The organism is Streptosporangium sp. NPDC020072 (assembly GCF_040631445.1).
In the GTDB taxonomy this organism is placed as follows: Bacteria; Actinomycetota; Actinomycetes; order Streptosporangiales; family Streptosporangiaceae; genus Streptosporangium.
This window is the reverse complement of the sequence record NZ_JBEYAB010000017.1, coordinates 112,979-228,321: the sequence shown is the minus strand read 5'-3', so window position 1 is coordinate 228,321 and position 115,343 is coordinate 112,979. Positions and strand designations below refer to the sequence as shown.

Sequence of the window (115,343 nt, the reverse complement as noted above, 5' to 3'; positions counted from 1 at the left end):
GAGGTCACCCGCGCCTCAAGATCGGTCGTGGCCACCGAAGAACGCCTCCGTTCAATTCACGGACCGTTCTGCCGCCGCGCCGGTCCCCTTTTCTCTCCCGCGGTGATATTCATCCGTCGCCCCACGGACGGTCAGAAGTGACGTCGCGATGATCCGCGGATAGCCGGGATCATGTGCGGTGGTTCTTCGCGGCGGTGTCACACCGCCCTCGGAGAATGCGCCCGAAACGGCCCGCTGTCAACGACGGAACAGTTCCCGCGGTGCTGATTCGGGTTTTCGTTTCTTTCTTCCCGCATGGGGTACGCCGGGCCGGTGAAATCCGGGGAGCAGGGGTACGGGCCGACACGAAGACCATTTCGACCCTGGGGCGGGGTAATGGCCACGGCACCGCTCGGCGGCGATTTCGACCCCTTCTCGCCGGAGATCACGGCGGGTCCTTATCCCGTCTGCGCCGGCCTCCTCCGTTCCGGCGAACCCGATCGCGCGCCCGCCGCGCGCCTGACACCCCGTCGTACCCGACGCCCGCCGGGTCCGGGTCCGCGGGGCGGGAATTCCGGTCCCAGGGCGGACCGGAAAAGGCGGAGCCGAATATCGGAATAAAAAGCCGCCCGAAACCAGGGGTCCCGGAATCCCCGACTTTTTGTGTTACCTGTGAAACGTGTGTTACCAGAGTGGCCTGATGGATTCGGTATTCCGTGACGGATCGAGCACCGTACGACGGTTGTGGACGCTCCCTGGTATCGGTCTTGACCGTGTGTTAGCATTCCTCCGACTAAAGGCCTGTAAGGGAATTTTATGGCCGTTGACCGCGAGGACGCCGGCTGGTCGGTTCGGTTTCCTGTGTCGTAAGAATTACCGCTCGCGTACTTTTTCTGGAGAAAGCATCAGGCCTGTTTCGGCATTGGAGGGTGACGGTGACCCGGAAAGTCGCGGTTCTGGACGACGAATTGCTTGTGGTGCGAACACCCGAAGAATTCCATCGTGCGCCGGGCGACTATCAGAAGATGCTGATCAGCCAGGTCATGATCAACACAGAGGGTGAGCTGTCCGGCGGCGACGACTACACCATGGTCTTCCTCCCGCTGGCGCCGAACGCCGAGGAACGCCAGGTCTGCGCCGAGCGCGCGGTCGAGGAGTACGACCACTACAAGATCGGAAAGCGGATCCTCGCCGAGATCGGCGTCGACACCACCTACATGGAGCAGCAGTCGCTCGACGAGCGCAACCTGTTCGCCGACCAGGGACTGCACACCTGCACCACCTGGGCCGAGCGGGGCGTGTTCTCCTACATCGGCGAGGAGGCGGCGCTGCTGATGATCCGCGAGTTCGCCGAGAGCAGCTACAAACCGTGGGCGGAGGCGGTGCGCACCATCATCCTCGACGAGAAGGTGCACATCGCCCACGGCGCCCGGGTGTGCAGGAACCTCGCCACCACCGAGGAGGGCAGGCAGCAGCTGCAGGCCGCGCTCGACCGGCTGTGGCCCACCTTCATCGGCGTCTTCGGCAACCCCAACTCCAAACGCGCCGACCTGGCCATCAGGTACGGCCTGCGCCAGACCACGAACGCCGAGGCCCGCGACCAGTGGATCAAGACCGTCTCGGCCCGCGCGATCAACCTCGGGTTGCGCGTACCGACGACCCAGGCGGGCTGACCATGGCCACGGTTCCGCTCACCCTCGCCCCCTACAACCCTCCGGAGCCGGAACGGCGCGCCGCCAAGGTACGGCTGCGCGAACTGCTGGCCGACCGGCCGGACCTCGCCGAACGTGTCCAGGCCATCCGTGAGATGGGACGCCGGGTCCGCGCCTGCGAGGTCCACCTGACCACCACCTGCAACATCCGCTGCAAGGGGTGCTGGTACTTCGAGGGCGGCTTCGACGCCGCCGTGCCCGAGACCTCCGACATCGGCCTGATCAGGGCGTTCGTCGAACGGCTCGACGCCTCGGGGGTGACCCAGGCCACGCTGATCGGTGGCGAGCCGACCCTGGTGCTGAACCGGGTCCAGCCGTTCGTCGAGCTGCTGCCGTACATCACCATCTCCACCAACGGGCTGCGCCCGCTGCCGAGGGAGGGCTTCGAGAACGTCGCCGTCGCGATCAGCCTCTTCGGCGGCGGCCCGCTCGACGACGACCTGCGCGCGCACCGGCCCAACGGCTCGACGTTCACCGGCCTCTTCGACAAGGCGCTCGGGCACTACCGGGACGACCCGCGTGTGACGTTCGTCTTCGCGTTGTCGGAGGACGGCCTGCGCCACGTCGAACCGACCGTGCGGGCCATCGCCGACAACGGCAACCAGGTCACCTTCAACTTCTACAGCGCGCACGGCACGGACCATCCGCTGCGCATCGAGAACGAGAAGAGAACCCTGGCCGAGGCGCTGCGGGTCAAGGAGCTGTTCCCGGAGACCGTGGTCTCCCACCCCTACTTCATCGAGACCCTCATCACCGGGCGCACCCACTGGGGAGGCCGGTTCGGCTACGACGTCTGCCCGAGCATCAGCGTCGAACTGCCCGAGCACGCCGCGCGGGTCGGCAACGGCCACCCGGTCATCGACGGGTTCGCGGTCTACGGCGCCGACTACAAGACGCTGCAGTTCTGCTGCACCTCGGGAGACTGCGGCGGCTGCCGCGACAGCCAGGCCGTCTACACCTGGCTGGTCGTCAGCCTCAACCGGTTCCTGGACAGCCCCGAGCGGCTGGAGACGTGGACCGGCCTGGCCGAGGCCTACTGGCGGCAGTGGTACTGGTCGCAGCGTCACTCGCCGAACTTCGCGCGCCGTACCGCATCCGCATCCGCCGAGTGAGACAGGCCCAGTGAGACAGAAGGGAAAGACAGGCATGACGAGTGAGGCCGCCCCGTCCGCCATCCGGGACTTCATCAACAAGGAACTCGTCGACCTCGGGGTCGAGGAGGACGCGCTCGACGCCGACGCCAGGTTCGACGAACTGGACATCGACTCCCTCGACGTCGCCGACCTGATGACGTCGATCAAACGTGACTACGGCGTCGTGATCCCGCGCCGCGACCTGGTCGGGATCACGCTCGGCCAGCTGGTCGACCGCGTCGTCTCCGAGCGGGCCGCGGCCGTGCAGGAGGCCGCCGAGGCGGGGTGACCGGCACCGGGTGAGGACACCGGCGGCGCGCAGGAGAACGAGAACCCCCGAACGGAGACATGCAGGTGTCCGGACTTTTCACGGGCAGGAAGTACCTCATCACCGGAGTGCTCAACGAGGAGTCCATCGCCTGGCACGTCGCCGCCGCGCTGCAGGCGCAGGGCGCGGACGTCGTGCTCACCTCCTTCGGGCGTGCCCTGCGCGTCACCCGCAAGGCGGCGGCCCTGCTGCCGTCGCCCGCGGACGTCCTCGAACTGGACATGACCGACGACACGCACTTCCAGGCGGTCGCCGAGGAGGCCGCGGAGTGGGACCGCCTCGACGGTGTGCTGCACAGCGTCGCCCACGCGCCCGCCGACGCGCTCGGCTCGGGTTTCCTGACCACCCCGGCGGCCAGCGCGCTCGACGGTTTCCGCGTCTCCGCCTACTCCCTGCAGCAGCTCGCCCAGGCCCTGGCCCCCGTGCTCGCGCGGGCGGAGAACGGCGGCGCGATCGCCGGGATGACCGTGGACACCGGCAGGGCGCTGCCCGGCTACGACTGGATGGGCGTCTACAAGACGGCCCTTGAGTCCGTCGCCCAGTACCTGGCCCTCTATCTCGGCCCGTCGGGAATCCGGGTGAACCTGGTCGCCGCGGGCCCGGTCGAGACCGTCTCGGCCTCGGGAGTGAGCAGCTTCGGGCGGCTGGCCGACCACTACGAGCGGTGGGCGCCGCTCGGCTGGGACCGCAACGACCCGTCGCGGGTGGTCGGCGCGGTGCTGTTCCTGCTCTCCGACCTCGCCAGGTACACGACCGGACAGGTGCTGTACGCCGACGGCGGGATGCACGCGGTGACCGGCGGCGTCGGCGTCCCCGACCCCGCGGCCCCCTCCGGGCGGCGGTGAGCGCCGCACACGGGCCGAAGCCACCGACGACCGGTCGCGGGGCGTCGGCCGCCACGACTGGTTGAAGGAGGTCGGCATGCGTCTCCTCGTCAAGGGAACGGCCGGACCGCTCGCCGGGGAGCTGGACATCCCGGTCTCGAAATACCACGCGCACCGCGCCCTCATCCTGGCCTCCCTGGCTCCGGGGACCAGCCGCATCCACGGCCTGACCGACGCGGGGCACGTCCGGCACACCGTCGCCGCGCTGCGGAGCCTCGGCACGTCCATCAGGGTGGAGGGGGACACCTTCGTCGTCGAGGGCGGGCCGTACCGGCCGAGGGACGGCGTGGTCTCGGTCGGCAGTTCGGGCACCACCCTGTACTTCCTGACCCCGCTGGCCTGCCTGGCCGAGGCGCCCGTCACGATCACCGGGCAGCGCTACTTCCGGCGCAGGCCGATCAGGCCGCTGCTCGACGCGCTCGCCGCACTCGGCGTGACCGTCGAGGCGCCGACGGGCTGCCCGCCCATCTCGGTCCTGCCACACCGCCCCTCGGGAGGGCGGGTGAGCGTGCCGGGCACGCTGTCGCAGTGGATCTCCGGCCTGCTGCTCCTGGCGCCCTTCGCGACGGGCCCCAGCCTCATCGAGGTCACCGGGCCGTTCAACGAACGCTCCTACGTGGACCTGACCGTGTCGATGATGCGGACCTTCGGCCTGACCGTCGAGGTCGGCGACGACGGCCGCGCCTTCGCCGTCGAACCGGGCCAGCGGGCGCGTCCCGCGACGGTCACCCTGCCGCCGGACATCGGCTCGGCCGCCTTCGGGATCGCGGCCACCGCGCTGCACCCGTCGGACGTGCTGCTGCGCGGTCTGCGCACGACGAGCGCCGCGGAGACCGACCACCCGGAGGCGGACCTGCTGGACATCCTCACCCGCATGGGGGTGCCGTTGCTCCGCGACCCGGACAGCGGGTTCGTGCGGGTGCGCCACGACGGGCTGCGCCTTGCCCCCGTCACGGTCGACTGCCGTACGGTCCCGGACGCGCTGCCGGTGCTGAGCGCCCTCGCCTGCCACGCCGAGGGCACCTCGGTGCTGGAGAACGTGGCCCACGTGCGGCTCAAGGAGTCCGACCGGGTGACCGCGATGCTGCAGCTCAACCGGATGGGGGCACGGCTCGGGCTGCGCGGCGAACGGCTGGTCTGCCACGGGGTGGAGAGCCTCGCCGCGGCCGACCTGTCCTCCTTCAACGACCACCGGGTGCTGATGGCGCTGGCGGTGGCCGCGTCGAGGGCCGACGGGGAGAGCAGGCTGACCTACCCCAACGCCTACCGGATCTCCTACCCGCGCTTCCTCAACGAGATGAACACGGTCGGCATGTCCATGACGGTGCAGGCCCCGGAGCGGGGGCCCCGGGCGACACAGGGGACACAGGAGACACGGACCCCGCGGGTCGATCCCGGCAGGACGGCCGCCACGACCGTCGGCGCGCTCGTGCGCCGCAGGGCGGGGGAGCGGCCGGACGACGTCGCCGTGGTCGAGACCGCCTCGGAGGGCCGCGGGGAGCGCGTCCTCACCTGGCGGGAGCTCGACGAGCGCGCCGACGCCGCCGCCGCACTGCTGCTCGACCTCGGCGTCGAACCGGGCGAGCCGGTCGCCTGGCAGCTGCCGAACTGGGCGGAGTTCCCCGTCCTGGCCCTGGCGACGGCCCGCGTCGGGGCGCTGTGCTGCCCGCTCATGCCGATCTTCCGTGAGCGGGAGATGTCCTTCATGCTGGGCGCCTCCCGGGCGAGGGTCCTCGTCGTCGCGGAGCGGTTCCGGGGGCGCGACCACGCCGCCGAGATCGCCGGGCTGCTCGCGCTGCCGGGCGCGCCACGGCTCGACCACGTCGTGGTGACCGGTGGCGAGGGGCCCCTGCCGTACGGCACGGGCACGACCGCGTGGCACCGCTGGGAGGAGGCGACGGCCGGGCGTTCCCCCGGCCGCGCCGTGATCGACGCGCGCGGGCCCGCGCCGACCGCGCTGGCCCAGCTGCTGTTCACCTCGGGCACCTCCGGCACGCCCAAGGGGGTGCTGCACCGGATGGACGCGCTGACCAGGGCCGCCATGATGGAGGTCAGGCACCTGGGCCTCACCCGGCGGGACCGGGTCTTCGTCCCCTCCCCGCTGGCCCACCAGACCGGGTTCCTCTACGGCATGTGGCTGGCGATGGCGCTGGGCGTCCCGCAGGTCCTGCAACCCGTCTGGGACGGCCGGGCCGCGCTGGACGCGCTGCGCCGCTGGGAGTGCACCTTCACCCAGGCGGCGACCCCGTTCCTCGGCGACCTGCTGGGCGCGGTCGAGGAGACCGGACGACGCCCGGAGGCGCTGCGGATCTTCGTGGCGACCGGCGCCGCGGTCCCGCGCGCGCTGGCGGAACGGGCCACCCGGACGCTGGGCGCCGCGGTGTGCGGCGCGTGGGGCACGACCGAGACCGGCCTGGGCACCCTGTCGGCGCCCGGCGACGAGGAGGCCCTGGTGTGGGGGACCGACGGACGGGCCCTGACCGGGGTGCGCGTCCGGGTCACCGACGACGCTGGCCGGGTCCTCGGCCCCGGCCAGGAGGGCAACTTCGAGGTCATCGGCAAATGCCTGTTCGAGGGCTACCTCGACCAGCCGGAGCAGACCGCGCAGGCCATGACCCCCGACGGGTGGTACCGCAGCGGCGACCTCGCCGTGATCGACGAGGCCGGGTTCGTCCGGATCACCGGGCGGGTCAAGGACGTGATCAACCGGGGCGGGGAGAAGGTGCCCGTCGCCGAGATCGAGCAGCTGCTGCACACCCACCCGGCGATCGGCGACGTGGCGATCGTCGCGATGCCCGACGAACGGCTCGGCGAACGGGCCTGCGCCTACGTCGTGGCGACCGGCGAGATGGACCTCGGCGAGATGCGGCGCTTCCTCGACGAACGCCGGGTGGCCAAGCAGTACTGGCCGGAACGCCTTGAGCTCGTCGGGGAACTGCCCCGCAACCCCGCGGGCAAGGTGCAGAAGTTCCTGCTGCGCGAACGGGCGAGACAGCTTGACGGTGTCGACAGTGAGGTGCATGGGTGATGTGGAGCGGTGAGAGCGCCTTCCCGGCGTTGCTCAGGGAGGCCGAGGCGTTCGTCCGCGGCCCGGGCGAGGAGTACGCGGCCGAGATCGAACGGACCCGCGCCGTCCCCGCGCGGCTCTGGGAGGACCTGCGCGAACGCGGCCTCCTGCGCCTGGCCGCGCCGGTGGAGTACGGCGGGCACGGCGTCCCCTTCTCCCGCTACCTGGAGGTCCTCGAACTGATCTCCATGTCGCACGCCTCGGTGCGGATGATCGTGCACGTGTGCAACGGGGTGTGGCGGTCCATGGACCGTTTCGCCACCGACGAGCAGCGCAAGGAGTTCGTGCTGCCGCAGATCGCCGGGGACATCAGGGTCGCCTTCACACTGACCGAACCGGACGCGGGAACCGGCGCGGACCTGCGCGCCAGTGTGACCAGGCAGGGGGACACCTACTTCCTGTCCGGCAGGAAGCACCTGATCACCTTCGGGGTGAGCTGCGACTACTGGCTGCTGTTCGCGCGCCTTGAGGGCACCGCGGGCAAGGAGGGCACGGTCGCGCTGCTGGTCGAGCGCGGGGCGCCGGGCGTGACGGTCGAGGCCATGCCGGACACCATGGGCGTGCGCGGCACCGACCACGCCAGGCTGACCTTCGACCGCACGCCGGTCCCGGTCGCCAACCGGCTCGGCGAGGAGGGCCAGGGGCTGGAGGTCGCGCTCGGCGGATTCCTCACCCCCAGCAGGATCGCGGTCGCGACGACCTGCGTCGGGCTGGCGAGGAGGGCGCAGGAACTGGCGGCCGAGCACGCGCGGGAACGCCACACCTTCGGCAAGCCCCTCGCCGCCCGGCAGGCGATCGCGTTCGCCCTCGCCGAGAACGCCGCCGACATCGAGGCGGCCCGCCAGCTCACCCTGTACGCGGCCCGCCGGTGGGAGGACGGCGACGAACGGGCGGGCACGCTGTCGTCGATGGCCAAGCTCACCGCGGTCGACATGCTGACCAGGGTCACCGACAAGGCGCTGCAGGTGCACGGCGGCATCGGGTACTGGGAGTCGAGCCCCATCGAACGGGTCTACCGGGACGCCCGGGCCCAGCGGTTCGAGGAGGGCACCAACGAGATCCAGAAGACCGTGATCGCCAGGGACGTACTGAGGGCGGGAAATTGAGCATCTATCAGGACAAGATCGTCGTGATCACGGGAAGCTCGCGCGGCATCGGGCGGGCCCTGGCGCTCACGCTCGCCGCGGGCGGCGCGACCGTCGTGGTCAACTACAAGAAGAACACCGCCCTGGCCGAGCAGACCTGCAAGGAGATCGAGCAGGCGGGCGGCAGGGCGCTGGCCGTGCGGGCCGACGTCGAGCAGCCGGAGGAGATCGACAGGCTCTTCGGCACGGTCGGCGAGACCTTCGGCAGGCTGGACCACTTCGTGTGCAACGCGGCGGCCAGCGCGTTCAAGAACATCGCCGACCTCAGGCAGCACCACCTCGACCGCTCCTACGCGATGAACGTGCGCTCCTTCGTGCTCGGCGCGCAGCACGCCGTACGGCTGATGACCGGCGGCGGGCGGATCGTCGCGCTGTCCAGCTACGGCAGCATCCGCGCCTACCCGACCTACGCCAACCTCGGCGCGGCCAAGGCGGCGATCGAGGCGTGGGTGCGCTACATGGCGGTGGAGTTCGCGCCGAAGGGCGTCAACGTCAACGCGGTCAACGGCGGCATCATCGAGTCCGACTCCTCGGAGTACTTCTACAACATCCCCGGCATGGCGCCGCTGCCCGGAGTGCTGTCCAAGATCCCCAAGGCGCGGATGGGAACCGCGCGGGAGGTCGCCGACTGCGTCGCGTTCCTGCTCTCGCCCGCCTCCGAGTACGTCACCGGGCAGACCCTCGTGGTCGACGGCGGCCTTTCGGTGATCGCGCCGCCCTTCCACGAGGACCTGACACCCCCGCTGGCCTGGGATGACTGACCTGCGGCACGTCCTGTCCCCGGGGCGGATCGGGCGGCTCGAACTCCCGCACCGCGTCGTCATGGGCGCGATGCACCTCGGCTTCGAGGCGCGCGACGACGGCGGCGCCGCGCTGGCCGCGTTCTACGCCGAACGGGCCAGGGGTGGCGCCGGGCTGATGGTCACCGGCGGCGCGGCGGTGAGCGCCGAGGGCGCGGGAGGCCCCGGGTACGGCGTGCTCGGCGACGCCGCCTTCCACGCCCGGCTGCGGCGGGTCACCCGGCGGGTGCACCGGGAGGGCGGGCTGATCGCGCTGCAGCTGTTCCACGCGGGCCGTTACGCGCGGCCCGCGCCCTCCGGGCCGCCGCCGGTCGCGCCGTCCGCCGTGCACAGCCGCTTCTCGGGGCGCGAGCCGTACGCCATGACCCCGCAGCGGGTCCGCGGGACGGTCGAGGACTTCGCACGCGGCGCCGCCCTCGCGCGTGACCTCGGGTTCGACGCCGTCGAGGTGATGGGGTCCGAGGGATACCTGGTCGACCAGTTCCTCTCGCCGCTGACCAACCTCCGCGACGACGAGTGGGGCGGCGACGCCGTACGGCGCGGGCGTTTCGGCGCCGAGGTCACCCGGGCGGTCCGCACGGCCGTGGGGGAGGACTTCCCGGTCGTCGTCCGTTTCACCGGGATCGACCTGATGGACGGCGGCACCCCGCAGGAGGACGTCCTGGCCTTCGCCAGGGCGCTCGCCGCGGCCGGGGCGGACGCGCTCAACGTCGGCGTCGGCTGGCACGAGTCCCCGGTGCCCAGCGTGCAGGCCGTCGTGCCGCCCGGGGTGTGGACACCGTTCGCCGTCCGGGTGAAGGAGGTCGTCGGCGACCTCCCGGTCATCGCGGGCAACCGGGTGAACCGCCTGGAGACCGCCGAGGCGATCCTCGCGGGGACCCCGATCGATCTGGTCTCCATGGCCCGCCCCTTCCTCGCCGACGCCGGCCTGGTCTCCGCCGCGCGGCGGGGCCGGCCGGTGAACGTCTGCCTGGCCTGCAACCAGGCGTGCGTCGACCACTCGCTGACCGAGCGCGAGGTGTCGTGCATGGTCAACCCCAGGGCGGGCCGGGAGTCCGTCCCCCGGTGGTCCGTCCGCCCGGTACGGCCTCGCACCGTCGCGGTCGTCGGCGGCGGGCCCGCCGGGCTGCAGGCCGCCAGGAGGGCGGCGCTGGCCGGGCACCGGGTCGAGCTCTACGAGGCGGCCGAGGCCCTCGGCGGTCAGTTCCGCATGGCGCGCCAGGTGCCGGGCAAGGCCGACTACGGCGGGACGATCGCCTACTTCGCCGCGGAACTGGCCCGGCTCGGCGTCCGCGTCCACCTCGGCCGCGCGATCGGGGCCGCCGACCTCGGCCTGCTGCGCTCCCACGACGGCGTGATCGTCGCCAGCGGCACCCGCCCCCGCCGGGTGGACGTCCCCGGCGCCGACCTGCCGAACGTGCTCACCTACCCCGAGGCGTTCGCCCGCCTTGCCCGGGAGGGCCTGGAGGGGCGGGTGGCGATCGTCGGCGGTGGCGGCGTCGCCGCCGACCTGGCCCACCTCCTCAGCAGAGGCCACGGCCCGCTGGGGGAGGACGAGCGCTTCCTGCGCCGCCACGGTCTGGCCGCCGGTCCCGTGCCGGTCACCGCGCGGACCGAGGTCACCCTCGTGCAGCGCGGCGCCCGCACCGCCGGGCGCACCGGCAGGTCGACCCGGTGGGCGGTGCTGGCGGAGCTGCGCGAACAGGGCGTGCGCGTCCTGCGCGAGACGGCCTGCCTGCGGATCACCCCGGCCGGGGTGTGGATCGCCGGGCCGGACGGCGCCGAACGGCTCGTCGAGGCCGAGACGGTCGTCGTCGCCGCAGGCCAGGTCACCGACCGGGCGGTCCCCGCGCTCGCCGGGGACGCCGGGGTGTGGCACCGCCTCGCCGGCGGGGCGAGGGACGCCGAAGGGCTCGACGCGGTGCGGGCCTTCGCCGAGGGGTTCGCCGCCGCGGCCGAGTTCGACGAGCGGGGGCCGGGCGCGCTCGAGCCCGCCGGTCCGGGAAACCGTGGAGGGACTGTCAATGGGTAACGGGCACGAGGTGGTGATAACCGGGATCGGCGCGGTCACCCCGGTCGGGATCGGCAGGGAGGAGACCTGGCGCAACCTGCTGGCCGGGCGTTCCGGCGTCGGCCCCGTCACCGCGTTCGACGCGAGCGGGCTGCCGACCAGGATCGCGGCGGAGGTCAAGGGCTTCGACCCGGCCGCCTACCTCGACGCCAAACGGGTCCGCCGCTCGGCCCGCTTCTCCCAGTTCGCGGTCGCCGCGGCGCGCGAGGCCGTCGCCGACGCGAAACTGGAGATCGGCCGGGACAACGCCGCCAGGGTCGGGGTGGTGGTCAACGCCGCCGTCGCCGGGTTCGACACGGTCGAGACGGCGACCAGGGGGTTGCTGTCCCCCTCGCCGGTCACGCCCAACAGCTACTTCGTCCCGTCCTCGCTGACGAACATGCCCGCCTGCGAGACGGCCATCGACCTCGGCGCGCACGGCCCGGTCAACGCCAGCGCGCTGGCCTGCGCCAGCGGCCTGTACGCCCTGCTCGACGCGCGGCGGCTCATCCTCTCCGGTGAGGCGGACGCGGTCGTCTGCGGGGGGACGGACGCCGCGATCACCCCGGTGATGTTCGCGGGCCTGGTCGGCATGGGCGCGATGTCGGAGCGCAACGACGACCCCCGGGGCGCCAGCAGGCCCTTCTCCGCGGACCGGGACGGGTTCGTGTTCGGGGAGGGGGCGGTGATCATGGTCGTCGAGTCGGCCGAGCACGCCGCAGGACGTGGGGTCACACCGTACGCCGCCGTCGCGGGCGGGGCGCTGACCTGCGACGCCTTCCACATCAGCGCGCCCGACCCGTACGGCGGGCACGCGGCGGAGGCGATCGGCCAGGCGCTGCGGCGCGCGGGGGTCCAGCCGGGGGACCTCGACTACGTCTGCGCGCACGGCACCTCGACCGCAGCCAACGACGCGACCGAGACCAGGGCCATCCGCACGGCGCTCGGCTCGGCCGCGGACCGGGTCGCCGTCAGCGCCCCCAAGTCGATGGTCGGCCACCTCATCGGGGCGGCGGGCTCCCTGGGGGCGATGGTGTGCGCGATGGCGATCCGCGACGGGGTCGTGCCGCCGACCATCAACCTGGAGGTGCCCGACCCCGCCTGCGACCTCGACTACGTTCCAGGCGCCGCGCGGCGGACACCGGTCCGCGTCGCGGCCACCAACGCCTTCGGGTTCGGGGGGCAGAACTGCGTGGCCGTGTTCAGCGGCCTAGAATAAGTCGACACCCGACAGGAGGCATTCATGAACGATGGTTTCCAGCTCCTTCGCACAACGCATCCCCTTCCCGCGGCCGAACGGGAGGAAATCCTCGCTGCTCCGGGTTTCGGTCGTTTCTTCACCGACCACATGGCCTCCGCGACGTGGACGCCGGAGACCGGCTGGCATGACTTTCGGGTAACCGCTCTCGAACCAATTCCAATGCACCCCGGCGCGGCCGTCCTGCATTACGCCCAGGAGATTTTCGAGGGCCTCAAGGCATTCAGGCACGACGACGGGAGCATCTGGCTCTTCCGGCCCGACCTGAACGCGCGTCGTTTCGTGAACTCGGCCAGGAGGCTGGCCCTGCCCGTGCTGTCCGAGGAGCTCTTCGTCGCCAGCGTCGAGGCGCTGGTGCGCGCGGACGAGGCATGGGTGCCGCCGTACGAGGGCGGGCGGAGCCTGTACCTCCGGCCGTTCATGTTCGGCTCCGAGGCCTTCCTCGGGGTGCGCCCGGCCGCGCACGTCACCTACGGCGTCATCGCCTGCCCCGCGGCCTCCTACTTCTCCTCCGGTCTCAGCGGCGTCAAGCTGTGGGTCAGCGAGAACTACGCGCGGGCGGGCAAGGGCGGCACCGGCGCCGCCAAGTGCGGCGGCAATTACGCCTCCAGCCTCGCCGCCCAGGTCGAGGCCCAGGAGCAGGGCTGCGACCAGGTGCTCTACCTCAGTGACGACGAGGAGCGCTACCTGGAGGAGTCGGGCACGATGAACCTCTTCCTGGTCACCGCGGACGGCGAGCTGGTCACGCCGGGCCTGGGCACGATCCTCGACGGCGTCACCAGGGACAGCGTGCTCGAACTGGCCGACGAGCACGGCCTGAAGCCGACGCAGCGGCAGGTCGGCCTGGCCGAGCTGCGTGAGGGCTGCGCGAGCGGGGCGATCACCGAGATGTTCGCCTCGGGAACCGCCGCGGTCATCAACCCGATTCTCGGATTCAAGGGAAGAGAATACGAGCAGACCGTCGGCGGCGGCGTTCCCGGAGAAGTGACGACAAGTATGAGGAATCACATTCTGAACATTCAGTACGGCCTGGCCCCCGACACCCGCAACTGGCTTCGCCGGGTGATTTAAAAGTGGCGTCCGCCTTATCGGGCCGGGAAACGGAGAATACGCCCTCAGGACGTGTCGCCGTCATCGGGATCGGAATACGCGCGCCGGGCGGCGTGACGGACACCGCGTCATATTGGGACGCCATTGTCCGGGCCCGCGACCTGACCGGTGACTTACCGGCCGACCGTCGCGAGGCCTTCGGTGCCGAATGGGATGACGTGGTGACCCGAGGTGGTTACCTGGACAATCCCTTCGATTTCGACGCACGGTTCTTCGGCATGTCGCCGCGTGAGGCCCGCACGGTGGACCCCCAGCACAGGCTGCTGCTCGAAGTCGTCTGGGAGGCGTTCGAGGACGCGGGCACACCGCCGGGCGCCGGGGCGGAGGCGACCGGTGTGTTCGTGGGCATAACCGGCCAGGACTACCGGCACTGGCTGTCCGGAGAGCCCAACTCGTACTGGACGGTCGGCAACGGTCACAGCTTCTCCGCCGGGCGGATCGCGCACACGCTGGGCCTGGGCGGCCCCGCCGTCGCCATGGACACCGCCTGCTCCTCCTCCCTCGTCGCGATCCACACCGCCTGCCGGGCCCTCACCGCGGGCGACTGCGACCTGGCCGTCGCCGCCGGGGTCAACCTGGTCCTGTCCCCCCGCACGACCCGGGAGGTCGGCAGGACCGGGGCGCTGTCCCCGGACGGTGTCTCCCGGCCGTTCGACGCCGCCGCGAACGGGTTCGTGCGCGGTGAGGCGTGCGGGGCGGTCGTCCTCAAACGGCTGGACGACGCGCTCCGCGACCGTGACCGCGTCCACGCGGTGATCGACGGCAGCGCGATCAACCAGGACGGCCGCTCGGCCACGTTCACCGCCCCCAACGGCGACTCCCAGGCCAGGCTCATCGGGTCGCTGCTGGCCAGGATCGGCCTGACCGGCGCGGACATCGGCTACCACGAGGCGCACGGCACCGGGACCCAGCTCGGCGACCCAGTCGAGATGCGGGCCGTGACCACCGCGCTGCGCACCGGCGGAGGCGTTCTCCACGTCGGCTCGGTCAAGGCCAACCTCGGCCACACCGAGTCCGCAGCCGGGGTGATGGGACTGGTCAAGGCCGTCCTGTGCCTGGAGAACCGGTTGATCCCCCCGCAGGCGGGCTTCGAGACGCTCAACCCGCGCATCGACCTGACGGGGACAGGCGTGGTCGTCCCGGGACGGGCCCTGCCCTGGGGCCCGGAGGCGGGCGCGCGGGCCTCGGTCTGCTCGTACGGCATGAGCGGAACCAACGCCTACGCGGTGCTCTCCGCGGCGCCCGCCCCCGGCCCGGTCCCCGCCCGGGACACCGGTCCCGTGCCCGGGTTCACGATCTCCGCCCGCACCCCGGCCGCGCTCGGGGAACTCGCCGGCCGGTACGGCGAGCACCTGGCGGGGCTCGCCGAGGACGGCTACCCGGCCTTCGCCCACACCGCGACCCACGGCAGGACACGCCACGCCCGCACGGTGTGGGTCGGCGCGGACTCGGCGGCGGCGGCGTGCGAGGCCGCCGAGGCGTTCGCGCACGGCCTCGACCATCCGGCCGTGCGCCCGCTCGCCGAGGACGAGCCGGCACCGTGGCCCGCCCCGGCCGGCGCGCGCGCCGTCGCGTCGCTGCCGTCCTATCCCTGGCAGCACGTCCGGCACGTCGTCGAGAGGGACGGGGGACAGGCATGACACGGCCACAGGAACGGGTGGGGGAGCACGCGCCCCTGAGCCCGCGCCTCTCCCTCGACGAGGTGCGCGGGCTGGTCACGGAGTTCTGGCCGGACTCCGGGCTGTGGGTGAGCGAGGTCTCGCCGTACCGGGTGGTCGTCACGGCGGGACCGGAGGGGCTGGAGTGCAGGCCGGGCGGCACCCTGTCCGGCCCGGCGATCTTCAAGGCGGCCGACCTGTCGTCCTTCCTGGCGATAAACGCCTACGCGGGCAGGGTGCTGACCGGGGTGCTGACGCACGGCAGCGTCAGCCTGCTCGAAGCGGCGGAACCCGGCCCGCTCACGGTCGTCGTCGAGGTGGTCAGGCTGGGCCGCCGGACGGCGGTGGCGAACGGGCGGATCAGCGACGCCGAGGGCGGGCTGGTCGCCGTGACGACCATGCAGTTCGCGCTGCCCTCCCGGCAGGTGCTCAGCCCCGGTCCCTGAGGCGCGGACCGACGTGGTGGCGGCGCTCCGGACGAGCCGCTCCAGCCCTTCATGACCGGTGTGCGGCCCAGGCCGCCCGGTGTCGTCGTGCGTCCGGCCACGGGGATCTCCCCGCGAGGGCCGTACGACCCGGATGACGGGGTAGGGGCGCGGTACGGAAGAGGGCGCAAGAGGGGACCAAGGTCCCTGGCCGACCACGTGAAGGACGGAAATGCTCATGGACATGGACACGCTGCGGGAAGTCGACATGTACTGGCGGGCGGCGAACTATCTGTCGGTCGGGCAGATCTACCTGCTGGACAACCCCCTATTGACCGAGCCCCTGGCTCCGGAGCACATCAAACCCCGGCTGCTCGGGCACTGGGGCACGACCCCCGGCCTGAACTTCTGCTTCGCCCACCTCAACCGGATCATCACCGGCAGGGACCAGGACATGATCTACATCGCCGGACCCGGGCACGGGGGGCCTGCGGCGGTGGCGCACGCCTGGCTTGAGGGCACCTACACCGAGCGCTACCCGGCCGTCACCCGTGACGAGGCCGGGATGCGGCGGCTGTTCCGCCAGTTCTCCTTCCCCGGCGGCATCCCCAGCCACGTCGCCCCGGAGACCCCCGGCTCGATCCACGAGGGCGGCGAACTCGGCTACAGCCTGGCCCACGCCCACGGCGCGGCCTTCGACAACCCGGACCTGGTGGTGGCCTGTGTGATCGGGGACGGCGAGGCCGAGACCGGCCCGCTCGCCGCGAGCTGGCACTCCAACAAGTTCACCGACCCCGTCCGCGACGGGGTGGTGCTGCCGATCCTGCACCTGAACGGTTACAAGATCGCCAACCCCACGGTCCTGGCCAGGATTCCCGAGAGTGACCTGGTCAAGCTGCTCGAAGGGTACGGCTACCGCCCGCACCTGGTCTCCGGGGACGACCCGGCCGCCATGCACGAGCTGATGGCCGCGACCATGGAGACGGTGTTCGACGAGATCGCCGCCTACAAGGAGGACCGGGGCGGCAGGCTGCCGATGATCGTGCTGCGCTCCCCGAAGGGATGGACCGGGCCCGCGGTCGTGGACGGGCTGCCGGTCGAGGGCACCTGGCGGGCGCACCAGGTGCCGCTGGCCGCGGTCCGCGACGACGCCGGGCACCGGGCGATGCTTGAGGAGTGGATGCGCTCCTACCGGCCGGAGGAACTGTTCGACGAGCTGGGCCGTCCGGTGGCCGAGATCACCGTCACCGTGCCGGAGGGCGAGCGGCGGATGAGCGCCAGCCCGCACGCCAACGGCGGTGTGCTGCTGCGCCCGCTGACGCTGCCCGACTTCCGTGACCACGCGGTGCAGGTCAAGTCCCCGGCCGTCGAGTCGTCCGAGCCGACCCGGGTGCTCGGCGGGTGGCTGCGCGACGTGATCGCCGCCAACCCGGAGACCTTCCGGCTGCTCGGGCCGGACGAGACGGCCTCCAACCGGCTGTCGGCGGTGTTCGAGACCACGGCCAAGGTCTGGGAGGCCGAGATCCTGCCGACGGACGAGCACCTGGCCCCCGGCGGACGCGTGATGGAGGTGCTCAGCGAGCACCTGTGCCAGGGCTGGCTCGAAGGGTATCTGCTGACCGGCAGGCACGGCCTCTTCAACTGCTACGAGGCGTTCATCCACATCGTGGACGCCATGTTCAACCAGCACGCCAAGTGGCTTGAGTCGTCCAGGAAGATCGGCTGGCGGGCGCCGGTCGCGTCGCTGAACTACCTGCTGTCCTCGCACGTGTGGCGTCAGGACCACAACGGGTTCAGCCACCAGGACCCGGGCTTCCTCGACGTGGTGGTGAACAAGAAGGCCGAGGTGGTGCGGGTCTACCTGCCGCCGGACGCCAACACGCTGCTGTCGGTCGCCGACCACTGCCTGCGCTCGCGGGACTACGTGAACGTGGTCGTGGCGGGCAAACAGCCGGTGCTCGACCTGTTCCCCATGGACGAGGCGATCGCGCACTGCACCAGGGGGCTGGGCATCCTGGAGTGGGCGGGCACCGAGCACCGGCCCCAGCAGGACACGGCCGCCGAGGCCGGGCCGGACGTGGTGCTGGCCTGCGCCGGGGACGTGCCGACCCTGGAGACGCTGGCCGCGGCGGCGCTGCTGCGCGAGCACCTGCCCGAGCTGAGGGTCCGGGTGGTCAACGTGGTCGACCTGATGCGCCTGCAGCAGCCGTCGGAGCACCCGCACGGGATGCCGGACGCGGAGTTCGACGCGCTGTTCACCCCGGACAAACCGGTGATCTTCAACTTCCACGGTTACCCCTGGCTGATCCACCGGCTCACCTACCGGCGTACCAACCACGCCGGGCTGCACGTGCGGGGCTACAAGGAGGAGGGCACGACGACCACCCCGTTCGACATGGCGATGCTCAACGACATCGACCGCTACCACCTGGTGATGGACGTGATCGACCGGGTTCCCGGGCTGGCGGTCAGGGCCGCGTGGCTGCGCCAGCGGATGGCCGACACCCGGCTGCGGGCGCGGGCCCACACGCGGGAGTACGGGGAGGACCTGCCGGAGGTGCGTGACTGGGCCTGGCCGTACTGAACCGTAAATATCCGGAAAGACCCTTGCTTTAGGGATTTTTGCCGCTGTGTCCACCTATGTCGGGAAATGAGAGAGGGGGATGGAACCCACAACAGGGAGGAACCCATGAGCACACCGATGCGCCGTGAGCAGAGAGGCCTCGTTCCGGAGCTGTTCGACTGGCTTGAGCTTCCCTTCGCGGCGCTGCGGCCGCCCGCGGCACAGCCCATCAAGTTCGAGGACTACGTCAAGGACGACCGCTACGTCCTGCGGGCCGAGCTGCCGGGGATCGACCCGGGCAAGGACGTGGAGATCACGGTGTCGAACGGGGTCCTGACCGTACACGCGGAACGGCGCGACGAGCACCGCGACCAGCACAGGACGGAGTTCAGCTACGGCTCCTTCACCCGTTCGGTCAGCCTGCCGCCGGGAGCCGACGAGAACGACATCAAGGCCACCTACGACAAGGGGATCCTGGAGGTCAGCGTCAGACGCGCCGGGCGCGAGCGGGAGGGTAAGCGCATCCCCGTCGAGTCCCAGACACGGCAGCAGCAGAAGAAGAGCTGACCGGGCGAGAGGCGGGGGAGGGCACCGGACGCCTCGCCTCCGCCGGGCGCGGCGGGATCCGGACGGGGTTCACGAGGCCCGGGCGTGCGGGCCCGCCGCGCGCTCCGCGCGCAGCACGCCTCCGACGACCTCGCCGTCGACGGTCTCCTGTTCGAGCAGGATCGCCGCCAGCCGGTCGAGGGCGCCGCGGTGGGTGCGCAGCAGGCCGACCGCGCGCCGCTCCGCCTCGGCGAGCAGGCGGGCCACCTCCTCGTCGATGACCTGCTGGGTCCGCTCCGAGTACGGCCTGCGCGCCAGGGTCTCGGCCTCCTCACCCAGATACTGGGGGCTCGACGAGGAGTAGCCGACGGGGCCGAGGGCCGGGGAGAGGCCGAAGTCGCGCACCATGCGGGTGGCGATCTGGGTCGCGCCCGCCAGGTCGTTGGCCGCGCCGGTCGAACCCTCACCGAAGACGACCAGCTCGGCCGCCCGGCCACCGAGCCGTACGGCCAGCAGGTCGGCCAGGTAGCTCTCGCCGTAGAGGTGCCGTTCGGCCTCGGGAAGCTGCTCGGTGACACCGAGGGTCATGCCCGCGGGCAGGATCGTCACCTTGGCGACCGGGTCGGCGTGCTCGCACAGCGCCGCGAGCAGGGCGTGCCCCGACTCGTGGACGGCGACCGCGTGCCGCTCCTGGGGCAGCAGGGCGTTGGAGGTGTCCCTGCGGCCGAGCAGCACGCGGTCACGCGCCGCGCCGAGGTCGCCGGGGGTGATGGTGGTACGGCCCGCCCTGACCGCGTTGATCGCGGCCTCGTTGACGAGGTTGGCCAGGTCGGCGCCGGAGAAGCCGGGGGTGGCGCGGGCGACGACCCCGAGGTCGGCGTCCGGGGCGAGGTGTTTGCCCGTCGAGTGGACGGTCAGGATCGCCGCCCGCTCGGCCTGGTTGGGCAAAGGCACGGTCACCTGACGGTCGAAGCGCCCCGGCCGCAGCAGGGCCGGGTCGAGGGTCTCCGGCCGGTTGGTCGCGGCCAGGACGACGATCCCGCTGCCCTGGTCGAAGCCGTCCATCTCCGCGAGCAGCTGGTTGAGGGTCTGCTCACGCTCGTCGTTGCCCCCGGTCACCGTCCCCGAGCCCCGGCGGCCCCCGATCGCGTCGATCTCGTCGATGAACACGATCGAGGGAGCGCGCTTGCGCGCCTCGTCGAACAGGTCGCGCACCCGGGAGGCGCCGACGCCGACGAACATCTCCACGAACCCCGAGCCGGTGACCGACAGGAACGGCACCTCCGCCTCACCGGCGACGGCCCTGGCGATGAGTGTCTTGCCGGTTCCCGGCGGGCCGACCATGATCACGCCCCGGGGTGGCTTGGCGCCCGCGGCGGCGTACCGCTCGGGCGCCCGCAGGAAGTCGATCATCTCGCTGATCTCCTGCTTGACGCCGTCGTACCCGGCGACGTCGGAGAACCTGGTGGTCGGGCGCTCCGCCTCGATGATCTTCGCTTTGGAGCGGCCGAAGCCGCCGATGCCGCCGATGCCTCCGGAGAGGGACTGCTGCGCCTGCCGGCCCGTCCAGGCGAACAGGCCGATGAGCAGCAGCAGCGGCAGGAATCCGATCAGGGCCGACCAGAGGGAGCCTCCCGACTGGGTCGCCGTGGTCTGGACGTCCTTGGCACGCAGCCGGTTCTCCAGCTGGGCGGAGTTGGGCGCGGTGGGGATCTGGCTGGTGAACCTCGTGCCGTCCTTCAGGGTGCCGGTGACCGCGCCCTGGTCGTCGATGGAGACGGTCTTGACCTGCCCGGCGTCCACCCTGGTCAGCAGGTCGCTGTAGGAGTACGGCGCGGGCGGGTTCCCCCCGAGCAACAGCGGGACCAGCAGCCAGACCAGGATGATCAGCGTGCCGATCGGCAGCAGCCAGCTCCGCCAGCCACCGGAGGGCGGCGTCGCGGGAGGCGGCGGGTCCTTCGAGGGACCCGGGTTCGCCTTGCCCGTCAGGTGCCGGCCGAACAGCCGCATCGGGGTGATCATCCGCAGGCCTCCATGTCGGCTCCCCCCCTTAGGGCCAGTCTCCGGCCGGGAGACGGGTTCCGGCAGGGCCGAAAGACCCGAATCAGCCCAGGTGCCTGACCCTGACCACCCCGGGGACCGTACGGGCGAGCAGGTCGGCGATGTCGTCCACGCTCGCGGCGTGACGGCCGCGCAGCTCGACCATCCCGTCACGCACCACGACCTCCCAGGACGGTCCCGCGGGGTAGCGCTCACGCAGCGCGGCCAGCACGTCGGCGCGGATGTCCTCGTCGGGACGGGCCAGCAGGGCGAGCAGGTCACGGCGGCTGAGCATGCCGACCACCCGATCCCCCCTGGTCACCGGCAGGCTCTTGACCCGCCTGCAGATCATCAGGTCGATCGCCGCGGTGACGTCGGTCGTCTCCGTAACGGTCGTGACCTCGGAGGTCATGACGTCGGCGACCGTGTACGGCGCGGGCGCCGAGTGCCCGAGCACGATCCTGGCGCTGGAGCGGGGGTCGCGCTCGAACTCACCGCGCAGCAGGTCCATCTCGCTGACGACCCCCGCCAGGCGGCCGTCGCCGTCCAGCACGGGCGCCGCGGTGACGTCGTGCCCGTACAGGACGCGCACCGCCCGCCGTACCGGATCGGAGGGGCCGACCGTGACCACGTCCGTGGTCATCACCTCCCGGACCAGCATGGTCGTCACCCGCCTCTCGTCACTCCCGCGGTCATGTGTCCTCACCGCCATCCCAGCCCGGCACGCCGGTGGGACGGTAGAGGCGGAGGTCCTCACCCGGGCTTCCGCCAGGGCCGCCGGGAGGGAAGCCCTGCCGGAGCGAACCCGCCCACCGGGGGCGGGCACCCGGCCCGGCCGCGGGAGGAGGAACCACGGAGCCCGAGCGCCGGGCCCTCCTCCCGCGGCCCGCTCCTACCGTCGTCCGCCGTCGTCCGTCGCCGGGCAGCGCAGGCCCCGCGACGGCACGGTCAGTGAGATCAGGTAGTCGTCCATCGCCTTCGTGGTGCACTCGGTCATGCCGTAGACGCCGTGTCCCCAGCCCTCGTAGGTGAGCAGCACGGCCCTGGGGCCGAGCTGGCGGGCCGCGTTGGCCGACCACGTGTACGGAGTGTCGGGGTCGTGCAGGGAGTTGGCGAGCAGCAGCGGCGCGGTGCCCGTGTACCGGAGCCGGTGCTGCGGGTTGTTGACGGGATGGCCCTGGCAGATGGGCATGTCCCCCATCGGCATCGGGTTGTAGCGCATGTCGGGGGCCAGGCGGTTGGCGCCGCGCAGCAGCCGCTCGTACTCGGCGTAGCTCCGCACCGACAGGTCGTGGTCCTCACAGAGGATCGCGGTCGGCAGTTCGGCGAGTTCCCCGCCCACGGGCCCGTTGCCGGGCGGGGGCGGCAGGTCGGACGGCACGGGGCCGCCGTCCAGGGCGAGGATCACCTGGGCCAGCGACTGCCAGGCGGGTCCCTCGTTGAGCACCACACCGAGCCAGAGGAGGTTGTGGGCGCTCAGCGGGCGGTCGGTGACGCCGGGGTAGTAGAGCTCCCCGCGCTGGGCCTTGGCGATCAACCCCTGCCACACCTGCCGGACGTCGCGTCCGTTCAGCGCGCAGGAGGCGTCCCGGTCGCACCAGGCGACGAACTCGTCGAAGGCGTCCTCGACGCCGGCCGCCTCGGTCTCCTGGAACGCCCTGACACCGAGACTGTGGTCCATGTTGCTGTCCAGCACCATGGCCCGGACCCGCCGCGGGAAGAGCTCGGCGTACATCTGCTGGGCGAGCGTGCCGTAGGAGACCCCGTAGGAGGTGAGCTTGCTCTCCCCGAGGGCGGCGCGGATGGCGTCCATGTCGCGCGCCACGTTGACCGAGTCGACGTGGTCGTACACGGGGCCGGTGCGCTGCCTGCAGTCCGCGCGCAGCGTCCTGTTGTAGGCGATCCACCTGTCGTAGTCGGCCTGGCTCTTCATGATCGGGTCCGGCATCCGGTTGTACACCGACGCCGAGCAGACCACCGCGTTGCTGCGGGCGACGCCCCGGGGGTCGTAGCCGACGACGTCGAAGCGCCGCCGGATCTCCTCGCTGAAGCTGGGGGCGCGCAGGACGTCGTTCACGCCCGATCCGCCGGGTCCGCCGGGGTTGGTCAGGAGGGAGCCGATCCTGGCCGAGGGGTCGGTGGCCCTGCGCCGGGCGAGGGCCAGGTCGAGTGTGTCCCCGTACGGTTTCGACCAGTCGACCGGGACGGTCAGCGTGCCGCACTCGATGGCCGGGTCCTCCTCGCACGGACCCCAGGTGATGCCGTTCCCTCCGGTGGTGTCGGCCGCCTCGGCCGTCGTGAGGGGGCACAGGGCCGTCATGGCGGGGCACAGGGCCGCCACCGCCACGAGGACGACGGCGAGTTTGGAGAGTCCTCTCCGCAACGTTGCTCCAATCGTCGATTGGCAGATCAAGCCGTTCGCGCGGCGGGGGATCGGTCCTGGCCGTGCCGCGCGTGGCCGCATCGGAGGCTCACCGGATGCCGGCCCCCGGACCGTGGGGGCGATCCCGGGCCGCAGCGGGGCCGCTGACATCTGTCTCGTGTTGATCTTCTGGCATGCTACCGACCATTACCGCCATGTGCGATAAATCGCATTTGAAGCTGATATATCGCCACAATGGGTGGTCGTCGGGTGGCGCTCAGGTCAACCGGGGGAACGGGTGAGCGAGCGGGCGGCGCGGGCCAGGTGGACCGCCATCGCGCAGAACGTGAGAACCCAGGCCGCCAGCCCGAACCACACCTCGACGTCGCCGAAGGCCGTCACCAGGCCGAGACCGGTCGCCTCGCCCAGACCGTGGGAGGCGGCGGCGTAGGTGCCCAGCGGGAAGACCAGGCTCCACATCCCGGGCCCGTAGCGCAACGGGACGCCGCGCCGTACGTGCCGCCACCAGCCCGCCAGGAGCAGGGCGAAGAAGACCCAGGTCGCGAACCCCCAGAAGACCACGCCCACGTGCAGGGCGAAGTCACGGACCACCTCGGCGGCGGGCGCCTCCCGCATGCCCGCGATCTTCGCCGCCGCGACGACGCTGATCGCGTTGGCGCCCATCGCGACCCAGTAGGGCGGGTTCAGCTCGTCGGCGTCCATCTCGAACAGCATCAGACGGAAGCACACGACGACGCCGACCAGCAGATAGAGCCACATGGAGATCGACCAGACCGCCACGGCGAACAGCGCCAGGGCGTCGCGGGGACCGGCCCCGGAGCGTTCGAGCGTCGCGGCGAGGATCGCGACGGACTGCCCGCCGACGACCCAGACGAACCAGGTCCCGTTGGCCCGCGCCAGGGCCTTGACGCTCTCGTGCCGCAGCACGCTCGCCCAGGGAACGAGGTAGGCCAGGACGAGCCAGCTGAGCGCGCCGACGACGAGGAACACCGTCGCGACCCCGAGACGGCCGTCCATGGCGATCCGGGTGCCGAGCAGGTCGGTCGCGGCGACGAAGGTGAAGAAACCGAAGGCCTTCGCCGGGTCGCCCAGGTCGCGGGCCGTCTCCGCCCGGCAGCCGAGCAGCCGCCACCCGGACAGGACCAGCAGCACGGCGTAGCCCGCGATCCCCACCCAGAGCAGGACGGCAGAGGGCACCTTCAGGCCCATGGCGCGCGTGTCGACCGAGATGATGCCCGTCGCCATCACCATGGCGAAGTAGGCGGGCTCCAGATTCCGCACCGCGGCCCGCCGTACGTCCCCCGGGGACGGCAGGCGCATCTCAGGCGGGTCCGCCGATCCTGCGCCATCTGCGGCCCGCCGTACCGGGCTCGGGTGGCAGGATGACCCCGCGGCTGCGGTAGACCACGAAGGGCCGCCACAGGTACCACAGCGGGAAGCTCCAGGCGTGGACCAGGCGGCTGAACGGCCAGACCGCCCACAGGACCCAGGCGGCCGTCGCGTGCAGCCGGTAGACCGCGGGCGCGTTCGCCACGGCGGCGACGTCGGGCGAGCCGGTGAACAGGCCGCGGAACCACGGGGCCACGGTGAGCCGGTAGTCGTATCCCGGCCCCAGCAGGTTCCACCAGATGGTGGGCACGACCCCGGTGATCACGATGACCAGCAGCAGCACCAGGGCGACGTAGTCTATCTTCGCCGTCGTGGCCCTGACCCGCCGGACGAGCATCCTGCGGCCGGCGAGGATCACGATGCCGACCACCACCACGACCGCGGCCAGCCCACCGCCGACGGCGGAGAACCACCGGTAGACCTCCTCGGGAATCCCGAGGGCGTGGGTGAAGGAGGCCGGGACGAGGATGCCCATGACGTGCCCGAGGATCGCGGCGAACGCCCCGTAGTGGAACAGCGGCGCCCCCCATTTGAGCAGCCGGCGTTCGAGGAGCTCGGTCGAGTAGCAGTCCCAGCCGAACCTGTCGTAGCGCCACCGCCACACGTGACCGACCACGAAGACGGTCATCGCGACGTAGGGCAGCACGACCCACCAGAACACGTCCAGGGCACCGGCGCCGTTCATCGTGCCTCCTGTCCGCCGGTCAGGCCGGAGAGGTACTCCGGGGGCGCGAACGGTTCGAGCCCGACCTCCTCACTGGGCGGGCCGCTCTCCCACAGCGCCCGCACCGCCCTCAGCTCCGCGCGCCGCAGCCCGGGAAGCAGTGCGCAGACCGCCTCGACGACATGCGTGTACGGCGTGCCCGCCGCCTCAAGCGACCGCCTGAGCAGGTCGAGGTCGGCACGGCGGCGGCGCAGCAGCGCCATCCCCTCCGGGTGGAGGGCGGCGAACTCAAGCACGAGCGGCAGGAAGTCGGGCAGCTCCTCCTCGCAGGGCAGCAGCCCCGCCCGCCGGTAGGCGGCCTTGTAGGCGAGCATCGCCATCCCGCGCCCGCGCGTGTCGCCGTGCCGGTGGTAACTCAGGTAGAGGGCGCAGCGGTGACGCAGGTCGAAGGTCTCCACGTAGTGCCCGACCACCTCACCGGGCGGTTCGGCCCGCAGCCAGGCCAGGAAGGCGGCGAACCCCGCCCGCGCGGCCCTGGGCGTGGCACGGGCGGCCTCGTCGAGCCGGTCGGCCCCCTCGAACAGGGCCGGTCGAGGGTACTGCAGCAGCACCGAGGCCAGCTTGCACGCCGTCTCGGCCGCGTTCACGTCGCCTCCCCCTGAGCCTCGGGGAACTGAGCCTCGGGGAACTGGGCCCCGGGGAACAGCCGCGACGGGTCGCCGGTGCCGTCCCAGCCGAGCAGGTTGGCGTGCAGCCGCCCGTCCTGCCCGCGGAAGACGGGCGCCTCCCCGGCCGGGGCGGAAGGCGGTCCGTGACCGCCCATGCCGGGCCCGCCCTCACCGTCGAGGCTGCAGAACAGCTCCTGGTGCTGGGCGCTCAGCGCCCCGGCCTCCTCGGCGTGGACCTGCGGGATGACGTAGCGGTCCTCGTACTTGGCGATCGCCAGCAGCCGGTACAGGTCGTCCACGTCGTCGGGGGTCATGCCGACCGAGTGCGGCACCTCCTCCCCGGGGTCCCTGCCGAGCTGTACGGCCCGCATGACCGCCCTGACCGCGGCGAGCCTGCGCAGCACCAGGCGCACGGTCTCCGTCCTGCCCGCGGTGAAGAGGTTGGCCAGATACTCGACGGGCACCCGCAGCGCGTCGATGGCGGCGAAGACCCGGTCGGGGTCGGCCGGGTCGTAGCCCTCGGCGTGCGCGACGTCGGCGACCGGCGACAACGGCGGGATGTACCAGACCATGGGCAGCGTGCGGAACTCGGGATGCAGCGGCAGCGCCACCCGGTGCCGTACGGCCAGCGCGTGCACCGGGGAACGCACGGCCGCCTCGATCCAGTCGTCCGGGATGCCGCAGCGCGCGGCCTCCGCCCTGACGTGCGGGTCACCCGGGTCGAGGAACACCGACAGCTGCGCCTCGTAGAGGTCCTGCGGGTCCGGCGTCGAGGCGGCGGCGAGCACCGCGTCGGCGTCGTAGAGCAGCAGCCCGAGATAGCGCAGCCGTCCCACGCACGTCTCCGAGCAGATCGTGGGCTGGCCCGACTCGATCCTGGGGAAGCAGAACGTGCACTTCTCGGCCTTGCCGGTCCTGTAGTTGAAGTACACCTTCTTGTACGGGCAGCCGGAGACGCAGAAGCGCCAGCCCCGGCACCGGTTCTGGTCGACCAGGACGATGCCGTCCTCCTGCCGCTTGTACATCGCCCCCGACGGGCACGAGGCCACGCACGAGGGGTTCAGGCAGTGCTCGCAGATGCGCGGCAGGTAGAACATGAAGACCTGCTCGAACTCCATCCGCACCCGCTCCTGGAGCCCTTCGAGGTCGGGGTCGCCCGGGGCGTGCTCGGGCGCGCCCGCCAGGTCGTCGTCGAAGTTGCTGCCCCACCGGATGCGCATGTCCTCACCGGTGAGGGTGGAGACGGAGTGCGCGCTGGGGTTGATCGTGCCCAGCGGCGCGTCGATGACGGTGCGGTAGTCGTAGGTCCACGGCTCGCCGTAGTCGTCGATCGTGGGCAGGTCGGGGTTGTAGAACATCTCCAGCAGGCGGCGCAGCCTGCCGCCCGCCCTGAGGGTGAGCCGCCCCTTTCCGTCCAGTTTCCAGCCGCCCCGCCACTGCCGCTGGTCCTCGTACCGCCTGGGGTAGCCGACCCCCGGCTTGGTCTCGACGTTGTTGAAGTAGACGTACTCCAGGCCCGGCCGGTTGGTCCAGACCTGCTTGCAGGTGACCGAGCAGGTGTGACAGCCGATGCACTTGTCGAGGTTCATCACCATCGCGACCTGCGCCATGACGCGCATCAGAACCGCACCTCCTGTGACCGCCTGCGGATGACGACGAACTCGTCCCGCTGGAACCCCGACGGGCCGTAGTAGTTGAAGGCGAACGTGAGCTGGCCGTACCCGCCGATCATGTGGGTGGGTTTGACGATCACCCTGGTCAGCGAGTTGTCCGCGCCTCCGGGCCAGCCGGAGATCTCCGAGTGGGGGGTCATCAGGTTGCGGTCCTTGGCGTGGTACATGAAGACCGTCCCCTCCGGCATCCGGTGGGTGACCACGGCACGGCAGGCGACCACGCCGTTGCGGTTGTAGGCCTCGATCCAGTCGTTGTCGGCGACCCCGATCCGCTCGGCGTCCTGACGGCTCATCCAGATGACCGGGCCGCCGCGGAACAGCCGCAGCATGTGCAGGTTGTCCTGGTACTCGGAGTGGATCGACCACTTGGAGTGCGGGGTGAGGTAGCGCACCGTCACCTCGGGGCGGCCGTCCTCGCCCAGCCCCTGAGAGCCGAACAGCCGGGCGTAGTTGAGCGGCGGACGGTAGTTCGGCAGCATCTCGCCGTACTCGGCGAGCCAGTCGTGGTCGAGGAGGAAGTGCATGCGCCCGGTCAGCGTGTGCCATGGTTTGCGGCGCTCGACGTTCATCGTGAACGGCGAGTAGCGCCGCCCGCCGTTCTCCAGGCCGGACCACTCGGGGGAGGCGAACACGGTCCTGGGCTGGACCTGGGTGGCGGTGAAGCTGATCCGCCGTCCCGCGTTCTCCTCGGCCAGGTCGGCGAAGCTCACCCCGGTGCGCTCGCCCAGCGCCCGCCACCCCTGGACGCCGACCTGCCCGTTGGTGCTGCAGGAGAGCGCCATGATGGCCTCGGCCATGTTCACGTCGCGCGCCAGCGAGGGACGGCCGTCGCCGGGTCCGCCGCGCACCAGGCCGTTGTCGCGCCCGAGCTGACCGACGGCGGCAGAGGGCACCCAGGAGATGCCCTTGCACGCGGTGCCGAGGGTGTCGACGAGCGGGCCGAGCGCCGCCATCTTGCCGGCCACGGCGCCGTAGTCCCGTTCGATCGTGACCAGCTTCGGCATCGTCACACCCGGTACGGGCTCGCACTGCCCCGCCTTCCAGTCGAGCACCCTGCCGCCCGGCTGGGCCAGCTCGTCCGGGGTGTCGTGGGCCAGCGGCGAGGCCACCACGTCGGTGCGGGTGCCCAGGTGCACGGCACCGAGCCGGGACACCTCCTCGGCGATCGTCATGAACGCCTCGAAGTCGCTGCGCGCCTCCCAGGGCGGGGCGATGGCCGGGTTGAAGGAGTGGATGAACGGATGCATGTCCGTGGTGGACAGGTCGTACTTCTCGTACCAGGTCGCCGCGGGCAGCACCACGTCCGAGTAGGTGCAGGTGCCGGTCATCCGGAAGTCGATCGTGACGAGCAGGTCGAGCTTGCCGCGCGGTGCCTCCGCGCGCCAGGTCACCTCCGCGGGCCGTACGGCGGGCGGTGACTCCTCGGCCCTGACCGCGTCGACGGTGCCGAGCAGGTGCCGCATGAAGTACTCCATGCCCTTGCCCGAGGAGCCGAACAGGTTGGCCCGCCAGGCGATCAGGACACGCGGGAAGTTGCGCGGGTCGTCGGGGTCCTCGGCGGCGAAGCGCAGCCGTCCCGCCCTCAGCTCCGCCACGACGTGGTCGGCGACGGGCCGTCCCGCCCGCGCGGCCTCGTCGGCGAGGTCGAGCGGGTTGCGGTCGAAGGCAGGGGCCGCGGAGGTCCAGCCGAGCCGCTGGGCCTGCACGACGCAGTCGGCGAAGGAACGGCCCTCGAACAGCCCGGGCCCGAGCGGGCTGGACAGCTCTCCCGCGCCGAACAGCTCGTAGCGCCACTGGTCGGTGTGCAGGTACCAGTACGGCGTCGCGGCCGTCTGCCGGGCGGGCCGCTGCCAGTCGAGCGCGAAGGCGAGCTGCGACCAGCCGGTGAGCGGGCGGATCTTCTCCTGCCCGACGTAGTGGGCCCAGCCGCCGCCGTTGACCCCCTGGCAGCCGCACAGCATGATCAGCGTGAGGAAGGCCCGGTAGGTCTGGTCGGAGTTGCACCACTGGTTGGTGCCGCCACCCATGCAGATCATCGACCGGCCCCGGGAGACCTCCGCGTTGCGGGCGAACTCCCTGGCCACCCGGGTCGCCGCGGCGGCGGGCACCGAGGTGATCGCCTCCTGCCAGGCGGGGGTGAACGGCTCGGGGTCGTCGTAGCCCGCGGGCCACCGACCGGGCAGGCCGTCGCGCCGTACGGCGTAGTGCGCCATCACCAGGTCGAAGACCGTCGTGACCAGGTGGCCGCCGACCCGCGTCACCGGGACCCCCCGGCGCACGCTCGTGCCGCCCTCGGTCGCCCCGGTGTCGAAGCGGGGCAGGTCGACGGCGAGCGCGTCGGTGTGCCTGCCGTACAGGGTCAGCAGGGGGTCGACCCCGCCCAGGCCGAGGTTCCAGCGGCCCTTTCCCTCCTCGCCGAAGCGGAAGCCGAGCGAGCCGTTGGGCACCTTCGGCGTGCCGTCCGCCGCGTCGAGCAGCACCTGCTTGTGCGCGGCGCCCTCACCGGTCTCGCCGATGTCGGCGGCGGTCAGGAAACGGCCGGGCACGTGGGCGTCACCGCGTTCGGTCAGCGTCACCAGCAGCGGCAGGTCGGTGTAGGACTTGACGTAGTCGGTGAAGTAGGGCACCTGGCGGTCGCGGAAGAACTCCGAGAGCACGACGTGTCCCATGGCCATGGCCAGCGCGCCGTCGGTGCCGGGACGGGCCGCCAGCCAGTCGTCGGCGAACTTGGTGTGGTCGGAGTAGTCGGGGGAGACCACGACGACCTTCTGCCCCCGGTACCGTGCCTCGGTCATGAAGTGCGCGTCCGGGGTGCGGGTGATGGGCAGGTTCGTCCCCCAGACCATCAGGTAGGAGGAGTTCCACCAGTCACCGGACTCGGGCACGTCCGTCTGGTCGCCGAAGACCTGCGGCGAGGCGATCGGCAGGTCGGCGTACCAGTCGTAGAACGACAGGATGGTGCCGCCGATCAGCGAGAGGAAGCGCGTCCCGGCCGTGTAGGACACCAGCGACATCCCCGGGATGGGGGAGAAGCCCGCCACCCGGTCGGGACCGTACTCCTTGATGGTGTGCACGTGGGCGGCGGCGATCAGCTCGCTCACCTCGGGCCAGGTCGAGCGGACGAACCCGCCCTTGCCCCGCGCCTGCTTGTACCGGGCGGCCCGTTCGGGGTCGCCGGTGATCTCCGCCCAGGCCAGGACCGGGTCGCCGAGCCGCTCGCGCTCCTGCCGCCACATCTCCAGCAGGGGCCCCCGCACGTACGGGTGGCGCACCCGGGAGGGGGAGTAGGTGTACCAGGAGAACGCCGCGCCCCTCGGGCAGCCGCGTGGCTCGTACTCGGGGGAGTCCGTCCCGGTCGAGGGGTAGTCGGTCTGCTGGGTCTCCCAGGTGATGATCCCGTCCTTGACGTAGACCTTCCAGGAGCACGATCCGGTGCAGTTCACCCCGTGGGTCGAACGCACCACCTTGTCGTGGCGCCAGCGCTCGCGGTAGAACTCCTCGGCGCCCCGGCCGTCGACGTGGTACAGGTCGTGCCGATCCCGCGAGGGCGTGCCCGTGGTGAAGAACTGCGCGGCGCGCAGCAGCGCCTCGGCGGGCTTGCCGCCGGGCGGTGGAGGCGGGGAAACCGCCGGTTCTGCCATAAGATCACCCCGATTTAATACGGTATGCCGGAAAGGCAATACCGCTTGATTCTTTGGGTGAAATATGGCGATTAAATTGCTTTAATGGATTTAAGGGGAGATGTTTGGCTTCGGGTCGCTGACCAGGGGAAACGCCGGTTTCCTGGAGGGTGGTTGGCCCTTCCGTGGCCGGTTCCCGCGCTGCGGGTTTGCGTTTCCCGCCGGAAGAATTGGCGGCCTCGTTGGGGAGAAACGGGTGTGGGGGCCGCGATCGGGGAAACGGGAGGGCGGGGCGCACGCCCTCCCGCGGGTCGGGTCCGGGCTAGCGGACCTGGACGTCGACGCAGTTGTAGAAGGCGTTCACGGTGTCGGCGACGTTCCAGACGGCCAGGATCTTGTGGCGGCCGCCGGGAAGCCCGCTGATGGTGTGCGAGATGTTCGACGGCGGCTGGGTGTTGCCCTGGTTGAAGGTCTTGAACAGGGCGCCGTCGACGTAGTACTGCCAGGTGCTGGTGCGGTGGGCGGCGGTCAGCCGCCACTGGAAGGTGACCGTGCTGGAGACGGCCGTCGCGGGCCAGCCCTTGCCCTCGTTGTCAAGGACACGCCATCCGCTGCCGCCGCTGCACAGCCTCGAACCCTTGGGGGCCTCGACGCTCTGCGGCTCGTACTCGAGTCCGCCGCATCCGCTGACCCGCCTGCTGGCGCACATGTCCTGCCTGCTGGGCGGGGAGGTGATCCAGCCGTGGGCGCTGGCCGGGGCCGCGGTGGTGAGAACCACCGTCAGCGGTACGGCCAGCAACACGGACAGGGCGGTGATCAGGCGCTGCCTGATACTCATTGGGGCTCCTTTCAGCCGACGCGCCCGGGGGGTTGTGGCGCGCGCCGTCGGTGCCGTTGGGGGTGTACGGCGTCACCGGGGGCGGTGACGCCGTCGGCAGCATAACTCGATCCGTGCCTAACTGTTAAGATTCTTGTCAGTTAATTTTGCCTGTTGCCCACCTGCCGGACCCTTCCTGGCGGCCGGTTCCGGAACGGTGCCAGGCCCGTCGAGCCGGTGCCCGGCACCCTTCCGCGCACCGTCCTGTCAGGTGCCGGTCAGGACCGGGGGCACCGAGACCGCGGGGGTTCCCTCCCGGTTGTGCCCGGCGGCCCACGAGGTCAGCGCCGTACGGCAGGCGTGGTCCAGATGTCGCAACCCGGACAGTTCCAGCTCGATGTGCCGGTCACGAGGCAGCGCCTCCAGGGTGTCGAGCATCTTGGGCAGCCGCAGGAAGGTGGCGTTGCCGCTGAGCGTGACCCTGATCGGCCCGTCCGGGGTCTCCTCATCCACCTCCAGATGGATGTGCGAGGTCTCCCAGGCGGTCTTGACCACCGCCATGAGCAACCCGATCAGCACCCCCTCGAACAGGTTGAGGGCGACGACCGCGACCGCGGTGCACACCAGGACCACCGCCTCGCCCCGGTGCCGCCGCCACAGCGAGAGCAGCTGCGTGGTCGGGATGAGCTTCCAGCCGGTGTGCACCAGGACGCCCGCGAGCGCGGCCAGCGGGATGACCTCAAGCGCCGCGGGCAGCAGGGCGGCGAACAGCAGCAGCCACAGCCCGTGCAGCACGCGGGACACCTTGGTCCGCGCGCCCGCCCGCACGTTGGCCGAACTGCGCACGATCACCGCCGTCATCGGCAGCGCGCCGAGCGCCCCGCAGACGGCGTTGCCCACTCCCTGGGCCATCAGCTCCTTGTCGTAGTCGGTGCGGGGGCCGTCGTGCATACGGTCGACGGCCGCCGCGCTGAACAGGCTCTCGGCGGAGGAGATCAGGGTGAACGCCACGACGGTGCCGAGGAAGCCGAGCTCGGCGAGCGGTGCCAGATCGTCGAGGCCGGGCGGTCTGATCGCGCCGAGCAGGCCGTTCACCTCAAGCCTGGCCACCGGCAGGCCGAGGAGCGCGACGGCGGCGGTGGCCAGCGCGACCGCGGCGAGCGGCGCGGGGACCATCCGAGCCCGCGCGGGCAGCCGCGGCCACAGCGCCAGCAGCACGACGGTGCCCGTGCCGACGGCGACGGCGGCCAGGACACCGGGTGAGGTGAGGGAGCTCGCGGCCAGCGCGGGCAGGCCCGCCAGCTTGCCGAGACCGGAGCCGGGGGCGGAGACGCCGGCCATCGCGTACAGCTGCCCGGCGATGATGGTCAGCCCGATCCCGGCGAGCATCCCCTCGACGACGGCGATGGAGATGGCACGGAACCAGCGGCCGAACCGCAGCGCCCCGAGCAGCAGTTGCAGGAGCCCGGCCGCCAGGACGAGCGTGCCGAGGGCGGGCAGGCCGTAGAGCCGTACGGCCTCGAAGACCAGGACGGTCAGGCCCGCGGCCGGGCCGCTGACCTGCAGGCTGCTGCCGGGCAGCAGTCCGGTGACCAGGCCGCCGACGATGCCGGTGATCAGCCCGAGCTCGGCGGGCACACCCGAGGCGACGGCGACGCCGACGCACAGCGGCAGGGCGACGAGGAAGACGACGACGGAGGCGGCGACGTCGCCACGCAGGGTCGAGGTTCTCAGCATGGTGGTCACCGTCACAGGGGCAGGAACGTGTCGTGGCCGGGACGGTGGGCGAACACCATGCCCGTGTGCACCTCGTAGAACCAGCCGTGCAGCCGCATCCGGCCCTCCTCGATCCGCCGCCGCACGGCGGGGTAGGCGTGCAGCCGGTCCAGCTGGGCCAGGATGTGCTGCTTCGTCGCCGACCCGAGGTCGGTCCGCTCGTCGCCGAGGGAGTCGGCGGCGTGGGCCAGCCAGCCGCCCATGGCGGGGACGGCGGCCAGGTCGTCGCGGCGGACCACGGCGCCGACCGCGGCGCAGTGCGAGTGACCGCAGACCACGATGTCGCCGACACCGAGGGCCTCGATCGCGAACTCGATGGTGGCGGCCTCGCCGGAGGGGCGGTCGAGGTCGTAGCGGGGCACGATGCCGCCCGCGGTGCGCAGCTCGAACAGCTCACCGGGGCGCGCGCCGGTGATCAGGGACGGGACGACACGGGAGTCGGAGCAGGTGATGAAGAGCGCGAGCGGGGCCTGACCGGCGGCGTGCCGGTCGAGCCGCTCCCCGGCGACGGCGGCGCGGGCGGGGAAGGAACGGGCGTGCTCGATGAATGCGTGCATGCGAAAGCCCTTCGGACAGTCGTTGCTTCGGACACGTCGGTGAAGCGGAGGTGGTCGTGAGGACCGGGGAGCCGGGCGTGCCCGAGGGCACGCGGGACACGCGGACGTCCGGTGCTCGCGACCGGCGGCGCGGGCCCGTGGGCCGGCTCACTCGCCCGGCCTGGGGGAGAGCCGGGCTCGCTCCCGAGGCGCCTCCGGCCGGTCAGGCGCGGAGGGCGGCAGGGGAGGACGGGCGAGGGGCGGTTACCGCCTTCCTCGCAGGGGGGATTGAGCGGTGCGCGTCGCACCGCGGCGCCGTCTCACGCGGCCCCGGCTCGCGCCTCACACGTCCGCCCGTCCAGCGGGGCGGTGGCGGGGAAGGAGGCCGAAGCGGGCACCCGGGAGACGGCGGGCCCTGTCAGCAGCGGAACACCTGCAGCCGGGACTGTGAGGGAGCCGCGACGGCCGTTTCGCGCCGCCCGGCTCCGGGACGTGAGAGAGACCGCGCCGACGTCTCCGGAGAAGGGAGCGCCGTCGTCGTGTGCTGACCCGGACCGCGCAGCGGGGACAGGCACTGCGGCCCGCCCGCCCATCGCGCGGGCGCCTGGTGGCGGCAGCCACGGGTGGGCAGGTCGGTGCCGCCGTGGTCGGGGTTCGGCTCGGCCTCCCGGCCCGGGCCTCTCGGAGTCGCCGAGACTCCCGGGGCGGAGGCGGAGGCGGCCCTGACGGTCCGCGCCGTGCCACCCGTGCCACCCGAGGTGAAGATCGTCATGAAGGCGGAGACGGCGCTCGGCGGCGCCGTCCTGCGGTCGCCGTCAGGATCGACGACGACGTTCGTCAACAGGAAGGCGGTCACCACGGCCATGATCCAGGCCGGCACGTGACGCGCCACGACAAACCTCCATGACATTAGCGTTATCGCCGCTGAGACGACTTTCACCGCAAATGCTAATCGACAGAACGGGCCGTTCCCACGATTCATCGCAGGCATAATTCCGTGACCGGCTGGTTACGCTGGGCGTAACTATGAATGTCCGGGATGTGCGCGCAAAGCGGGATCAGGGTGGAGAAGTGAAGGGCTGTCCGGGATAAAAGACGAGGTCTGCTCATCTATGCGGCCTCTCCGGGGTTCGGGCCCCGCCGGGAGGGTGCCGCGTTTCCCCGGAGGATGGCGGCCGTTCCCTCTTTGCCGCCGCCTATTTCCACGGCGTTTCCCGCCGTCCGGCGCCTCTTTCCTCGGCGTGGCGGGTGTCGTGTGACGGAAATCACACGATATACCACCCCAAAAAGGCGCAGGTATATAGCGACTAGCCAGCACTTATGGCCTTTTAGGTCTCTATCAAGGAGGAAGCGTGTAAAGGGGTATTTGGTGTTTTTGTCAGACGCTTCCCGGGGTCACCCGCGGGCAGAGGCCGTCCCCAGCGGGCCGGCGAAGGTCGAAAGTGTCGGCGTCGCTGGCTAGTGTCCCCAGCCGTGGAGCACTGGGACGAGATCAGGAAACTGATCGAGGAAAGACGCGCCGACCGGCTCGCCGGGCGGATCACGACGCTGGGCGCCGAGGCCCGCAAGGAGGTCGCGACCCGGCTGCCCGGCCTGCTGAAGGAGCTGCGGGGCCGCTCCGACCGGTGGGACGACTCCCTGGTCCGCCACGGCACCGCGCTGCGGGTCGCGGGCGCGGGCACCCTCGGCGGCGCCGCGGCCGTCGCGTCCTGGCTGTACCGGCGCGACTTCGCCCCGCAGTGGGCGGGTCCCGACAACGACGTGCACCTCGTCCTGGCGGTGATCGCCGACCGCCCCGCCGCCTGGCGCGCCGACCTTGCCCGGCGGCTCGCGTTGCGCACCCGCACCCCCGACGACCGGGGAATGACACTCGCCCTGACCCTGCTGCGCGAGACCGGCGTCGAGCCTCCGCCGCACGACCCGCTGGTCGCGGGCTGGGTGAGCCGCAGGCCCTCGCGCCTGGCCGCCGACCCGCTGCTCGGTCACCTGCTGCCCAGGTTGTTCGAGGCCCAGGGGGCAGGCCGGGCACTGCGGGGCGAGAAGGAGCCGGACAGGGGCTGGCTGGCCGCCCTGTCCGGGCTGGCGGAGACGGGCAGGGTGCGGCGCGAGACCCTGGTCGAGGGCTGCCTGCGCCGCTTCCTGCTCGGCGGGACCGTCACCGACCTGCGCTTCTTCGTCCACCTGCACGAGGCGCTCGACCCCTCGCCCGAGGAGGTCGCCTCCCGCACGCGCGACTACCTGCGCCTGCTGGCCGTCTCCCCCGGCCCGGTCGCCACGCTGGCCGTACGGCGCCTGCGCGGGCACGATCTCACCGCGGACGACCTCGCCGAGGCGTGGGACTGCCTGCTGTTCCGCCAGGAACGGGTCCTGGTGCGCGCCGGACTGTCATGGCTCGACCGTTCCGTACGGCGTGACCCCGCCCTGGCCGGGGTGGCGGCCGCGCCACTGGCCAGGGCCTTCGCCGCGGAGTCCGTGGAGCTCCAGGCCAGGGCCGTCGAGCTGGCCCTCGCGCACACGGACGCCATGGGTGCGGAGGGACGCGCCCGCGTGCGCGAGTCGGCGGCCCTGCTCGCCCCCCACCTCGCCGACCGGGCCGCCGCCGCCTTCGAGGAGGGCCACGGCACCGGTACGGCTCCGCGTCCCGGGCCCGTGTTCGCTCCGCCGCCGCTGCCCGAGCCCGCGGAAGGTTCCCCCACCCCGCCGCCCCCGCCCGCCTCGGCCGAGGAGCTGGCCGAGCTGCTGGAGCGGCGGGACGACTCCTGGCAGTCGTGGGAACGGCTGCTGGCCGGGTTCGTCACCCTCGCCGTCCGCGACCGGGTGGCGCTGACGGCCGCGCTGCGCCCCTGGCTGCTCGGCGAGCCCGCCTGGCCGTACCGGGAGGAGACCTGGGAGCGGACGGACCAGTGGCTCTGGGGAGCCGTCCGCTCCCTGAGCACGACCGGCTCGGGCCGGGGCGCCTGGCGGACCCTCATGCCGTCGAAGGATCTGGCCGCCCCGTACGTCCTGCTGCTGCACCGCGCGGCCGAGGTCCTGCGCGCGGTCGAGGAGGACACCCTGCCGCCGGTACTGCTGGCCACGCCGACCCACGAGACCGGGCACGTGGCGGCGGCCGAGCTGGTCGGGCGGATGGAGGTCGTCGAGGCGGCCGGGGCGCGGCCGCTCGCCGCCGACCTGCAGCAGGCGCTGCTTCGGCTGCCGCGCGTCCCCGACCCCGAGGCGGCGGAGCGGGCGGCCCGGCTGACGTCGGCCGCGGGCGAGATCCTCGCCGGGTGGATCCGCCCCGGGGCCGCCGTCGAGGCCGAGGTCGAACTCGGCTGGACGACGGAGAACGAGGGCGGGCGGGACGGCACACGCCCGGTCCCGGTGATCACCGCCCCGCCGACCGGCCTGCCACTGGTCGACCTGATGTTCCGCGCCCCCGGGCATGGCGCCGGGGCCGGGCACTCCGGCTGGTGGCCCTCGACCCTGCCCTCGCACCGCGAGGTGGCCGCCGCGCACCTCGTGCCCTACACGCTCAGGCGCTCCTGGGGCGCCCCGGCCGCCGGGCCGGAGCAGATCCGCGACCTCGTCAGGGCGGAGGGACCCGCCGGAGCGGCGTTCTCCGCGGTGCTCGCCCGCTTCCTCGCCGACCCGCGGGCACCGGAGGCGGTCGACGCGCTCGTCGAGGCCGCCGCCCGGGACGGGCTGCCCACCGGTGAGATCGGCCGTCAGATCGGGCTCCTGGTGACCGCGGGCGAGGTCAGGGTGACCGACGTGGCCGCCGCGCTCGACACGGCGGCCAGGCGGGGTGCCCACGAGAGCGTGTGGCGGATCGCCGCCGCCGCGCTGCCCGCACTGCTTCCCGCCCCCGGAGAGCGTCCGCGCAACGGGCTGGCCGGGTTCGTCATGCTCGCCGCCACGGTCGCCGGGTGGTGCGGCGCGCGCGGCGAGATCCCCCAGGTGCGCGACATGGCGGCACGCAAGGGCGGCAGCGGGCTGCTCCGCGAGGTCCGCGCGCTGCACGACCTGCTCACCGGCGGCACCGCCAAGAAAGGATGATCATGGAATCCGGATACTGGCGCTCCCGTCACGAGGAGGGGCACGGCATGCGGGCCGCCGTCGGCGACCTCGTCCGCGCCGCGGCGGAGCCCGGCTGGTCACGGCTCACCGTCCGGCACGCCCAGGTCGGCACGCGCACGAGGACCACCGTCCTGCGCGACGGCCACGAGATCACCGTCGAAGGGCTCGCCGAAGACCTCGCGGGGCCGTTCAGGCGGCTGCGTGAGCTGTCACACCGGGCGGGGGAGGGCACCTGGTTCACCTGCGAGCTGTCCTTCTCCCCGGGCGGCAGGGGCTACACCGGCCACGTCGACTCCCGGGCTCAGCCGTTCGAGCGCGTGCCCGCGACGGCGGCGCTGACGGAGCTGACCCTGTTCCCCCGCGACGAACCGCCGGACTGGCTGCTGGCCGCGCTGCCGACCGCCGCGCCCCTCGGGCTCACCGTCGCCTACGGCGGAGACCACGGGCGCCGCAGCCCCGGCGAGCCCCCGCCGCCCTCCCTGCCGGTCACCGGCGAGCTGTCCTACCTCCCCGAGGCCACCATGACCGCCCGCTCCTTCGAGCACACCTGGGAGTACGGCCAGCCGACGGTCTTCCTGCGGGAGCGTCCCGGAGACCGGCAGGCCGGGCATCTGCTGGTCTCCCGGCACCGGGACACCTTCTGGATGGCGCGTCACGGCATGCGCGGCAGCGGCGAGGGGCTGCGCGCGGTCACGCTGGACGGCCGGGTGCTCCGGTTCGAGCTGTCCCCCAGGACGGCCGACACCCTGGAGACCGAGACCGTCTTCGAGATCAGCCTCGACCTGCCCCAGGAGACCGTCGGCGAGATGCGCGCCGCCCTGTCCGGCATCCTGCGGGCCGTCACCCGGGCGCCGGAGCTCACCGGGCTGTGATCCTCAGGGCGCCCCCCGCTCCAGATACTGCAGCACCGCGGCCACCCGCCGGTCGGTGCGGTCGCTCGGCGCCAGGTCCAGCTTGGCGAAGATGTTGCGGATGTGCTTGTGCACCGCGCCCTCGGTGACCACCAGCCGCTCGGCGATGGCCGTGTTGCCCAGCCCCTCCGCCATGAGCGCCAGCACGTCCAGCTCACGCGGGCTGAGCCGGTCGAGCCGCCTGCCGGGGCGACTGTGCGACAGCAGCTGCGCGACCACCTCCGGGTCGATGGCCGTCCCGCCGCCCGCCACGCGGCGCAGGGCCGTCATGAACTCCTCGACCCGTCCCACCCGCTCCTTGAGCAGATAGCCGAGGCGGGAGCTGCCGTGGATCAGCAGGTCGGTGGCGAAGGCCTGCTCGACGTAGGCCGACAGCACCAGCACGGCCAGGTCCGGCCTGCGGCGCCTGGCCTCGACGGCGGCGACGATGCCCTCGTCGGTGTGGGTCGGCGGCATGCGCACGTCGACGACGGCCACGTCCGGCTCGTGGGTGTCGACGGCGTCGAGGAAGGCCTTCGGGCCGTCCACGGCGGCCACCACGTCGAGCGACTCGGCGCGCAGCAGCAGCGCGAGGCCCTCGCGCAGCAGGGGGTCGTCCTCGGCGATCACGATCCGCATGGCAGGCTCACCTTCAGCGTGGTCGGTCCCCCCGGGGGGCTGGTCATCATGAACGTCCCGTCGTGGGCCTCGGCCCGGCGGCGGATGCCGACGAGTCCGGACCCGGCGCGCTCGTCGGCGCCGCCGTGACCGTCGTCGGTGATCTGGACGAGCAGCCGGTCGCGCCGCAGGCTCAGGGCGACGGAGACACGGCCCGCCCCGCTGTGCCTGGCGACGTTGGTCAGCGCCTCGGCCACCGTGAAGTAGGCGGTGGCCTCGACCGAGGCGGCGCACCTGCCCGGCAGGTCGGCGGTGACCGTACAGGGCACCGGGCAGGCGGCGGCGAGTCCGGACAGGGCGTCGGCCAGGCTCCTGTCCTCAAGGACCGGCGGCAGGATGGTGCGCACCACGGCGCGCAGCTCGGCCAGGGCCTGCTCGGCGGCGCCCTGGGCGCGTTCGAGGATCTCCCCGGCGCTCGCGGGGTCGCGGGCCACCGCCCGGCGGGCGGCGCCGAGCAGGACGGTGACGGCCACGATCCGGTTCTGGGTGCCGTCGTGCAGGGAACGCTCGATCCGCCGCAGCTCGGCGGCGTGCGCGTCCAGTGCCGCGGCCCGGGTCGCGGTGAGGTGCGCGACCCGCAGGGCGAGGTCGCCGCCGGGAGGCGCGCTCAGCAATCGCCGTCCCGGCCAGGACTGCAGCCGCTCCAGGCCCGGGATGACCAGCAACGAGAGCGCGGTCCAGCCGACGGCGAACACGCACACCGCCAGCGCGCTGCGCTGGTCGCCGACCCGCCAGAGGTTCAACGCCGCGTCCTCCGCCTCACCCGGCGGCAGCAGCCGCCACCACAGCGGGAAGGTGAGGTCGCGCACCGCGGCGAGCGGCAGCGACATGGCGATCACACCGGTCAGCAACCCCAGCGTCGAGTGGCAGACGACCCAGCCCAGCTCTCCCCGGACACCCGGGTCGGCCAGGGCGGCGCGCAGCCCCGGAGGCGGCGGCCCGGGGCCGACCAGCTCGGGATCCCGCTGCGACAGCCGGACCCGTTCCCGGTCGGCGACGACGCGCAGCCCGCGCAGCGCGACGGGCGCCATCGGCAGTCCGACCCCGACCAGGCACAGCAGCGCGACCACGGCGAGCCAGAGCAGCGCGGTCAACGCCAGGATCCCGGTCCCCACCCCGCCGACGAGGTGATCGAGCGCGTCGACGGTGGCGCGGGACCGGGCGAGCAGGCCTTCCAGGCGCGTACGGCGGACCGTCACGGGAGGCCTCCTGGAGCACGGCCCGCCGGGACACGGCTCGGGTGGGCCGTCGCCGGGTCACCGGGCGCCAGCACGGCCCGTCATATCCTCGTCCGCCTTCTCGTCCCGTCTCTTCGGCCACGCCCGGTGATCCGTCACCGGGATCTTGCGAACCTACATGTCATGATTTAACCAGTCGGCCACGGCGGCCGGGGCTCCATCGCGACCGGTTACCCCGGACGACGGGTCAGGGGATGAGGGAGACCTCGGGGAAGCGGGCGTCGGGGGCCTCGAACAGGGTGGTCGCCTTCCTCCGCAGGTGCAGGTCGAAGAAGGCCGCGACGTAGGCCCGCTGGGCCGCGACGGACCGGACCGGGTCGATCGTGCCGACGAAGTCGGCGACGGGCACCTTCGGCACCGTCTCCGCGATCTTCGGCAGAAACGCCTGCAGGTCGGTGAACGAGCCGTGCGCCGCCCCCTTGAACCGGAGCTCCCGCTTCCAGCCGGTCGAGGCGTCCCAGAAGGACTTCCAGCTCGGCTCGCTCGCCCGGGTGTGCGCCTCGGCCGCCAGCTGCATGAACGGCTTGGCGACGCCGCTGTCCGCGACCCCGCCGACGTAACCGCCGTCGAGGTTGACGCCCGCGTCCACACGTGGGTCGTCGTGGACGAGCTGCGCCGCGACCGACCCGCCGAGGGACTGGCCGAGCGCCCCGACCCGGGACAGGTCGGGGGCGCCGCGAAGCCCCGCGGGCTCCCCCGCGCCGAGGGCGTCGCCGCGTCCCAGGGCGGCGATCCGGCCGAGGACGAACCGCATGTCCGCCAGACGGGCCCGCGAATGCCGGTCGAGCAGCTTGGCGATGACGCGCGGGGTCAGCTTCGAGGGCAGCGGCAGCGCGCGCACGACCCGCCCGCCGGGGAACTCCACCTGGTCGGCCTCATAGGTGTGGTCGACGGTGACGACCAGATAGCCGCGGGAGGCCAGATCCTCGACGAGGGAGGTGCCGAGGGTGCGCGGCCCGCCGTCCCCGGAACCGAAGAGCACGACGGGCAGCCTGCCCGCGCCGCGGTCGACCGGCGCGCCGGGGCGGGCGTGGGTCGGGGTGGCGGCCCAGTTCACCGCGCCCGCCGGAACGCCCATGGGCGGCGCGGAGTGCCGGTCCCAGTCGGCCGCGGCCAGGGGAGCCATGTGGGGGGCCGTGCGCGGGTTCCCGCCGGTGCCCCTGGCCGGGTACCACAGGCTGACCATCAGCTCCCGGTAGGGCTTCGACCTGACCAGCGGGTCGGGGCGGGACCGGTCGACCAGGCGCACGGCGAAGGTGCTGACGGGGTACGGCCCGCCGGGCGCGGGCAGCGTCATCGTGACGGGGGCACCGTCCGAGGCGTGCGCGGCAGGGACGGCGGAGGCGGCGACGGGCGCAGAAAGGGGCGCAGAAAGCGGCGGGGAGACAGGAGCGGCGAGGGGAGCCGCGGCGACCGCGGTCAGCGCCAGACCGGCGACCGCCGAGGCGATCGTGCCGAGGGACATGTGGGACTCCTTACGAGTGGTGGATTCCTGCGCCGACGAGGCTGGCAGCGGGGCACGGTCCCGGGCCAGCGGCATACGGCTGATCCACACCTACGACTTCCGGCTGAGGTGCCCGGACGCTCCTCCCTGAGAAGGATGGGGGGAGAACCAGCAGGACAAGTAGGGTGAGCGGCATGAAAAGAGGCGACCGCCCGGTGGCCTGGCCCACGGATCCGATCCGATGGCCGTCCCTGGCCGCCGACGCGCTGCCGGCCGCCGTGATCTTTCTCGTCACGCTCGGACCCGGCCAGGTGCTGTCCCGGGGAGAGCCGTGGACGTTGTTGCTCCAGGTGGCCCTGACGGCGCCGCTGCTGTGGCGGCGGCGCGCGCCGCTGACGGTCTTCTGCGCGGTCGGCGCCGCCGCCGCGATCCAGTGGGCCGCCGGCGTGCAGCTTCCCGCCGACGTCGCACTGCTGGTCGCCCTCTACACGGTCGTCGCCCACCGTCCGTGGCGGTGGGCGCTCACGGCCGCCCTCGTCCTGGAGGCCGGGGTGGTGCTGGCCGCGGCGCGGTGGGCGCCGCCGGGCCAGTTCCCGTTCTCGGTGGCCGCGTTGACCGCGATGGCCGCCGTCGCCGTCACCACGGGTCTGTGGGCGCGGGCCCGGCGGGCGTACGTCGCCTCGCTGGAACACGACCGTGAACAGCGGGCCAGGCTCGCGGTCGCCGAGGAACGCGCCAGGATGACCCGCGACATGCACGACATCGTCACCCACAACCTGTCGGTCATGGTGGCCCTGGCCGACGGCGCCGCCCACGTACGGCACCGCGCGCCGGAGCGGGCGGCCGACGCGATGGAGCGGATCGCCGGCATCGGAAGGCAGGCGCTTGAGGACATGCGCCGCTCTCTCGGCGCCGGCGAACCCGGGGCGGGCGAGTTCGGCGCCGGCCCCGCCGAGCGGGCGGACGCCTCGCGCCACCCGGCGCCCGGGATCGACCAGCTGGGTCCCCTGGCCGACCGGATGCGCGCGGCCGGGCTGCCGACCAGCCTGCGGGTCGCCGGAGACCCCGGGACGATCCCCGCCGCCGCCCAGCTCACCGTCTACCGGCTGACCCAGGAGGCGCTGACGAACACGCTCAGGCACGCGCCGGGCGCGACGGCCGAGGTCCGCGTCCGGCTGACGCCTCGGCGCGCCGAGGTGGAGATCGTCGACGACGGCCGCCCCGGACGGGCGGCGGACGGGACGCCGGGGCGGGGCCTGACCGGGATGCGCGAACGGGTCGCCGCCTACGACGGGACCCTGCACGCGGGACCGGTGCCCGGCGGCGGCTGGCGGGTGGCGGCCGACCTGAACCTGACAGGGGAGAGAAGACCGTGACGATCCGGTTGCTGATCGCCGATGACGAGTCGCTGCTGCGGATGGCCTTCCGGATGGTGTTCGAGGCCGAGCCGGACATGGAGGTGGCCGGGGAGGCGGGCGAGGGCGAGGAGGCCGTCAGGATGACCCGGCGGCTGCGCCCCGACGTGGTGCTGATGGACGTGCGCATGCCCGGCCTCGACGGGATCGAGGCCACCCGGAGGATCGTCAGGGACTGCCCACGCTCACGTGTGCTCATCCTGACCACCTTCGACCTGGACGAGTACGCCTTCGCCGGACTGAAGGCAGGGGCGGTCGGCTTCCTGCCGAAGAACACCCGGCCCGCCGAGTTGCTCGGCGCGATCCGTGACGTGGCGGCGGGGGAGGCCGCGCTGTCCCCGAGGGTCACCCGCCGCCTGCTTGAGAGGTTCGCCCCCCAGCTCACACCGTCCGTGTCCGAACGCGACGAGCGGCTCGCGCGGCTGACCTCCCGCGAGTACGAGGTGCTGGTCCAGGTGGCGCGCGGACTGTCCAACGCCGAGGCCGCCGTGGCGCTGAACCTGGCCGAGGCCACCGTGAAGACGCACCTCAGCCACGTTCTGCTGAAACTCGGGCTGCGCAGCCGCGCCCAGGTCGTGGTCTTCGCCTACGAGAGCGGCGTCGTGCGCCCCACGACCCTCCACGACTGACGGCCACCGGTCAGCGCTGCGGCGGAGTCACCCGGGCGCAGGCCAGGTCGGCCGACATCCTGGCCGCGGTCTCGACGAGCGCGGGCAGGACCTTCTCGACCAGGGCGGCAGGGGTGGCGCGGTCGACGTGGGTGGCGACGTTGACGGCGGCGACGACCCGGCCGTCCCGGCCGCGCACCGGGACGGCGATGGACCGCACCCCCTCCTCGAGCTCCTGGTCGACCACGGCGTAGCCGTCCACGGCCGCGCGCCGTACGGCGGACGCGAACTCGGCCGGGGAGGTGACCGTGTCCCGGGTCAGCGGGCGCAGGGCGATCGAGGCCAGCCGCTCCTGAGGCAGGTCCGCCAGGAGCACCCTGCCCATCGACGTGGCGTACGCGGGGAAGCGGGTGCCGACGACGATGTCCACCCGCATGATCTTCGTCGTGGGCACCCGGGCCACGTAGACGACGTCGTCGCCGTCGAGCACCGCGACCGATGTCGACTCGTGGATCCTGGCCGCCAGGTCCGCCAGGTGCGGCTGGACGATCTCGCCGAAGGAGAGTCCCGAGAGGTGGGCGTATCCGAGCTCCAGGACCCGGGGCAGCAGGACGGAGCGGGAACCCTCGGTGCGGGCGTATCCCAGCCGCTCCAAGGTCTGCAACGCCCGTCCCACGGTGGCCCTCGGCAGAGCGGTCACCCTGGCGACGTCGGCGGGAGACAGCCCGCCGGGAACCGTGCCGAGCGCCACGAGCACGGCCAGGCCACGGGCGAGTGACTGCAGGTAGGCCGCCCCCAGCGCCTCCTTCGCCGGGCGCGAGACGTCCACGGCGGGGGGAGGCGGCACGGGACGGGCGGGCGGCGGGACGGCGGCCAGCGCGGCCTCCATCCGGGCGGCCGTCTCACGCAGCCTGGCCACCGCGTGGGAGCGCAGCCCGGCCATGGTGTGCCTGCTGGTGTGGCTGACCACGCTCAGCGCGCAGAGCGCCTGACCCGCGGCGTCCCTGACGGGGACCGCGACCGCGATCAGACCGGGTTCGACGAGCTGGTCGTCCTCGGCCCACGGCGTGTCCTGGTCGTCGAGGAGGGCCAGGCCCGCCGCGCAGCGGTCCGCGGGCAGCAGGTCCCCGACCCGGAAGGCGACCGAGACGGCGCGCCGCCGGGTGAACTGCCCGAAGAAACGCACCCCGTCCCCGTCGGGCACGGCCAGCGAGACCGACTCGTCCAGCTCGGCGGCGAGCCGTTCGGCGTGCGGGGCGAGGACCTCACGCAGGCCCGCGCAGACGAGGTAGGCCTCACCCAGCTCCATCAGGCGCGGGGCGAGCAGCACCTCGCGCTCCTCCGCCCTGAGGTAGCCCAGGTGGACGAGGGTCGCCAGGACACGGTCGACCGTCGACCTGGCCAGGCCGGTGGCGCGGACCAGGTCGGTCGCGCGTGTCCGCCGCCACGGCTCGGTGGTGAGCGCGCGCAGCACGCCCAGCCCCCGCTCCAGGGTTCCGGCCGGTTCCATTCGGTGTCCCTTCTCGGTCCCTTCTCGTCCGTCGCAGGCACTTTGACAGGAACTACTCCGGACCGCATACTCGACACAACAATAGTGAACTAAAGTTCACTCAACGAACATCTCGGGCGGGTGGAACACACGTGCGGAGAGACAAGGTGGTCGCCACGGCGGCGGACGCGCTGGCCGGGGTCGGCGACGGGGCGTCGTTCGCGGTCGGCGGCTTCGGCCTCAGCGGCATCCCGAACGTGCTGATCCAGGCCCTCTACGAGACCGGGGTGACCGGAGTCTCCGTGGTGTCGAACAACTGCGGGGTGGACGGCGGCGGCCTCGGCCTCCTGCTGGCCGCCCGGCGCATCGCCCGGGTGACCGCCTCCTACATCGGCGAGAACAAGGAGTTCGCCCGGCAGTACCTCGCCGGTGACATCGAGGTCGAACTGACCCCGCAGGGCAGCCTGGCCGAACGGCTGCGCGCGGGCGGCAGCGGCATCCCGGCCTTCTACACCCCGGCGGGTGTCGGCACCCCGGTCGCGGACGGCGGCCTGCCGCTGCGCCACGCCCCCGACGGCTCGGTCGCCGTCGCCTCGCCGCCCAAGGAGGTCCGCGAGTTCGACGGCAGGTCATACGTGCTCGAACGCGGCATCACCACCGACTTCGCGCTGGTCAGGGCGGCGAAGGGGGACAGGCACGGCAACCTGGTCTTCAGCAAGGCCGCCAGGAACTTCAACCCGCTGGCCGCGATGGCCGGGCGTGTCACCGTCGCCGAGGTCGAGGAGCTGACCGAGCTCGACCCCGACGAGGTCCACCTGCCGGGCGTGTTCGTCCAGCGCGTGCTGGTGCTCACCCCCGAGCAGGCGGCGGACAAGGCCATCGAGAAGCGGACCACGTCATGACCTTCGAGGAGTCCCGATGAGCTGGAGCCGTGACGAGATGGTCGCGCGGGCGGCGGCCGAACTGCGCGACGGCGACCACGTCAACCTCGGCATCGGCCTGCCCACCCGCATCCCCTCCTTCCTGCCGCCGGACGTCGAGGTCGTCCTGCACTCGGAGAACGGCATCCTGGGCGTCGGCCCCTACCCCGCCGAGGACGAGGTGGACCCGGACCTGATCAACGCGGGCAAGGAGACGGTCACCGTACGGCCGGGCGCGTCGTTCTTCGACTCCGCGCTGTCGTTCGGCATGATCCGCGGCGGTCACATCGACGTGGCGGTGCTGGGGGCGATGCAGGTCTCCGAAGGCGGCGACCTGGCCAACTGGATGGTCCCCGGCAGGCTGGTCAAGGGCATGGGCGGGGCGATGGACCTGGTTCACGGCGTCCGCAAGGTCATCGTGATCACGGACCACACCGCCAAGGACGGTTCCCCGAAGCTCGTACGGCGGTGCTCGCTGCCGCTCACCGGCAGGGCGTGCGTCAACCGGATCATCACCGACCTCGGCGTCCTCGACGTCACCCCCGAAGGCCTGAGGCTCGTCGAGACCGCCCCCGGCGTGAGCGTCGAAGAACTGCGAAGCCGTACGGACGCGGACGTCCTGATCTGATCGTCCGGAGGACGAGGTGTGTTCCGGCGCCGGTCAGCGGCCTTCACCCGGGCGGTGGACGCTGAGGTCGCCGTAGGCCGACAGGCCGCGGGCCAGGTCACCGGGTTCGTGCCGCAGGGTGGCGTCCAGGAAGGCGAGGGTGGCCGCGGCGACGACGCGCGGGCTCTCGGCACGGCCCAGGGAACCGACGATCGACGGCACAGGCGGCAGGTACAGGGGACCGTCCATGAAGGTGAGGTGCGCGGCGCCGGGAACGGTGAGCCGGTAGTTCGTCGCGGTGCCGGACTTGAGGGCCTCGGTGAGGCGGGGGATGTAACGCGGGTCGGTTCCCGGGGTCACGGCCTGGGTCAGCGCGAGCGCCGGCTGGTTGAGGGCGGGGGAGGCGGGGCCGTGGGGATAGCCGTCCAGGTCGATGACGGCGTCGAACCGGCTGTCCTGCCGGGCGGCCTGCAGGGCGGCGGCACCACCCATGGAGTGGCCGGTGACCGCGACCCGGCCGGTGTCCAGGCGTCCGGCCAGCGGGTCGGTGATCTCGCCTCGATCCAGTCGCTCCAGCTGTGTGAGGACGAAGCCGAGGTCGGAGGCCCGGACGGCCGTCCAGCCGACCGCCAGCCTGTCGTCCTTGTCCCGGTCTCCGGTGGAGGCGGTCCTGGCGTGAATCGTCCGGCCGTCGGCGAGGACGACGGCGGCGGAGTCGTACGGGTGGTCGAGGGTGGCGACCACGTAGCCGTGGCTGGCCAGTTCCTCGGCCCAGGCGGTGTTCTGGGTGCGGACCCCGCCCGACCCGGGAGAGAACAGCACGACCGGGAACCGTTCGCTCCCCCCGGCCACCGGGGCGTCGAAGACGGAACGGGAGCGGGCACGCGGGACGCCGTCGATCAGGAAGCCGGGCAGGCCGACCTGGCGGGCGAGGGTGCCGGAGACGACACGTGCCTCCTGCTCGGTGCGTCCGAGGTACTGGGCCCGCCGCGCGCCCGCGAGGCTCTTCCGCGCGGGATACCAGAGCTGGACCACGACCGTGCGCCGGTCGTCCGGATCGGCGGTGAAGCTCTCGGGCCGGTGCGGGTCGGTCCACTGCGCCACCCGGGTGCCGACCGCGAAACGGCCTGACGGCTCGGGGAACACGGGAACCGGGAAGGCCCAGGCGGCCACCGGACCCCCGGCGATCAGGCAGGCGCAGACCGCAGACCCCGGCAACGCCAGCCACCACCGGGCCCGCCACGCCGACCGGCCGGTACGGCGTCCCAGCAGGGGAGCGAGAGCGAACGGAAACGCCACGGCGGCGCCCGCCAGCACCGGCAGCATCTGCCAGCGGAGCCCCGCCACACCCAGCGCGATCGCGGACAGCACGAAGACCGTCCCCGCCGCGATCGTGACGTACGGGCGGGCGGCGGGGGCAAGCCAGCGCGCCACCACCAGCGCGACGGCGCCCAGCAGGGAAAGAAGTTCCAGCGGGGACATGTACAGCCCCGCGATGATCTCGGTCACCCGGCCATTCTCAGAGCAGGGCACACGGCGCCACATCGACCCCAAGGCTCCATAACGTGCGACCGGAGTCGCACCCGGCGCCTCGCCCGTGCGACCACGGTCTCAAGCACCGACGAACGGCCGCCCAGCCGTCACACCACCGCCAACCGGTTGACCACGCACCACTGACGGAGACGGCGGCCATCGATGCCCTACCGGCCCTCAGCGTGAGGAGTTTCGGCTTGGGCGCCGTCGGTGCTTGGACTGAGGAACGCAGGAGCGCAGCGACGGAGTGACGAGGGAAAGCGCCGACTCGGAGGCGCCCAAGCCCGCGACGCCGTCAGGCGGAGCAAGGAGACACAGTCCGCGACGCCGCCAGGCGGAGCAAGGAGACACCGCCGTCATCCCGCGCCGGGTCCGGCCGCGCGGGTCCTTGAGCGCCGGTGGCCGCGTTGCAGGAGGGAGGCGAGACCGAGTGGGGAGAGGACACGGTTCACATGCCGGTGAGGTCCTGTGGAGACGGGCCGCTGCGGACGCCTGGCCCGGCTGCCCCTGGTCGCCGACAGGACGACCACGACCAGCAGGACCGAGATGAAGGCTCCCGCGAGTACCGCGACGAGCACCGCGAACATATGAACTACCCCAAAAGTCGGAACCTTGCGTATACGCCGCGTCATATCCGCAGCTCACAGAGGTAACGGTGAGAAAAAGGGTTGTTCTTCCTCAATCAAGGAAGAAGGCCTCTTTCTTTACCCGCGGCCGGACTGCGCGGGGCGGACGCGTGGCACGGCAGAGCCGTCTCCGCCGGGGAATCCGTCCGTGGAGGCCGGTTTGAGGGGCGATGGGAGGCCCCGGCGTCAGGCGAAGAGGACCCGGGCGAGGGTCATGCCGACGAAAACGGCGCCGAGACCCGCGACCACCGAGGCGACGACGTTGACCACCGCGTAGAAACGCGCGCCGTTCTCGGCCAGCTGCAACGTTTCGTAGGAGAACGTCGAGTAGGTGGTCAGCGCCCCGCAGAACCCGGTCCCCACCAGCAACTGGATCTCCGTGCCCACCGCGCCGGACAGCGCGGCCCCGGCCAGCAGGCCGAGGACGAGGGAGCCGGACACGTTGACGGTGAAGGTCCCCCACGGGAAGACCGTGTCGTGCCGGGCCTGGACCGTCCGGTCGGTCAGATAACGCAGCGGCGCGCCGACGGCGGCGCCGGCCAGCACCAGCAGCCAGTTCACCGTGCCCCCCTCCGCACCGTGTCTCCCACCGTGCCTCTCACCGTGCTGCTCACCGTGCGGCCCGCCCGCCGCGATGGTGGACGATCTCGACCTGGTCGAGTACGGCCACGCCCTCGATGAGCAGGTCGTCGAGCTGGGGCAGGAAGGCGCGGACGGCCTCCTCGGTGTCGATGATCACCACGGCGACCGGCAGGTCGTCGGCCATCGACAGCAGCCGGGTGGTGTGCACGACCTGTGTGGCGCCGAAGCCCTCAAGGCCGTGGAAGACCGACGCCCCGGCCAGCCCGGCGGCGTGGGCGCGGTGCACGATCTCGGTGTACATCGGACGGTGGTGCCAGGTGTCGGTGTCGTCGAGGAAGACGGTCAGTCTCAGCCCTCGCCCAGACATGATCATCGTGTTCTCCCTGCCTTCCGTCTCACCGCCGCCAGGATCAGGCGGGTGATCCACGCTCCGGCCGTGACCGAGGCCATGGCGGCCACGACCGTGACGGCCATGTAGGTCAGCGCCGGGCCGGGCCGTCCGGCTGCGACCAGGCGTTCGATGTCCACGCAGTAGGTGGAGAAGGTGGTGAACCCGCCGAGCACGCCGGTCGCGAAGAACGGCCGCACCCAGACGGGGGCGGTCCAGGCCTCGGTCAGCGTCACGAGGAAGACGCCGATCACCAGGCAGCCGAGGGCGTTGACGCCCAGCGTGGTCCACGGGAAGGCCGCAGGCGGGGTCGGCCACAGCAGAGACGCCCCGTAACGGGCCGCCGCGCCGATCGAGCCTCCGGCGGCGACCGCGGCGAGCACGCGCAGCTGCGAGCGGCGTGCCTGGCGGCGGCGCCGTACGTCGGCGAGATCGACGTCTGGGTCGACGGGCTCGGTCACCGTTGCGGGCCCCACCTCATCCGGGCGCATGATCCTCCCCACACGTGGCGTGCGCCCCGGGTTCCAGGGCGCGAGCTGTCACGAGCAGGGACCGTTGGCGGCGCGCGTGCCGCGGTTCGGGTACGGCGGGCCCCACCGCCGCGAGACGCCCCGGCCGGGCTCGGCGAGCCGGCGCGAGGGTTCCCCCACAGCCTAGCCCGCCCCGGATCTCCCCTTGGCCGCCCCCGCCCCGAACCGGGGTGTCTCCGGTCGGCCCGCCGTACCCGGGCCCGGTCCTGCCTCTCGTCCGGGCGGCGAACGCTCCTCGGGGCCGGTATGCCAGGGCCCCGGCCGCATCGTGGTCTCCCGTAGCGTCGAGACCACGATGCGGCGGACGCCGCGCCCGGGGCCCACGTCCGGGCGGCGGCGAGCTTCAGGTAACTTAGGTAAGCCTAAGCTCAGTTTTTGGATTTCGGCGCGCCCTGTCAAGGTGGCGGCCTGTGACCTGGTTCATACCACCGGCCCATTTGCCTGGCCGCCCGGCGCCTGCTCGCCCCGGCCCGGCTGCCCGTGGGCGTGCTGACCGGCGTCATGGGTGGCCGCTCCCTCATCTGGCTGCCGGCCCGCGAGTGGCGCGCGGGCCGTACGGGCACGGGGCGGGCGGCAGGGAGCTGAGCCTCACGCCGGGGGCAGGCGCCTGAGCAGGTAGGTGTCCATGATCCAGCCCTTGCGATCCCGGGCCTGCGCGCGCAGGTCGCGGATGCGCCCCGCCACCTCGGTCACCGGCCCGGAGACCAGGATCTCGTCCGGGGTGCCCAGGTAGGCGCCCCAGTAGATGTGGAACTCCTCCGCCCGGTCCCCCAGGTCGGCGAAGGCGCAGTGCGCGTCGAGCATGACGAGGACGTCGTCGGCCGTCGGCCCCTCCTGTGCCAGGCGGCGGCCGGTGGTGATGTGCACCGGGCGGCCGACCCGGTTCAGATTGGTACGGTGCCGGGCGGTCAGCGCGGAGACGCTGGTGATGCCCGGGACGACCTCGTGGTCGAAGACGACCGTCCCCCGCCCGGCGACCTCCTCGATCCCGGCGAGCGTGCTGTCGTAGAGGCCGGGGTCGCCCCAGACGAGGATCGCCCCGGTCTCGTCCTCGCCGAGTTCGTCGCGGACGAACGCCTCGTACAGGTCGGCGCGCCGCGAACGCCACGTCTCGACGGCCGAGGCGTAGGCGGGGGTGGTCCTGTCCCGCTCCGGGTCCTGGGCCTGCACCACCCGGTACGGCCGCCGCCCGTGCGCCTCGATCATGTCCCGGCGCAGATCGGCCAGGTCGTGTTTGACCTCTCCCTTGTCCACCAGCAGGAAGGCGTCGGCCCGGCCGATGGCCTTGACCGCCTGGAGGGTGAGATGGTCGGGGTCGCCCGCGCCGATGCCGATGATGAGGATTCGCTTCACGGGGAAGAGTCTGCCCTCCCCGCCGTGGGCGGGTCCCGCCGGGCCGGTCCGCCGGAGGTCGGCACCCGGAGCACAGAGAAGTCTCCGTCCCCTGTGAGATGATGCCGCCGCGGGCGACGGCGGTCAGAGGAAGCCGGTGCGAGTCCGGCGCGGTCCCGCCACCGTGACCGGCGAGCCGGTCGTGGGCGGATGGCTCACGACGAGTCTCGCCGGGAGCCGGAGACTCACGCGGTCGCCTCCTCAGGCCAGGCCGGGGCGGACCTCCCCGGGAGAGGATCGGTGATTCGTCATGTCCCCCGTCCGGCGCGCCCCCGTGATCGCGCCCGCCGCCCCGGAGGCCGTCTCTGCGGCGATGGCCGAGGTGTCCTCGGTCGGCGGCTACTTCGAGCTCGACGAGGGCGAGGCGGAGCCGGGCTGGCGGCCGCTCACCGACCTGCTCACCGACCGCGCCCTGCTGGAACGGCGCGTCGCCGAGGTCGCCGTGCGCCTGGGCACCGACCAGCCACGGGTGGCGGCCTCCATCCAGTTCCAGGGGCTCGCGGCCCGCCTGTGGTCGCCGGTCGTCGGGGCCGTGGCCGCCCACGACCTCCTCCTCGACCTGGCCCCCGACCGGCTGCACTGGTACCCGGCCCCCGCCGGGCCGCTGCCGCTGCGCGCCGTACGGCCCGCGGGGCGGCGTGTGCCCGGCCCTGTCGAGGCGGCCGTGCCGATGTACCGCGGCGTGGTGACCGGGCTGCTCGAACCGCTGGCGCTGGCCGTACGGGAGGTCGTCGGGATCGCGCCGGGCCTGCTGTGGGGCAACGCCGCCTCGGCCCTGGCGGGAGCCGTGTGCGTCCTCGCGGGCCGGCGCCCCGACCTGGCCACGAGGGCCGTCGCGCTCGGCCGGGAGCTGCTGGGGACGGGGCTGCTGCGCGACACCGGTGAGCTGGATGAACCCGTCCCCGGGCGGCCGGTCTTCACCCGGCGCAGCTGCTGCCTGTACTACCGGCTGCCCGGCGGCGGCAAGTGCGGCGACTGTGTCCTGCTCGCCGGCCGCCCGAGAAGCCGTACGGGAGGCCGGGAGGGACGCGCCTGAACGGCCGTCACCCCGGCCCCGCGGACAGCCCGAGCTCGTGTTCGCCCAGGGGTGCGAAGAAGCGGTCCACGTCCCGCTCGCTCACCTCTTCGAGACGGGCGGGGGACCAGCGGGGGGAGCGGTCCTTGTCGATCACCTGGGCGCGGATGCCCTCGACCAGGTCGGGCGCGGACGGCATCGCGCAGGCGACGCGGTACTCCTGGTCGAGCGCCTCCTCAAGGGAGCCGAGCCCTCGGGCCAGGCGCAGGGCGCGCAGGGTGACCTTCAACGCGGTCGGCGACCTGGCCGAGACCAGTTCCGCCGCCCGCTTCGCCTCCTCGGCGCCGTCGCCGAGCAGCCGCTCCACGATCTCCTCGACCGTTTCGGCGGAGTAGCAGGCGTCGATCCATCCGCGTTCGCCGGTCAGCTTCCCGGGCGGCACCGGGCGGGCGAAGGCGGCGACGACCCCCGCCACGTCCCCCGAGGCCAGTTCGGCGGTGAGGGCGCCGAGATCCGCCGAGGGGACGAAGTGGTCGGCGAGCCCGCAGGCGACGGCGTCGCCCGCCCCGATCGCCGCCGAGGTCAGCGCCATGTGGGTGCCGAGCTCGCCGGGCGCCCGCGACAGCAGGTAGGTGCCTCCCACGTCGGTCAGGAAGCCGATCGTGGTCTCCGGCATGGCCAGGGCGGTGCGTTCGGTGACGATCCGCACACCGCCGTGCGCGGAGACGCCCACCCCGCCGCCCATGACGATGCCGTCCATCAGGGCCACGTACGGCTTGCCGTACCGCGCGATGAGGGCGTTGAGGCGGTACTCGTCCCGCCAGAACGCCGGTGAGGCCCCGCCCCCGGTCCTGACGTCCTCGTGGATGGCGCGGATGTCGCCCCCGGCGCACAGGCCGCGCTCGCCCGTCCCCCTGATGAGCACGGCGGAGACGGAGTCGTCGCAGGCCCAGGCCCGCAGGGCGGTGTCGATCCGGCGGATCATGTCGTGGTTCAGGGCGTTCAGGGCGCGGGGCCGGTTGAGGATGATCTGCCCGAGGCGTCCGGTGACCAGGGTCACGACCTCGGCGTCCGGCTGGAGGTTCATCAGGCGGCCCCCACGAGCCCGCGGGTGACGACGACGCGCATGATCTCGTTCGCTCCTCAATGTAGTCGGACGTCCTACTAAATCCAGAGCGTACGGCGTTCGCCCGAAAGAGTCTTGATGCCTATCATTCGTAGTTGCGAATTACTTGCAACAAGGGGGTGGCATGGCGGTCGTCCTGGGGATCGAGACCTCGTGCGACGAGACCGGCGTCGGCATCGTCTCCGGCGGCCGGCTCCTCGGCGCCGCGCTGTCCTCCTCGATGGAGGAACACGCGCGCTTCGGCGGGGTGGTGCCGGAGATCGCCGCCCGCGCCCACCTGGAGTCGCTCGTCCCCTGCGTGCGGGCCGCCTTCGAGCGGGCCGGGGTCGGTCCGTCCGAGATCGACGCGGTCGCGGTCACCTCGGGGCCCGGCCTGGCCACCGCGCTGCAGACCGGGATCGCCGCCGCCAAGGCCTACGCGCTGGCCTGGGACCTCCCCCTGTACGGCGTGCACCACCTGGCCGGGCACGTGGCCGCCGACACCCTGGAGCACGGCCCGCTGCCGCCGCGCTCGGTCGCGCTGATCGTCTCCGGAGGGCACACCTCGCTGCTCCTGCTCGGGGACCTGGCCCGTGACCCGGTCGTCCACCTCGGCGACACCCGTGACGACGCCGCGGGCGAGGCGTTCGACAAGGTCGCCAGGCTCCTCGGGCTCGCCTACCCCGGCGGTCCCGCCGTCGCCGAGGCCGCCCGCGACGGCGACCCCGGGGCGGTCGCCTTCCCCCGGGCGATGCTCGGCGACGGCCACGACTTCTCCTTCTCCGGGCTCAAGAGCGCCGTCGCCAGGCATGTGGCGCGGGCGGGCGACTCCCTCGCCGTACCCGACGTCGCGGCCTCCTTCCAGGAGGCGGTGGCCGACGTGCTGACCCGCAAGGCCGTCGAGGCCTGCCTGGGCGCCGGAGTGGACACCCTCGTGATCGTCGGCGGGGTCGCCGCGAACCGGAGACTGCGCGAACTCGCCGCCGAGCGCTGCCGCGCGGCGGGCCTCACGCTGCGGATCCCGCCCCCGGGGCTGTGCACCGACAACGGCGCGATGATCGCCGCAGTCGGGGACCTGCTGGTCGCCGCGGGAGCACCGCCCTCCTCACGGCACCTGGCGGCCGACCCCTCGGCTCCGCTGAGCCGGGCCCGCACACGAGACTGACGTGTCGGAGGCCGCTCCGGCGCGGGAGGAGCGGGCGGGCGAAGGCCGGCGGAGCGATCGCCGCGCCCTCAGCGGGCTTTGATCTGAGTGGAGAGGCAGGCGATCTCGGCGGCGAGGTAGGCGCCGAGCTCCGGCGGGACGATGTTGACGGCTGTGATCTCCGCGGGGTCGAGCGGCAGCCGTACGACCTCGTAGACGCCTCTGGCGGGGTCGGAGAACTCGGGGCCGCAGCGCAGGGCGAGGTCCATCGAGACCAGGCGGCAGCCGTACACGTGCTGGATCTTGACGCCGTCGTCGCGCACGCACTCAAGGGTGGTCAGCGGGGTGACGTCGGAGACGACCGCGCCCAGCTCCTCAAGCACCTCGCGGTGGAGGGTGTGCTCAAGGGAGGCGTCCTGCGGCTCGACGTGGCCGCCGGGGATCGACCAGTAGAGGTCCTGTCCGGGAACCGTGCGCCGGAACAGCACGAGCCGGTCGTCGTCGAGGATCACCGCGCGGACGCTGGGGACGAGGGGCATCGGCCCATTCTGCCATCGGCCGTTCAGGCGCTCAGAAGTCGCCCCGGCGTAGCCGCTTGAGGTCGGAGCGGTGCTTCTTGGCGGTGATCCGCCGCTCGACGGAGCCCCTGCTCGGCTTGGTCGGACGGCGCCGCTTCGGTGGCGGGGCCACGGCCTCCCGCAGCAGCCGGGCCAGCCGGTCGCGCGCCGCCTCGCGGTTGCGCAGCTGGGAACGGAACTCCGAGGCGACGACGGTGATGACGCCGCCGACCAGCCGGGGACCGAGACGTTCGAGCGCGCGCTCCCTGAGCGGCGGCGGCAGAGCCTCGGTCGCGGCCAGGTCGAAACTCAGCTCGACCCGGCTGTCGGTGGTGTTGACCCCCTGCCCGCCCGGCCCCGAGGAGCGGGAGAATCGCCAGCGGAGCTCGGCCTCGGGGACGCAGAGCGAGCCGCTGATCTCAAGCGGATCGGACATGGGAGGACTGCTCCTTCGGAATCTCATGGGCTGTGATCCCAGGATATCCACGGCGTGAACTCCCTGATCAAGCGATTTATCCCCCTGTCTGGACGGGAAGGGCCGGGCGATCCGGTCTTGTGGGGTGGTGCGCCTTCCGCCACAGTGACTCCCGGGGAAACCCAGGGGGCCGCACCGTGAAGATCCGTACGAGAGGCGGGGGCGCGTGGACAAGATCGTCGGCGTGCATGGGATAGGCAAGTACCACTACTACCGCGACGCGGGTAACTCGGCCGAGGGCGCGGCCGGGGCCGTACGTGAGAAATGGAACCGCTACCTGCACAAGGGGCTGACCGGTGGTGTGCCGTACGCCCAGGAGCGCTACGTCACCGACATCGCCTACTACGCGCACCTGCTGGGCGAGCGACCCCAGGAGCCGTCCGCGCGCGCGGTCCGCGCCATGGACACCCCCTCCCAGGAGGTCTTCGTCGCCTGGGCGAAGCAGTTCGCCACGGTGGGGGAGGGGCTGACCGGCGCGCTGCACGCGATGACCGGCTGGCTGCTGGACCGCCTGCAGGCCAACGCGGCCGACGTCGCGGGACTCTTCTGCCCCGAGGTCGCCGCCTACATGACGGCCGGAGGCCAGGCCAGGGAGAAGGCGCGCGCGGCGGTGGCGCAGACGATCAGGCGCAACCAGCCGAAGGTGGTCATCGCCCACTCGCTCGGCAGCGTGGTGGCCTACGAGACGCTGTGGTCCAACCCCGACCTGAAGGTCGACCTGCTGCTCACCCTCGGCAGCCCGCTCGGCATGCAGAACGTCATCTTCGAACGCCTGCTGCCCGCCCCGATCAACGGCCAGGGCAGGAAGCCGCCGTCGGTCAGGCGCTGGGTCAACGTCGCCGACAAGGACGACATCGTGGCGATCCCCGCCGAACTGCGCAGAAACTTCACCGGCGTCGACCAGGAGACGCTGGTGAACCTCGACTGGATCGACTTCCACAGCGTGCGCAACTACCTGGGGTGCGGAGCGCTCAACGAACACCTCAAGCCTTACCTCCAGTGACCCGTCCCTTCACCGGACCGTCGCCCGGGGGTAGACGGGTGTTCAATGACGGTGGGTAAGGCCCTTGCCTGTGCAACGGTTGTTCATCCCGCCGTGGACCGCAGGCCACGGCGGGGAAAGACGGGCGGGTTGCACTGGTCGCGTGGAGCAGACACCGTCACGCAGGGTGTTCCTTTCCGTCGCCGCCACGGGTGTGGGCGGCCTGTTGCTCACCGGGGCGGGGCTGACGCCGACCGGGAACCGGACGATCTCGCGAACCCTCCGCCGCGACCCGTTCACCCTGGGGATCGCCTCGGGTGACCCGTCGCCGGACGGGGTCGTGCTGTGGACCAGGCTCGCCCCCGACCCGCTCGGCCCGCAGGGGCTGGGCGGGATGCCCGCCAGGGACGTCGAGGTCGAGTGGCAGGTGGCCGCCGACGAGAACTTCACCAGGGTGCTGCGCAGCGGCGTGGAGACCGCCCGGCGGGAACGGGCGCACAGCGTCCACGTCGAGCTGGACGGGCTCGAACCCGGCCGGGAGTACTTCTACCGCTTCCGCGCGGAGGGACACCTCTCGCCCGCGGGCCGTACCCGGACCGCCCCGGCGGCCGAGTCGGCGCCGTCCCCGCTGACACTGGCCGTGGCCGCCTGCGCCCACTACGAGCACGGCTACTACACGGCCTACCGCAGGTTGGCCGAGCAGGAGCCCGACCTGGTCGTCCACCTGGGCGACTACATGTACGAGTACGCCCCCCAGGGCTACACCGCGATGGGCGGCGCCGTACGTGAGCACACCGCGGGCAAGTGCGCCACGCTGGCCGACTACCGGATGCGGCACGCGCAGTACAAGAGCGACGCCGACCTGAGGGCCGCGCACGCGGTCGCGCCGTGGCTGGTCGCCTTCGACGACCACGAGGTCGAGAACAACTGGGCCGGGAAGGTCTCCAGCACCGGGGACCCGGAGTTCGCCCGCCGCAGGGCCAACGCGTTCCAGGCCTACTACGAGAACATGCCGCTGCGCGGGACGAGTGTGCCCGACGGCGGTTCGATCCGGATCCACCGGCGGGTCGACTGGGGGCCGCTGGCCCGCTTCCACCTGCTCGACACCCGGCAGTTCCGCGACGACCAGGCGTGCCAGGACGGGCTCAGGGCCGGATGCGACGACCGGCTCGCGACCCGGCGCACCCTGCTCGGGGAGGACCAGCGGCGCTGGCTGCTGGACGGTCTCGCCTCCTCCCGGGCGCGCTGGAACCTGGTCGCCCAGCAGATCCTGATGGCCCAGCGCGACTACCGGGCCGGGCCGGGCATCGAGGTCAACATGGACTCCTGGGACGGCTACGCCGCCGAGCGCACCCGCCTGCTGACCGGCTTCCGCGACTCGGGCGCCGCCAACCCGGTCGTGCTGACCGGTGACATGCACATGCACCACGCGGCCGACCTCATGCTCGACTTCGACGATCCCGACTCGCCCAAGGTCGGGGTCGAACTGGTCACCTCCTCGATCGCCAGTGACGGGGACGGCTACCGGGACAAGGCCAGGGTGGCCGAGACGATCGCGGAGAACCCGCACATCTCCTATCTCGACCAGCGGCGCGGCTACATCGTCTGCCGGATCACCCAGGAGGAACTGCAGGCGGACTTCCGCACGCTGGACTACATCAGCCGCCGCGGTGCCCCGGCCAAGACGGGTGCCCGGTTCACCGTCCCCGCCGGACATTCCACCCTGCTGTAAAAACGTGGGGAATTCCTGAAAGTTGTTAGATGATGCGGCATATGAGTGATCTTCTCCCCAGGAGGCTCGCCGCCGCGGCCCTCGCCGCCGCGCTCGGCGGTGCCCTTCTCGTCCAGCCCTCGACCGCGGCGGCGGCCGAGGCCCGGCCTACCGCGGCCTCGGCTCCCTTCCGGTACGAGGTCTCCTTCCCCAAGTACACCTACCGGGGCGGAAACCTCACCTACACCGTCAAGGTGCGCAACAAGCGGGTCAAGGGCCAGCACTACGTGGCGCTCGTCGGTGACTTCTCCACGCACTTCCGCACGGTCAGGGTGATCTCGAAGCCGCGCAGTGTGAAGTGCTCCGTCAAGCGGCGGTCCGTACTGTGCCTGGTCTCCTCCCTCGACAAGGGCGACGCGACGACCATCAAGCTCAGGGGATGGGTCGGCTCACGCAGGGGCACCGCCGTGGCGCGGTTCGGCGCGGCCGTGACCGACAACCCGAACGTCTCCGCCAAGCGGCTCGCCAAGGAGATCCGCAGCCACCTCAGCGCGAAGTCGAAGGTCCTGTGACCCCCTGACAGCCGACCGGAGGTCCGTCACCGGCGGATCTCCGGCGCCCGGCGCGCCGGGCGAGGCGGGTCACGGGCGTGCCAGGATTGGGTCATGGACATCGATCTGGCCGATCTGGGGTTCTGGCGCCGCCCGATCAAGGAGCGCAACGAGGCGTTCGCACGGCTGCGAGAGCTGGACCGGCCGGTGTTCTTCCCGGAACGGCGGGTGCCGCTGCTGCGCTCGGGCAAGGGCTTCTACGCCCTGGTACGGCACGCGGACGTGGTCGAGGCCAGCCGCAACGCCAAGGTCTTCTCCAGCGAGCCTGCGGTGACCAACCCCGAGCCGCCCGGCTGGGTCAAGCACGTGTTCGGCGAGTCCATGGTGAACATGGACGACCCCCGGCACGCCCGTCTGCGCCGCATCGTCTCGCGGGCGTTCAGCCCCAAGATGCTCGCCGGGCTGCAGGACGGCATCGACAGGGCGTGCGCCGGGATCGTCGACGACGTGATCTCCGAGGGCCCCGGCGACTTCGTCCGCCAGGTCGCCGCCCGGCTGCCCATCCACGTCATCTGCGACATGATGGGCATCCCCGACGAGATGCGGGAGCGGGTCCACCGGCACGTCGACGTCTCGACCGCCTACACCGGGGTACGGCCCAGCCTGCCCCAGACGCTCAGGATGGCCGGGCAGAACATGCTGGCGCTGCTCGCCCTGCAGCGCATGGTGATCCAGCTGGGCAGGCGGCGCGCCACGACGCCCGAGGGCGACCTGGTCTCCGCCCTGGTCACCGCCAACGTGGACGGGGAACGGCTCACCGACCGCGAGCTGGGCTCGTTCTTCGCGCTGCTGCTGGTCGCGGGCAACGAGACGGCCCGCAACACCATGGCGCACGGCGTCAAGCTGCTCACCGACAACCCCGAGCAGCGCCGCCTGCTGACCGAGGACTTCGACGCCCACATCGGCGGGGCGATCGAGGAGATGGTCCGTTACGTCTCGCCCATCATGCAGTTCCGCCGCACCGTCACCCAGGACCACGACCTGCGCGGCCTGCACCTGAAGGCCGGGGACAAGGTCGTGCTGTTCTACGGCTCGGCCAACCGCGACGAGGAGGTCTTCCCCGACCCCGACCGCTTCGACATCACCCGCGAGACCAAGGGTCACGTCGGCTTCGGCGGCCCGGGGCCGCACTTCTGCCTGGGCGCCAACCTGGCCCGTCAGGAGATCAGGACCATGTTCCGCGAGCTGTTCACCCGCCTGCCGGACGTCCGCTCCGTCGGCGAGCCCGAACTCCTCCCCTCCAACTTCGACAACAGCGTCCGCAGCCAGGCCTTCACCTTCTGAGGGCACCTTCTGGGGACTCTCACCTGTCGCCGAGCTGGGGGGCCTCGACCGGGCAGCTGGGGTGGGGGGTCGAGGCGGCCAGGACGTTGCGCCTGATGGTGAGGAAGGTGGTCACGGCCGCGGCGGCCATCATCGCCGCGGCGACCAGCATCGTGGTGCGGAATCCGGCGGTGAAGACCGCGGGGGAGTGGAAGGCCTCACCGGTCAGCCCGGCCAGCGGCGGGATCGCGGCCACCGCCAGCAGCCCTCCGGTCCTGGCCACGGCGTTGTTGACGCCGCTGGCCACGCCCGCGTAGCGCTCGTCCGCGGTGGCCAGCACCGTGGCGGTGAGCGGCGCGACCGCCGCGGACAGGCCCAGGCCGAACAGGGAGACGGGCAGCAGCACTCCCGTCGCGTACGGCGTGCCCTCGCCGATCCGGGACATCAGCACCAGGGCGACGGCGCAGACCAGGATGCCCGCAGACATCGGGATCCTCGGGCCGATCCGTTTGGCCAGCTCACCCGCCCCGGCCGACAGCAGCAGCATCAGCAGCGTGATCGGGATCATCGCCGACCCGGCGAGCACGGGGGAGAAGCCCGAGGAGACCTGCAACTGGACGACCAGGAGGAAGAACACCACACCCATCGCGGCGTACATGATCAGCGTGACCACGTTCACCGCGGTGAACTCCTTCGAGGAGAAGAGGCCGACCGGGACGAGCGCGGCGGGCGAGCGCCTGATCTCCAGCCAGACGAACACCACGCCGAGCACCGCGCCCGCGACCAGCGGGACCACCTGAAGGCCGATCAGCCCGTAGGTGATCCCGGCCAGGGAGAACGCGGCCAGCGCGGCGCCCGCGACGTCGAAGCGGCCGGTCGCCTCGGTGTCCCTGCTCTCCGGCACGTGCCGTACGGCGACCGCGATCACCAGCGCGGCCAGCGGCAGGTTGAGCAGGAACACCCAGCGCCACCCGGCCGTCTCGACCAGCCAGCCGCCCAGCAGGGGCCCGACGGCCGCGGCGACCCCGCCGAGCCCCGACCAGGCCCCGATGGCCCTGGGCCGGTCCTCACGGTCGAAGGAGGCCTGGATGATGGCCAGCGAGCCCGGGGTGAGCAACGCTCCGCCTGCCCCCTGCAGGGCGCGGGCGGCGATCAGCGTCTCGATGTTCGGCGCGAGACCGCACAGGGCGGAGGCGGCGGCGAACCAGACGACGCCGATCAGGAAGATCCTGCGCCTGCCGTACCGGTCGCCGAGTGAGCCGCCCAGCAGGATCAGCCCCGCGAGGGTCAGCGTGTAGGCGTTGACCGTCCACTGCAGCCCCGCCATGTCGGCCTTGAGAGCGGAGCCGAGCGCAGGGAGCGCCACGTTGACGACCGTGCCGTCCAGCATGGCCATTCCCGAGCCGAGCACGGTGGTGAGCAGAACCCAGCGGCCCGTGGCCGAACCGAACCGGATATGGCCGTTGTCCATACCCTCCATGATGACCCACCGCCTGTTTTGTCAGGATTTATCTGACAGGGCATGAAATGTCGGCAAGCTCTGGTAGGAAATGGTCTGCCATATTTCGCCGGACGGGAGCCCCTGGAATGGACCACGCCGAGTTCAACGACGCCGTCACCGCGCTCCGGGAGGGCGTTTACGCCGGTCTGCCCATCGTGCAGGCGCCCGGGAGTGACGACGGGGACGTGCAGGGACTGCCCGCCCCGCAGGCGGCGGCCTGGCGGATAGGCCTTGACTGGGACGAGGGCGACCTCGAACTCGACTTCCGGCACTTCGTCGACGTCGTCGACACGACCAGGGTCTCCGCGCTCATCGTCGGCAGCTGGGGGGAGTCCTACGAGGACGACTCCTCAAAGATCGTCGGTCTGCTGACGGAGCACGCGGACCGCTTCCCCGCCCTCCGCTCCCTGTTCCTCGGGGCCATGTCGTACGAGGAGTGCGAGATCTCCTGGATCCAGCAGAGCGACGTCACCCCGCTGCTGGCGGCCTTCCCGCTGCTGGAGCGCCTGGAGGTGCGCGGCGGCGAGGGGCTGCTGTTCCCGCCGGTCAGGCACGAGAACCTCAGGGTGCTCAGGTTCGAGAGCGGAGGGCTTCCCGCGTCCGTGGTCCGCGGGGTCGGGGACAGTGATCTGCCCGCGCTCGAATACCTGGAGCTCTGGCTCGGCGTGAGCAACTACGGCGGCGACGCGACCGTGGCGGACCTCAGGGCGATCCTGGGCGGCGAGCGGCTGCCCGCCCTGCGCCACCTGGGCCTGCAGGACAGCGAGATCCAGGACGAGATCGCGGCGGCGGTGGCCTCCGCGCCGGTCGTGGCCCGCCTGGAGACGCTGTCCCTGTCGATGGGCTCCCTCGGCGACGACGGGGCGGAGGCGCTGCTGTCCGGCCAGCCGCTGACCCACCTGAGGCGCCTGGACCTGCACCACCATCACCTCACCGACCCCATGGTCGCCAAGGTCGGGGCCGCCCTGGCGGGCGTCGAGGTCGACCTCTCGGGTCAGCTGATGCCGGACGAGACATGGCGCTACGTGGCGGTCACCGAGTGACCCCGCTGTCCAGATGGACATGAAGTGTCGGCGATCTCTGGTAGGAAGTGGTCTGCCGTATTTCGCCTGACAGGAGCTCTGCAATGGACTACGCCGACGACTCGCTCGGGAACGGCGCCTACGCCGGTCTGCCCATCGTGCACGTGCCCGAGGGCGAGGAGCCACGGGAGCTGCCCGCCCCGGAGGCGGCGGCCTGGCGGATCGGGGTGGACCGGAACGGAGGCGGCAAGAGTTTCGAGGAACTCTTCCTGAGCTTCGTCGGCACGGTCGACACGACGAAGGTCACCACGCTCATCATCGGCGACTGGGGGAACGCCTACGAGAGAGACTCCAGTGAGGTGGTGCGGCTGCTGACCGAGCACGCCGAGCGCCTGCCCGCCCTGCGCACGCTGTACCTCGGCGAGATCTCCAGGGAGGAGGCCGAGATCTCCTGGATCCAGCAGAGCGACGTCACCCCGCTGCTGACCGCCTTCCCGCTGCTGGAGCGGCTGGAGGTGCGCGGCGGCTCCGGGCTGGAGCTGAGCCCGGTCAGGCACGAGCACCTCAAGGACCTCACCGTCGAGTCGGGCGGCCTGCCCGCGAGAGTGGTCCGCGGGGTCGCCGAGAGCACCTTCCCCGCCCTGGAGCACCTGGAGCTCTGGCTCGGCGTGGACGAGTACGGCGGGGACGCGACCCTGGCCGACATGGCGGGCATCCTGAGCGGCGAACGCCTGCCCGCCCTGCGCCACCTGGGCCTGCAGAACAGTGAGATCCAGGACGAGATCGCGGCGGCGGTGGCCTCCGCGCCGGTCGTGGCCCGCCTTGAGTCGCTGGCGCTGTCGATGGGCTCCCTCGGCGACGAGGGCGCCGAGGCGTTGCTGTCCGGCCAGCCGCTGACCCATCTGAAGCACCTCGACCTGTGCCACCACTACCTCACCGACCCCATGGTCGCCAGGGTCAAGGAGGCCTTCGCGGGCTCCGGCGTCGAGGTCGACCTGTCGGAGCAGGAGGAGCCCGAGGACGAGTGGCGCTACGTGGCGGTCTCCGAGTGACCTCGCTGACGGTCGTCGGCACTCCGGGGGAGCGCCGGGTCACCCTGTTCGCGCGCGCCTGCGCCGCCCACGGCCTGCCCGAGCCCCGGATCACGCCGTGGACCCAGGTGCTCGGGAGCGACCACGCGATCCGGTTCGAACCGGGCACGCTCGTGCGGATCGAGTCCCCCGGCGAGGACGCCGTCGCCGACGCGCTGCTGCGCGGCCCCGGGGAGCCGTCCAGGGTGGGTGGCGGGGCCGCCTGGTACGCCGCCCTCACCGCCGGGATCGAACGTGTTCGCCAGGCCGTGGCGGCCGCCCCGGGCGCCGGGTTGCTCGCCGACCCCGGTGAGATCGCGGTGATGTTCGACAAGCGGCTCTGCCACGCGAGGCTGTCGGCGGCCGGGGTTCCCGTGCCGCCCGCGCTGGCGGGACCCGTCGGCGGCTACGCCGAACTGCGCGAGCGGATGACCGAGGCCGGATGGAACCGGGTGTTCGTCAAACCCGCCCACGGCTCCTCGGCCTCCGGCGTCGTCGCCCTGCAGACCGCCCCGGGGCGGATCAGGGCGGTCACGTCGGCAGAACTGGCCGGTGGCTCGCTGTACAACTCGCTGCGGGTGCGCTCCTACGACGACGAGCGCGACGTGGCGGCGATCGTCGGCCTGCTGGCCCCGGACGGCCTGCACGTCGAGAGGTGGTTCCCCAAGGCCACGCTCGGCGGAAGGGCGATCGACCTGCGGGTGGTCACGGTCGACGGCACGCCGACCCACGCGGTGGTGCGCGCCAGCCGTACGCCCATGACGAACCTGCACCTCGGCGGGGAGCGCGGTGATCTCGGCGCGGTGCGGGCCGGGCTGGGGCCCGAGGGCTGGTCGCGGCTCGTCGACGTCTGCGCGCGGGCGGCGGCGTGCTTCCCCGGCAGCCTGTCCACCGGGGTGGACGTCATGGTCGGCACCGGCTGGAGTGACGTCGCGGTGGCCGAGGTCAACGCCTTCGGCGACCTGCTGCCCGGGCTCACCGGCCTGCCCGGCACCGGAGCAGAGGGGCTGGACACCTACCGGGCCCAGGTCGCGGCCATCCTGCGCCGTCACGTCCTCGCGGGGGTCGGCGCCGGTGCGTGACATGAACGAGATCGTGGGCGGCCACGACCTGCTGCTGGTGACGCTCGACACGCTCAGATACGACGTGGCGCGGCAGGCGCTGGCAGCGGGACGACTGCCGAACCTGGCGCGGGCCCTGCCCGGCGGCCGGTGGGAACGGCGTCACAGTCCGGGAAGCTTCACCTACGCCGCGCACGCCGCGATCCTCGCCGGGTTCCTGCCGACCCCGGCGGCTCCCGGACCGCATCCCCGGCTGTTCGCCGCGACGTTCCCCGGCAGTGAGACGACGGCGACGGGCACCTGGACGTTCGACGCCCCCGACCTGCCCACCGGGCTGGCCGCGGCGGGCTACCACACGATCTGTGTCGGAGGAGTCGGCTTCTTCAACAAGCTGACCCCGCTCGGCTCCACGCTGCCCGGCCTGTTCGCCGAGAGCCACTGGGAGCCGGAGTTCGGGGTGACCTCGCCGACCTCGTTCGAGGCGCAGATCGCGTGCGCGGAGCGGGCGGTCGCCCGGGTGGACGGGCCGGTGTTCCTGTTCGTCAACGTCTCCGCGCTGCACCAGCCGAACTGGTACCACCTGCCCGGAGCAACCCGCGAGCACGGCGACGACCCACGCAGTCACGCCGCCGCGCTTGAGTACGTCGACCGGCACATCGGCGGGCTCTTCGCGCTGATGAGCGCCAGGCGCCCGGCCTTCGCGATCGTCTGCTCCGACCACGGCACCGCCTACGGGGAGGACGGTCACATCGGGCACAGGATCGGCCACGAGGTCGTCTGGACCGTGCCCTACGGGGAGTTCGTCCTGGAGAGGGGACAGTGGTGACGGCCGGACAGCCGGGCCTTGAGGCGGGCCCCTACCAGGGATACGTCTACGCCTATCCGCACAAGACGGCCTACCGGCCGCTGGACCCCCGGCCCACGCTGCGCCAGGTGTGGGCGCGGGAACCGACGGGGAGCCTCTTCCTCTACCTGCACATCCCGTTCTGTGAGATGCGCTGCGGGTTCTGCAACCTGTTCACCAGGACCGGCGCCCCCGAGGAACTCGTCACCGCCTACCTCGACGCGCTGGAACGCCAGGCACGGGCCGTACGGGACGCCCTGGACGGGCCGGAGTTCGTGCTCGCGGCCGTCGGGGGCGGCACGCCGACCTACCTGAGCGCGGCCGAGCTGACCCGGCTGTTCGACCTCACCGAGCGGATCACGGGCGCCGACCTGCGAGCCGTGCCGCTTTCCGTGGAGACCTCGCCCGCGACGGCCACGGCCGACCGGCTCGCCGTCCTGGCCGAGCGGGGCACCACCCGGATCTCCATCGGGGTGCAGAGCTTCCTCGACGCCGAGGCCCGCGCGGCGGTCAGGCCGCAGCGGCGGGCGGAGGTCGAGGCGGCGCTCGGCCGGATCAGGGACACCGGCTTCAAGGCGCTCAACATCGACCTGATCTACGGGATCGACGGGCAGACCGAGGAGACCTGGCGCCACTCGCTGGACGCGGCGCTGGCCTGGCGGCCCGAGGAGATCTACCTGTATCCGCTGTACGTCCGTCCGCTGACCGGTCTCGGCCGCCGCGCGCGCGACTGGGACGACCACCGGCTCGGCCTCTACCGTCAGGGCCGCGACCACCTGCTCGCCGCCGGGTACGAACAGGTGTCGATGCGGATGTTCCAGCTGCCCGGCTCCGGCGGCCTGACCGAGTACAGCTGCCAGAGCGACGGCATGGTCGGCCTCGGCTGCGGGGCCCGTTCCTACACCGAGGGCCTGCACTACTCCCACGAGTACGCGGTGGCCGCCCGACAGGTGCGCGGGATCATCGACGACTACGTACGGCTGCCCGCGGAGGAGTTCGCCTTCGCCAACGTCGGCTTCCACCTGGACGAGGCGGAACGGCGCCGCCGTCACCTCCTGCAGTCGCTGCCGCGGACGGAGGGGCTGGACCTGGACACCTACCGGGGGCGCTTCGGCACCGAGGCGACGGCGGACTTCTCCGGCGAGCTGGAGGTCCTGGCGGGCAGGGGCTGGCTCGGCGATCCCGAAGGGCGCCGGCTGCGGCTGACCCCGGAGGGGCTGGCACACTCCGACGCGATCGGCCCGTGGCTGTTCTCCGCGCCGGTGCGTGCGCTGATGTCCGAATACGAGCAGCGATGACGATTTTTCATGAAAAATCCGCTTATGGCGGGGTCGTCCAGGCTGGGGACCCCGAACAGGACCCTGGACGGGAAAGAGACGAGCCCGTGGGCACAGGAGGCGCCGGACGCTTCCTTCCCGGCGGGAAGGGAGACGACCCCGTGGACACGAGCGTGAACCCCCCGGGCGGTGAGCACGAGCCGGGCCACCTGACGATCCTGTACCGGGGGCCGCTGTCCAGCTGCGACTACGACTGCCCCTACTGCCCCTTCGCCAAGCGCCGCGACAGCCCGGAACGGCTACGGCAGGACCGGGCGGCGCTCGAACGGTTCACGGCCTGGACGGCGGAGTGCGGCCACCCCGTCTCGGTGCTGTTCACCCCCTGGGGGGAGGGGCTGGTCCGCTCGTGGTACCGCCGGGCGATGGTCGAGCTGAGCCGGCTCCCGCACGTCCGCAGGGTCGCCATCCAGACCAACCTCAGCTTCCGCACCGGCTGGCTCGCCGAGGCCGACCTGGACACGCTCGCCCTGTGGGCGACCTACCACCCCGACCAGGTCACCCACGAGCGTTTCCTCGGCAGGTGCCGCGAACTGCACGGACTCGGCGTCCGTTTCAGCGTCGGCGTCGTCGGCCTGCCCGAGCACCTGGAGGCGGCCCGGCGCCTGCGCGCCGACCTGCCCCCCGAGGTGTATCTGTGGGTGAACGCCGCCGAGGGACACCTTTACACCGACGAGGAGGCGGCCGGGTGGACGGCGCTCGACCCGCTGTTCCACCACAGCAGGACCCCGCACCGCAGCGCCGGGCTGCCGTGCCGTACCGGGGAGAGCGTGATCTCCGTGGCGGGCGACGGCACCGTACGGCGCTGCCACTTCGTGCCCGAGGTCCTGGGCAACCTCTACGACGGCTCCTTCCGCGCGGCCCTGCGCCCCCGGGGCTGTCCGCTGGCGATGTGCGACTGCCACATCGGCTACGTCCACCTGGAGCCGACCGGGCTCTACGACGTGTTCGCCGGAGGAGTCCTCGAACGCATCCCTCATGTCTCCTTGAGCGGCCGGTAGTCCCCCTCCGTCTGGCCGAACGTCCACGCGACCCCCTCGCGGGCGGTGCGGGTCCACGGCGGGACCCGCAGCCAGTAGGTGCGGAACGTGCCGTCGGGCTCGGCGGTCGAGTTGACCACCTCGACCATCGCCACCGCCTCGTCGTCGGGCAGGTCGATGCGCCACAGGACGCCGGTCTCGTCGCGGTGCGTCGGCGTCGCCCCCGACTCGGCGAGGTAGCGGTCGTAGCCGAAGTGCTCCAGCATCACCCGGCGCAACTCGGCGTTCTCCTCGGCGCGGATGCGCGCGGGGGTCAGGCCCGTCATGGAGGCGCCGAAGTCGGCGGGCACCGGCATGCCGTGCCAGGCGTGCAGGGCGAAGCCGTCGGGGAAGGAGAGCGCGGGCCCCTCCGCGCGGTGCGGACGGCCCGCGTCGTCGCGGTGCAGCTCGGCGGGGCGCTCACAGAGCAGCGCCACCCGCTCGAAGGGCCACCACCAGCCCGCGGACTCGGCGACCCGGACCAGGCCCTCGACCTCCGGCGCGCCCAGCGCGTCGAACAGCGACAGCCAGGGCGCGTCGTGCTGGCCGAGCACGGCGTCCAGCGTCGAGGCGCGCAGCAGCGCCCCGGCCTCCTCCGAGCCCGCGGACGCGGCGATGCCGCCGCGGATGCGGGTGACCAGGCGGTTCACCTCGTCCCACAACGCGCCCCCGGTCAGCGACCAGGCCAGCGGCCAGCCCTCGGCGCCGAGCCGGGCCAGGGCGTCGGCCCTGGCCCGCTCCCACGGCCGGGTACGGACCTGGTCGCGGACGCACCGGCCCGCGTCGAACTCCGCGGCCCTCTCTCCGGGACCGCCGCCGGGGCCGTCCTGCTCGCCGCCGCCCCTGTTGGCGGCGAGCTTCGCGGCGATCACGGCGCCCTCGGCGGGGGAGGCCGCCCAGATGATCCGCTCGGGCTCGGCCAGGCCGCCGAGCCGGTAGGCGAGCCGTACCCCCTCCTCGGCGCGGGCGCGGTCGGCGGGGCCCGTCCTGAGGGCCACCTCCTCCCAGCGGAGCGCGGCCACGCTCAACGTGTCGGAGAGTTCACTGGTCACGGTCATGTTCGGGTGCTCCTGGGACGTGCGGGGAATCGTTCAGTCGGCGACGACGCGGAAGGCGCCGGGGACGTACTCGCGCTGGCGCAGCACGCGGTACCACCCCTTGGGCAGGGAGATCGCGGCGTGCTCCTCGTGAACCACCCGCCCGCCGGAGGGGAGGTTGAGGAAGGAGGGGTCGGCCGGACGCGCCCCGCGGACCAGGGTGCCCTGGCCGACCACGGCGTGGGCGTGCCCGGTGGCCTCGCCGAGGGCCAGCACCAGGCGGCCCCGCGCGTCACGCGGCACGGACGGCGAGGTGACGACGGAGGCGGGAACGGCCTCCTCCTCGACGGGCACGATCAGGATGTCTCCCTGGCGGTACATCTCACAACTCCTCGGATCGGGATGATCGAAAGTTAGCGGCCGCCACCGACAATCCCGGGCGGGCTCATCGCCGCAGCCGGTGAGGGCACGCAGAACCGGCCGCCAAGGCGGATCGTGATTCGTCCCTCTAGCGTGTAATCCACGCCCTCCTCCTGGGACTACTGACCGTGGACCATCCCCAACAACGCTTCACCGAGCTCTACGACCGGCACTACCGGAACGTCCTCGGCTACGCGCTGCTGCGCGCCGACAGGCAGGCAGCGGAGGACGTGGTGAGCGAGACCTTTCTGATCACGTGGCGACGGCTGCGCGAGGTCCCCGACCCGGCGCTGCCGTGGCTGCTCGGCGTGGCCCGCAACCTCCTGCGCAAGCAGCAGGACTCCGGGCTGCGCGGGCGGGCCCTCGCCGCGCGGCTGGCGGATCTCGCCCCCGCGCCCGAGGACGACGTCGCCGAGCGCGTCGCCCGGCGGGAGGCCGCCCTCGCGGCCCTCGCCGAACTCGGCGAAAACGACGTCGAGGCCCTGGTCCTGGCGAGTTGGTACGGGCTGACCCCCGCCGAGGCCGCCCGCGTCGCGGGCTGCACCGCCAGGACCTTCAACGTCCGCCTGCACCGCGCTCGCCGCCGCCTGGCGGAGGCGCTCGACCATGACGCACTCACCCTGGAGGAACGACGATGACCCCCGACGACTTCATGCTCGGCCTGCGGCCCGACGCCGTGACCGAGGAGAGCCACCGGCTCAGGCGCGAGCGCGACCTGTCGGCCACCTTCGCCTCCTCCGGGCGGCCACGCTCGTTGCCGCCCGCGCGGCTGCTCAAGATCGCGCTCGGGCTCGCGGCGGCGGCCGCGGTCGGCGTGCCGTACGTGATCGGCAGCGCCCCCGCCGCGGCGCCCCCGACGGCGGCGAGGAACGTCGTCCCCACCGGGCACGGCACGGTCGCCGCCCCGGTCGAGACGGTGGACGCGCGCTCGTTCCTGCTCGCCGCCGCCGAGACCGTGGCCCGCACCCCGGAGCGCAAGGCCCGCTACTGGTTCTCCAGCACCCGCACCTTCGACCCGGTCGAGGGGGGAGGCGTCCTCGCGGTCACCGCCGAGGCCTGGAGCGCCTCGACCGGCGGCCGTCTCGTGACCGGCAAGGACGCCGCCTACGTCCCGGCCCGCCCCGGCGCGCCGCTCCCCGAGGAGAAGTCCGTCGACCACGGGCCCATGGTCCTCAAGACCGCGATCGGCGGCACGCTCGTCTCCGACGAGGACGTGGCCGATCTGCCCGGCGAGGAGAAGGCGCTCGACGCGTGGCTGCGCGAGGCCTACCGCGGCGCGGGCAAGGGCCTGCCCGCCGAGGCGGCGAAGGAGGAGCGGGCGCGGTCCTATCCCGCCTTCGTGCTCGGTGCGGCCCGCTACCTGCTCGACTCCCCGGCGACCCCCGCGACCCGCGCCGCGGTCCTGCGGGTTCTCGCGGCCCAGCCGGGCCTGGCCATGAAGGAGGGCGTCACCGACCCGGCCGGGCGGACCGGCGTGGAGATCGGGCTGACGGGCGGCGACACCCGGCTCGTCATCGACCGGACCGGGGCCAGGCTGCTGTCCTTCGCCTACACCGGGCCGGACAGGGCGGAGAGGCGTGTGGGCGCCTCGGTGCGCTCGGCCGAGGTGAGCGGACGCGAGGTCGCGGTCCTCTCCTCCGGCTGGGTGGACTCCCTGGGCGCCCGTCCCTAGTCCGATCGGAGGCTCCGTCTCCCGGCGCGGGGGCCGTCGCCGGTCGTGGTCCTGACGGCCGGGCTCGGTCGCCGCGTCAGGGCGTGAGGGCGTCCAGCGCGCGCAGGACGAAGTCGCAGACGACGGCCTCGGCGTCCTCGGCCGTGGTCTCCCCGCTGAGCAGCGGCACCCGCTCCGAGCCGATGACGGCGAGGATGAAGCGGGCGGCGGAGGCCACGTCCGAGGTGCGGAAGGCCCCCGAGGCGACCCCGCCCTCGATGATGCCGGTCAGGATGCGCTGCATCGGCTCGACGTGGTCGGCCAGGCGCTGGTAGGCGTCGGGGCCGAGCGCGGCCGACAGGTCGGCGGGGCCGGGGTGGGGGTGGGCGAGCAGCCCGGCCAGCTGCAGGCGGACGAACACCCGCAGGCGTTCCGCGGGGGAGGCGTCCGGCGGCAGCTCCCGCTCGTAGCCGTCGATGAAGTAGCCCGTCACCCGCTCGGTGAAGGCCAGCAGCAGGGTCGCCTTGTCGGGGAAGTAGTTGTACAGGACGGTGCGGGTGATTCCCGCCTCACCCGCCACTTCCGTCATCGAGATGGCGTCGATGCCCTGGTTCCTGGACAGACGGGAGACCGCCTGCAGAATCCGGTCCCGCGTCTGGGCGCGGTGCTCGCCGATCGTCGCGGCCGAAATGCGAGGCATGCCCCCATCGTCGCACAGGCCGGGGCGGTTCTCAGGCGGGTTGCCCGGCAGGGACCAGCCTGCCGAGGTCGGCCAGCACCTCGGTGTTGAGCCGGTAGGCGAGCCTGGTCTCCTCGATGATCAGCGCCTTCTCCGCCTCGTCGGCCGGAAGCGCGTCGAGCCGGGCGCGGTAGTCGTTCTTGAACCGGGGCAGGCTGCCGATCCCGTCGAAGCGGTAGAAGTCGACGCCGCCGTCCGTCTGGTAGCCGTAGATCTTCTGCAGCTCCATCCGGATGAACTGGCCGCCGGACAGGTCGCCCATGTAGCGGGTGTAGTGGTGGGCGACGTAGCCGCCCGGCCAGGAGGCGGTCCGCTCGATCCTGGCCACCAGCTCCTCGGTCGGCTTCGAGGGCTCGATCCTGGTTCTCCAGCCGGAGCCGTAGATCGTCTCCAGGTCACGGACCAGCGCCTCCTCCCGGTAGAGCTCGGGAAAGACGAAGGGACCCGCGACCGGGTCGCCGGCGAGTGAGCGGGAGACGCCGTCGAGGGCGACGTAGGCGAAGTAGTGCTGGGCGACCATCTCGCCGTAGGCCTCCGCGCTGAGCCGTCCCGCCATGAGGGCCTTGAGGTAGCCCTCGCCCTCCGCGGACTCGTGGTCGCTCCAGGTGGCGTTCCTGAGCGCTTCGGAGAAAGACGGCTCACTCATGATCACTCCGCGATGAAGGGGTCTTATATGACACAGTGTCACAAAGCCCGCCATCCTCGTCAACCCGATGATGACACCATGTCATAAAAAATCACTTCTTATTGGGTTGGGCGGCCAGTGCCAGGCAGAGGCGGCGAACACCGGAGGCCAGGCCGGCCGGAACAGCACCCAGGAGGGCCCGTCCACCGGACCGAGCAGCCAGGGAATCTCCCCAGGGCCGAGCGGCACGCGGCCAGGACCGCCACGGTCGGCACGGCCTGGCGCCACAGGAAGACCGCCATGGCGCCCAGGTTGGCCGTCACGACCACCGCCCGGAGCCGGGGCCGCCGCCCGCCCACACCCGCACGCCGCCCAGTTCGGCGGCCGAGGACCGGTCGCCGTGCGGGGCCGGGACGAGCAGGTGGCCGAGGGCTGCGGCGACGGCGAGAACGGGCGTGCGGTGTGGCATGCGGACCTCCTGACCGGTTGGGAACCGGCAAGAGGCTAAAAATCATGGTTTATCGCTTACATCGCCCTGGAGAGGTCCCCCCACGGGGTTCACTCGCCCGGCCTGACCAGACCCGTCTCGTAGGCGTACACGATCGCCTGGGCCCGGTCGCGCAGGTCCAGCTTGGCCAGGATGCGTCCCAGGTGCGTCTTGACCGTCTGCTCGGACAGCACGAGCTCGGCGGCGATCTCCTGGTTGGAACGGCCCTGGGCGACGAGGACGAGCACCTCGGTCTCGCGTTCGGTGATGCCGTCCGGCCTGATCCGGGGACGGCGCGGGCCGACCCGGGCGAACTCCGCGATCAGCCGTCTGGTCACCGAGGGGGCCAGCAGCGCCTCACCGGAGGCGACCACCCTGACCGCCTCGGCCAACTGCCGCGCGGAGGCGTCCTTGAGCAGGAACCCGCTGGCCCCGGCGCGCAGCGCCTCGTAGACGTAGTCGTCGAGGTCGAAGGTGGTCAGGATCAGCACCTTCGGCGGGTCCGCCGCGGCCATGATCTCCCTGGTCGCGGCCAGGCCGTCCATGACCGGCATCCGTACGTCCATCAGCACCACGTCGGGACGCAGCCGCATGGCCTCCGTCACGGCCTCACGGCCGTCGGCAGCCTCGCCGACGACCTCGATGTCCGGCTGTGAGCCGAGGAACACGGTGAAACCGGTCCTGACCATGCCCTGGTCGTCGGCGATGAGCACCCGGATCGTCATGTCTCCTCCACGACCGGCAGTATGGCGGTGATCGCGAATCCCGTCCCGACCGGTCCGGCCCACAGCCTCCCGCCGAGCATGGCGGCCCGCTCCCGCATCCCGACCAGGCCGTGCCCGGGACCCTCCGCGCGCTGCGCCGTACCGGGGGAGGGGCGTCCTGCGTCGTTGGTCACGTTGATGTTCAGCGCGCCGCCGGAACGAGAGATCCGCACCGAGACGTCCGAGCCGGGCGCGTGCCGCATGGCGTTGCTCAGCGCCTCCTGGGTGATCCGGTAGGCCGACAGGCTCACCGCCTCGGGCAGCCCGGTCAGGTCGCCGCTGAGGGAGAGCGCCACGGTGAGACCGGCCGAGCGCGCGTTGCCGACCAGCTCGTCGAGGCGGCCGAGTCCTGGCTGAGGGGCGGTGTCCACCCGTCCCTCGGCGTCCCTGAGCACCCCGATCACCCGGCGCATCTCGGTCATGGCGGACAGCGAGAGCACACGGATCTCCTGCAGCCCCTCCTCAAGGCGTCCGACGTCCCCGGCCGCCTGGAGGGGTACGGCCTCGGCCTGGATGGCGATCACCGACATGTGGTGGGCGACGACGTCGTGCAGCTCCCTGGCGATCCTGGCCCGTTCCTCCAGTGCGGCCTGCGCGGCCAGGGCTCGCTCGCTGCGCTGCTCCTCCTCGGCCAGGCGCCTGGAGGCCAGCCGTCTGGTCCGGACGTTGTAGCCGAGGAGCGCGGTGACGGCCAGCAGGACCGCGGCGGGCAGCGCATCGTTGACGCCGGGGCCGTAGACGACCAGGACGAGCACCGAGACGGCCCACACGCCCAGGGTGGTCCTGCGCTCGCAGCGGACCGCGACGGAGTAGACGACGAGCAGGTGGAGCATCGCCTCGGGGGCCTGCACGGGTCGGCCGCCGTCCTCGAAGGAGGGCATGATGATCACGCTCGCCAGGGCGATCCGCCAGGCGGCCAGCGGCCAGCGCTCGCGCAGCAGCACCGGGACGCAGGAGGTGATGGCGGCCAGGTAGAGCCACCACTCGGGGTAGAGGGGGCGCAGGAGGGCCCGGTCTTCCGGGGAGCCCACCGTGCCCATGGTCATGTCGTTGGAGTGGACGAGCCGGGACAGGACGCCGCTGTAGACCATCCAGAAGGCCACCACGTTGGCCACCGTCACCAGGTCGACGGCGCGGAAAGGCAGCAGCCGCAGGGCCTCGGGCAGCCGGAACCGCAGCCGGGGGGAGCGGGGGAAGGGCGGATCGGCCTGTCCCCTGACCAGCGCCAGGGCCGGCGGCCGCAGGAGCCGTTCCAGACCGGCGGGCAGATTCACCCGGCCAGCCTAGACAACGGGGGCGCGCACGGCGTCACCCTCGGGAGTGATCCACACCATCACCTCCCAGGGGTACGGCGGTACCGGTGAGCCGTCGTCCCCGGGCCGGCGGGACCGGCGGGCAGGGCGCGCGGGGCACAGCGGGGGGAGCAGAGGGGGAGGAGGTACGGCCCGGCGAATTACACGATTACGATCGCTCACAGCGAACACGCTCAACTCCGGGAACAATCATGGGCTCCCATTAATTGAGTCGGTATAACTCAACCTTTGGAGTGCAGATGAGTGAGAGCCTGATCCTCCCGGTCCTGCCCCTCGACGACGAGGTCGTGCTGCCGGGCATGGTCGTCCCGCTTGACCTTTCGGAGGGCGAGGTCCGGGCGGCGATCGACGCCGCTCGGGCACTCGCTGACAACAAGCCCGAGGTGCTGCTCGTTCCCCGGATCGACGGCAAGTACGGTGCCGTGGGCGTCAGGGCCGTCGTCGAGCAGGTCGGCAGACTGCCCGGCGGTGAGCCCGCCGCCGTGGTCCGCGGTGTCGGCCGGGTCCGCGTCGGCTCCGGCACCACGGGCCCTGGCGCGGCCCTGTGGGTGCAGGCGAGCGTGATGGACGTCCCCGAGGCGGGGGAGCGCGCCGAGGAGCTGGCCAGGGAGTACAAGGCGCTGACCACGACCATCCTGCAGAAGCGGGGCGCCTGGCAGGTCGTCGACGCGGTCAACAAGATGGACGACCCGTCGCTGCTGGCCGACAACTCCGGCTACGCCCCCTGGCTGACCACCCAGCGCAAGGTCGAGATCCTGCAGACCGCCGACCCCGCCGACCGGCTCGAACGGCTGGTCGAGTGGGCCCGTGAGCACCTCGCCGAGCTCGACGTGGCCGAGACGATCCGCAAGGACGTCCAGGAGGGCATGGAGAAGCAGCAGCGCGAGTTCCTGCTCCGCCAGCAGCTGGCCGCGGTCCGCAAGGAGCTGGCCGAGCTCAACGGCTCCTCCCCGGAGACCGAGGAGGAGGACTACCGGGCCCGCGTCGAGGCGGCCGACCTGCCGGAGAAGGTGCGCGAGGCCGCGCTCAAGGAGGTCGACAAGCTGGAGCGGACCTCCGACCAGTCTCCCGAGGTCGGCTGGATCCGCACCTGGCTGGACACCGTCCTCGACATCCCGTGGAACGAGCGGACCGAGGACTCCTACGACATCGCCGCGGCCCGTGCCGTCCTCGACGCCGACCACACCGGCCTCGACGACGTCAAGGACCGCATCATCGAGTACCTCGCGGTGCGCGGCCGCAGGGCCGAGAAGGGCCTGGGCGTGGTCGGCGGGCGCCGCAGCGGCGCGGTGCTCGCGCTGGCCGGGCCTCCCGGAGTCGGCAAGACCTCCCTGGGCGAGTCCGTGGCCAGGGCGATGGGCCGCAAGTTCGTCCGTGTCGCCCTCGGCGGCGTCCGCGACGAGGCCGAGATCCGCGGCCACCGGCGCACCTACGTCGGCGCCCAGTCGGGCCGGATCGTGCGCGCGATCCGCGAGGCGGGCTCGATGAACCCGGTCGTGCTGCTCGACGAGGTGGACAAGGTCGGCTCCGACTACCGGGGTGACCCGACCGCGGCCCTGCTTGAGGTGCTCGACCCGGCGCAGAACCACACCTTCCGCGACCACTACCTGGAGGTCGAGCTCGACCTGAGCGACGTGCTCTTCCTGGCCACGGCCAACGTCCTCGAAGCCGTCCCCGGGCCGCTGCTCGACCGGATGGAGGTCGTGACGCTCGACGGCTACACCGAGGACGAGAAGGTCGCGATCGCCCGTGACCACCTGCTGCCGCGCCAGCTCGACAAGGCGGGCCTCACCGCCGAGGACGTCACCCTCGGCGAGGACGCCCTGCGCGCCCTCGCGGGCGAGTACACCCGCGAGGCGGGCGTGCGCTCCCTGGAGCGCTCGATCGCCAGGGTCCTGCGCAAGGTGACCGCGAACGTCGCCCTCGGCGAGGCCGAGCTGCCGGTGACGGTGGAGGACCTGGTCCCCTACCTCGGCCGCCCGCGCCACGTGCCGGAGTCGTCGCTTCCCGAGTCCAGCCGGCGTACGGCGGTGCCCGGCGTGGCCACCGGCCTGGCGGTCACCGGGGCGGGCGGGGACGTGCTGTACGTCGAGGCGTCACTGGCCGACCCGGAGACCGGTGACACCGGGCTGACCCTGACCGGCCAGCTCGGCGACGTCATGAAGGAGTCGGCCAGGATCGCGCTGTCCTACCTGCGCTCGCGGGGCGCGGAGCTCGAACTGCCGGTGACGGCGCTGAAGGACCGTTCGGTGCACATCCACTTCCCCGCGGGGGCGGTGCCCAAGGACGGCCCCTCCGCCGGCGTCACCCTGACCACCGCGCTGGCCTCGCTGCTGTCCGGCCGTACGGTCAGGAACGACGTGGCCATGACCGGTGAGATCTCCCTGACCGGCAGGGTGCTCCCGATCGGCGGGGTCAAGCAGAAGCTGCTGGCCGCCCACCGTGCGGGCATCACCACGGTGCTGATCCCGGCCCGCAACGAGCCCGACCTGGACGACGTCCCCCAGGCGGTCCGCGACGAGCTCACCGTTCACACGGTCAGCGACGTGCGGGAGGTGCTGGAGATCGCGCTCACCCCGGCCAAGGTCGCGGAGAAGGCCGTGGCCTGACCTGGGCGATCCCTCGCACGGCCCGTCCCTCCTCACCGGAGGGGCGGGCCGTTCGCCGTGTCCGGACGGCGAATTCCCCTATGGGGGTGATAGGGATCACATGAAATACCGGGAATCCGGGTAGGCCGACCCCGTGTTGAGGCAGACGTGAACGTGGCGAACCAGGCAGACGCGACCCCGCAGGGCCGGGCCGTCTCCCTCGGCGAGCACATGTGCGGGATGCCCCACATGTGTGTTCCGAGCTGTATGCGCTTCAAGCACTAGCTTCGCCCGCCCGTCCTCACGAAGGCCCGAGACCATGACCTGCCCCGCGGACCATCTCGTCCTGCGCCGCCTGTGCCACCTGCCCTTCGACCCCGGCACGCGCTAGCTCCCTCCCCGCCGTGGAACCCGTCGTAGAACCTTTCGAGGACCCGTTCATGTTGGGGAACAGCTGTGATTGATGTGTCAGGCCTGCGCAAGGTCTACCGCGACCGGGGCCGTGAGGTGACCGCCGTGGAGCGCGTCGACCTCCACGTCCGCGAGGGCGAGATCTTCGGCGTGCTCGGCCAGAGCGGTGCGGGCAAGAGCACCCTGCTGCGCTGCGTCAACCTCCTCGAACGCCCGACCGAGGGCACCGTGACCGTGGCGGGGCAGGAGCTGACCGCGCTCGGGGAGGCCCGGCTGCGCCGGGCCAGGCAGCGGATCGGCATGGTCCACCAGCACTTCGCCCTGCTGTCCTCCCGCACGGTCGCGGGCAACGTGGCCTTCCCGCTTGAGGTCATGGGCACCGGCAGGGCCGAACGCGCCAGGCGGGTGACCGAACTGCTCGAACTGGTCGGGCTCGCGGACAAGGCGAAGGCCCATCCCGCCCAGCTCTCCGGCGGCCAGAAACAGCGCGTCGGCATCGCCAGGGCACTGGCGGGCAACCCCGCCGTGCTGCTGTCCGACGAGGCGACCTCCGCGCTCGACCCGGGCACGACCCAGTCGATCCTGGCCCTGCTCAAGAGCCTCAACCGGGAACTCGGCCTGACGATCCTGCTGATCACCCACGAGATGAACGTCGTCAAGACGATCTGCGACTCGGCCGCCATCATGCGCCACGGCAGGATCGAGGAGTCGGGGACCATCCCCGAACTGCTGGCCACGCCGGGGTCCCGGCTCGCCGCCGAACTGTTCCCCCTGCCCCCCGCGGAGCCGGGCGACGTCACGATCACCTTCACCGGGCAGGCCGACGAGCCCGTGGTCTCCCAGGTGGCGCGCACGTTCGACGTGGACGTCAACATCCTCGGCGGAGCGCTGGAGAAGGTCGCCGGGCTGTCCACGGGGCGCCTGCGCCTGCGCCTGGGCGGCGCCCAGCGCGCCGAGGCCCTGGCCTACCTGACCGGTCGCGGCCTGCTGGTCGAGGAGAGCCCGGTGAACGCGCCCGTAACGCTGGAGGAGAAGGCATGACCTGGGACGAGATGGCCCCCCTGCTGTGGGAGAACACCTGGCAGACCGTCCAGATGGTCCTGTGGTCGACCCTGTTCACCGCGCTGCTCGGCCTGCCGCTCGGTGTCGCCCTCGTCGTCACCGACCGAGGCGGGCTGTTGCCCTCCTGGCCGCTGAACCGGGTGCTCGCGCTGGTCGTCAACGTCGGGCGCTCACTGCCGTTCATCATCCTGATGATCGCGGTGATCCCGCTGACCCGGATGATCGTGGGCACGACCATCGGCACCGCCGCGACCGTCGTCCCCCTCACCCTGGGCGCGGCGCCGTTCTTCGCCAGGCTGGTGGAGACCTCGCTGCGCGAGGTGGGCTCCGACAAGGTGCAGGCGGCCCACGCGATGGGCGCCAGCCGTACGACGATCATCGGCAAGGTCCTGCTTCCCGAGGCGATGCCGGGCCTGGTCGCGGGGCTCACGGTGACCGTGGTCGCATTGATCTCCTACTCGGCGATGGCCGGGGCGATCGGCGGCGGCGGGCTCGGCGACCTGGCGATCCGCTACGGCTACCAGCGTTTCGAGACCACCCTCATGGTGATCACCGTCGTGGTGCTGGTCGTCATCGTCCAGCTCGTGCAGACCCTGGGCGACACCGTCGCCCGCCGCCTGCAACGCGGCTGATCCCTCCCACTCCCCCCGGGACCCCGTCACAAGCGGGAGCCCTGGTTTTCCACACCCAAAAGGAGCGCACAATGCGTAAATTCCTAGGAATCGCCTCCGCCGTCACGGCCCTGGTCGTCTCGCTGGCGGCCTGCGGCTCCTCCGGGCCCGCCGCGGACGCCGGAGCCGCCGGGGCCAAGGATCCGTCCAGTCCCGCGGCCGAGGTGCTCAAGGTCGGCGCCAGCCCCGTCCCGCACGCGCAGATCCTGAAGTTCGTCAAGGACAAGCTCGCCGCCAAGGAGGGCCTGAACCTGGAGATCGTCGAGTTCACCGACTACGTCCAGCCGAACGTGCAGCTCAGCGAGGGGCGGCTCGGCGCCAACTTCTTCCAGCACAAGCCCTACCTGGACGACTTCAACGCCTCCAAGGGCACCAAGCTGGTCTTCCTGCAGCCGGTCCACCTGGAGCCGCTCGGCCTCTACTCCAAGAAGATCACCAAGCTCGGCGACCTGCCGCAGAACGGGACCGTGGCCGTGCCCAACGACGCGACCAACCTCGGCCGGGCGCTGAAGCTGCTCGCCGACAACGGCGTGATCACCCTCAAGGAGGGGGCGGGCACCGCCGCGACGGAGCGCGACGTCACCGGCAACCCCAAGAGCCTGAAGTTCCAGCCGCTTGAGGCCGCGCAGCTGCCCCGCTCCCTTGAGGACGTGGACGCCGCCGTCATCAACGGCAACTACGCCCTTGAGGCGGGCCTCAACCCCGCGCAGAACGCGCTGGTGCTGGAGAAGGCCCAGGACAACCCCTACGTCAACGGCCTGGTGGTCGCCGAGGGACACGAGCACGACCCGCAGGTGGTCAAGCTCGCCAAGCTGCTGGCCGGTCCCGAGGTGAAGCAGTTCATCGAGCAGACCTACAAGGGGGCGGTCATCCCCGCGAACTGACCCGGGTGACGGCGGGAGCCCACGGGCTCCCGCCTGGGTATGGACCCCGGTAGGGACGAGACTGCAGCGGGGGACGCCATGACCACATACACCCTGTCGATCGTCGAGGGGGACGCCGGGGAGAAGGGGGAGGACATCTTCTCGCCGGACTCCCCGGTCACCTTCGACGACCTGGGGATCGGCATCCTGATGTGGCTGACCGAGCACGGGTACGAGGAGCCGGGCAGGAAGGTCGTGGTGACCCCGGCCGGTGAGGTGCCGCTCGGCGCGCTCGCCTCCCGGGACGTCGACCTCTGAAGCCCTCGAAGTCCCGGTGACCTCTGCGGCCCTGTGAGCTCACGGTCGCGACGCCGTACGGCAGGCGCGGGCGATCGGCGGGACACGGTTCCGGATCGCTCTGCCGGGGCAGGTGACGGGTCCGAGGTGCCGGACGTCTACCCGGAGGGATCTCGACATGACGCAATCCCAGCCCCCTGCCTGCAGGACATGCGGCGCGCTGGTGGAACACCCGGGCCGCCACCGTGAGTGGCACGAGGTCCTCGAACGTCTCGTGCCCGGCCTGGGCGCCGAGCTGAACAGGGCGCACGGACCGGGAAGGACCGGCGAGGGCTTCACCTTCTGACCGTCCCCGGCGGCTGTCTCTTTTGTGCATCTATCGCCGGTATTCCGGGGCATTCTCCGGCGAAATGTCAGGGGTACGCCGTATGGTGCGCACGTGCATCCTCCGCAGCAGCCGTATCCACAGGACGGGCCCCAGCCGTATCCGCAGGGTGGGCCCCAGCAGTGGCCGCCGGCGCCGCCCCAACCGCCGTACCAGCCGCAGCAGGGTCCCTACCAGCAGGGGCCGCAGCAGGGCTCACCGTACGGCCAGCAGCCGACGACGCCGTACCCCCAGCAGGGGCCGCCCCAGGGCTGGCAGCAACCTCCTCCCATGGGGCCTCCTCCCGGCTGGCAGCCGGGCCCGCCCCCGCCGCCCTCGGAGGGCGGCGGCAAGGGGGTCGTGATCGCCGTGGTCGCCGTGGTGGCGGTCCTGATCGTCGCGGCCGGTGGCGCGGTCTACCTCTTCAACCGCAACAGCGGCTCCTCGGTCGCGCTGGTCACGAACGCCCCCGAGACCCCCCGGCCGACCGAGTCGTCCCTGTCCACGGACGAGCCGTCCCCCGACTCCACGGACGAGTCCTCCTCCGACGACCCCGACGAGGACGAGCCGACCCCGACCGCCTCCTCCTCCTTCTCCTTCTCCCAGGACGAGAAGGAGGACCTGTTCCTGAAGACCGTGCGGCAGCGCAAGGAGCTGAGCGGCGTCGCCTCCAGCAGGCTGGTGCAGCTCGGCAAGGACGTCTGCGGCGCGCTCGACACCGGCAAGAACCTCATCCAGGTCACGCTGAGCAGCCCGGTCACCGACGAGTTCGGCGCCGAGACGTCCGGCTACATCGCGGGCGCGGCCGTCGTCCTGCTGTGCCCCGAGCATCGGGCCAAACTCCCGAAGTAACACGACGACCGTCCGCCAGCGCCTCGGCCGTCCGGAGACCGGTACGGCGAACGGCGAGGCGGTGCGGACATGACGCCGGGCACCGATCGCGGTGCCCGGCGTCGCGTTTGCGGCCCGTCCGGGCCATTTCGTGACCAGGGCCTCTCCGGGCGGCCTTTTCGCAGGGGAAAGGCGTGACCGGATCGCGCATCGACACCCATTGCATAGGAAAGTTTCCTATTCAATACTGTGATCAACGCAGCGTGTCCCCGTCGCGCGGAACCTCCCTCGTCCGGCGATGTGTTCCCCCATGCTTCGCCGGCTCCTCCCCGTTCCGCCCGGCTTTCCCGGACTCTGGAGGTCCTCATGCCCCGCCGTTTCGTCGCGCTCGCCACCGCCGCGCTCGCCTGCTTCGGTGCGCTCGCCGTCTCCGCCACCCCCGCCCAGGCGGCGGTCCTCGAAGTCGTCTACAGCCCGCTCTCGCTCGGGGAGTACTGCGCGGCCCAGGTCAACCCCTACTCCACCATCGGCTTCTACAACGGCGGTCTTGGCTGCTACCGCTGGAACAACACCGGCGGCACGACCTACACGGGGAGCGGGAGCGCCTCCGCCGCGTGCGCCCACTTCCACCCCACCTACGTCTCCGCCGGTTACGCCCAGGGCGGCAGCCAGGCGCTGATCTGCAGGTACACGGTCTGACCCGCCCTCCCTCCGGCGTCCCCGCCCGGCCATGCCACGGCGACGCCGGAGGGATCCGTTCCTCCCCGCCCACGGCGCTACCTGTTTGGGACCGTCGTTCCGGCTGATGGCCGTGGTGGTCGGAGTGGCGCGTTGGTGAGTCCCGGCAAGGCCGGCGGGCCTTCGGGAGATCTCCGCTGGAGCCGCCGCCAATTCTCCACGTCGTTGAGCGTCTCCCGGGCCATCGACAGGAGGGCGCGGGAAAGGGCCGGCCGTTTCCGCCGGTCTTCGTCAATGCGATTGGGCGTCCGTAAAGGGCTCTGGGTCCGCGGTGTTCACGGATTCGTCATTCCTGGGACTTCTCCTGTCCGGTCACCTGGGTTTTCGTTCTCGTCCGAGCGGGCCACGAGCGGCACCTGGGCGCCCAGGCCACAGGGGCGGCGTCGTTTTCTTTCTCCCAAATACGCGAACCCGGTGAATTCGTGGCCAAATAGAAGGGGAAGTGTCGATGGCATGATTTCGGGAGGCGAATTCTGGTGCCGGATTACCCGCCGAAAATCATCGAGATCGTCGATGAGACCGGCCTGGGTGAGATCGTTGACTGTTTCCGTCAGTCGGTCCTGGCGGAAGCGGGAATTGTCGTCGTTCTCACGCTCCTCGGAGCACCGGGGATCCTGATCGGTGACGATGTCGGCAGGGCGATGGGTGCCGTGGCCCTCGGGCTGGCCCTGCTCTGTGTCCCGCCCCTCTGGCTGAAGGCCCGCAGGCGGTTGTACCTGTGCTCCAACGGGCTGCTGCTCACGACGGGGGACGCCGTCCTGAAGCGTCTGATCGCCTGGGAGGACGTGGCCTACGTACGAAAGTGGACGACCCGGGTCTACCAACGCGGCGGTTCCCAGGACGTCGAGCGGTGCATCCTGATGCTGAAGAACGGCGGGAAGCTGAACCTGGCCAGACCCCCCTACGCCCGGGACGAGGAGCTCACGGCGGCCATCGAGCACTACATGTCGGAGATCAGCTATCCGCGCAGAGCGATGGAAATCGCCGAAACAGGCAGCTCCACCTTCGGTCCGATCACTGTCACCGCCGAGGGCGTGCGTGACGGCGACCGGCTCGTACGCTGGTCGGAGATCACCGGCCTCGAACGTGCACGAGTGCGATTACGTATTTGGACCGGCTTCGGCAGACCGGCCATCTCCCGTCAGGTCAGGACGATCCCCGATGTGGCGGTGCTGGTGGCTCTCGTGACGGAGGGTGTGGAACGGCATCGACTCCACCGGCAGGAGCCTTCGGCGGACGTCTAGGACGGCGGACGCCTCACGCGGGCACCGGCTTCCTGGGCGCGTTCGCAGGAGCCCACCGGCGGTTTCCGGCCCGCCCCGGAGCCCTCACCCGGGGCGGGCCGATGCGATTCGTCCGGGGCGCGGCCGGGCCGGGCTCGATCACGTTCCGGCCGCCGGGAGCCTTCCTGGCGGCCGGAAGGACAACAAAAGGGGTCAAGCCTGGGGCGGCCTGTTATTCGGCCGGTCCCCTGCACGGGCCCGGTCCGGATGTTTTTTCCATGATCCTTCCTCCGGCCGACCGCCTCTGAGCACGGCGGATAAAGGGGGCGTGAGAGAAGGGAAGGGGCTCCGATCATCCTCTTAACCTGCGCTTACGTCCTGTCAGGCATTGTTCTGGTGTACCGGAACCGCCGGTCGCCGCTCCGACAGTCCACGAGCGGATGCAGGACGTGGGGGAAGACATGGACCCGAACAAGAATGAGCAGGAAAGCACCCCGGCCGAGGCGACCCACGAGAACGAAGGATGGAGCCAGTTCGGCAAGGTGCCGCCGCGTGTCGGAGGTTACTCGGAGGGCCGGGACACCGGGCCGCAGCCGACGCTGATCCACCCGGTTCCGGACGCGGCGGAGTCCCTGCGGATCCCCGCCCAGCGGGGGTCGCTCACCGGCAGGCAGAAGCTGGGGGCCGGTCTGGCGCTGGCCGCGATGGCCGTGGGAGGTGGAGTCGCGGGGGCCTTCATCGCGACCTCGATCGCCGGGGCCGGCACGGTCACGGCCTCGTCCGTCTCCCCCTCGGCCGAGGTGCGCCAGGTCGGCAGCTTCGCCACGGTCGCCGACGTGGCCAAGGCGGTCCAGCCCTCGGTGGTCTCCATCGAGGTCAAGAGCGCCAACGGCAGCGGCGACGGATCGGGCGTGCTGCTCTCGGCCGACGGCCTCATCCTGACCAACAACCACGTGGTCACGCTGGGCGGCCAGGTGGGGACGAACGGCTCGATGACCGTCAAGTTCAGCGACGGCAAGACCGCCTCCGCCAGGGTCGTCGGGACCGACCCGGCGACCGACCTCGCCGTCATCCGGGCGGAGAACGTCTCCAACCTGACCAAGGCCACGATCGGTGACAGCGACAAGGTCAGGGTGGGCGACTCGGTGCTCGCCATCGGCAGTCCGCTGGGCCTGTCCGGCTCGGTCACCGCGGGCATCGTCAGCGCCCTGAACCGTACGGTGACCGTCGGCGGCGAGCAGCGACAGCAGCTCCCGCCGGGCTGGGGCGGCATGCAGCAGCAACAGCAGGGCGGCGGAACGACGACCATCGGCGGGGCCATCCAGACCGACGCGGCGATCAACCCCGGCAACTCGGGCGGTGCCCTGGTCAACGCGGCCGGAGAGGTGGTCGGCATCAACAGCGCCATCGCCACCAACGGCGGCGAGGGCAACATCGGTGTCGGCTTCGCCATCCCGATCAACACCGCCAAGCAGGTCGCCAAGCAGCTCATCGACACCGGCAAGGTCAGCCACGCCTTCCTGGGCGTCAGCCTCGCCGACGCGACCGGCGACGTGGCCGGGGCCCTGGTCAACCAGGTCACCGACGGCAGCCCGGCCGCCCAGGCGGGGATCAGGCAGGGCGACCTGATCACCAAGATCAACGAGACGCCGGTCGACGACGGCGCGACGGTGGTCGGCGCGATCAGGGGGCTCAAGCCGGGGGACAAGGTGACCATCACCTACCTCCGCGACGGCAAGCCCCAGACCGCCACCGCGACCCTCGTCGAGAAGACCGGGCAGTAGCCTCGCCCGGAGCCGATGCGCCGCCGGGGACGCTGCGGACCCCGGCGGCGCATCCGTTTCCCGCCCGCCCCCCTCGAACGGCTTCCGACATCCCGGGAGCCCCTGTGCTCCTGATCGGGAAATCCGGGCCGCGGCCTTGTTCCCCGGACGAGAACCCGGCCGGGGAACACGGGTCAGCGCCCGGCGGTCAGCGCCTCGGAGCGCCACAGGTCACGGTAGTAGCCGGGCGCCCCGACCAGCTCCTCGTGGGTTCCCCGCTGCGCGACCGCCCCGTTCTCCAGCACGACGATCTCGTCGACCCCTTCGAGCCCGCGCAGCCGATGGGTGACCAGCAGTGTCGTACGGCCCCGCGTGGCGTCGAGCAGGTCGGCCATGAGCGCGTCCGCGGTGGCCTCGTCCAGTGATTCGGCGGGCTCGTCCAGCAGCAGCACAGGAGGGTCGTTCAGCAGCGCCCTGGCCAGCGCAAGCCGCTGGAGCTGGCCGCCGGAGACCGTCCGCCCGTCCTCCCCGAGCATGGTGTCCCAGCCGGTCCGCTCGACCCACCGGTCGAGCCTGGCCCGCCGTACAGCCTCGGCCAGCTCGTCCTGGTCCGCCTCCGGCCCGGCCAGGCGCAGGTTGTCCCGCAGCGTCGTCCGGAACACGTAGGGGTCCTGGGTCAGTCCCGTCATGACCCGCCTGGCGTCGTCGGAGGTCATCTTCCCGAGGTCGGTCCCGTTCAGCAGGATCGTGCCGGACTCGGGTTCCACCAGCCGCATCAGGGCCGAAAGCAGGGTGCTCTTGCCCGCGCCGCTCGGGCCGACCAGGGCGACCCGCCTGCCCGGGGTGAGGGTCAGGCTGACGCCGTCGAGCGCCACGGGCAGACCGGGGCCGTGCCGGACCACGAGGTCGCGGATCTCCACGGTCGGCGGCTCCCCGGGCACGGGGGCGGGGCTCACCGGCTCGGCGACGGCGGGCGGGGTCGCGCGGACCTCCCGCAACCGGCGCAGGGCGGCGAGCACCCCGGTCAGCCGCTCCGCCGCCGCGGCCATCGGCAGCACCGGCTCGAAGGCGACCAGCGAGACCAGCGCGAGAACCGTCGTGGCGACCCGGCCCGCCTGCGATCCTCCGGCGATCCAGACGACCGCCAGCACGGTCAGGCCCTGCGTGAGCGTGCCGAGGGCGGCGGCGACCGCGTTGGCCCTGGCCTGGCGGCGTTCCAGCGCGCCCAGGCGGGCGTCGGCCTCGGCGCAGGCGGCCAGCGCGCGCCCTCCCGCCCCGTAGGCGGCCAGGTCGGCCGCGCCGTGGACCAGGTCGGCGACCCGGGCCGCCAGCTCCGCCCGCGCGGGCGCGATCCGCGCCGACCAGCGCCGGGCGGCGGCGGCCGTACCCGCCGGGATCAGCACCCCGGCGACCAGCAGCCCGGCCAGCAGAGCCGACGCCGCGGCGGGCAGCAGGAACAGCCCCAGCACGACCGCGGCGACCCCGGTCACCACAGCGGCCGCCGCAGGCAGCAGGCAGCGGACCAGCAGGTCCTGCGCCGCGTCGGTGTCGTCGACCATCCGGCTGAGCAGGTCGGCTCCCCGCCGGTCACGCGGCCCCGCCGGGATGAGCGCCCGGTAGAGCCGTTGCCTGGTCGCCGTCTGCGCCCGCAGCGCGACGTCGTGCCCGGCCAGGCGCTCGCCGTACCTGAAGACGCCCTTGGTGGTCGCGAAGGCCCTGACGCCGACGATCGCCACGCTCAGCGCGGCCAGCGGGGGGTGCTCGGCGGCCCTGGTGATCAGCCAGGCCGCGGACCCGATCAGCCCGAGTCCGGCCAGTTCGGCCGCCGCGCCCGAGGAGATCGCCAGGGCCGTGCGGCCCTTCATGTCCTTGACGCCCGTCATCGGGACCCTCCGATCAGTTCGGCGGAGACCACACGCCCCTCGGCCAGCCGGATCACCCGGTCGGCCAGGTCGATCATCGCGGGCCGGTGCGCCACGATCACCGCGGTTCGTCCCTCGGCCAGCTCACCGGTCGCGGCCACGATCGCCGCCTCGCTGCGGCCGTCGAGCCGCGCGGTCGGTTCGTCGAGGAGCAGCAGGTCGGTGCCGGGGCGGCAGAAGGCGCGGGCGAGCGCGACCCGCTGCCGCTGCCCGGCGGACAGGTTCGCGCCGCGTTCGCCGAGCACCGTCTCGTAGCCCTCGGGCAGCGCCGTCACGAACTCGTCGGCGTGCGCGGCCCCGGCCGCCCGCCGTACCTCCTCGATCGTGGCGCCGGGGAAGCCGAGGCGGACGTTGTCGGCGACCGAGACGGCGAACAGGTGGGGGCGCTGCGGTACGAACGCCAGCCGTTCCCGCCAGGCGTCGTCGGCGGTGAGGGCCACGCCGTCGATCAGGACGCGCCCGCTGTCCGGGACGACGAAGCCGAGCAGCAGGTGCAGCAGGGTGCTCTTGCCCGCCCCGCTCTCGCCGACCAGCGCGACCCGCTCACCCGGTGCGATCGTCAGCGAGACGTTCTCCAGCGCCGCCTCCTGCCGGCCCGGGTAGCGCACGGTGACGTTCTCCAGGCGGATCTCCGGCGCGCGGCCCCCGGCCCGGTCCGCCGCCCCGGCCGGGGCGTCCCGTACGGCGGGGGCGGACGCCTGGCCGTCCAGGACGGCGAACGCCTCGTCGGCGGCGGCGACCCCCTCCATCGCGGCGTGGAACCTGTTGCCCATGGTGCGCAGCGGCAGGTACGCCTCCGGGGCGAGCAGCAGCACCAGCAGCGCCGTGGGCAGTTCCATCGACCCGGACAGCAGCCGCAGCCCGACCGGGACGGCGACCAGCGCCAGGGAGAGCGACGCGGCCAGTTCGAGCACCAGCGACGACAGGAAGGCCACCCGCAGGGTGCGCATCGTGGCCTCCCGGTGCTCCTGGGCCACCCGGCCGATCACCTCGGCCTGGTAGCGGGCCCTGCCGAAGGCGCGCAGCGTGGGCAGGCCCCTGACCACGTCGAGGAAGTGCCCGCCGAGATGGGCCAGCGCCCGCCACTGCCGCTCGGTGACCTCCTTGGTGCGCATCCCCACCAGCGCGCCGAACAGCGGGATGAGGGGCAGCGTGACGAGCACGATCACCGCGCTGGTCAGGTCGGCCGCGAACAGTCGTACCAGCACGGCGACCGGCACGACGGCCGCGACCGCGGCCGCGGGCAGGTAACCGGACAGGTAGGGGTCGAGGGCGTCCAGGCCGCGACCGGCCAGCGTGACCAGCTCGCCCGAGCGGCGCGAGGCGAGACCGGCCGGGCCGAGCTCCCGCAGCCGCGACAGCAGCCGGTGGCGCAACGCCGTCTTCACGCCGGTGCTCGTGTGCCCCGCGGCCACCCCCTGAACCAGGCCGAGCAGGGCGCGGGCGCCGACGACGAGCGCGAGCACGGTCAGCGCGGCGGGGGCGAAGCGGCCGGAGAGCACCCCGGACAGCACCTCCGCCTGGACCAGCACGAGCAGCCCGGCCACGACCGCGGCGGCCAGGCAGACCGCCAGGTGGCGGCGGACCGCCCGCTCGCCGCGGACCAGCCGAAGGAGATCCTTGTGCATGTGAACCCTAGAAGAACGACGGCAACCGACCGGCCGCACGCTTGGGACCGAACGTGCGCCATGTCCATACTTGCGCACCCGCCATGACCGGCGTCAAAGGCGCGATTATGAGACTGAGCACACCCAGCGTGCCCTCGGGCGCGGCGTGTTCGAGCAGCCACGGCGCCAGTACGGCCAGCGGCACCGCGGCGGGCAGGGCGGCGGCGCACGCCGAGACCAGCAGTGCCCCGCCACGGCGGCTCCTCCCGGTGACCCGTCCCGGCAGCGCCCAGGAGGCGAAGGTCCAGCCGTGGAAGGCGAACGCCCCGGCGACGACGGCGACGCAGACGATCCCGGCGAGCGGGGAGGGCGACTCCGGCAGGCCCTGGGCGATCGAGGCCAGGACCATGCCCCAGCTCAGCGCCAGGCCGTACGATCCGGCGCAGACGGCCCAGTCCCAGGCGGCCCGCCAGCCCGCCCCGTCGAGACGGCGGCGGAACCACAGGCCCGCGTCGCGCAGGATCCACGAGATCAGCAGGGTGACGACCAGCGGGTAGAGACCGTACAGCACCCGTCCCTCGACCTCGGGGAAGGCGCCGAAGAGCACGCCCGCGACGGCGACCAGCCACACCTCGTTGGCCAGCACGAACGGGGCCATGGCCGAGACGATCGTGTCACGGTCCCGCTGGGTACGGCCGAGCACGGGCAGCAGCATGCCGAGGCCGATGTCGAACCCCTCCAGGGCGAAGTAGCCGATCAGCAGCAGGGCGAGCACGCCCAGCCAGAGGACGTCCATGGATTCCTCACCTTCCGTGGCGGGATGTCTAGTGGCTGAGCGCGTGTTCGAGAACGGCGGGGGCGGGTTCGTCGTCCGCGCCGAGGGCGACGGTGCCGGGGCCACGCCGTACGGTTCCGGCGATCAGGAGGTAGTCGGTGACGGCCAGCAGGCCGAGCACCCCGGTGAACCCGACGAGGGAGACGGTGACCATGCCCGGTGTGAGGCCGTGGGACATGGCGTCGGCGACGGTGAGCCTGCCGTTGATCAGCCACGGCTGGCGGCCGACCTCCCGGGCCAGCCAGCCGCAGATCGCGGCCAGGAACGGCGCCGGGGTGAGGATCACCAGCAGCGGCTGCGCCCAGCGCCAGCGCGGCAGCCAGTAGGTCAGGGGCGCCAGCAGGAGCAGGAGGAACTGCACCAGCTGTCCGATCCCCATCATGGCCGCCAGGGCGACCCCGGCCAGCGGGACGCGGAACTTGTCCGGCTGGTAGAGGCCGATCGAGCCGAACTGGGCGTAGCCGAAGGCGACCGTGACCAGCGACCCGCAGAAGGCGACGAGCAGGCCCGTGCGGAGGGCGGAGGTGAAGAACTCCCGCTCGGGGGTCCGGCGGAACAGCTGGTAGGCGGAGGCCCCCATGACCACGGAGCCCGCGGCCCACAGACCGGCGCCGACCACGTGGGGGAGCGAGTTGACCAGCGCCGGGTTGCTCAGCAGCGCGCCGAAGTCGGTCAGCACCAGACGGCCGCCGCGCTCGACGGCCCCCACCGGGTTCTGCAGGAACGAGTTCGCGGCCATGATCCAGAAGGCGGAGACGTAGGCGGTCAGCGTCACCATCCAGATGCACGCCAGGTGCGCCCACCGGTTCAGCCTGTTCCAGCCGAAGATCCACAGGCCGAGGAAGGTGGACTCGATGAAGAAGGCGCCGAGCGTCTCGATCGCCAGGGGGGCGCCGAAGACGTCTCCCGCGTACTCGGACAGGCCACTCCAGCTCAACCCGAACTGGAACTCCATCACCAGGCCGGTGAAGATGCCGAGCGCGTAGTTGGTCACGTAGATCTGACCCCAGAAGCGGGTGGCGCGCTCGTGCTCGGGCCTGCCGGTCACGGCGTGCCGGGTGTGCATGATCGCGATGATCGGGGCCAGGCCCAGCGTCAGCACGACGAACAGGAAGTGGATGCTTCCCGTCACCGCGAACTGTGTCCGCGCCAGGTCGAGCACGCCCACGGTTCACCTCCGTTGTTGTGTCTGTCTACCTATAGGCACTCTACATGTAGAACGGCTACATGTAGCCTGTCTGCGGAAGGGTAGGGTGAGGGCGTGAACGATCGAGGCGCCGTAGGGCGGGCGGAGGGCGCGAGGTGAACGCCGACACGCTTCGCGGGCACATGGACGCCCTGCTGTTGTCCGTGCTTGAGGAGGAACCTCTGCACGGTTACGCGATCATCGAGGCCCTGCAGGCACGCAGCGGCGGCTCACTGAACGTGCCGACCGGCACGGTCTATCCGGCGCTGCGACGGCTCGAACAGGCGGGATACCTCGCCAGCGAGTGGGCGACGGTCGGCGGGCGCAGGCGGCGCACCTACCGGCTGACCTCCTCGGGCCACCGGGCCCTGGCGGGGGAACGCGCGGCCTGGCGGGAGTTCACCGGTGTGATAGGCGGTGTGCTCGACCCCGGTGGCTCCGGGGAGCGGCTGGGCCGCTAGGACCGGCCGAGGGCCGGGACGCGGCGCCTGCGGGTGATCATCAGGCAGCGGGTGGCGCCGTACAGCTGCAGCAGCGACAGCCCGAGGCTCAGCGTCTCGACGCCGAGGTTCAGCGGGTGGTCGAAGAAGTCGTCACGCTGCGCGCCGTAGGTCAGCAGCAGCCCGAGGGCGCCCGTGAGCGGCAGCACGATCAGCACCAGCACTCCCAGCGACCGGGTGACGAGCCTGGGCCGCCTGATCCTGCGCAGCCCCCGGCCGAGCGCGAACAGCCCGGCCCCGCCGAGCAGGGCGACCGCCAGCTGCAGATAGTCCAGGCCGCGGGAGACCGGCATGAACCACGCGGGCCACCGCTCGTAGGCGATCGGGTCCTGGGAGGAGAAGCGCCACACCAGGCTCCAGGCCATGATGGTCAGCGGCACGCTGATGAACAGCAGCGCCGCGAGCCTGCGCCCCGCCGAGATCGACAGCCCCTCCTGGTAGCCCGGCGCGATCTCCTCGACCGGGCCGAACTCCTCGACCGCGACCCGCTCGGCCTCGGCCCTGCCGAGCCCGTCGAGCTCCAGAGCCTCCGCGGTGTCGAGCAGGCTGTCGCGGGCCTCGGTGACCATGTCGAGTTTCGGTCCTCGCGGCCCGCTGAGCGTACGGCTGAGCCTGGCCACGTAGTCGTCGATCACCCCGGCTCCGGCCACGCCCACCTCCACCCCCGTACTCCCTGTGCGGTCATCACCGTACATCGTCGGGGTGGAGGTGGGTTCGGCGCATCCGGGATAACCCGGACACAACCCGGAGTCACCGTCTCGCGCCCCCGCGGACGCCTTCTCCGAGCCCGGGAAATCGCCGATTCCGGGAAAACGGACAGACCGTTACGGCGACAACTGGATGGAGGGGTGCGGCGTCCTCGGTGCGCTCGCCCGGCGGGCCGAGTGCGAGGCCGAACCCATCAGCAGGCTGCCCACGGTGATCGCCGCCAGCAGGGCGAACCAGCCGACGACCCGTCCCATCCGCAGGCCGTACCCGCTGATGATCCAGTGCAGCGACAGCAGCCAGCGGCCGGAGGAACGGCTGGTCGCACGGCGCATCTCCATGGCGCCGAAGGCGAAGTCGGCAGCGGTCGCCTTGTCGTCGATCCCGGCGCGCAGCCGCGAGTACAGGACGGCGAGGCGGTGCGGCGCGGGCACGTCCTGCTCCTCGTCCGACCAGCCGCGCCAGGCGTGCTCGTCGGCCAGCGTCCGCCGGAGGGTCCACCAGCGCAGCGGCGGCCAGTGCGGCGTGATCCGCACGCCGCGCGGGGTCGTGGCGAACACGCAACCGGTCAGCCTGAGCCGTTCCGGGGTGCGGATGCCGGTGAAACGGCAGGTGCTGAGATCGACGGCGCTCAGCTGGAGCGCCTCCGCCTCAAGCCCGCGCACGGAGGTCACCGCGGCCGCGCCGTTCCCGCTGACCGTGGCCTGGCCGCGCAGCGTCGCCTCTTCGAGGTCGGCGACCGCGCCGTCCAGCCGCACGCTCAGACGGCCCGTCACCCGGATACGCCGCAGGTCGACCGGGCAGCCGCGGACCGTCAGGTCGAGGCCGTTGCCCGCCCACGCCCCGGCGAGGGTGAGACGGCGGCCGACCGAGACGGGGGCCAGGTAGCCACCCGCCCAGAACCGTGTCGCCTCGAACCCGGCCAGACCGCCGAACTCCGTCCTCCTGAAGGAGACCGCCCTGCCGAACCGGCAGCCGCGGAAGGTCACATCCCCCTGGAAGAGGGTGCCGTCGAAGGTGGCGAAGTCGTGGAACTCGGCCCCCTCGAAGGAGACGGTCCGGGCGAACCTCGCCGAGCCGAACAGGGCGTCCCGGCCCGCGGACACCCGGTCGAAAGCGGCGTGCCCGGCGACGTGGACGCCGTGCAGGGAGACCTCCCTGACGAACTTGACCTCCCTGAAAGAGACGTTTCCGGCGAACCTTGCGCCGACGAACGAGGCCAGGCGATGGAAGCGAGCCTGGTCGAAGGAGACGTCCCCGCTGAAGACGACGTCGCAGAACCTGACGTCCTCGGGGAAGACGGCCAGGTCGAACCTGGCCCTGCCGAGACGCCCACGGGTCGGGGCGAGGACTCGTTCCAGCAGGTCCTTGCCGATGACGGTGCCCCGCAGATCGATCGCGGAGCCGGGGGAGAGGCCGCGGAGGACCTCGTCGAGCTCGTGATGCTCCAGATGGGCCAGGCAGCGCCCGTACGGCTGCCGGGCCGATCCCGCGCACTCAGGGGAGGCGGCGCAGGTCATCCAACCCACGTCCAGAGTTCTCATAAAACAGTGATACCCCAGACGAAGCCTTACGTGAGATCTACGTCATAGCAAGCTATAACTGATGCCTTTAGTCAGCACTTAGTGTCAAGATTCGTTGATTTCACCATCTGGCCATTTCTAAGTAAGTGTCGGCAGATCAAACCGGTTCTACGCTCCGCCTCATGCGTGCCTTATCCCGAGTCATCTCCGCTCTGGCCGTCCTCGGCACCGCCGCGGCCACGGTCACCGCCCTCCCCCCGGCACCCGCCCTGGCCGAACCGGGAACCGTCGTCATCAGCCAGGTCTACGGCGCGGGCGGCAACAGCGGCGCACCACTCGCCAACGACTTCGTCGAACTGTTCAACCGGAGCTCCACGCCGGTCGCACTGGACGGCTGGTCCGTCCAGTACGGCAGCGCGACCGGCACGGGGAACTTCGCCGCCAACCCCGTCGTGCCGCTGTCCGGCACGCTGGAACCCGGCCGCTACCACCTGGTCAAACTCGCCGGGGGAGGCGCCGGCGCCCCGCTGCCCGCCCCGGACACGACCGGGACGGCCAACATGAGCGCGACCTCGGGCAAGGTCGTCCTGGTCCGCTCCGCGCAGGGACTGGCCTGCAACGGCGGCTCGACCCCCTGCTCACCCGAGCAGAGCGCCCTCATCGCCGATCTCGTCGGGTACGGCACCGCCGACTACGCCGAGGGCGCTCCGGCCCCCGCCCTGTCCACGACCACCGCGGCCCTGCGTGCCGGCCACGGCTGCGCCGACACCGACGTCAACGGCACCGACCTGGTGAGCGCGTCCCCCGCGCCGCGCAACGGGACCACGGCCGCCGCGCCGTGCGGCACCCCGGAGCCCACCCCCACCCCCACGCCGACTCCCACCCCCACGCCGACTCCCACCCCCACGGCCAGTCCCACGGTCACGCCGACCGGGGAGCAGTGCCAGACGCCCGAGACCCACCCGATCGCCCAGGTACAGGGCAGCGGGGACACCAGCCCGCTGGCGGGCCGGACCGTACGCGTCCAGGGCGTGGTGACCGGCGACTTCCAGCGGGCCGACCAGCTCGGCGGGTTCTTCCTGCAGGACCCCACCCCCGACGCCGACCCCGCCACCTCGGAAGGCCTGTTCGCCTACGCCCGTGACACGTTCAAGGACGTCAAGGCCGGCGACCGGGTGCTGGTCACCGGCAAGGTCGTGGAGTACAACGGCTGGACCGAGCTCTCACCGGTCACCGCCGTCGACGTCTGCGGCACCGGCACCGTCACCCCGGCCAGGCTGAGCCTGCCGCGCGCCGAGGGATCGACCCTCGAACCCGTCGAGAGCATGCTCGTCACCGTCACCGGGCCGCTGACCGTCACCGACCACTACAACCTGGGCCGTTTCGGCGAACTCACCCTCTCCTCGGGAGGACGCCTGTTCCAGGCCACCGACAGGACCGGCGTGGACGAGGCCGCAGACCGGCGCCGCAGCCTGCTCCTCGACGACGGCTCGACCAGGGAGAACCCGCAGACCATCCCCTACACCGACCCGCGCGTCGTCCGCCTCGGCGACACCACGCTCGGCGCCACCGGCGTCCTGGGGTACGGCTTCGGCGTCTACCGCCTCCAGCCGACCAAACCGGTCACCTTCCTGCGGACCAACCCCCGCCTGCCCGCGCCGCCGCCGGTGTTCGGCAACGTCAGGGTGGCCAGTCTCAACACCCTCAACTGGTTCACCACCCTGGGTTCACGCGGTGCGGACACCACCGAGGAACAGCAGCGGCAACTGACCAAGCTGGTCGCCACGCTCAAGGGCCTGAACGCCGACGCAGTCGGCCTCATGGAGGTCCAGAACAACGGCCAGACCGCCGTCCAGGCACTGGTCGACGCGCTCAACGCCGAAGTGGGCGCGGGCACCTACGCCGCGCTGACCCACCCCAACCCGGGCACCGACCTGATCCACGTCGCGGTGATCTACAAGCCCGCCAGGCTCAGGCCCGTCGGCCCGGCCCGCTCCTCGGCTGACCCCGTCTTCAGGCGGCCTCCGCTGATCCAGACCTTCCGCCGGGTCCGGGGCGGCCAGCCGTTCACGATGGTCGTCAACCACTTCAAGTCGAAGGGCTGCGACGCGGCCGCCACCGGTCCCGACGCCGACCTGGGCGACGGCCAGGGCTGCTACAACGGCGAACGCGTCCGCCAGGCCAAGGCGACGCTGGCCCTCGTCGAGAGCCTCAGGCTGCCCAACGCGCTGGTGCTCGGTGACCTCAACGCCTACGGCGAGGAGGACCCGATCGACACGCTGGAGGCGGGCGGGCTGACCAGCCTCAGCAAGAGGTTCGTCCCCGCGCCGCTGCGCTACAGCTACCTCTTCGAGGGTCGCAGCGGAGAACTCGACCACGCCCTGGCGGGCCGGGGCCTGCTCAGGAAGGTGACCGGCACGACCATCTGGCACGTCAACGCCGACGAGAGCCGCATCCTCGACTACAACACCGAGTACAACCCGCCTCGGCTCTACCGGCCTGACGCGTTCCGGTCCTCGGACCATGATCCTTTGGTGGTCGGGCTGATGTTGTGATTCTTTGCGCCGCCTGGTTGTGTCTCCTTGCGCCGCCTGGCGGCGTCGCGGGTTGTGTCTCCTGGCTCCGCCTGGCGGCGTCGCGGGCAGTGTCTCTTTGCTCCGCCTGACGGCGTCGCGGGCTTGGGCGCTTTCGAGTCGATGTCTTCCCTCGTCGTTCGTCCGCTCCGCTCCCTCACTCCTCAGTCCAGACACCGACGCGCCCAAGCCGAAACCCCTCACACACGGCACCGGTAAGGCCAAGATCGAACCCCTCGCGTCCGGTACGGCGGCGTTCGGATCGGCACCCTTGAACGGGGGTGGTCCGGGCGTCGCCGGAGTGGTCGCCGGGATGGAATGTCCGGGGGAGGGAAGTGGTTATGCGAGCCATACAAGACGTGACGACAAGAGGAGCCACAGGTGGCGACCATTGAGGTAACCGAGAAGAACTTCAACGAAATCGCCGACGAGGGGATCGTCCTGCTGGACTTCTGGGCGTCCTGGTGCGCGCCGTGCCGCACGTTCGGGCCGATTTTCGAGAAGTCCTCGGAGAAGCACGGCGACATCAAGTTCGGGAAGATCGACACCGAGGCCGAGCAGGGGCTCGCGCAGGGCTTCGAAATCACCTCGATCCCCACGGTCATGGCCATCCGGGACGGCATTGTCGTCTTCGCTCAGCCCGGGGTGCTGCCCGCGCCCGCCCTTGAGGACCTCATCGGTCAGGTCCGGGCGCTCGACATGGACGCGATCCGCGCCGAGCTGGCCAACGAGCTCCGCGCGCAGAAGGACTGACCCCGAAACGACGAAGGGTCCCGCACCACAGGCGTGGGACCCTCGTGTGCCTCGCGGCGAACCGCAGCTCAGGGCTCAGGAGGAGCGGTAGAGCTCCGCGACCCGGAAGGCCATGTCGAGCGACTGGCTCCGGTTGAGGCGGGGGTCGCAGGCCGTCTCGTAGCGCAGCGCCAGGTCGCCCTCCGCGACCTCGTCGGCGCCGCCCACGCACTCGGTGACGTCGTCGCCGGTGAACTCGATGTGGATGCCGCCCGGGTGGGTGCCGAGGTCCCGGTGCACCTCGAAGAAGCCCGCGACCTCGTTCAGCACGTCGTCCAGGCTCCGGGTCTTGTGACCGCTGGGGGCCTCGAAGGTGTTGCCGTGCATCGGGTCACAGATCCAGGCGACCTGGGCGCCGTTCGCGGTGACCTTCTCCACCAGCGCGGGCAGGTGCTCGCGGATCTTGGAGGCGCCCATCCTGGTGATGAAGGTCAGGCGGCCGGGCTCGTTGTCGGGGTTCAGCTTCTCGACCAGCGCCAGGGCCTCCTCGGCCGTCGTGGTCGGGCCCAGCTTCACGCCGATCGGGTTGCGGATGCGGGAGAAGAACTCCACGTGAGCGCTGTCGAGCTGGCGGGTGCGCTCGCCGATCCAGACCATGTGCGCCGACACGTCGTACGGTTGGCCGGTCCTGGAGTCGATCCTGGTCAGCGCCCTGTCGTAGTCGAGGATGAGCGCCTCGTGCGAGGAGTAGAACTCCACGCCGTGGAACTCCGCCGGGTCGGCACCGCAGGCGTGCATGAACGCCAGCGCCTGGTCGATCTCCCCGGCCAGCCGCTCGTAGCGCTTGCCCGCGGGGGACTCGCTGACGAAATCCTGGTTCCAGGCGTGCACCTGCCGCAGGTCGGCGTAGCCGCCCTTGGTGAAGGCGCGGATCAGGTTCAGCGTCACGGCGGAGGAGTGGTAGGCGCGCAGCAGCCGTCCCGGGTCCGGCAGACGCGACTCAGGGGTGAAGTCGAGACCGTTGACCATGTCGCCCCGGTAGGCGGGCAGCTCGACGCCGCCGCGCACCTCGGTTCCCTTCGAACGGGGCTTGGCGAACTGCCCCGCTATCCGGCCGATCTTCACCACGGGGACCCTCCCCGCGTAGGTGAGCACGATCGCCATCTGCAGCAGCGTCTTCAGCTTGTTGCGGACGGTGTCGGCGGTGGCGCCGGCGAAGGTCTCGGCGCAGTCACCGCCCTGCAGCACGAAGGCCTCGCCTCGCGTCACCGCCGCGAGTTCGGCCTTGAGGTTGTCGCACTCCCCCGCGAAGACGAGCGGGGGAAGTGCGGAGAGTTCGGCGACGACCTTGTCCAGCTCGCCGCGGTCGGGCCACTCGGGCTGCTGCGCCGCGGGAAGCTCCCGCCAGGAATCGAGGTAGTTGCTCACGACATACCAGGCTATTGCAACCTCGTGGGCGAACCCACCTCAACGTCCACAGATTGAGAACCTCTTTGTCACTGTGGAAGACGTCGCGGTGCCTGTCGGTAGGGGACCGTGGGCTCGGCGGAGATCCGTTGCGGGCTCACGAGGGGCTCTTGACGTGTTCGGGAAGGACACCGAGGCCGATGAACCGGCGGGTCAGGGCGCCGACCACCGGAAGGTGGGACAGGTCGCGTGGCAGCAGCTCCGGGGCGTCCCGCCCGTTCAGGGCCGGCCGGATCAGCCGGTCCTGCACCACCCGCTGGGCGAACTGGGTCACCACGGTCGGCACCGTACGGCGGCGCTGGATCCTGGCCAGCAGCGACTCGGGGATCTCCGCGCCGGAGGCCAGCGGCCCGGCCAGCAGGTTGGCCGTGGCGACGGCGTCCTGCACGGCCAGGTTGATGCCGACGCCGAAGACCGGCGACATGGCGTGCGCGGCGTCCCCGATGACGAGCAGGCCTGGCCGGTGCCAGCGGCGCAGCCGGTTGAGCGCGACCGAGAGCACGCTGACGTCGTCGAAGCCGGTCAGCAGCCCGGTACGGCCCGCCAGGAACGGCAGCAGGTTCGCCACCTGTTCCCGCAGCGTCTCGATCCCGGCCGCCCGCAACTCCTCGAAGCCGCCCTTGGGGATGGCGTAGGCCAGCTGCCAGTAGGTTCCCCGGTCGATCACCACCATGATCCGGCCCGAGGACAGGCGCAGGAACGTCTCGTCCGGGTCGCTCTCCTCGCGCGGCAGCCGGAACCACACCACGTCCATCGGCGCGCCGTGTTCGATCGGGACGAGCCCGGCGGCACGCCGTACGTCGGAGTGGCGCCCGTCGGCGGCCACGGTCAGCGTGGCTCGAAGCTCGTGCTCGCCGTCGGGGTCGCGGTAGCGGACCCCGCGCACCGCGTTCCCCTCCCGGATCACGCCGTGCACCTCGGCGTTCATGAGGAGACGGAAGGTGGGGTAACGCGCGGCGGCGGTGGTCACCAGGTTGAGGAAGTCCCACTGCGGGACGAAGGCGATGTAGCCATACTCGCCTCCCAGTTTGGACAGGTCGGCGACCGGAACCGTCCCCTCGTCGGTGTGCACGGCCATGCCGTACGCCTTGTGGTGCGGCAGCCGCAGGAACTCCTCGGCCAGGCCGATCTCGTGCAGGACCTGCAGGGTCGAGGGGTGGATGGTGTCGCCCCTGAAGTCACGCAGGAAGTCGGAGTGCTTCTCCAGCAGCGTCACCTGGACGCCGGCTCTGGCCAGCAACAGCGCGAGTACGGCCCCGGCGGGACCGCCCCCCGCGATCACACACGTGTTCCGAGTCATAATTCATCACCCAATGAAATTGTCGCACAACGGGGTCGCCAAGGAAACCGTCCCCCGGAGTCCGGTACGGCACGCGTTGGATCAAGGGTGGGGAAGAGGCCTCAGAGCGGGGAGATCGTCCAGGAGGTCTCGGTCGTCTCGCCCGGCTGGAGCACGATCAGGTCGGTGCCCGAGTTGAAGGCGTCCGGCGGGCAGGTCATCGGCTCGACCGCCAGCCCCCGATAGCCGGACCCGGTGCCGCCGCACACCTGCGCCCACGGCAGGACCGAGGCCCGCCAGCTCACCTCGACCCCGCCTTCCGGGCCGCGTACCCGCACCCTGGTCAGGCCGTCCGCCCCGGGCCTCAGACCGGTGAAGGTGTGGTCGACGACCGTGCCGCCGAGCCGCCTGGGCTCCCTGAAGTCGTACGGTGTGCCGGAGACGTCCTCAAGGGAGGCGGGCAGCATCCGCTCGTCGGGCAGCAGCACCCTGTCCGCGGGCACCAGCAGCTCGTACTCCCCGGCGTCCTCGCCCGCCAGCAGCCAGGGATGCGGCGCGCAGCCGTACGGCGCGGCGTGCTCACCGGTGTTCTCCGCGGTCAGTGTGGTGGTCAGCCCGCCGGAGGTCAGATGGTGGAGCACCCGCAGGGCCAGGGCGAACGGGTAACCGGGCACCGGGGTCACGGTGTGCGCCAGCCGTACGTGGGCGGGGCCGATCTCGACCGGTGACCACCTGACGTCGGCGACCAGCCCGTGCAGGGCGTTGCCCCGGGACTCCTCGTTCGCGGCGAGGCGGTGGGTCACGCCGCCGAAGGTGTAGCGCGCCCCGCCGACCCGGTTGGGCCACGGGGCCAGCAGGGTGCCGCTGTAGAAGGGGACGGGCCCCTCCGGCGGCCAGTCCGCCACCAGGTCGCGCCCGTCGTGCCTGAGCACGCGCACGGCCGCCGCGAACTGACTGATCTCGGCGTACATGTCGCCGTCACGAAGGATGAACTGCCTGGGCACGACTGTCCTTTCAGGCGGAGGCCCGCTCGACCAGATGCGTGTCGAGGATCACGACCGGCTGCTCCAGGTGCTCACCGTTGATGCGGGCGACCAGGAGGTGGGCCATCTGACGGCCCATCGCCTCGGTCGGCTGGTGCACGCTGGTCAGCGGGGGAGAGGAGTGGGCTCCGGCGGGGGAGTCGTCGAACCCGATCACCGCCACGTCGCCGGGGACGTCCCTGCCCTCGTGCCGCAGCACCCGCAGCGCGCCCAGCGCCATCGGGTCGGAGGCGGTGAAGACCGCGTCCAGATCCGGGTGCTCGGCCAGGAGCCCGCACATGGCCCGCGCGCCGCTGTCCTCGCTGAAGTCGCCGTAGGCCACGATCTCCGGCACACCCGTGGCGATCAGCGCGTCGCGGTAGCCCGCGAGCCGGTCGACGCCGACCCCCATGTCCTGCGGGCCCGCGATGGTGGCGATCCGCCTGCGGCCCCTGCCCAGGAGGTACTTCACCGCCTGCCTGGCCCCGGCCCTGTTGTCCACGTCGACGTAACAGTAGGGGTCGAGCCCGACGGGCTTGCCGCCGATGACGGTCGGCACGCCCATCTCCTCCAGCCTGCCGGGCAGCGGGTCGGCCCCGTGCAGCGAGATCAGCAGCACCCCGTCGACGTGCTGGCCCGTCAGGTAGTGCTCAAGACGGTCGTGGTCCTGCCTGGACTGGGCCATCGCCAGGATCAGCTGCAGGCCCGTCTCCGAGAGCGCCGAGCCGATGCCGCGGATGGTCCCGGCGAAGTAGGGCTCGTCGAAGACCCGCAGTTCCGACTCGGAGACGACCAGCGCGACGGTGTCCGTGCGCCGGGTGACCAGGGTACGGGCGGCCCGGTTCGGGACGTAGCCCAGCTCCCTGATCGCCTGCTGCACCGCGTCGCGAGCCCTCTCGCTCACCTTCGGCGAACCGTTGATCACCCGGGAGACCGTGCCGCGCCCGACTCCGGCCAGGGCCGCGACCGCCTCAAGGGTCGGACGACGGTCGCCGTTCATGTTTCTCGCCCCCATGAAAGATTCTCCGGACTTCATTGTGCAGGACCGGTCAGGCCTCCACGCCTGATTGTCTCGGCATACCAAAGGGCGCTCTCCTTGGGAACTCTGCGCTGCGTCGGGTAGTCGACGCGCACCAGCCCGAAGCGCTTGCCGTACCCCCAGGCCCACTCGAAGTTGTCCAGCAGCGACCAGGCGAAGTAGCCGACGAGCGGCGCCCCCTGCCCGATCGCGGCGTGGCAGGCGCGCAGATGGGCCTCGATGTAGTCCCTGCGCTCCGGGTCCCGCACGAAACCGCCGGCGTCGGCGACGTCGTCGAAGGCCGCGCCGTTCTCGGAGACCACCAGGGGGATCCGGGGGTAGTCCCCGGCGACCCGCAGCAGGACCTCCCGCAGCCCGTCGTGGTCGATCTCCCAGCCCATGCCGGTCACCGGACGCCCGCTCCCGGCGAACGAGACGTGCTCGCTGCCCACCCAGGGCGAGCCGGTGTCCGTCGGCGCCGCCGCGGCCGAGACCGCGCCCCCCGGGGCCCCGGAGACGGTGAACCGGCTGTAGTAGTTGATCAGCAGCATGTCCATCGGGGCGGAGATGACCCCCATGTCCCCCGTCTCAGCGAGCCCCTCGGCGGCCTCCCCGAGGTCCGCCAGGACGTCCGCCGGATACTCCCCCCTGAGCAGCGCGTCCAGGAAGAGACGGTTCTGCAGGCCGTCGATGCGGCGGGCGGCGTCCAGGTCGGCCGCCGAGCGTGTCAGCGGAGAGACGGCGTAGAGGTTCACGCAGCCGCCGATCCGGCTGCCGGCCCGCTGGGCGCGCATGGCCGCCATGGCCAGCCCGTGGCCGAGCAGCAGGTGGTGGGCGGCCAGGACCGCCCGCGCGGGTTCCCGCCGCCCTGGGGCGTGCTCCCCGGAGGCGTAGCCGAGGAAGGCCGCGCACCACGGCTCGTTGACCGTGCTCCAGTTGCGCACCCGGTCGCCGAGCGCGTCGTGTACGGCCGCCGCGTAGTCGGCGAACCGCAGGGCGGTGTCCCGCGCGGGCCAGCCTCCCGCGTCCTCAAGGGCCTGGGGCAGGTCCCAGTGGTAGAGCGTCACCCACGGGTCGATCCCCTGGCCGAGCAGTTCGTCGACCAGCCTGCGGTAGAAGTCGAGCCCCCGCTGGTTGACCGCCCCCACGCCGTCCGGCTGGACGCGCGGCCAGGAGACGGAGAAGCGGTAGGCGCCCAGGCCGAGCCGGGCCATCAGCCGGACGTCGTCGCGGTAGCGGTGGTAGTGGTCGACGGCGACGTCGGCGTTCTCACCGTTCACCACCCGCCCCGGCAGGCGGGCGAAGGTGTCCCAGATGGACCTGCCGCGCCCGTCCTCGGAGACCGCGCCCTCGATCTGGTAGGCGGAGGTCGCCGCCCCCCAGGCGAAGCCCTCCGGGAACCTCAGTTGCTGATCCTGTGTCTGCTGCGTCGTCATGCCTTGACCGCACCTTCCATGAGGCCGCCGACGATCTGACGGCCGAACACGACGAAAACAATGAAAAGAGGCAGGACCGAGACCGCCGTGCCGGTGAACAACATGACGTAGTCGGTGCCGTGGGCCTGGTTGAGCGCGGCGATCGAGGTCTGCACCACGGGGTTGTCCGGGTCCAGCACGATCAACGGCCACATGAACTCGTTCCAGGTCTGCATGAAGACAAGCAGCGCCAGTACGGCCATGCCCGGCCTGAGCGCGGGCAGGATCACCCGGGCGTAGACGCCCGCCGTCGAGGCGCCGTCGACGCGGGCGGCCTCGACCAGTTCGTCCGGCACCGCCTGGGAGGCGTACTGGGTCATCATGAAGACCCCGAACCCGTTGACGAGGAAGGGCAGGATCACCGCCTTGAGCCGGCCGGTCCAGCCGAGGGTCACCATGAGCTCGTACAGCGGGACCACGCCCATCTGCTGGAGCGGGACCATCATCGTCACCAGGATCAGCCCGAGCAGCGCCCGCCCGCCCCGGAAACGCAGCTTGGCGAAGGCGAACCCGGCCAGCGTGGAGATGAACACGACCGAGACGGTCACGGTGACCGAGACGACGGCCGAGTTGACCAGGCCGGTGAGGAAGTGGGCGTCCTCGGCCGCGAGCAGCCGGGCGACGTTCTCCCCCAGGTGGCCGCCGGGCAGCAGCGGCGGGGGAACGTCGATCGCCTCCTCGTTGGTCCGGGTGGCCATGACGAACATGTAGTAGACGGGAAAGGCGGAGATCACGACGGCGAGGGCGAGCGTGGCCCTCGTCAGCGGTCCAGCGTCCCCTGGGCGGCTCATCCGGCGCCTCCGATGCGGCGGGTGAGCAGGTGGTTGACGAGCGTGCCGAGCAGGATCAGCACGAACAGCAGCCAGGCGGCGGCGGAGGCGTACCCGAGGTCGAAGTCACGGAAGGCCTCCTTGACGACGAACATCGCCACCGTCTGGTACTGGCCGGTCGCCCCGCCGCTCATCGTCGGGTTGCCGTCGAACATGACGGGCTCGGTGAACAGCGTCAGGCCGCCGATGGTCGAGACGAACACGGTGAAGACGATCGTCGGGCGCAGCATCGGGACGGTGATCCGCCAGAACTGCCGTCTGGCGCTCGCGCCGTCGAGGGAGGCCGCCTCGTACAGGTCTCCGGGGATGGTCTGCATGGCGGCCAGCAGGATGATCGCGTTGTAACCGGTCCAGCGCCAGTCGACCATCGTGGAGATCGCGATCCACGCGGACCACTTCTCGTTCTGCCAGCTGACCGCGTCGACTCCGAAGAGGCCGAGGAACCAGTTGACCATGCCGTAGTCGCGCCCGTAGAGCTGGGTGAAGACGACGGCGACCGCGACGACGGAGGTCACCAGCGGCAGCAGCACGCCCATGCGGAGGGCGAGCCTGCCCCGGATGCGCTTGTTGAGGGCGTTGGCCAGCAGCAGCGCCAGCACGAGCTGCGGGACCGTCGAGAGGACGAACATCCCGAGCGTGTTGACCACCGCGTTCCAGAAGGCCTCGTCGGCGACCAGGGACAGGTAGTTGCCCGCCCCCACGAAGGCCCTGTCCCCGGCGAGCTCCCAGTCGTGCAGCGAGACCCACAGGGTGTAGCCGAGCGGGAAGACCCCGAAGAGGACGAACAGCACGAAGTACGGCGAGACAAAGAGATAGGGGGTGACCAACAGGTCGAACCTGGCGAACAGCGCGCCGTCCCGTCTCCGTACGGCGGGCGGGCGCTCACCGGGCCCGGCCTGGGCCGGGGCTGCGGCGTGCGGGGTCATCGATCGGCCTTTCGGGGGGCTTTCCTGGCTGGTTTCTCTGTGGGCCCCACCGGTCCCGGGGCGGCGGGACCGGTGGGGGAAGCGGATCAGCCGGCCGCCTTGACCCCGGCGTCGAGGAACCTCTGCCAGGCCTGGTCGTAGGGGACCGAGCCCTGGTCCATGCCCTCAAGGATCTTCTCGACCGCGGTCTTCACCTGGGCGTGCTTCTCACCCAGGAAGACCGGCTGCAGGTTCTCGACCGACGCGCCGAAGATCCGGCCGGTCGGCGCGTCGTTGAAGAACGGGTTCCTCAGGTCGCCGACCGCCGGGTCCCGCTGGGTGGGCAGGGAGCTGGGGAAGGCGGCGGCCTCCTGGAAGGCCATGATCTGGCCTCCCTTGCCGGTGAGGTAGTTCACCACCTCGGCGGCCTCCTTCGGGTGCTTGCTCTGCCTGGGCACGGCCAGGTAGGAGCCGCCCCAGTTGCCCGCGCCTCCCGGCACCGTCGCGACGTCCCACTTCCCCTTGCCGGGCTCGCCCGCGGCGCCGGAGACCACGCCGAGCATCCAGGCGGGGCAGCCCATCGTGGCGAAGCCGCCCTTCTTGATGGCGGCGTTCCAGGGCGGGGTGAAGGAGGCCAGCTTGGCGGTGAGCCCGGCCTCGCTGAAGCTCCTGACCGTGTCGAAGGCGGTCTTCACGGCGGGGTTGGTGTCGATGACGAGCTTGTTGGACGTGTCGATGTAGGTGATGTCGCCGTTCCTCTGCGCCTCCTGGGCGAGGATCACGTTGTAGAGGGTGTTCGGGCCGTCCAGAAAGCGCGGCGCGTCCTTTCCGGGATTGGCGGCCTGGAACCTCCTGCCGACGTCCATGAAGGACTTCCAGTCGGGCCAGAGCCTGCCGACCTCCTCGCGGTCCGTGGGCAGGCCCGCCTTCTCGAACAGGTCGGTGCGGTAACACATGGTCATGCCGCCGATGTCGGTGCCGAGAGCGAACAGCTTGCCCTCGGCGTTGACGCCGTTGTCCCACTTGGCAGGGGGGAAGTCGGCCTTGCGGCCTCCGAGGCCATACTGCCCGAGGTCGGTGAAGAACTGCGGGCGGGCCTTCATCAGGCCCATCGCGCCCTCGTCCAGGGCGACCACGTCGGCCGCGCCGCTGCCCGCCTGCAACCGCTGGAGCAACTGGGGCAGGTAGACGTCCTCGAAGCGGTCGGTCAGGTTCTGGTATCTGATCTGGATGCCGGGATGGGCGGCGTTCCAGGCCTGGGCGGCCTTGTCGTAGCCGAAGTTCTCGCCGCCGCCGAAGGTGTGCACGGTGACGACGACCGGTTCGGCCGCCGTGGACGCGGGCCCGTCCGTCCCGCCGGAACCGCACGAGGTCAAGGCCAGCGCCGCGGCCGTGACCGTCGTGACCGCGGCGAGCCTGCCGCGCCGCCTGTGGTTCAACATTCCGGACCCCTCTCAGGTCGTTCGCCCGAATCGGTGGGAGGTGTCGTCACGGGCCGGTCCCCGACAGACGCGGCTCTGCGACGAGGCGGTTCCTCAACGTATTGGGAGCGCTCCCACGAAGCGTGGCCGACGAGTTGACCGACGTCAATACGGCGAGACGCAACCGTTACCCCCCTCCGTTTCCATTGCGACTTATGGGCTCAAATGACCACAAAATGGATGCGCTTCTTTTTGGGAGCGCTCCCATATCGGCGGAGGGGCGGGACGCCGAAAGGGCCGTGGCTGGGGAGCCACGGCCCTTTCCGGATTCGGGGGATCACCGCCGCGGCGGGCGGGGAGTCCGCCGCGGATGGGGGTCCCGTACGGCGGGGGCCGTACGGAGGGAGGGGATGGGGTCAGCCGCTGTAGACCGGGTAGCCGTAGCCGACGACCTGGGAGGTCGGACGGATGCGCTGCTCGACCTTGCCGTTGCCGGTGTTGCCCTCGATCGTGGTGATCGTGCCGTTGCCGTTGTCCTGCTTCACGAAGCCGACGTGGTCGATCCCGTCGAGGTCCTTGCCGCCCTTCCAGTCGAAGTAGACGACGGCGCCGGGCTTGGGAGTGGTGCCCCAGTGGCCGTTGTCCCTGAACCACTTGGCGTGGGTGACGGTGTAGGCGTCCCAGCCCATGGTGGGGCGGATGCCGGCCTGCTCGCCGACCCAGGAGACGAACATCGCGCACCAGGGGGCGTTGGCGTAGTCCTGGATGCGGCCGCCGTCACGGGCGGTGGTCTCCTTGGCGCGCTCACTGGACATGTACCAGGAGTGGAACTTGGTGCCGCCGCCCTGGGCGTTCTCGCTGACGCCGATCTGCTGGGAGGCGATGTTCAGAACCTGCTGGGCGGTCACCTTGGGCAGGCGCTCGGCCGTGGTCTGGAGGCTGGTCTTGGCGGTGTCCGCGCTCGCGTTCCGGACGGTGGCGGACGTCTGCTCGGGGGTGTCCGCCAGGGCGGGTCCACCGGCGACGACTCCGCCGCTGAGGGCGATGGCGGTGCCGAGGATGACACGGGCCAGGTAGTGCGTCTTGGGGGTGGAGGTAAGGCGGTGCTTGGCCATGGGGTACTGCTCCTTGCGTCGCTTCCATGCCGCCTACCGGGTTAGCTGACGGGTTCGGACTGGAAAGTGTCCTACAGCGCGTATGCGCTGATTCACCCCAAAGGACCTGGGTCCCCGGTTCCGCGAGACTCGCGGATTCGGCGGCCGTGTCCATCAGGCGGATGTCCACCTGGTGGAGCACGGTCGGGCAATGTCGTGGCAATGCGCTGACCTGCGAAGGTCTGGGCGTTCGCCGCGAATTCGTTGAACGTACGTGAACCGGACAGACGATTACAAGTCCGACACATTGCCTTGGCTTGGGAATGGGCCCCGTTCGAGGGGGAAGACTGGGGCCTCGTCCACCCGGGACGATCTCCCTTTCGGTGACGCGATCCCCGGTGGGAGAGGGGATCGCGACACGACGGGCACGGTGAAGGGCAAGGGCAAGGACTTCGCGTGCCAGGTGAACGTAGATCTTTTGGCCGACCCCTCCTCCACCGGGTCAAGAGGGGGTCTCTTTACCCGTCCCGGCGGGGTCGCCCCTGCCCCCGGGGCCGGTCAGGGGCGTGACGTGAGCGCGGCGAACCGTACGCCCGTGAGCTCCTCGGAGACGATCCACAGCCGCCGCGCCAGGTCTTCGTCGAGAGCCCTGGGCGAAGGCGTCAGCGCCCTGGGGCCGGGGCCGACGTACGTGCCGCCGGCCACGCCGGGGTGGGTCGCGGCGTACAGGGAGGGGAGGGCCCCTTTCTCCGGAGCCTTGAGCGCCAGCCGCATGAAGGCGGTGACCGGCCGGGTGAACACGCCCGGCCGCATGATCGAGGTGGCCGTCGGCCCGGGATGGACGGCCAGGCTGAGCAGTTTGCCTCCGGCCAGGCGCTGTAGTTCGAGGGCGAACAGCAGGTTGGCCAGCTTGGACCTGCAGTAGGCGCCGAAGCGGCGGTAGCCGTTCTCCAGCCCCAGGTCGTCGAAGTCGATCCGCCCCATCGCGTGCGCGCCACTGGAGACCGTGACGACCCTGGCCCCCTGTCCGGCCAGCAGCCGGGGCAGTAGCGACCCGGTCAGGGCGAAGTGCCCGAGATGGTTGACGCCGAACTGGGCCTCGAAGCCGTCGGCCGTCGTCCGCCGTGGAATCATGGCGACGCCCGCGTTGTTGACGAGGAGGTCGATCGGCCGGTCAAGGTCGTCCGTGAACGCCCGCACCGAAGCGAGATCGGCCAGGTCAAGGCCTCTGATCTCGGCCCGTCCCTCCGGGGCCGCCGCCCTGACCCTCTCCAGCGCCACCCGCCCCCTGGCCCGGTCGCGCGCGGTCATGATCACCTCGGCGCCTCGCCGGGCGAGGTGCAGGGCGGTCGCCAGCCCTATCCCGCTGCTGGCACCCGTGACCAGTGCCGTGCTGCCGGACAGGTCGGGAATGTCATCAGCGGTCCACATGATCGGCGTCTCCGGGGCCAGCTGTACGAAACGGTTTCGTACACTACGGTAGATCGTCACGAGTACGACCCGCAAGAGGGCATATTCGTGTGTTCACCCGTAGTTCCCGGCGCCGTAAGACGTCCGGGTTACGGTGAGGCGGTCGTGAACGGGTCATCGCCCGGCGTGGAGGACGGTCGAGACCACGCGCGGGAGCAGGGTTCGGCCGTTGCCTGGGTGGAGTCCCCGCTGCAGATGCTCTGCGCCGTGGAGGCCCACCACGCGGGGCTGCTCGGCACCCACGCGCGAGTGGTGCCCAGGGCCGGGCTGCGCCCGCTGGCCGTCACCCGCCGTGAGATCGCCAAACTCGGCCCACCGGCCGGGCTCGAACTCGACGAGCCCTCGCCCGAGATGCCCAGGCCCCGCAGGGGGACGAGCTGGGCGGTCGGCGACGCCTTCTCCGGCAAGGTCCAGGCGGCCTGGCTCACCGCCCTGCCCGGACGGATGGTGATCGTCGACGACGGGCTCGCCACGATCAGGCTCCTGGAACTGCTCACCGGGCGGTTCTGGACGCCCCTGCTCCGGGCCAGAGCCACCCCGGGACCGCTCAGGAAGGTGCTCGGCTCGGCCGCGGGCATGCGGCTGCGGGCGGCCGCCAGGGCAGGCCGCCTGTCGATCTTCACGGCGCTGCCCGTCCCCGACGACCTGGCGCGGGCCGTACGCGCACGGGGGGCCGAACTGGTCACCCACGACTTCGCCTGGCTCAGGTCCCAGCCCATGCGCAGACCGGGGCCGAGGGAACGCACCGTCGTCCTGGGCACCTCCCTGGTCCGCAACGGCCTCATCCACCGCGACCACTACTTCGGCTGGCTGGCCGGACTCGGCTCGACCGGGCCCGTCGCCTACTTCCCGCACCGCAGAGAGGACCCCGGCGACCTCGCCAGGGTCGGCAGGCAGCCCGGGATCACCGTCTACGACGGCGGCGCCCCCGCGGAGATGACGCTGCGCGGACTGGAGGCCGAGCAGCGGGTCCTGAGCCTGCCCTCGACCGCGGTCACCTCCCTGCGCGTCCTGCTGTCGGCCCGCGGCGTCGTCGTGGAGACCGTGGACGTCCCCGACGAGTGGTGGACCGCCCAGGCGGCGCCCTCCCTCAGAACGCACCTATCGATGTTCGCCCATCACGACACTGGAGTCACAGGTTGAAGGTCCTGGCCGTGGCCGACTCGGATTCCTACCTGAAGTGGGCCGCCTACCTGCTTGAGGGCCTGCCCTCGGGCTGTACGGCGGAGCTGACGGTGGTCCGTACCCCCATCACGCCCTCACCGGCCCAGATCCACGCGGCCGTGGCCGGCGCGGCCGGTGACCCGCCGGTGCTGTCCGCCAGAGCCCTGCGCAGGGCCGCCGAGCGGTTCAGGCCCGACGTGGTGCTGGTCGCCTGCACAGGGCCCGTGGTGGACGTGCTGGTCAGCGAGGTCCTCTCCGGCCTCACGCCCCGGCCCGTCTTCGTCTCCGGCCTGCCGGGCATCTCCATCCCGGCGACCGAGAAGGCATGGATCTTCCGCAGCGGATGCGACCTATTCGTCCTGCACAGCGGGCGGGAGGTCGAGGAGTTCTCCACCATCGGCAAGGAACTCGGCGGCGGAGGACAGATCGGCCTCACCCGGCTGCCGTTCCTGCGCGACAGCGGGCAGGTCCCCGCGGCGGGGCCCCGCGACCGCGTCGTGTTCGCCACCCAGGCCAAGGTGCCCAAGCGCAGGGAGGACAGGGAACGGATCCTGCTCGCGCTGGCCGACCTGGCCGGACGGCGCCCCGACCTGGACGTGGTCGTCAAACTGCGCGCCCTGGACAACGAACGCCAGACGCACAACGAACGCCACAACTACCAGCGCCTGTGGCAGGCCCTGGAGACCGAGGGACGGGTCCGCCCCGGCGCGGTGCGGTTCGCCGCCGGAGCCATGCACGAGCACCTGGCGCACGCCGCCGGATTCGTCACCGTCAGCTCGACCGCCGCACTGGAGGCCATCGCCCAGGACGTGCCGCTGCTGGTGCTGTCCGACTTCGGCGTCAGCGCCGAGATGATCAACCTGGTCTTCGAGGGAAGCGGTCTGCTCGGCACCATGGACGACCTGGCTCAGGGCCGTTTCCACACCCCGGACGAGGCCTGGTGCAGGGCGAACTACTTCCACCCCAACGGGGAGAGCGACTGGGTGTCGCAGATGGTCGCCCTCGTCGGCCAGTCCCGCTCGGGACGCCTCGTCCCCGCGACCTCCCTGCTGGACGGCCCGCAGTACGCCGCAGCCCGCAGGCGCGCCCGCCTGCGCGTGGAGGTGCCGCCCAACGTCCTACGAGTCGGCTACCGCGCCAAACGCCGCATGCGCCGCTACCTGAAACTGTGACTTTTGCGCCGCCTGGCGGCGTCGCGGGCTTGGGCGCCCTGGGTCGGTGCTTTCCCTCGTCTCTCCGTCGCTTCGCTCCTGCGTTCCTCAGTCCAAGCACCGACGCGCCCAAGCCGACACTCCTCACGCTTGGCGCCGGTAAGGCACAAGACCAAAACCCTCACGCCTGGGGCGGGGAGCCCCTCGTGAGGGTGCAAGAAGCGGTCAGGAAAGGGCCTTGGAGAGGCGGCGGCGGATTTTGCCCAGGGGGCCCGGCTCCGGGGCGGGTGTGGTGGGGAGCAGGTCCAGGGCCGTCAGGCGCTGACGCTTGAAGTAGCGGGCGGGGCCGTTGGCCTCCAGATACGCGACGGCCCGTTCACGCAGCCCGGGGTGGACGGTGCTCTGCATGCAGTAGCCGACGGCACCCACCAGCGCGGGGAGATCGACCGGGGGCGGCTCCTCCAGCGATCCGTCGGGGGACAGGCGGGGGAGCAGGGCGTCGGTGATCGTGACCGGGACGCGGTTGCTGTTCTCGTACGGCGCCAGCCGTTCGAGCACCAGGTCGCCTCCGAGCGTCGCGACCGGCAGCCCGAACTGCCTGCTCGCGGTCACCAGGGCGGTGGAGAAGCAGCCGACGACCAGCTCGGGTTCAAGCGTGGCGAAACACGACTCGGCGGGGACGCTCTCCCCGACGACCGTCAGTTCAACCCCCAGCTGCGCGGCCGTCTCGCGGAGCCGCTGGGCGTGTCGCCGCCCGCCCGCCGGGTGCGGCTTGAACAGCACCGAACGAAACCCCCTCGCGGCCAGGCCGCGCAGCATGTCCGCGTGCAGCCCGGCCTCCTCGTCCTGGGTGACGATGTCGAGCGCCGACAGGTACTGGCCGAGGATCATCGCCTGACCGCGGGGAAGGCCCCGTGTGCCGTGCGTGAGCCGTTCCGCCTGGGCGAGGACGTCGAGGAAGGCCCGGTCGGGCAGGGCGACCGCGGGCACGCCGTACTCGGAGAGCAGCAGCGGCGACAGGCCGGGAACGAGGTCCAGGTGGAGCAGGCGGGTGATCCGCCCCGAGATCTCCTGCGGCAGGGGGTCACGGGTCGGGCCGTAGCTCATCAGGCCGTCGGAGTAGACCGTGATCGGGCAGTCCTTGACCAGACCGGCGATCGTCCTGGCGGGCGGCACCGCGATGGACTCCAGGATCAGTTCCCGGGGCCCCTCCTCAAGGGAGAGGTGGGAACGCAGGAGACGGCCCAGCATCGGGACCTCGATGATGCGGGCCTTCCAGTCGGAGGGGTGCAGCGGCGCCACGATGTCGTTCCACGACCACACCTCGTCGAACCGGGGACGCAGCGCGGCGAAGCCGGGGGCCTGGTCGAGGGAGGGGGTGATCTCCGGGATGGCCGCGTTGTTCGAGACCAGCAGGATCCTGCGGCCCGGGTGCGGGCCGAAGAGCCCCTCGTCGATCGCCGCCCCGAGCGTCATCGCGCCGAACAGCGTCGAGGCGTAGAACAGCTGTGTCATCGGGTCTCCAGCAGTGTCTGCAGGATCTGGTCGCGCTCCGGCTCCAGCCGGCCCGCGGCGAGCAGGTCGGAGGGCAACCGCCTGAGGGCGTCGGCGCCGCGCTTTTCGAAGCGGGCGCGCAGGTCGGGGGAGAAGCGGTCGGCCAGCTCCAGATGGTGGGCGAGGAGGGCGCAGAAGGTCCGCACCGCCTTCGGGGCGAACTCCTCCTCCAGGTCGGAGAGGACCAGGTCGAAGGCGTCGAAGAAGTGCAGCTGCCTGGCGTCGCCCACCTGGGTCAGCGAGCCGGTGACCATCCTGCGGTAGAACAGGCCCGCGAGCGAGACCACCGCGAACGAGCCCGCCTGCCGGTGCAGGCGCCAGATCCACGGCCGGTCCTCGGCGGTGTGCAGGTGCCCGGGGAAGGTCAGCAGCTCACCCAGGTCGCGACGGTAGATCCCGGCCCACGCGTAGGGGTAGTCGACCATCGTCTTCACCCCGGTGGGCAGGATGTGGTCGCGGGGCTTCAGCACCGTCTCCCGTACGGCGAGCGGCGCCCGGTGGATCACCCGTTTGCGCCCCTCGGCCTGGACGTGGTCCACCCGGACGAAGTCACATCCGAGCCGTTCGATCGCCCCGGTCAGTTCGGCGAGGTAGCCGGGCGCCAGCCAGTCGTCGCCGTCCATGAAGGTCAGGTAGCGCCCGGAGGCCAGCGAGGTCCCGAGGTTGCGGGCGTCGGCGAGCCCGACCGGCCTGTCGTTGTGCACTACGACCAGGCCGGGCAGCTCG

101 protein-coding genes and 2 riboswitches (2 of these 103 running past the window's edge) are annotated in these 115,343 nt (G+C 71.8%); of the genes, 49 read left to right on the top strand and 52 right to left on the bottom strand.

Annotation, left to right across the window (positions count from 1 at the left end; translation table 11 throughout):
* Positions 1-35, bottom strand: partial view of an AMP-binding protein gene (locus tag ABZ470_RS35170; RefSeq protein ID WP_362916862.1) — the beginning only. It extends 1,789 nt beyond the left edge of the window; the window shows 35 of its 1,824 coding nt (coding positions 1-35); it begins with the start codon at positions 33-35; its stop codon lies off the left edge, out of view.
* Between the two features lie 969 nt (positions 36-1,004).
* Between ABZ470_RS35170 and ABZ470_RS35165 the strand changes: the two genes are divergently transcribed.
* From ABZ470_RS35165 to ABZ470_RS35100, 14 genes are all read left to right on the top strand, one after another.
* A complete protein-coding gene (locus ABZ470_RS35165) occupies positions 1,005-1,652 on the top strand; it encodes a Phenylacetic acid catabolic protein (RefSeq protein ID WP_362916860.1) in 648 nt (215 codons plus the stop codon).
* A gap of 2 nt (positions 1,653-1,654) precedes the next feature.
* Positions 1,655-2,803, top strand: a complete 1,149-nt coding sequence (locus ABZ470_RS35160; RefSeq protein ID WP_352009176.1) for a radical SAM protein — start codon at positions 1,655-1,657, stop codon at positions 2,801-2,803.
* Between the two features lie 34 nt (positions 2,804-2,837).
* Entirely contained in the window at positions 2,838-3,113 is a 276-nt protein-coding gene (locus tag ABZ470_RS35155; protein WP_352009177.1) for an acyl carrier protein, read from the top strand.
* Positions 3,114-3,178: 65 nt separating this feature from the next.
* Entirely contained in the window at positions 3,179-3,997 is an 819-nt protein-coding gene (fabI, locus tag ABZ470_RS35150; RefSeq protein ID WP_362916858.1) for an enoyl-ACP reductase FabI, read from the top strand.
* 76 nt (positions 3,998-4,073) lie between these two features.
* A complete protein-coding gene (gene aroA, locus ABZ470_RS35145) occupies positions 4,074-7,064 on the top strand; it encodes a 3-phosphoshikimate 1-carboxyvinyltransferase (RefSeq protein ID WP_362916856.1) in 2,991 nt (996 codons plus the stop codon).
* The gene (locus ABZ470_RS35140; protein WP_362916854.1) at positions 7,064-8,209 is read left to right on the top strand and encodes an acyl-CoA dehydrogenase family protein; all 1,146 of its coding nucleotides are present in this window, start codon (positions 7,064-7,066) and stop codon (positions 8,207-8,209) included. Before aroA ends, ABZ470_RS35140 begins: the two co-directional genes overlap by 1 nt.
* Positions 8,206-9,009 carry an SDR family oxidoreductase gene (locus ABZ470_RS35135; protein ID WP_362771703.1) on the top strand — a complete coding sequence of 268 codons (804 nt, stop codon included), beginning with the start codon at positions 8,206-8,208 and terminating at the stop codon, positions 9,007-9,009. Before ABZ470_RS35140 ends, ABZ470_RS35135 begins: the two co-directional genes overlap by 4 nt.
* Positions 9,002-11,080 (top strand): FAD-dependent oxidoreductase, encoded by a 2,079-nt coding sequence (locus ABZ470_RS35130; protein ID WP_362916852.1) that lies wholly within the window; start codon positions 9,002-9,004, stop codon positions 11,078-11,080. The genes ABZ470_RS35135 and ABZ470_RS35130 overlap by 8 nt, the downstream gene beginning before the upstream one ends.
* Complete coding sequence (locus ABZ470_RS35125; RefSeq protein ID WP_362771707.1) at positions 11,073-12,317, top strand: beta-ketoacyl-ACP synthase II; 1,245 nt, start codon at positions 11,073-11,075, stop codon at positions 12,315-12,317. The genes ABZ470_RS35130 and ABZ470_RS35125 overlap by 8 nt, the downstream gene beginning before the upstream one ends.
* Before the next feature lie 24 nt (positions 12,318-12,341).
* Positions 12,342-13,427 carry a branched-chain amino acid aminotransferase gene (locus ABZ470_RS35120; protein ID WP_362916851.1) on the top strand — a complete coding sequence of 362 codons (1,086 nt, stop codon included), beginning with the start codon at positions 12,342-12,344 and terminating at the stop codon, positions 13,425-13,427.
* A gap of 2 nt (positions 13,428-13,429) precedes the next feature.
* Positions 13,430-15,106: a beta-ketoacyl synthase N-terminal-like domain-containing protein gene (locus ABZ470_RS35115; protein WP_362916850.1), complete on the top strand. Its 1,677-nt coding sequence runs from the start codon at positions 13,430-13,432 to the stop codon at positions 15,104-15,106.
* Complete coding sequence (locus tag ABZ470_RS35110; protein ID WP_362916848.1) at positions 15,103-15,570, top strand: PaaI family thioesterase; 468 nt, start codon at positions 15,103-15,105, stop codon at positions 15,568-15,570. The genes ABZ470_RS35115 and ABZ470_RS35110 overlap by 4 nt, the downstream gene beginning before the upstream one ends.
* A 211-nt stretch (positions 15,571-15,781) precedes the next feature.
* The gene (locus ABZ470_RS35105) at positions 15,782-18,133 is read left to right on the top strand and encodes a phosphoketolase family protein (RefSeq protein ID WP_362916846.1); all 2,352 of its coding nucleotides are present in this window, start codon (positions 15,782-15,784) and stop codon (positions 18,131-18,133) included.
* 105 nt (positions 18,134-18,238) lie between these two features.
* A complete protein-coding gene (locus ABZ470_RS35100; protein ID WP_352009188.1) occupies positions 18,239-18,679 on the top strand; it encodes an Hsp20/alpha crystallin family protein in 441 nt (146 codons plus the stop codon).
* 69 nt (positions 18,680-18,748) lie between these two features.
* On the opposite strand, the gene ftsH is transcribed toward ABZ470_RS35100, so the two are convergent.
* The 12 genes from ftsH to ABZ470_RS35040 form a co-directional block, all read right to left on the bottom strand.
* Positions 18,749-20,680: an ATP-dependent zinc metalloprotease FtsH gene (gene ftsH / locus ABZ470_RS35095; protein ID WP_362916844.1), complete on the bottom strand. Its 1,932-nt coding sequence runs from the start codon at positions 20,678-20,680 to the stop codon at positions 18,749-18,751.
* Positions 20,681-20,762: 82 nt separating this feature from the next.
* On the bottom strand, positions 20,763-21,359 hold the full coding sequence (locus tag ABZ470_RS35090) for a CBS domain-containing protein (RefSeq protein WP_352009467.1): 597 nt from the start codon (positions 21,357-21,359) through the stop codon (positions 20,763-20,765).
* A gap of 231 nt (positions 21,360-21,590) precedes the next feature.
* Positions 21,591-23,081: an alpha/beta fold hydrolase gene (locus ABZ470_RS35085; protein ID WP_362916842.1), complete on the bottom strand. Its 1,491-nt coding sequence runs from the start codon at positions 23,079-23,081 to the stop codon at positions 21,591-21,593.
* A gap of 261 nt (positions 23,082-23,342) precedes the next feature.
* Positions 23,343-24,401, bottom strand: a complete 1,059-nt coding sequence (locus ABZ470_RS35080; RefSeq protein ID WP_362916840.1) for a tellurite resistance/C4-dicarboxylate transporter family protein — start codon at positions 24,399-24,401, stop codon at positions 23,343-23,345.
* Position 24,402: 1 nt separating this feature from the next.
* Entirely contained in the window at positions 24,403-25,155 is a 753-nt protein-coding gene (gene narI, locus ABZ470_RS35075; RefSeq protein WP_362916838.1) for a respiratory nitrate reductase subunit gamma, read from the bottom strand.
* On the bottom strand, positions 25,152-25,781 hold the full coding sequence (gene narJ / locus ABZ470_RS35070) for a nitrate reductase molybdenum cofactor assembly chaperone (RefSeq protein ID WP_362916836.1): 630 nt from the start codon (positions 25,779-25,781) through the stop codon (positions 25,152-25,154). The genes narI and narJ overlap by 4 nt, the downstream gene beginning before the upstream one ends.
* The gene (gene narH / locus ABZ470_RS35065; RefSeq protein WP_362916834.1) at positions 25,778-27,421 is read right to left on the bottom strand and encodes a nitrate reductase subunit beta; all 1,644 of its coding nucleotides are present in this window, start codon (positions 27,419-27,421) and stop codon (positions 25,778-25,780) included. Before narH ends, narJ begins: the two co-directional genes overlap by 4 nt.
* Positions 27,421-31,116, bottom strand: a complete 3,696-nt coding sequence (locus ABZ470_RS35060; RefSeq protein ID WP_362916832.1) for a nitrate reductase subunit alpha — start codon at positions 31,114-31,116, stop codon at positions 27,421-27,423. The genes narH and ABZ470_RS35060 overlap by 1 nt, the downstream gene beginning before the upstream one ends.
* 301 nt (positions 31,117-31,417) lie before the next feature.
* Positions 31,418-31,933, bottom strand: coding sequence for a lytic polysaccharide monooxygenase auxiliary activity family 9 protein (locus ABZ470_RS35055; protein WP_352009196.1), 516 nt, complete (start codon positions 31,931-31,933; stop codon positions 31,418-31,420).
* Positions 31,934-32,179: 246 nt separating this feature from the next.
* Positions 32,180-33,649 carry a SulP family inorganic anion transporter gene (locus ABZ470_RS35050; protein ID WP_362916830.1) on the bottom strand — a complete coding sequence of 490 codons (1,470 nt, stop codon included), beginning with the start codon at positions 33,647-33,649 and terminating at the stop codon, positions 32,180-32,182.
* A gap of 11 nt (positions 33,650-33,660) precedes the next feature.
* Positions 33,661-34,245, bottom strand: a complete 585-nt coding sequence (locus ABZ470_RS35045) for a carbonic anhydrase (RefSeq protein WP_362916828.1) — start codon at positions 34,243-34,245, stop codon at positions 33,661-33,663.
* 397 nt (positions 34,246-34,642) lie between these two features.
* Positions 34,643-35,116, bottom strand: a complete 474-nt coding sequence (locus ABZ470_RS35040) for a hypothetical protein (RefSeq protein ID WP_362916826.1) — start codon at positions 35,114-35,116, stop codon at positions 34,643-34,645.
* A 581-nt stretch (positions 35,117-35,697) separates the two neighbouring features.
* Between ABZ470_RS35040 and ABZ470_RS35035 the strand changes: the two genes are divergently transcribed.
* Both ABZ470_RS35035 and ABZ470_RS35030 read left to right on the top strand, forming a co-directional pair.
* Positions 35,698-38,262 (top strand): DUF6493 family protein, encoded by a 2,565-nt coding sequence (locus tag ABZ470_RS35035; RefSeq protein ID WP_362916824.1) that lies wholly within the window; start codon positions 35,698-35,700, stop codon positions 38,260-38,262.
* A 2-nt stretch (positions 38,263-38,264) separates the two neighbouring features.
* Complete coding sequence (locus ABZ470_RS35030) at positions 38,265-39,155, top strand: hypothetical protein (RefSeq protein ID WP_362916822.1); 891 nt, start codon at positions 38,265-38,267, stop codon at positions 39,153-39,155.
* Positions 39,156-39,158: 3 nt separating this feature from the next.
* On the opposite strand, the gene ABZ470_RS35025 is transcribed toward ABZ470_RS35030, so the two are convergent.
* The 3 genes from ABZ470_RS35025 to ABZ470_RS35015 all read right to left on the bottom strand — a co-directional run bounded on the left by ABZ470_RS35025 (position 39,159) and on the right by ABZ470_RS35015 (position 42,554).
* Positions 39,159-39,812, bottom strand: coding sequence for a response regulator transcription factor (locus ABZ470_RS35025; protein ID WP_352009202.1), 654 nt, complete (start codon positions 39,810-39,812; stop codon positions 39,159-39,161).
* Positions 39,800-41,050: a sensor domain-containing protein gene (locus ABZ470_RS35020; RefSeq protein ID WP_362916820.1), complete on the bottom strand. Its 1,251-nt coding sequence runs from the start codon at positions 41,048-41,050 to the stop codon at positions 39,800-39,802. The genes ABZ470_RS35025 and ABZ470_RS35020 overlap by 13 nt, the downstream gene beginning before the upstream one ends.
* Positions 41,051-41,276: 226 nt before the next feature.
* Positions 41,277-42,554 (bottom strand): lipase, encoded by a 1,278-nt coding sequence (locus ABZ470_RS35015; RefSeq protein WP_362916818.1) that lies wholly within the window; start codon positions 42,552-42,554, stop codon positions 41,277-41,279.
* A gap of 173 nt (positions 42,555-42,727) precedes the next feature.
* On the opposite strand from ABZ470_RS35015, the gene ABZ470_RS35010 reads away from it, so the two are divergent.
* Together ABZ470_RS35010 and ABZ470_RS35005 are read left to right on the top strand one after the other, a co-directional pair.
* Positions 42,728-43,909, top strand: coding sequence for a histidine kinase (locus ABZ470_RS35010; protein ID WP_362916816.1), 1,182 nt, complete (start codon positions 42,728-42,730; stop codon positions 43,907-43,909).
* Entirely contained in the window at positions 43,906-44,577 is a 672-nt protein-coding gene (locus ABZ470_RS35005) for a response regulator transcription factor (protein ID WP_352009206.1), read from the top strand. The genes ABZ470_RS35010 and ABZ470_RS35005 overlap by 4 nt, the downstream gene beginning before the upstream one ends.
* A gap of 10 nt (positions 44,578-44,587) precedes the next feature.
* Here ABZ470_RS35005 and ABZ470_RS35000 read toward each other — a convergent pair whose 3' ends face one another.
* A complete protein-coding gene (locus tag ABZ470_RS35000; RefSeq protein WP_362916814.1) occupies positions 44,588-46,066 on the bottom strand; it encodes an IclR family transcriptional regulator C-terminal domain-containing protein in 1,479 nt (492 codons plus the stop codon).
* A 131-nt stretch (positions 46,067-46,197) separates the two neighbouring features.
* Here ABZ470_RS35000 and ABZ470_RS34995 point away from each other — a divergent pair, with 131 nt between their 5' ends.
* Together ABZ470_RS34995 and ABZ470_RS34990 are read left to right on the top strand one after the other, a co-directional pair.
* Complete coding sequence (locus ABZ470_RS34995; protein WP_352009208.1) at positions 46,198-46,947, top strand: CoA transferase subunit A; 750 nt, start codon at positions 46,198-46,200, stop codon at positions 46,945-46,947.
* 16 nt (positions 46,948-46,963) lie between these two features.
* On the top strand, positions 46,964-47,593 hold the full coding sequence (locus ABZ470_RS34990) for a CoA transferase subunit B (protein ID WP_362916812.1): 630 nt from the start codon (positions 46,964-46,966) through the stop codon (positions 47,591-47,593).
* A gap of 33 nt (positions 47,594-47,626) precedes the next feature.
* On the opposite strand, the gene ABZ470_RS34985 is transcribed toward ABZ470_RS34990, so the two are convergent.
* The 6 genes from ABZ470_RS34985 to cobF form a co-directional block, all read right to left on the bottom strand.
* On the bottom strand, positions 47,627-49,081 hold the full coding sequence (locus ABZ470_RS34985) for a dienelactone hydrolase family protein (protein WP_362916810.1): 1,455 nt from the start codon (positions 49,079-49,081) through the stop codon (positions 47,627-47,629).
* A gap of 380 nt (positions 49,082-49,461) precedes the next feature.
* Positions 49,462-49,692 carry a hypothetical protein gene (locus ABZ470_RS34980; protein ID WP_352009211.1) on the bottom strand — a complete coding sequence of 77 codons (231 nt, stop codon included), beginning with the start codon at positions 49,690-49,692 and terminating at the stop codon, positions 49,462-49,464.
* A gap of 225 nt (positions 49,693-49,917) precedes the next feature.
* Positions 49,918-50,292: a fluoride efflux transporter CrcB gene (gene crcB, locus ABZ470_RS34975; RefSeq protein ID WP_352009212.1), complete on the bottom strand. Its 375-nt coding sequence runs from the start codon at positions 50,290-50,292 to the stop codon at positions 49,918-49,920.
* A gap of 49 nt (positions 50,293-50,341) precedes the next feature.
* Entirely contained in the window at positions 50,342-50,680 is a 339-nt protein-coding gene (locus tag ABZ470_RS34970; RefSeq protein ID WP_362916808.1) for a DUF190 domain-containing protein, read from the bottom strand.
* A 2-nt stretch (positions 50,681-50,682) separates the two neighbouring features.
* Positions 50,683-51,192: a fluoride efflux transporter CrcB gene (crcB, locus tag ABZ470_RS34965; RefSeq protein ID WP_352009214.1), complete on the bottom strand. Its 510-nt coding sequence runs from the start codon at positions 51,190-51,192 to the stop codon at positions 50,683-50,685.
* A 627-nt stretch (positions 51,193-51,819) separates the two neighbouring features.
* Entirely contained in the window at positions 51,820-52,584 is a 765-nt protein-coding gene (gene cobF / locus ABZ470_RS34960; RefSeq protein WP_362916806.1) for a precorrin-6A synthase (deacetylating), read from the bottom strand.
* Between the two features lie 125 nt (positions 52,585-52,709).
* Positions 52,710-52,810, top strand: a riboswitch (cobalamin riboswitch).
* 63 nt (positions 52,811-52,873) lie between these two features.
* Between cobF and ABZ470_RS34955 the strand changes: the two genes are divergently transcribed.
* On the top strand, positions 52,874-53,659 hold the full coding sequence (locus tag ABZ470_RS34955; protein ID WP_362916804.1) for a (2Fe-2S)-binding protein: 786 nt from the start codon (positions 52,874-52,876) through the stop codon (positions 53,657-53,659).
* A gap of 7 nt (positions 53,660-53,666) precedes the next feature.
* On the opposite strand, the gene ABZ470_RS34950 is transcribed toward ABZ470_RS34955, so the two are convergent.
* Positions 53,667-54,725 carry an enoyl-CoA hydratase/isomerase family protein gene (locus ABZ470_RS34950; protein WP_362771749.1) on the bottom strand — a complete coding sequence of 353 codons (1,059 nt, stop codon included), beginning with the start codon at positions 54,723-54,725 and terminating at the stop codon, positions 53,667-53,669.
* A gap of 163 nt (positions 54,726-54,888) precedes the next feature.
* Between ABZ470_RS34950 and tsaD the strand changes: the two genes are divergently transcribed.
* The gene (gene tsaD / locus ABZ470_RS34945; RefSeq protein WP_352009218.1) at positions 54,889-55,908 is read left to right on the top strand and encodes a tRNA (adenosine(37)-N6)-threonylcarbamoyltransferase complex transferase subunit TsaD; all 1,020 of its coding nucleotides are present in this window, start codon (positions 54,889-54,891) and stop codon (positions 55,906-55,908) included.
* A 68-nt stretch (positions 55,909-55,976) separates the two neighbouring features.
* Here tsaD and ABZ470_RS34940 read toward each other — a convergent pair whose 3' ends face one another.
* Both ABZ470_RS34940 and arfB read right to left on the bottom strand, forming a co-directional pair.
* Positions 55,977-56,426, bottom strand: coding sequence for an NUDIX hydrolase (locus tag ABZ470_RS34940; RefSeq protein ID WP_362916802.1), 450 nt, complete (start codon positions 56,424-56,426; stop codon positions 55,977-55,979).
* Between the two features lie 31 nt (positions 56,427-56,457).
* Positions 56,458-56,907 carry an alternative ribosome rescue aminoacyl-tRNA hydrolase ArfB gene (gene arfB / locus ABZ470_RS34935; RefSeq protein WP_362916800.1) on the bottom strand — a complete coding sequence of 150 codons (450 nt, stop codon included), beginning with the start codon at positions 56,905-56,907 and terminating at the stop codon, positions 56,458-56,460.
* 178 nt (positions 56,908-57,085) lie between these two features.
* Here arfB and ABZ470_RS34930 point away from each other — a divergent pair, with 178 nt between their 5' ends.
* From ABZ470_RS34930 to ABZ470_RS34915, 4 genes are all read left to right on the top strand, one after another.
* A complete protein-coding gene (locus ABZ470_RS34930; protein WP_352009221.1) occupies positions 57,086-57,922 on the top strand; it encodes a hypothetical protein in 837 nt (278 codons plus the stop codon).
* Between the two features lie 142 nt (positions 57,923-58,064).
* Complete coding sequence (locus ABZ470_RS34925; RefSeq protein WP_362916798.1) at positions 58,065-59,633, top strand: alkaline phosphatase D family protein; 1,569 nt, start codon at positions 58,065-58,067, stop codon at positions 59,631-59,633.
* Between the two features lie 41 nt (positions 59,634-59,674).
* The gene (locus ABZ470_RS34920) at positions 59,675-60,184 is read left to right on the top strand and encodes a hypothetical protein (protein ID WP_362916796.1); all 510 of its coding nucleotides are present in this window, start codon (positions 59,675-59,677) and stop codon (positions 60,182-60,184) included.
* Between the two features lie 93 nt (positions 60,185-60,277).
* Positions 60,278-61,507, top strand: a complete 1,230-nt coding sequence (locus tag ABZ470_RS34915; RefSeq protein ID WP_352009224.1) for a cytochrome P450 — start codon at positions 60,278-60,280, stop codon at positions 61,505-61,507.
* 19 nt (positions 61,508-61,526) lie between these two features.
* Here the strand turns inward: ABZ470_RS34915 and ABZ470_RS34910 are convergent, their stop codons facing one another.
* Entirely contained in the window at positions 61,527-62,957 is a 1,431-nt protein-coding gene (locus ABZ470_RS34910; RefSeq protein ID WP_362916794.1) for an MFS transporter, read from the bottom strand.
* Between the two features lie 116 nt (positions 62,958-63,073).
* On the opposite strand from ABZ470_RS34910, the gene ABZ470_RS34905 reads away from it, so the two are divergent.
* From ABZ470_RS34905 to ABZ470_RS34880, 6 genes are all read left to right on the top strand, one after another.
* Positions 63,074-64,030 carry an STM4015 family protein gene (locus ABZ470_RS34905; protein WP_362916792.1) on the top strand — a complete coding sequence of 319 codons (957 nt, stop codon included), beginning with the start codon at positions 63,074-63,076 and terminating at the stop codon, positions 64,028-64,030.
* Positions 64,031-64,113: 83 nt separating this feature from the next.
* Entirely contained in the window at positions 64,114-65,061 is a 948-nt protein-coding gene (locus ABZ470_RS34900) for an STM4015 family protein (RefSeq protein WP_362916790.1), read from the top strand.
* A complete protein-coding gene (locus ABZ470_RS34895; RefSeq protein WP_362916788.1) occupies positions 65,058-66,161 on the top strand; it encodes an STM4014 family protein in 1,104 nt (367 codons plus the stop codon). The genes ABZ470_RS34900 and ABZ470_RS34895 overlap by 4 nt, the downstream gene beginning before the upstream one ends.
* A 1-nt stretch (position 66,162) precedes the next feature.
* Complete coding sequence (locus tag ABZ470_RS34890; protein WP_352009229.1) at positions 66,163-66,966, top strand: STM4013/SEN3800 family hydrolase; 804 nt, start codon at positions 66,163-66,165, stop codon at positions 66,964-66,966.
* The gene (locus ABZ470_RS34885) at positions 66,963-68,282 is read left to right on the top strand and encodes an STM4012 family radical SAM protein (protein WP_362916786.1); all 1,320 of its coding nucleotides are present in this window, start codon (positions 66,963-66,965) and stop codon (positions 68,280-68,282) included. Before ABZ470_RS34890 ends, ABZ470_RS34885 begins: the two co-directional genes overlap by 4 nt.
* A gap of 140 nt (positions 68,283-68,422) precedes the next feature.
* Positions 68,423-69,319 (top strand): STM4011 family radical SAM protein, encoded by an 897-nt coding sequence (locus ABZ470_RS34880; protein WP_362916784.1) that lies wholly within the window; start codon positions 68,423-68,425, stop codon positions 69,317-69,319.
* Here ABZ470_RS34880 and ABZ470_RS34875 read toward each other — a convergent pair.
* On the bottom strand, positions 69,295-70,395 hold the full coding sequence (locus ABZ470_RS34875; RefSeq protein ID WP_362916782.1) for a DUF6745 domain-containing protein: 1,101 nt from the start codon (positions 70,393-70,395) through the stop codon (positions 69,295-69,297). The genes ABZ470_RS34880 and ABZ470_RS34875 overlap by 25 nt on opposite strands.
* A 33-nt stretch (positions 70,396-70,428) precedes the next feature.
* Positions 70,429-70,755 carry a hypothetical protein gene (locus tag ABZ470_RS34870; RefSeq protein ID WP_352009233.1) on the bottom strand — a complete coding sequence of 109 codons (327 nt, stop codon included), beginning with the start codon at positions 70,753-70,755 and terminating at the stop codon, positions 70,429-70,431.
* A 167-nt stretch (positions 70,756-70,922) separates the two neighbouring features.
* Between ABZ470_RS34870 and ABZ470_RS34865 the strand changes: the two genes are divergently transcribed.
* Positions 70,923-71,432 (top strand): sigma-70 family RNA polymerase sigma factor, encoded by a 510-nt coding sequence (locus ABZ470_RS34865; protein ID WP_352009234.1) that lies wholly within the window; start codon positions 70,923-70,925, stop codon positions 71,430-71,432.
* A complete protein-coding gene (locus ABZ470_RS34860; RefSeq protein ID WP_362916779.1) occupies positions 71,429-72,466 on the top strand; it encodes a hypothetical protein in 1,038 nt (345 codons plus the stop codon). The genes ABZ470_RS34865 and ABZ470_RS34860 overlap by 4 nt, the downstream gene beginning before the upstream one ends.
* Positions 72,467-72,542: 76 nt before the next feature.
* Here ABZ470_RS34860 and ABZ470_RS34855 read toward each other — a convergent pair whose 3' ends face one another.
* The 5 genes from ABZ470_RS34855 to ABZ470_RS34835 all read right to left on the bottom strand — a co-directional run bounded on the left by ABZ470_RS34855 (position 72,543) and on the right by ABZ470_RS34835 (position 76,334).
* The gene (locus tag ABZ470_RS34855) at positions 72,543-73,145 is read right to left on the bottom strand and encodes a TetR/AcrR family transcriptional regulator (RefSeq protein WP_352009236.1); all 603 of its coding nucleotides are present in this window, start codon (positions 73,143-73,145) and stop codon (positions 72,543-72,545) included.
* 31 nt (positions 73,146-73,176) lie between these two features.
* Entirely contained in the window at positions 73,177-73,830 is a 654-nt protein-coding gene (locus ABZ470_RS34850) for a biliverdin-producing heme oxygenase (protein ID WP_362916777.1), read from the bottom strand.
* A gap of 298 nt (positions 73,831-74,128) precedes the next feature.
* Positions 74,129-74,278, bottom strand: coding sequence for a hypothetical protein (locus ABZ470_RS34845; RefSeq protein WP_362916775.1), 150 nt, complete (start codon positions 74,276-74,278; stop codon positions 74,129-74,131).
* Between the two features lie 89 nt (positions 74,279-74,367).
* On the bottom strand, positions 74,368-75,021 hold the full coding sequence (locus tag ABZ470_RS34840) for a response regulator transcription factor (protein ID WP_362916773.1): 654 nt from the start codon (positions 75,019-75,021) through the stop codon (positions 74,368-74,370).
* Positions 75,018-76,334 (bottom strand): sensor histidine kinase, encoded by a 1,317-nt coding sequence (locus ABZ470_RS34835; RefSeq protein ID WP_362916771.1) that lies wholly within the window; start codon positions 76,332-76,334, stop codon positions 75,018-75,020. Before ABZ470_RS34835 ends, ABZ470_RS34840 begins: the two co-directional genes overlap by 4 nt.
* A gap of 278 nt (positions 76,335-76,612) precedes the next feature.
* Here ABZ470_RS34835 and lon point away from each other — a divergent pair, with 278 nt between their 5' ends.
* The 10 genes from lon to ABZ470_RS34785 all read left to right on the top strand — a co-directional run bounded on the left by lon (position 76,613) and on the right by ABZ470_RS34785 (position 87,205).
* Positions 76,613-78,982: an endopeptidase La gene (lon, locus tag ABZ470_RS34830; protein ID WP_352009242.1), complete on the top strand. Its 2,370-nt coding sequence runs from the start codon at positions 76,613-76,615 to the stop codon at positions 78,980-78,982.
* 435 nt (positions 78,983-79,417) lie between these two features.
* Positions 79,418-80,413 (top strand): ATP-binding cassette domain-containing protein, encoded by a 996-nt coding sequence (locus ABZ470_RS34825; protein ID WP_362916769.1) that lies wholly within the window; start codon positions 79,418-79,420, stop codon positions 80,411-80,413.
* Positions 80,410-81,066 carry a methionine ABC transporter permease gene (locus tag ABZ470_RS34820; RefSeq protein WP_352009244.1) on the top strand — a complete coding sequence of 219 codons (657 nt, stop codon included), beginning with the start codon at positions 80,410-80,412 and terminating at the stop codon, positions 81,064-81,066. Before ABZ470_RS34825 ends, ABZ470_RS34820 begins: the two co-directional genes overlap by 4 nt.
* A gap of 71 nt (positions 81,067-81,137) precedes the next feature.
* The gene (locus ABZ470_RS34815) at positions 81,138-81,989 is read left to right on the top strand and encodes a MetQ/NlpA family ABC transporter substrate-binding protein (protein WP_352009245.1); all 852 of its coding nucleotides are present in this window, start codon (positions 81,138-81,140) and stop codon (positions 81,987-81,989) included.
* A 78-nt stretch (positions 81,990-82,067) separates the two neighbouring features.
* Positions 82,068-82,286 carry a hypothetical protein gene (locus tag ABZ470_RS34810; RefSeq protein ID WP_352009246.1) on the top strand — a complete coding sequence of 73 codons (219 nt, stop codon included), beginning with the start codon at positions 82,068-82,070 and terminating at the stop codon, positions 82,284-82,286.
* Positions 82,287-82,443: 157 nt separating this feature from the next.
* Positions 82,444-82,611, top strand: a complete 168-nt coding sequence (locus ABZ470_RS34805; RefSeq protein ID WP_362916767.1) for a hypothetical protein — start codon at positions 82,444-82,446, stop codon at positions 82,609-82,611.
* A 93-nt stretch (positions 82,612-82,704) separates the two neighbouring features.
* Positions 82,705-83,481, top strand: coding sequence for a DUF732 domain-containing protein (locus ABZ470_RS34800; protein WP_362916765.1), 777 nt, complete (start codon positions 82,705-82,707; stop codon positions 83,479-83,481).
* A 345-nt stretch (positions 83,482-83,826) separates the two neighbouring features.
* Entirely contained in the window at positions 83,827-84,159 is a 333-nt protein-coding gene (locus tag ABZ470_RS34795; protein WP_362916763.1) for a hypothetical protein, read from the top strand.
* Between the two features lie 515 nt (positions 84,160-84,674).
* A complete protein-coding gene (locus tag ABZ470_RS34790; RefSeq protein WP_362916761.1) occupies positions 84,675-85,442 on the top strand; it encodes a DUF6585 family protein in 768 nt (255 codons plus the stop codon).
* 440 nt (positions 85,443-85,882) lie between these two features.
* Positions 85,883-87,205, top strand: coding sequence for a trypsin-like peptidase domain-containing protein (locus ABZ470_RS34785; protein WP_362916759.1), 1,323 nt, complete (start codon positions 85,883-85,885; stop codon positions 87,203-87,205).
* A gap of 173 nt (positions 87,206-87,378) precedes the next feature.
* Here the strand turns inward: ABZ470_RS34785 and cydC are convergent, their stop codons facing one another.
* From cydC to ABZ470_RS34765, 4 genes are read right to left on the bottom strand one after another with little or no spacing between them, the layout of a single operon-like run.
* A complete protein-coding gene (gene cydC / locus ABZ470_RS34780) occupies positions 87,379-89,067 on the bottom strand; it encodes a thiol reductant ABC exporter subunit CydC (RefSeq protein WP_362916757.1) in 1,689 nt (562 codons plus the stop codon).
* Entirely contained in the window at positions 89,064-90,734 is a 1,671-nt protein-coding gene (gene cydD / locus ABZ470_RS34775) for a thiol reductant ABC exporter subunit CydD (RefSeq protein ID WP_362916755.1), read from the bottom strand. Before cydD ends, cydC begins: the two co-directional genes overlap by 4 nt.
* Positions 90,735-90,741: 7 nt before the next feature.
* A complete protein-coding gene (locus ABZ470_RS34770; RefSeq protein ID WP_362916753.1) occupies positions 90,742-91,509 on the bottom strand; it encodes a cytochrome d ubiquinol oxidase subunit II in 768 nt (255 codons plus the stop codon).
* 28 nt (positions 91,510-91,537) lie between these two features.
* Complete coding sequence (locus tag ABZ470_RS34765) at positions 91,538-92,716, bottom strand: cytochrome ubiquinol oxidase subunit I (protein ID WP_362916751.1); 1,179 nt, start codon at positions 92,714-92,716, stop codon at positions 91,538-91,540.
* 134 nt (positions 92,717-92,850) lie between these two features.
* Between ABZ470_RS34765 and ABZ470_RS34760 the strand changes: the two genes are divergently transcribed.
* Entirely contained in the window at positions 92,851-93,195 is a 345-nt protein-coding gene (locus ABZ470_RS34760) for a helix-turn-helix transcriptional regulator (protein WP_362916749.1), read from the top strand.
* On the opposite strand, the gene ABZ470_RS34755 is transcribed toward ABZ470_RS34760, so the two are convergent.
* Together ABZ470_RS34755 and ABZ470_RS34750 are read right to left on the bottom strand one after the other, a co-directional pair.
* Complete coding sequence (locus ABZ470_RS34755) at positions 93,192-93,896, bottom strand: permease prefix domain 1-containing protein (RefSeq protein ID WP_362916747.1); 705 nt, start codon at positions 93,894-93,896, stop codon at positions 93,192-93,194. The genes ABZ470_RS34760 and ABZ470_RS34755 overlap by 4 nt on opposite strands.
* A gap of 162 nt (positions 93,897-94,058) precedes the next feature.
* On the bottom strand, positions 94,059-95,483 hold the full coding sequence (locus ABZ470_RS34750; protein ID WP_362916745.1) for a pentapeptide repeat-containing protein: 1,425 nt from the start codon (positions 95,481-95,483) through the stop codon (positions 94,059-94,061).
* A 161-nt stretch (positions 95,484-95,644) separates the two neighbouring features.
* Here ABZ470_RS34750 and ABZ470_RS34745 point away from each other — a divergent pair, with 161 nt between their 5' ends.
* Together ABZ470_RS34745 and ABZ470_RS34740 are read left to right on the top strand one after the other, a co-directional pair.
* Entirely contained in the window at positions 95,645-98,017 is a 2,373-nt protein-coding gene (locus ABZ470_RS34745) for an ExeM/NucH family extracellular endonuclease (RefSeq protein ID WP_362916743.1), read from the top strand.
* A gap of 399 nt (positions 98,018-98,416) precedes the next feature.
* Entirely contained in the window at positions 98,417-98,788 is a 372-nt protein-coding gene (locus tag ABZ470_RS34740; protein WP_352009322.1) for a thioredoxin domain-containing protein, read from the top strand.
* 75 nt (positions 98,789-98,863) lie between these two features.
* Here the strand turns inward: ABZ470_RS34740 and ABZ470_RS34735 are convergent, their stop codons facing one another.
* The 10 genes from ABZ470_RS34735 to ABZ470_RS34690 form a co-directional block, all read right to left on the bottom strand.
* Positions 98,864-100,195 (bottom strand): class II 3-deoxy-7-phosphoheptulonate synthase, encoded by a 1,332-nt coding sequence (locus ABZ470_RS34735; RefSeq protein WP_352009323.1) that lies wholly within the window; start codon positions 100,193-100,195, stop codon positions 98,864-98,866.
* A gap of 136 nt (positions 100,196-100,331) precedes the next feature.
* Positions 100,332-101,534, bottom strand: a complete 1,203-nt coding sequence (locus tag ABZ470_RS34730) for an FAD-dependent oxidoreductase (RefSeq protein ID WP_362916741.1) — start codon at positions 101,532-101,534, stop codon at positions 100,332-100,334.
* 101 nt (positions 101,535-101,635) lie between these two features.
* Positions 101,636-102,517 (bottom strand): aldose 1-epimerase family protein, encoded by an 882-nt coding sequence (locus tag ABZ470_RS34725; RefSeq protein ID WP_362916739.1) that lies wholly within the window; start codon positions 102,515-102,517, stop codon positions 101,636-101,638.
* A gap of 10 nt (positions 102,518-102,527) precedes the next feature.
* Positions 102,528-103,535, bottom strand: a complete 1,008-nt coding sequence (locus tag ABZ470_RS34720) for a LacI family DNA-binding transcriptional regulator (protein ID WP_352009468.1) — start codon at positions 103,533-103,535, stop codon at positions 102,528-102,530.
* Between the two features lie 32 nt (positions 103,536-103,567).
* Positions 103,568-104,989, bottom strand: coding sequence for a GH1 family beta-glucosidase (locus ABZ470_RS34715; RefSeq protein ID WP_362916737.1), 1,422 nt, complete (start codon positions 104,987-104,989; stop codon positions 103,568-103,570).
* A complete protein-coding gene (locus tag ABZ470_RS34710; protein WP_362916735.1) occupies positions 104,986-105,819 on the bottom strand; it encodes a carbohydrate ABC transporter permease in 834 nt (277 codons plus the stop codon). Before ABZ470_RS34710 ends, ABZ470_RS34715 begins: the two co-directional genes overlap by 4 nt.
* Positions 105,816-106,784, bottom strand: coding sequence for a sugar ABC transporter permease (locus tag ABZ470_RS34705; RefSeq protein ID WP_362916733.1), 969 nt, complete (start codon positions 106,782-106,784; stop codon positions 105,816-105,818). Before ABZ470_RS34705 ends, ABZ470_RS34710 begins: the two co-directional genes overlap by 4 nt.
* 86 nt (positions 106,785-106,870) lie before the next feature.
* Positions 106,871-108,205 (bottom strand): ABC transporter substrate-binding protein, encoded by a 1,335-nt coding sequence (locus ABZ470_RS34700; RefSeq protein WP_362916731.1) that lies wholly within the window; start codon positions 108,203-108,205, stop codon positions 106,871-106,873.
* 395 nt (positions 108,206-108,600) lie between these two features.
* Entirely contained in the window at positions 108,601-109,299 is a 699-nt protein-coding gene (locus ABZ470_RS34695; RefSeq protein ID WP_362916729.1) for a CHAP domain-containing protein, read from the bottom strand.
* A 15-nt stretch (positions 109,300-109,314) separates the two neighbouring features.
* A riboswitch (cyclic di-AMP (ydaO/yuaA leader) is annotated at positions 109,315-109,452 on the bottom strand.
* Positions 109,453-109,836: 384 nt separating this feature from the next.
* Complete coding sequence (locus ABZ470_RS34690; protein ID WP_362916727.1) at positions 109,837-110,709, bottom strand: oxidoreductase; 873 nt, start codon at positions 110,707-110,709, stop codon at positions 109,837-109,839.
* Between the two features lie 144 nt (positions 110,710-110,853).
* Here ABZ470_RS34690 and ABZ470_RS34685 point away from each other — a divergent pair, with 144 nt between their 5' ends.
* Positions 110,854-111,891 (top strand): hypothetical protein, encoded by a 1,038-nt coding sequence (locus tag ABZ470_RS34685; RefSeq protein WP_362916725.1) that lies wholly within the window; start codon positions 110,854-110,856, stop codon positions 111,889-111,891.
* A gap of 11 nt (positions 111,892-111,902) precedes the next feature.
* The gene (locus tag ABZ470_RS34680; RefSeq protein ID WP_352009333.1) at positions 111,903-113,084 is read left to right on the top strand and encodes a DUF6716 putative glycosyltransferase; all 1,182 of its coding nucleotides are present in this window, start codon (positions 111,903-111,905) and stop codon (positions 113,082-113,084) included.
* A gap of 204 nt (positions 113,085-113,288) precedes the next feature.
* Here ABZ470_RS34680 and ABZ470_RS34675 read toward each other — a convergent pair whose 3' ends face one another.
* Positions 113,289-114,578 carry a polysialyltransferase family glycosyltransferase gene (locus tag ABZ470_RS34675; protein WP_362916723.1) on the bottom strand — a complete coding sequence of 430 codons (1,290 nt, stop codon included), beginning with the start codon at positions 114,576-114,578 and terminating at the stop codon, positions 113,289-113,291.
* A protein-coding gene (locus ABZ470_RS34670) for a glycosyltransferase family 2 protein (RefSeq protein WP_362916721.1) crosses the window boundary here: on the bottom strand, positions 114,575-115,343 show its 3' portion. Its footprint extends 161 nt past the window's final position; 769 of the gene's 930 nt are visible here — the last part of the coding sequence; the start codon falls outside the window, past its right edge; its stop codon occupies positions 114,575-114,577. Before ABZ470_RS34670 ends, ABZ470_RS34675 begins: the two co-directional genes overlap by 4 nt.

Coding starts and splice junctions, on each gene's coding strand:
- ABZ470_RS35165 (WP_362916860.1), top strand. CDS start 1,005: ATGCTGATCAGCCAGGTCATGATCAACACAGAGGGTGAGCTGTCCGGC.
- ABZ470_RS35160 (WP_352009176.1), top strand. CDS start 1,655: ATGGCCACGGTTCCGCTCACCCTCGCCCCCTACAACCCTCCGGAGCCG.
- ABZ470_RS35155 (WP_352009177.1), top strand. CDS start 2,838: ATGACGAGTGAGGCCGCCCCGTCCGCCATCCGGGACTTCATCAACAAG.
- aroA (WP_362916856.1), top strand. CDS start 4,074: ATGCGTCTCCTCGTCAAGGGAACGGCCGGACCGCTCGCCGGGGAGCTG.
- ABZ470_RS35140 (WP_362916854.1), top strand. CDS start 7,064: ATGTGGAGCGGTGAGAGCGCCTTCCCGGCGTTGCTCAGGGAGGCCGAG.
- ABZ470_RS35130 (WP_362916852.1), top strand. CDS start 9,002: ATGACTGACCTGCGGCACGTCCTGTCCCCGGGGCGGATCGGGCGGCTC.
- ABZ470_RS35125 (WP_362771707.1), top strand. CDS start 11,073: ATGGGTAACGGGCACGAGGTGGTGATAACCGGGATCGGCGCGGTCACC.
- ABZ470_RS35120 (WP_362916851.1), top strand. CDS start 12,342: ATGAACGATGGTTTCCAGCTCCTTCGCACAACGCATCCCCTTCCCGCG.
- ABZ470_RS35110 (WP_362916848.1), top strand. CDS start 15,103: ATGACACGGCCACAGGAACGGGTGGGGGAGCACGCGCCCCTGAGCCCG.
- ABZ470_RS35105 (WP_362916846.1), top strand. CDS start 15,782: ATGCTCATGGACATGGACACGCTGCGGGAAGTCGACATGTACTGGCGG.
- ABZ470_RS35100 (WP_352009188.1), top strand. CDS start 18,239: ATGAGCACACCGATGCGCCGTGAGCAGAGAGGCCTCGTTCCGGAGCTG.
- ftsH (WP_362916844.1), bottom strand. CDS start 20,680: ATGATCACCCCGATGCGGCTGTTCGGCCGGCACCTGACGGGCAAGGCG.
- ABZ470_RS35090 (WP_352009467.1), bottom strand. CDS start 21,359: ATGCTGGTCCGGGAGGTGATGACCACGGACGTGGTCACGGTCGGCCCC.
- ABZ470_RS35080 (WP_362916840.1), bottom strand. CDS start 24,401: ATGCGCCTGCCGTCCCCGGGGGACGTACGGCGGGCCGCGGTGCGGAAT.
- narI (WP_362916838.1), bottom strand. CDS start 25,155: ATGAACGGCGCCGGTGCCCTGGACGTGTTCTGGTGGGTCGTGCTGCCC.
- narH (WP_362916834.1), bottom strand. CDS start 27,421: ATGCGCGTCATGGCGCAGGTCGCGATGGTGATGAACCTCGACAAGTGC.
- ABZ470_RS35060 (WP_362916832.1), bottom strand. CDS start 31,116: ATGGCAGAACCGGCGGTTTCCCCGCCTCCACCGCCCGGCGGCAAGCCC.
- ABZ470_RS35055 (WP_352009196.1), bottom strand. CDS start 31,933: ATGAGTATCAGGCAGCGCCTGATCACCGCCCTGTCCGTGTTGCTGGCC.
- ABZ470_RS35050 (WP_362916830.1), bottom strand. CDS start 33,649: ATGCTGAGAACCTCGACCCTGCGTGGCGACGTCGCCGCCTCCGTCGTC.
- ABZ470_RS35045 (WP_362916828.1), bottom strand. CDS start 34,245: ATGCACGCATTCATCGAGCACGCCCGTTCCTTCCCCGCCCGCGCCGCC.
- ABZ470_RS35030 (WP_362916822.1), top strand. CDS start 38,265: ATGGAATCCGGATACTGGCGCTCCCGTCACGAGGAGGGGCACGGCATG.
- ABZ470_RS35025 (WP_352009202.1), bottom strand. CDS start 39,812: ATGCGGATCGTGATCGCCGAGGACGACCCCCTGCTGCGCGAGGGCCTC.
- ABZ470_RS35015 (WP_362916818.1), bottom strand. CDS start 42,554: ATGTCCCTCGGCACGATCGCCTCGGCGGTCGCCGGTCTGGCGCTGACC.
- ABZ470_RS35010 (WP_362916816.1), top strand. CDS start 42,728: ATGAAAAGAGGCGACCGCCCGGTGGCCTGGCCCACGGATCCGATCCGA.
- ABZ470_RS35000 (WP_362916814.1), bottom strand. CDS start 46,066: ATGGAACCGGCCGGAACCCTGGAGCGGGGGCTGGGCGTGCTGCGCGCG.
- ABZ470_RS34990 (WP_362916812.1), top strand. CDS start 46,964: ATGAGCTGGAGCCGTGACGAGATGGTCGCGCGGGCGGCGGCCGAACTG.
- ABZ470_RS34980 (WP_352009211.1), bottom strand. CDS start 49,692: ATGTTCGCGGTGCTCGTCGCGGTACTCGCGGGAGCCTTCATCTCGGTC.
- ABZ470_RS34970 (WP_362916808.1), bottom strand. CDS start 50,680: ATGTCTGGGCGAGGGCTGAGACTGACCGTCTTCCTCGACGACACCGAC.
- crcB (WP_352009214.1), bottom strand. CDS start 51,192: ATGCGCCCGGATGAGGTGGGGCCCGCAACGGTGACCGAGCCCGTCGAC.
- ABZ470_RS34955 (WP_362916804.1), top strand. CDS start 52,874: ATGTCCCCCGTCCGGCGCGCCCCCGTGATCGCGCCCGCCGCCCCGGAG.
- ABZ470_RS34950 (WP_362771749.1), bottom strand. CDS start 54,725: ATGAACCTCCAGCCGGACGCCGAGGTCGTGACCCTGGTCACCGGACGC.
- tsaD (WP_352009218.1), top strand. CDS start 54,889: ATGGCGGTCGTCCTGGGGATCGAGACCTCGTGCGACGAGACCGGCGTC.
- ABZ470_RS34940 (WP_362916802.1), bottom strand. CDS start 56,426: ATGCCCCTCGTCCCCAGCGTCCGCGCGGTGATCCTCGACGACGACCGG.
- arfB (WP_362916800.1), bottom strand. CDS start 56,907: ATGAGATTCCGAAGGAGCAGTCCTCCCATGTCCGATCCGCTTGAGATC.
- ABZ470_RS34920 (WP_362916796.1), top strand. CDS start 59,675: ATGAGTGATCTTCTCCCCAGGAGGCTCGCCGCCGCGGCCCTCGCCGCC.
- ABZ470_RS34915 (WP_352009224.1), top strand. CDS start 60,278: ATGGACATCGATCTGGCCGATCTGGGGTTCTGGCGCCGCCCGATCAAG.
- ABZ470_RS34910 (WP_362916794.1), bottom strand. CDS start 62,957: ATGGACAACGGCCATATCCGGTTCGGTTCGGCCACGGGCCGCTGGGTT.
- ABZ470_RS34905 (WP_362916792.1), top strand. CDS start 63,074: ATGGACCACGCCGAGTTCAACGACGCCGTCACCGCGCTCCGGGAGGGC.
- ABZ470_RS34900 (WP_362916790.1), top strand. CDS start 64,114: ATGGACTACGCCGACGACTCGCTCGGGAACGGCGCCTACGCCGGTCTG.
- ABZ470_RS34890 (WP_352009229.1), top strand. CDS start 66,163: ATGAACGAGATCGTGGGCGGCCACGACCTGCTGCTGGTGACGCTCGAC.
- ABZ470_RS34875 (WP_362916782.1), bottom strand. CDS start 70,395: ATGACCGTGACCAGTGAACTCTCCGACACGTTGAGCGTGGCCGCGCTC.
- ABZ470_RS34870 (WP_352009233.1), bottom strand. CDS start 70,755: ATGTACCGCCAGGGAGACATCCTGATCGTGCCCGTCGAGGAGGAGGCC.
- ABZ470_RS34860 (WP_362916779.1), top strand. CDS start 71,429: ATGACCCCCGACGACTTCATGCTCGGCCTGCGGCCCGACGCCGTGACC.
- ABZ470_RS34855 (WP_352009236.1), bottom strand. CDS start 73,145: ATGCCTCGCATTTCGGCCGCGACGATCGGCGAGCACCGCGCCCAGACG.
- ABZ470_RS34850 (WP_362916777.1), bottom strand. CDS start 73,830: ATGAGTGAGCCGTCTTTCTCCGAAGCGCTCAGGAACGCCACCTGGAGC.
- ABZ470_RS34845 (WP_362916775.1), bottom strand. CDS start 74,278: ATGCCACACCGCACGCCCGTTCTCGCCGTCGCCGCAGCCCTCGGCCAC.
- ABZ470_RS34840 (WP_362916773.1), bottom strand. CDS start 75,021: ATGACGATCCGGGTGCTCATCGCCGACGACCAGGGCATGGTCAGGACC.
- lon (WP_352009242.1), top strand. CDS start 76,613: ATGAGTGAGAGCCTGATCCTCCCGGTCCTGCCCCTCGACGACGAGGTC.
- ABZ470_RS34820 (WP_352009244.1), top strand. CDS start 80,410: ATGACCTGGGACGAGATGGCCCCCCTGCTGTGGGAGAACACCTGGCAG.
- ABZ470_RS34815 (WP_352009245.1), top strand. CDS start 81,138: ATGCGTAAATTCCTAGGAATCGCCTCCGCCGTCACGGCCCTGGTCGTC.
- ABZ470_RS34810 (WP_352009246.1), top strand. CDS start 82,068: ATGACCACATACACCCTGTCGATCGTCGAGGGGGACGCCGGGGAGAAG.
- ABZ470_RS34805 (WP_362916767.1), top strand. CDS start 82,444: ATGACGCAATCCCAGCCCCCTGCCTGCAGGACATGCGGCGCGCTGGTG.
- ABZ470_RS34795 (WP_362916763.1), top strand. CDS start 83,827: ATGCCCCGCCGTTTCGTCGCGCTCGCCACCGCCGCGCTCGCCTGCTTC.
- ABZ470_RS34785 (WP_362916759.1), top strand. CDS start 85,883: ATGGACCCGAACAAGAATGAGCAGGAAAGCACCCCGGCCGAGGCGACC.
- cydC (WP_362916757.1), bottom strand. CDS start 89,067: ATGACGGGCGTCAAGGACATGAAGGGCCGCACGGCCCTGGCGATCTCC.
- cydD (WP_362916755.1), bottom strand. CDS start 90,734: ATGCACAAGGATCTCCTTCGGCTGGTCCGCGGCGAGCGGGCGGTCCGC.
- ABZ470_RS34770 (WP_362916753.1), bottom strand. CDS start 91,509: ATGGACGTCCTCTGGCTGGGCGTGCTCGCCCTGCTGCTGATCGGCTAC.
- ABZ470_RS34750 (WP_362916745.1), bottom strand. CDS start 95,483: ATGAGAACTCTGGACGTGGGTTGGATGACCTGCGCCGCCTCCCCTGAG.
- ABZ470_RS34745 (WP_362916743.1), top strand. CDS start 95,645: ATGCGTGCCTTATCCCGAGTCATCTCCGCTCTGGCCGTCCTCGGCACC.
- ABZ470_RS34730 (WP_362916741.1), bottom strand. CDS start 101,534: ATGACTCGGAACACGTGTGTGATCGCGGGGGGCGGTCCCGCCGGGGCC.
- ABZ470_RS34720 (WP_352009468.1), bottom strand. CDS start 103,535: ATGAACGGCGACCGTCGTCCGACCCTTGAGGCGGTCGCGGCCCTGGCC.
- ABZ470_RS34715 (WP_362916737.1), bottom strand. CDS start 104,989: ATGACGACGCAGCAGACACAGGATCAGCAACTGAGGTTCCCGGAGGGC.
- ABZ470_RS34710 (WP_362916735.1), bottom strand. CDS start 105,819: ATGAGCCGCCCAGGGGACGCTGGACCGCTGACGAGGGCCACGCTCGCC.
- ABZ470_RS34705 (WP_362916733.1), bottom strand. CDS start 106,784: ATGACCCCGCACGCCGCAGCCCCGGCCCAGGCCGGGCCCGGTGAGCGC.
- ABZ470_RS34700 (WP_362916731.1), bottom strand. CDS start 108,205: ATGTTGAACCACAGGCGGCGCGGCAGGCTCGCCGCGGTCACGACGGTC.
- ABZ470_RS34695 (WP_362916729.1), bottom strand. CDS start 109,299: ATGGCCAAGCACCGCCTTACCTCCACCCCCAAGACGCACTACCTGGCC.
- ABZ470_RS34690 (WP_362916727.1), bottom strand. CDS start 110,709: ATGTGGACCGCTGATGACATTCCCGACCTGTCCGGCAGCACGGCACTG.
- ABZ470_RS34675 (WP_362916723.1), bottom strand. CDS start 114,578: ATGACACAGCTGTTCTACGCCTCGACGCTGTTCGGCGCGATGACGCTC.